Consider the following 83,791-nt stretch of genomic DNA (forward strand, 5'->3'; position numbering starts at 1 on the left):
TGAGCGTGAGCCGGACGTACCGGCCCTCGCCGGGGAGCCAGTACCGCTTGGTCTGGATGTTGGGGTCGAAGCGGCGGGAGGTGCGCCGGTGCGAGTGCGAGATCCGGTTGCCGAAGCCGGGCTTCGCGCCGGTCAGCTGGCAGTGGGCGGACATGGGTGACCTGCCTCTCCAGAGGAGTTCGTGGGAGTTCGTCGGGATTCCGTCGGGAGCCCGTCGCCATTGTTGGCAATGGGATTCATTTTCATTTACTCTACACAGCATGGCACGCAACGAACTCCGACCGATCATCAAGCTCCGGTCCACCGCGGGCACCGGGTTCACCTACGTCACCCGCAAGAACCGGCGCAACGACCCCGACCGTCTCACCCTGCGCAAGTTCGACCCCGTGGCCCGTCAGCACGTCGACTTCCGAGAGGAGCGCTGAGCCCGCCATGCAGCCCGGCATCCACCCCGCCTACGAGCCCGTCGTCTTCCGCGACAAGGCCGGCGGCTTCGCCTTCCTCACCCGCTCCACCCGCACCAGCGACAAGACGGTGGAGTGGGAGGACGGCCGCACCTATCCCGTCGTCGACGTCGAGATCTCGTCGGCGAGCCACCCCTTCTACACCGGCACCGCGCGCGTGCTCGACACCGCCGGCCGCGTCGAGCGCTTCGAGAAGCGGTACGGACGGCGCGAGGCCCCCTGATGCTCTCCGTCGCCCTCGTCGGAGGCCTGCACTCCGACGCCCGCCGTGCTGCCGTGGACCGGCTCCTCGCCGAGGTCCCCGGCAGCGTGGCGCTCCACCACGACCTCGCGACGGCCCCCCGGACGGGGGTCGTCGCCCGTACGGTCCGGGACGCCACCGGCGTCCTGTCCACCGGCGAGACCCCCCTCGTCGACGACTGCGCCTGCTGCGCCCTGCGGGCCGATCTCGTCCCCGAGCTGGAGCGGTTCCGCGACGCCGGGCTCACCCGGCTCGCCGTCGTCGAGCTCTGGGACTCCGTCGAACCCAAGGCGATGGCCGAGGTCGTCGCCGCCGCCGGCTTCCGGATCGGCGCGGTCGTCACCGCCGTCGACCCGGCGCTCCTCCTCCCGTACCTCGGCAACGGCGACGACCTCGCCGACGCCGGGCTCGCGGCGGCGGCCACCGACCGCCGGACGATCGCCGACACCTGGGCCCGCCAGCTGGAGTACGCCCCCGTCCTCGCCGTCGTCGAGAACCCGGAGGCCCCGGCCGACGCCGAGGACCGGGCGCTGCTCGACCAGCTCCACCCGACCGCCCTGCGCGTCCCCGTCGAGGACGGACCGGCTCTCGTCCGGGCCGCCTTCGCCGGCTTCGACGTCGAGGCCGCGGCCGCCGCCCAGCACCCGGCCTGCGCGCTCCTGCCGCAGGAGGCGGAGGGCCACGGCGTCGGCACGTACGTCTGGCGCCACCACCGGCCCTTCCACCCCGAGCGGCTCTACGCCGCCCTGGAGCACCTGACCTGCGCCGCCGCCCGCAGCCGCGGCCGTTTCTACCTGGCCGACCGGCCCGACACCCTCCTCGCGTGGGACGCGGCGGGCGGCGCGCTGTGCGTGGAGAGCGCGGGCCCGTGGCTCGCCTCGCTGCCGGACGCCGCCTGGGAGGAGGTCCCGCCGGTACGGCGTGCGGCGGCGGCCCTCGATTGGCATCCGGAGCACGGGGACCGCTGCCAGCACCTCGTCTTCACCTCGCCGGGTCTCGACCGCGAGGGACTCGCCGAACTCCTCGGCTCCTGCCTGCTCACCGACGCCGAGTACGCGGCGGGGCGCGAGTCCTGGAGGGGGCTGGTCTCCGACTTCGACACCTTCCTCACGGTGTGAGCCCGAAGATCCGGACCCCGGGAGCCGTAGGGTGAACGGGGTGGCCCGAGAGTGATCGCTGTAGCCGTACCGCCACGCCTCGTGCACGTGCATCTGCTCGCGCATCCGCATGTGAACACAGCTATGATCCGAGGAAGTTGACATCTGCACCAAGCAACTCGGGGAGCTACCAGTGCATCTTGCGCATCACGCGTACAACGGCATGGCGGCCACGGAGCTGCGCGGCGTCGTGTGGCAGAAGAGCAGGCACAGCAACTCCCAGGGATCATGTGTGGAGTTCGCGAAGCTTCCGGGGGGAGAGGTCGCGGTGCGGAACTCGCGCTTCCCCGACGGGCCCGCGCTCGTCTACACGCCGGCGGAGATAGAGGCGCTGCTGCTCGGTGTCAAGGACGGGGAGTTCGACCACCTGGTGTGAGCGTGGTCGTGAGAGGCATGTGAAAGTCGTGAGAGGCATGCGAGAAGGGCCCCGGCGGTGATTCCGCCGGGGCCCTTCTCTCCGTTCTTCGCGTCTACTCCGGTCCGACCCGGAACAGCGCCCACACCACCTTGCCCTGGAGGGCTCCGGCGAGCGGGTGCCAGCCCCAGCTGTCGCTGAACGACTCCACCAGGAAGAGGCCGCGCCCCGACTCGGCGGAGAAGTCCTCCTCGCCGCCCCGGGCCTCCGGGCTCTGCGCGCTCGGGTCGCGCACGGCGCACACCAGGCGCGAGGCCCAGCGCATCAGGTGCAGGCGGACCGGCGGATTCTGGCCGTCTTCACGAAGCCCTTCACGAAGTCCCTCACGAGTTCCCTCGCGAAGCCCCTCGCGGGCGTCCGCGCACCCGTCGCCGGCGGGCACCGCGTGACGCAGCGCGTTGGTGACGAGTTCGGAGACGACCAGGGCCACGTCGTCGAAGCGGTCGTTCAGGTCCCACCGGTCGAGCGTCGCGCTGGTGAACTTCCGCGCGCCGCGCACGGCTTCGAAGCGGGCGGGCAGGGCACAGGAGGCGGAAGTGGAGACGGCGCCGGGATCGATCGGCGGCAGGCCCTGCCGTAACGGCTCGAGCACGGTCGATCCATTCGTCCCCATGCGAGGCACTCCCGGGAATCGCGACTGTGGTGCGACAACACGACAACACGAACGAGTACGCGGCTGCGCGGGACCCATGGTTCCGAATGCGCCCACGGGATGCAAGGGCAGATGCACGTGCACGCGCCGGACCTGTCCATCCCTGTGGTGATTCTGTGGATATCTTCTGTGGCCGAGGTCCCCCCTTCGGCTTGCCTTGCCCGGAAGTCGCCCCCATTCCGTAATCGAATGTGTACGCGCTGAAGCGTTTGGTGGCAGAATCCTGGGCTCGACGGGGTGCTCGGCGGGTCCGAACGGGGCCGCGGCGGGACCGCGACGGGGGTTGGACGGGGGTTCGACACCGTAAAGGGGAGGCTGACAGCCGTGACCGCAGGTGAATCCGGCGGAGCGAGCGGGAGCGTGGTGCGACGCATCCTGCTGGGCTCCCAGCTGAGGCGGTTGCGCGAGTCGCGCGGGATCACCCGCGAGGCGGCCGGTTACTCGATCCGCGCGTCGGAATCCAAGATCAGCCGCATGGAGTTGGGACGGGTGAGCTTCAAGGCCAGGGACATCGAGGATCTGCTCACGCTCTACGGAGTCGGCGACGAGGCCGAGCGCGGCGCGCTCCTCGGCCTGGCCCGCGAGGCCAACGTCACCGGCTGGTGGCACAGTTACGGCGACGTCCTCCCCGGCTGGTTCCCCACCTACATCGGCCTCGAAGGCGCCGCCTCCCTCATCCGCGTCTACGAAGTCCAGTTCGTCCACGGCCTGTTGCAGACCGAGGCGTACGCCCAGGCCGTCGTCACCCGGGGCATGCCCGAGGCCTCGCCCGCCGAGATCGACCGCCGTGTCGCGCTCCGCCTGGAGCGCCAGAAGGTCCTCGTCTCCGAGCGGGCACCGCAGTTCCACGCCGTGCTCGACGAGGCCGCGCTGCGCCGCCCGTACGGCGACCGGGCCGTCATGCGGGGGCAGCTGAAGCACCTCATCGAGATCTCCGAGCACCCGGGCGTCACCCTCCAGGTCATGCCCTTCAGCTTCGGCGGTCACGCGGGCGAGAGTGGCGCGTTCACGATGCTGAGCTTCCCCGAGTCCGACCTCTCCGACCTCGTCTACCTGGAGCAGCTCACCAGCGCCCTCTACCTCGACAAGCGCGAGGAGGTCGCCCAGTACCAGCGGGTGATGGAGCGCCTCCAGAAGGACAGTCCCGATCCGGCCGAAAGCCGCGATCTTCTTCGGGGTCTCCTTCAACTCAGCTGACACATCAGTACGATGACGGAACATCAGTGCTTCCGTCCGTACGTCCGTCAGTCAGTCTGTCAGTCAAGGGGTTCCGATCCATGTCGCACTTCACCGACCTGGCAAGCCAGTACATCGACGGCGAGTGGAAGCCCGGCAGCGGCTCGTGGGACATCATCGACTTCAACCCGTACACGGGGGAGAAGCTCGCCTCGATCACCGTCGCCACCGCCGACGAGGTGGACCGGGCCTACCGCGCCGCCGAGCGCGCCCAGGCGGAGTGGGCGGAGACCAACCCGTACACCCGCCGGCTCGTCTTCGAGCGCGCGCTGCGGATCGTCGAGGACCGCGAAGAGGAGCTCGCCGAGACGATCGTCGCCGAGCTCGGCGGCACCCGCCTCAAGGCCGCCTTCGAGCTGCACCTCGCCAAGGAGTTCCTGCGCGAGGCGGTCCAGCTGGCGCTGCGCGCCGAGGGCCGCATCCTGCCGTCCCCGGTCGACGGCAAGGAGAACCGCGTCTACCGCGTGCCGGTCGGCGTCGTCGGCGTCATATCCCCCTTCAACTTCCCCTTCCTCCTCTCGATCAAGTCGGTGGCGCCCGCGCTCGCGCTGGGCAACGCGGTGGTCCTCAAGCCGCACCAGAACACCCCGATCTGCGGCGGCACGCTCGTCGCGAAGGTCCTGGAGGAGGCCGGACTCCCGTCCGGCCTGCTGAACGTCGTCGTCACCGACATCGCCGAGATCGGCGACGCGCTCCTGACCCACCCGGTCCCGAAGGTCATCTCCTTCACCGGCTCCGACAAGGTCGGCCGTCACGTGGCCACGGTCTGCGCGCAGAACTTCAAGCAGTCCGTCCTCGAACTCGGCGGCAACAGCGCCCTGATCGTCCTCGACGACGCCGACGTGGACTACGCGGTCGACGCGGCCGTCTTCAGCCGCTTCGTGCACCAGGGCCAGGTCTGCATGGCCGCCAACCGCATCCTGGTGGACCGGACGCTCGCGGAGGAGTTCACCGAGAAGTTCGTGGCGAAGGTGCGGACCCTGCGCGTCGGCGACCCGGCCGACCCCGCCACGCACATCGGACCGCTCATCAACTCCCAGCAGGCGGACGCCGTTTCGGCGCTCGTCGAGCAGACCGTGGCGGCCGGCGCGACGGCCCTCCTGCACGGCACGGTGGAGGGCAACCTCGTCTCCCCGTCCGTCCTCACCGACATCGCGGCCGACTCCCCGGTCCTGAGCCAGGAGATCTTCGGCCCGGTGGCGCTCCTCGTGCCCTTCGACGGGGAGGAGGAGGCGGTGCGGATCGCGAACGACACGCCGTACGGGCTGAGCGGCGCCGTGCACACCGGCGACGTCGAGCGGGGTGTGCGGATCGCCCGGCGCATCCACACCGGCATGATCCACATCAACGACGGCACCGTGCACGACGAGCCGATCGTGCCCTTCGGCGGCGAGAAGCACTCGGGCATCGGGCGGCTGAACGGCGACGCGATGGTGGACGCGTTCACGACCCAGAAGTGGATCTCGATCCAGCACGGCCGGAGCCGTTTCCCCTTCTAGTTCTCGGCGCGACTCGCCGTATCTAGGACGTGACCTGTCCTAGTTCTTCCGTAGCGTGGTCGGTGTCAGAAGGCAGGACAGCGCAGCACGCTACGGAAGGCGGACATCATGGTCGCTCTCGTTCCCACCGAGGCCCACGGCGACGAGCGCGGCGCGCTCCTCAACTTCATCGAGGCCCAGCGCGCCGCGATCCGCCGTTCCCTCCTCGGCCTGACCGAGGAACAGGCGGCGAGCCGCCCCAGCGCCAGCGAGCTGACCCTGTCCGGGCTGCTCAAGCACGTCGCCGAGGTCGAGCTGAACTGGCTGCGCCTGGCGCAGCAGCGGCCGAACGAGAAGCAGCGCACCGAGGAGACCTGGGGCGACGGCTTCCGCCTCGTCGGCGACGAGACGATCCCCGAGATGGTCGACTTCTGGGCGCGCGTGGCGAAGGAGACGGAGGAGTTCGTCCGCTCCGTGCCGAGCCTCGACGACACGTTCCCGCTGCCGGAGGCGCCCTGGTTCCCGAAGGACGGCCGGGTGTCGATCCGCTGGATGCTGCTCCACCTGGTCCAGGAGGCGGGACGGCACGCCGGGCACGCGGACGTCATCCGCGAGTCGCTGGACGGCAAGGTCTCCTTCGCGCTGATCGCGGAGGAGCAGGGCCGCTGACCCCGCACCCGTACCCGTACCCTGGTCGGAATTGACCAGGGAGGTACGCGGCGATGTCGGCGATCCGCCTGCTCGTCCTGGGCGCGGTCAGGCAGCACGGCCGCGCCCACGGCTACCAGGTGCGCGGCGACCTCGAACACTGGGGCGCGCACGAGTGGTCCCACGCCAAGCCCGGTTCGATCTACCACGCGCTCAAGCAGCTGGCGAAGCAGGGATTCCTGAGGGCCCACGAGAGCGCGCCGAGCACGGCCGGCGGGCCGCCGCGCGTCGAGTACGAGCTGACCGAGCGGGGCCGCGAGGAGTACCTCGCGCTGCTCCGCGAGGCGTTGACGAGGCCGGACCAGGGGCGTGACGTGCTCTCGGCGGGCATCGGCTTCATCGTGGACCTGCCGAGGACGGAGGCGGTGGAGCTGCTGCGCCGCCGGGTGGCCGCGCTGGAGGCGTGGCGGGCGGCGGTCGCCGAGGACTGGACGCCGGAGGGCGGGCTCGAACAGCTCGGCCACATCGGCGAGATCATGCACTTCTGGACGCACTCGGCGGACGCGGGCAAGGAGTGGACGCTCGGCCTGATCGCACGGATCGAGGCGGGGGCGTACGTCTTCGCGGGCGAGGGCGAGCCCTTCGTGGGCGTCCTGGAGACGTAGCCCTCTGGAACCCGGGCCCCGCGGGCGGTCTACTGAAGTCCGCGGCGCGCGCCGCGGAAGGGGGACCGTCCGATGCGCACCAGACCCGTGAGACCCGTGAGACCCGTGAGACCCGTGGGAACGCTCGCCGCCGTCGTAGCGGCGCTGACCTCCGCCGTACTGGCCGGGTGCACCGGGAGCCCCGGTCCCCCCGCGGAAGCCACCGACGGCCCACCCTTCCCGCCCCCACCCGTGCGCCTCACGTCCCCACCCGCGATCCCGTCCCAGCCGGGGCTCCCGGGGCGGGCGTACACCCCGGTGTTCGCGCGCGACGGCAGCGGGTTCGCGCTGCTCGCGGACTGCGTGGGGGACCCGGCGGCACCGGAGAACGGTTTCTGCCGCCAGTACGTGGCGGTCCTCGACACCGGCGCCAAGGAGTGGGTGGCCAGGCGCTCGCCGCTGCCCGAGACGCGCGGGACCGAGGGCGTCTCCGCCGGCCTGCTGCCGCTGGGCCCCGGGCGGGCGCTGATCGAGGACTTCTCCGACGAGCCCGGAACCCGGACCTGGTTCACCCGGGACGGCGGCCGCACCTGGCGCCGGGGGGACGGCCGTACGGTCGGCACGACCCCGGACATCCCGGCGGACGCGGTGCTCGCCACCGACTGCGCGGAGCCCGCCGGAGCCGTACCCGACGACTGCGCGCGGCAGCGGCTCGTCGTGGTCTCGCCGGTGGACGGGCGGCGGCGGGCGCTGGCCCGGGTGCCGCTCCTCGGCGCGCACCCGGCCCCGGCGCCGCTGCCGGAGCCGGACGGGTCCTGGTGGGTCTCGGGGGCCGATCCGCGCACCGGCCGGGCGGCGGTCGCCGTCTCCCGGGACGCGGGCCGCAGCTGGCGGGTGAGCGTCCTGCCGAGCCCGGCGGCCGGACCCGGCCGGTACACGGCGGTGGTGGTCGGCCCGTCCGCCGTCTACGCGGCGGAGATGGGGGAGCTGACGGAGGGCGAGGAGATCCTCAACTCGATGCGGGCCCTGCACCGTTCCGTCGACGGCGGCCGGACCTGGCGGCGGATGTGGACCACGGGCGCGGAGCGGGAGCCCCGGTCCCTCCTCGGGCTGCCGGTCCCGGGACCCGGCGACCGGGTGGAGATCGCCGCGATGTTCTCCGGGTACCGGAGCGTGGACGGCGGGAAGACCTTCACGGAGCTGGAGGACGGCACCTCGTACGTCCGCCGGACGGCCCTCGGCCTGCTGCGCGAGGAGGCCCCGTGCCAGTACGGGATCACGCGGGACGGGGTCCGGTGGGCGCCGTTCCTCCTCGCCTGCGGCGAGGAGGGCACGGCCGGCACCGCCGCTCCGGATCAGTGATGGAACGAGGTCGCCTTGTCCTTGTCGCCGGTGAACGGGTGCGGCTGGCGCCGGAGTTCGGGGAGGAGCCGGTGGAGGTCCTCGCAGAGGAGCGCGGCGAGGTCGGCGGAGAAGCCGTTGCGGCAGACGATCCGCAGGACGGAGAGGTCCTCGCGGTTGGCGGGGAAGGTGTAGGCGGGGACGAGCCAGCCGTTCTCGCGCAGGCGCCGTGACACGTCGAAGACGTCGTAGTTCGTGACGTCGGGGGCGGTGGTGAAGGCGAAGACGGGCAGTTCGTCGCCGCGGGTGAGGAGGCGGAAGTCGCCCATGGCCTCGACGCGTTCGGCCAGGCCGCGGGCGATGCTCCGGGAGGTCTGCTGGACGGCGCGGTAGCCCTCGCGGCCGAGCCTGAGGAAGGTGTAGTACTGCGCGACGACCTGGGCGCCGGGGCGGGAGAAGTTGAGGGCGAAGGTGGGCATGTCGCCGCCGAGGTAGTTCACCCGGAAGACGAGCTCCTCGGGGAGGTGGCCGGCGTCCCGCCACAGGGCCCAGCCGACGCCGGGGTAGACGAGGCCGTACTTGTGTCCCGAGGTGTTGATGGAGGAGACGCGGGGGAGGCGGAAGTCCCAGACGAGGTCCTCGTCGAGGAAGGGGGCGACCATGGCGCCGGAGGCCCCGTCGACGTGGACGGGGATGTCGAGGCCGGTGCGTTCCTGGAGGGCGTCGAGGGCCGCGCAGATGTCGGCGACGGGTTCGTAGGAGCCGTCGAAGGTGGAGCCGAGGACGGCGACGACGCCGATGGTGTTCTCGTCGCAGAGGGCGGCGGCGGACTCGGCGTCCAGGTGGAAGCGGTCGCCGTCCATGGGGACAAGCCGGGGCTCGACCTCCCAGAACTCGCAGAACTTCTCCCAGCAGACCTGGACGTTGACGCCCATGACCAGGTTGGGGCGGGCGGTGGACGGGTACCGGTCGGGGTTCTTCTTCGCCCAGCGGCGCTTGAGGGCGAGTCCGGCGAGCATGCAGGCCTCGCTGGAGCCGGTGGTGGAGCAGCCGACGGCGGTGGCCGGGTCCGGCGCGTTCCACAGGTGGGCGAGCATGGCGACGCAGCGGCGCTCCAGTTCGGCGGTGCGCGGGTACTCGTCCTTGTCGATCATGTTCTTGTCGCGGCACTCGCTCATGAGGACACCGGCCTGGGGCTCCATCCAGGTGGTGACGAAGGTGGCGAGGTTGAGCCGGGAGTTCCCGTCGAGCATCAGCTCGTCGTGGACGAGCTGGTAGGCGCTGGTCGGGGGCATCGGCCCGTCGGGGAGGCGGTGGTGCGGCGGGGCCTCGGTCATGCCGCCGACCGGGTCGGCCGCCCCGTAGAAGGGGTTGAGCGCGAGCCGGCGCTCGGGCTCGGACGGGGAGGCGGCGGGACCTTGGTGCAGCGGCATGGTGCGGTTCCTTTCCTCGTGGGACTTCCTCGGGGCGATGGCTGTGGCTGTGGGGTCAGCGGAGGGCGTTGCCCTCGTGGTCGAGTTCGAGCTGCGGGCGGCCGGTGACGATCAGCCAGGCCGGGAGGGAGGCGATGCAGAGCAGGGCGAGCATCGCCGGGGAGGCGGCCAGGACCGCGCCGGTGAAGAGGCTGATCCAGCCCTGCCGGGTGGTGGCGAGCAGGACGCCGAGGACGGCGGAGGAGACGGCGACCGCCGGGTGGACCTCGGGGACGAGCGCCTGGGCGAGGAGGCCGAAGGCGGCGCCCATGAAGACGGCGGGGAAGATCCGGCCGCCCCGGAAGCCGCAGGAGGCGGCGATGACGAGGGCGATGAGCTTCACGGCGGCGAACTTCGCGAGCTCGCCGGAGGACCAGGTGCCGACGTTCTCGGTGAGCTCCCTGGTCTCCTCCAGGCCCTTGAAGAGCGTCTCGTGCCCGCCGAGCGCGCCCAGGAGGCCGAGGACGAGACCGCCGACCGGCAGCATGAGCATCGGGTGGCGCAGTTTCCGGAAGGCCCGGTGGACGTGCGGGAAGAGGTAGCAGGAGGCGAGGCCGTAGACGGCCGCGGCGGAGGCGATGACCATGGCGGCGAGGAGGTCGCCGAAGCCCGGGTTCGTCAGCGTCGGAAGGCCCATGTCGAAGCTGGGCTCGGCGAGCAGCTGGGTCGTCATCGCGCCCGCGCCGGCGGCGACGAGCGGCGGCAGGAGCCGGTCCCAGAGCGAGCCGCGTCCCGGCTGGGAGGCGAGGGCCTCGGAGAGCACGAGGGCGGCGGCCACCGGCGTACCGAAGAGGGCGCCGATGGTGGCGGCCGAGGCGAGGGAGACCCAGACGGCGGCGGGCAGCACGGGCGCGGCCTTGCGGCCGAGCCAGTACGCGAGGGCGATGTTCGCCGCGATGATCGGGTTCTCGGGGCCGAGGCTGACGCCGCCGGCCAGGGTGAACGTGCTCGCGAGGAGGAGGCCGGGGACGACGCCGGGGGCCAGCGGCGCCCCGCCGAGGCCCTCGGACGCCGGGTCGGGCCCGGCGTGGCCGGGCACCTTCCACACGACCAGGCCCACGGCGACACCGGCCGCCGTGAGCATGACGATCATCCAGAGGGACGAGTACCCGCCGATGCCGAGGGCGTCGGGCAGGTCGTGCCAGAGCACCCCCTGGAACTCCTCGGCGAGCTTGCTGATGCCGAGGAAGAGCAGGCTCGCCGCCACACCGACCACGAGCGCGGGCAGGACCAGGGGGAGCAGGACGCGTAGGGGGGCCTCGGCGGGGGAGGACGGCGACGCGGACGGAGCATGATCAGTGGCCACCGCACCACCATAAGTGAGCAAAAGCCGCACAACATCCCGAAACGGAGTTATTTGGCCGCTGGTTGACGGGCCGGGGGCTCAGGCGCGTGGCGCGATGACCACCGCGGTGCCGTACGCGCACACCTCCGTACCGACATCGGCCGCCTCCGTCACGTCGAAGCGGAACATCAGCACCGCGTTCGCCCCGCGCGCCCGCGCCTGCTCCACCAGCCGTCCCATCGCCTGGTTCCGCGTCTCGACGAGGGTCTTCGTCAGGCCCTTCAGCTCGCCGCCGATCATCGACTTCAGACCCGCGCCGATCTGGCTGCCCAGATGGCGGGAGCGCACGGTGAGCCCGAAGACCTCACCGATGACCTGCCGGACCTCGTAGCCCGGCACGTCGTTCGTGGTCACGACCAGTACGTCGGACTGCGGCACCTGGCCGCCTCCGAATTCCTCGATGCCCATCGGCACACACCTCCTGACCTCCCAGCCTCGGGCCGGTCCGGACTTCCCGCATCCCGTGGGCGCCGACTGGAACCGCCCGCGTTCGCCTCACGTTGATAGCTTGGGGCGCGCCGTCCCCCAAGGCACCCCCGTGGGAGGTGCCCAGCCCCCACCGAACCGCAGGAGCCCGGAACCCCGTGAACACGCTTGCCCTCGGACCGAGCTGGCTCGACCCGGACAACCTGATCGGGACCTTTGGTCTGATCGGTGTCCTCGTCATCGTCTTCGCCGAGTCCGGTCTCCTCATCGGCTTCTTCCTGCCCGGCGACTCGCTGCTCTTCACCACGGGTCTCCTGGTCACCACCGGCAAGATCGACACTCCGCTGTGGCTGGTGTGCACGCTCGTCGTCGCCGCCGCGATCATCGGCGACCAGGTGGGCTACCTCTTCGGCCGCAAGGTCGGCCCCGCGCTCTTCAAGCGCCCCGACTCCAAGCTCTTCAAGCAGGAGAACGTGGAGAAGGCCCACGCCTTCTTCGAGAAGCACGGCCCGAAGTCGCTCATCCTGGCCCGCTTCGTCCCGATCGTCCGGACGTTCACGCCGATCATCGCGGGCGTCAGCCGGATGAACTACCGCTCGTTCATCATCTTCAACGTCATCGGCGGCGTGCTCTGGGGCGCGGGCGTCACCCTCCTCGGCGCCTCCCTGGGCAACGTCGAGTTCGTCCACAAGCACATCGAGGCGATCCTCGTCGGCATCGTCCTCGTCTCGGTCATCCCGGTCGCGATCGAGCTGCTCCGCGCCCGCTCGCAGGCGAAGAAGAACCCGCCCGCGCAGAACGGCGACCACGACGGCCCCGGCACCCCGAACCCGCCGGCGAGCCGCGGCCGCCACGCGAAGCGCTGACCCACCGCCGTACCGGCACCGCACCCGCACCAGGGGCTTCCGGCGGACCTTCCCGGTCCGCCAGGAGCCCCTGTTTCGGTCAGAAGCCCCTGGTGCGCTTCGCGGACCTGCGTGCCGCGCCCGCGCCCGGGGCCTGGATGAAGAACCGGGCCAGCTCGCTCCCCAGGTTCACCCCGATCGCGATGGCGAGCGCCAGCGCCGCCGCCTTCGCCAGCGACGCGAAGCCCTGGTCCGTGTTGTTCTGCGCGATGGCGAGCACTCCGAAGTACGTCGCCGAACCCGGCAGCAGCGGACCGATCGCCGCCGTCACGTACGGCAGCGAGGACGTGTGCAGATGGCGGGCGATCAGCTGCCCGAAGAGACCCACGAGCCCGGCCGCCACGGCCGTCGCCATCACGGTCGAGCCCCCCGCCGTCACCGCTATCGACGCGTAGACCACCCACGCGACCCCGCCGTTCAGCGTCGCGAAGACCACCGTCGCCCGCGACTGCTGCAACAGGATCGCGAAGGTCGCGCACAGCACCATCGACGCGATGATCTGCGTCACCGGCCGCTCCACCGGCCGCAGCGCCCCCTCCGGGTTCAGCTGCGCGTTGAACTGCACCGCGATGTAGAGAACCGACAGGACGCCCACGACGATCGCCACGAAGAAGTACGCGACCTCCAGGAGCCGCGCCGAGGCCGTGATGTAGAAACCGGTCAGGCCGTCCTGCACGGCCGCGACGAGCGCCCGCCCCGGGATCAGCGCGAACAGGCCACCGGTGATCACCGCCGAGGGCCGCAGGTCCGAGTGGAACAGCGTCAGGAGCACGCCCATCGCCGCCGGCGGCATCGCCGCCACCAGGAACTGGTAGAACTCCGGCAGTCCGCGCCCCGCGCACAGCCACGCCAGCCGGTCGCCGAGCACCGCGCCGAGCGCCGCCACCAGGAAGACCGTCGCCCCGCCGCCGAGCAGCACCGAGGCGGCGCCGGCGAGGATGCCCGCCGCCGTCGTGAGGACCCACCCCGGGTACGGGTGCCGGTTGCGCCGTATCTCCGCGAGCCGCCGGTACGCGTCCTCCGGCGACACCTCCTGGTCCGGGTCGTTGATGTCGGCGAGCAGCGTGTAGACCGCCGCCAGGCGCGTGTAGTCGGTGCCCCGTCGCCGTACCGTCCGGTTCGCCGTGATCGGGTCGTCGACCAGCGACGGCTGGTACGTGACGGACAACAGGGTGAACGTCACCGTCGGCTCGACCCGGTCGAGCCCGTACGAGCGGCAGATCGCGAACATCGCCGCCTCGACGTCCTCCGCGCCCTCCCCGCCCGCGAGCAGCAGCTCGCCGATGCGCAGGGTCAGGTCGAGGACGCGCGGCACCGAGGGCCCCGACTCGTCCTCCTTGCGCGGCGCCTCCGGCACCGGCCGGTCGTGCACCGGCAGCCGCAGCATGGTCCGCATCCGGTCCTGCCAGGGCGCGTCCTGCGACATCCGCACCATCGGCACCCCGAAGGCCGGGGTGAAGGCGGGCGGGGAGCTCTTCGCCGAGTACGTGGCGGGCGGGGCGAACGCCGAACCCTCCGGCTCGGCCGGCGCCTCCGCCGTGAACCCCTCGGGGAGCGCGAACTCGGAGGTCGGGTGCTCCTCCTCCGGCGGCGCGGGCTGCTCGACCCCGGCCGGGGGGACGAACGCGCTCCGTGCCTCGTCCGACTGCGGCTTCCGGTCCTCAGGAGCGCCGTCCTCCGGCTCCGCCACCACTCTGTCCGCCTCATCCCCAGGGAATCGTGGATTCCAGTATGAAGGTGTGACAGACGTGCGAAAGGGGTGCACCCCCGAATGCGAAAGGCGGTGCCCCCCGAAGGGGTGCACCGCCTTCCGGCAGGGGGCTCAGTGGCCGCCCTGCTCCTTCAGACGCGCGAAGGAGCGCTCGATCTCGGCCTCGGCCTCGGCGCGGCCGACCCAGTCGGCGCCCTCGACGGACTTGCCCGGCTCCAGGTCCTTGTAGACCTCGAAGAAGTGCTGGATCTCCAGGCGGTCGAACTCCGACACGTGGTGGATGTCGCGCAGGTGCTCCATGCGCGGGTCCGTCGCCGGGACGCAGAGCAGCTTGTCGTCGCCGCCGGCCTCGTCCGTCATGCGGAACATGCCGATGGCGCGGCACTTGATCAGGCAGCCCGGGAACGTGGGCTCGTCGAGGATGACCAGCGCGTCCAGCGGGTCGCCGTCCTCGCCGAGGGTGTTCTCGACGTAGCCGTAGTCGGTCGGGTAGGCCGTCGACGTGAAGAGGCGACGGTCAAGACGGATGCGACCGGTCTCGTGGTCGACCTCGTACTTGTTGCGGGATCCCTTGGGGATCTCGATGAGAACGTCGAACTCCACGGGTGGCTCCTCCTGAATCAACACAAGTGAATGCTCGCGACGGCGCGCGGTGGTTAAGTGTCCCTCACGCACGGGTGTGATCGCGAAAGGGGCTGGTCATCACATGCCAGAGCCGAGAGCGTGGCAGTTCACGGCGGGTTCCGCCGCCCTCGGACTCGTCCTGGCGACCGCGGCGGTGGCCGCGTCCGGACCATGGGACGGGGGCCAGCGTACGGCCGAGCGGGCCCACGCGGCCGCCGCTTCCCCCGGTGTGACGCGTCTCGCACCCGCCCCCGCCCCGGCCGCGGCCCCGCCCCGCCCCGCCAAGCCCGCCCCGGCCCCCAGCGCCCCCGGAGTCCTGCGGGCCCTCCCGGCCCCGGACACCGCCGCCGTCCCCCCGGCCGGACCGGCTACGCGTCCCGCCACCCCTCCGGCCACCCGTCCGGCCGATCTCGCCGCCACCCTCGTGCCGCTCCTCGCCGACCCCGGCCTCGGCTCCCTCCGTACGGCCTCCGTCGTCGACACCGCCACCGGCGCGCAGCTCTTCGGCGAGGGGGCCGGGACCCCGATGACGCCCGCGTCCACCGTCAAGATCGCCACCGTCGCCGCCGCGCTCTCCGCCCTCGGCCCCGACCACCGCATCCCGACGACGGTCACCGCGACCCCCGACGGCCGCACCGTCACCCTCGTCGGCGGCGGCGACCCCACCCTCGACCCGGCCCGCCTCAAGGCCCTCGCGGGCGACACCGCCCGCGCCCTGAGGAAACGCGGCCACACCTCCGTACGCCTCGCCTACGACACGCACCTCTACGGCGGGCCGGCCCTTCACCCCATCGGCCCCAACGAGAACCTCGCGCCCGTCACCGCCCTCATGACCGACGAGGGCCGCCTCGACGGCAGCCACAGCGGCCCCGCCCCGCGCACCGCCGACCCGGCGGGCGACACGGCCACCGCCTTCGCCGGCCTCCTCAAGGCCGCCGGCATCAAGCTCACCGGCGCCCCGGCCCCCGCCCCGAAGGCTCCGCCGAAGGCCGCCGCGCCGGCGAAGGACGCCCCCCTCGCCCGTACGTACTCCGCGCCCCTCGCCGACCTCGCCGAGCGCACCCTCACCCACAGCGACAACGACCTCGCCGAGGCCCTCGCCCGGCAGACCGCCCTCGCCCGGAAGCAGCCCGCGAGTTTCGACGGCGCGGGCAAGGCCGTACGGGACGAACTCGCCGGCCTCGGACTGCCCCTCGCCGGGGCCCGCTTCGCCGACGGCAGCGGCCTCGACCGCCGCGACCGCGTCTCCGCCGCCCTCCTCACCGGCCTGCTCACCCGCGCGGCCGACCCCGCCCGCCCCGCCCTGCGGCCCGTCCTCACCGGCCTGCCCGTCGGCGGCTTCACCGGCACCCTCGCCGGCCGCTTCGACACCGCCCCCGCGGGGGCCGGACTCGTGCGCGCCAAGACCGGCACCCTCACCGGCGTCAACACCCTCGCCGGAACCGTCGTCACCGCCGACGGCCGCCTCCTGGCCTTCGCCTTCCTCGCCGGACAGACCCTTTCCCCGTACGAGGCCCAGCCCGCCCTCGACCGCCTCTCCGCCGCCCTCACCGGCCGCGCCTGACCCCGCCCCGCGCGAGGACGAGCGGCCCGAACCGGCCCCGAACAGGCGCGGAGCCCGTACGGTTGACGCATGACGAGCATCGGTGGCGCAGGCACATCCGGGATGGTCGACTGGAACCTCGCGGTCGCGACCGCGACCCGCCTCGTGCGGCCCGGACCCGAAGTCAGCCGCGACGAGGCCCGCGAGGTCGTCGCCGAACTCCGCAAGCACGCCAAGGCCTCCGAGCGGCACGTCCGCGCCTACACCCGGATGCTCCCCGAGGGCGCCGACGTCCACGACACCCCCGTCCTCGTCGTCGACCGCGCCGGATGGATCAAGGCCAACGTCGCCGGCTTCCGCGAACTCCTCAGCCCGCTCCTCGGCAAGATGCAGGAGCGCCGCTCCACCACCCCGGGCAACGCGGTCCTCGGCGCCGTCGGCGGCAAGGTCACCGGCGTCGAACTCGGCATGCTCCTGTCCTTCCTGGCCTCCCGCATCCTCGGCCAGTACGAGACCTTCGCCCCCGTCACCCGCGACCTCCCCGGGAGCACCGAGGGCGGCGGCAGGCTCCTCCTCGTCGCGCCGAACATCGTCCACGTCGAGCGCGAACTGGAGGTCTCCCCGCACGACTTCCGGCTCTGGGTCTGCCTCCACGAGGAGACCCACCGCACCCAGTTCACCGCCGTCCCCTGGCTCCGCGACCACCTCCAGGGCGAGATCCAGTCATTCCTGGCCGCCACGGACGTCGACCCCGGCACCTTCGTCGAGCGCCTCCGTGAAGCCGTCCAGGCCTTCTCCGGCGGCCGCCCCGAGGCCGAGGAGGGTGAACCCTCCCCCTCCCTCGTCGAGATCGTCCAGACCCCCGAGCAGCGCGAGATCCTCGGCCGCCTCACCGCCGTCATGTCCCTGCTCGAAGGCCACGCCGACTACGTCATGGACGGCGTCGGCCCCGACGTCGTCCCCTCGGTCGCCGAGATCCGCGAGAAGTTCCAGCAGCGCCGGGCGCGCGGCGCCTCCCGCCTCGACCTCGCCCTGCGCAAGCTCCTCGGCCTCGACGCCAAGCTCCGCCAGTACCGCGACGGCGAGCGCTTCGTCCGCGCCGTCGTCGACCAGGTCGGCATGGACGGCTTCAACCGCGTGTGGACCTCGCCCAACACGCTCCCGACCAAGGCGGAGATCGCCGCCCCGGCCGACTGGATCGCGCGGGTGCACCGTAGGGCAGACTCGTGAGACAGGTGCGTCGGACGACGTAAGAACGCCATCGGAACACCCACCAATCACCCGTCCGAGGGACCCTGGGCGGGGGGTGGGCCGTGCAATGCTCGGGTAAGGGGCGGGTTTCTGTCACCATCGACGCACTCTGAGTGACTGACTGAGTGACCGAACCCCCTGTTCCGACCGTTAAGACACCGACCGAGGCACCCCACTCCATCACGAAGGGCACCGGACATGGGTCCCCATCCTGCGGTCGCGGCGATACGCCTGGCGGTCCGCCGCGTACTCCACGACGTCCTCACCGAACACACCGCCGCGCTCGCCGCGGGGCACTCAGCGCACCCGGCGGCCGAAGAGCCGCTCGTCCTCGTCGCGTGCTCCGGAGGCGCCGACTCGATGGCGCTCGCCTCCGCCCTCGCCTTCGAGACCCGCAAACTCCCCGTGCGCGCCGGCGGCATCACCGTCGACCACGGCCTCCAGGACGGCTCCGACACCCGGGCCGCCGAGGTCGCCGCCCGCATGACCGCCCTCGGCCTCACCCCCGTCGAGGCCGTCAGCGTCACCGTCGGCCGCGAAGGCGGGCCCGAAGCGGCCGCGCGCGACGCGCGCTACGCCGCACTCGACGCCGCCGCCGAACGACACGGCGCCACCGCGATCCTCCTCGGCCACACCCGCGACGACCAGGCGGAGACCGTCCTCCTCGGCCTCGCCCGGGGCTCCGGCATCCGCTCCCTCTCCGGCATGGCCGCCATCTCCGGGGCCTCCGGCCGCTACCGCCGCCCCTTCCTCCAGCTCGACCGCCAGACCGTCCGCAAGGCCTGCATCGCGCAGGAACTCGCCGTCTGGGACGACCCCCACAACACCGACCCCGCCTACACCCGCTCCCGCCTCCGCCACGAGGGGCTCCCCGCCCTGGAGAAGGCCCTCGGCAAGGGAGTCGTCGAAGCCCTCGCCCGAACGGCCCAACTCTCCCGGGACGACGCCGACGCCCTCGACACCTGGGCGGCCGACGCCGAGACCGCCGTACGCGACGAGGCGGGCGCCCTGGAGTGCGCCAAACTCCACGGACTGCCCCCCGCCGTACGCCGCCGCGTCCTGCGCCGCGCCGTCATCGCCGAAGGCGCCCCGGCCGGTTCCCTCTTCGCCCGGCACATCGAGGAAGTGGACCGCCTCATCACCGGCTGGCGCGGCCAAGGGGCCATCAACCTGCCCGGACGGGTGGAAGCCCGCCGCCAGGGTGGCAGACTGGTCATCCGGCAAGGCTGACGAACGCTGCAACGAAAGTGACCCGGGTGAACGAGAAGGACATGGGCACCGACCTCCAGTCGGTGCTCATCACCAAGGAAGAGATCGACGCCAAGCTGGCAGAGCTGGCCGCGAAGATCGACGCGGAATACGCGGGCAAGGACCTGCTCATCGTCGGCGTCCTCAAGGGCGCGGTGATGGTGATGGCGGATCTGGCTCGCGCCCTTTCCACCCCCGTCACCATGGACTGGATGGCCGTCTCCTCGTACGGCGCGGGCACCCAGTCCTCGGGCGTCGTCCGCATCCTCAAGGACCTCGACACCGACATCAAGGGCAAGCACGTCCTGATCGTCGAGGACATCATCGACTCCGGCCTGACGCTGTCCTGGCTCCTGTCGAACCTCGGCTCCCGCGAGCCCGCCTCCCTCGAGGTGTGCACCCTGCTGCGGAAGCCCGAGGCCGCCAAGGTCGCCATCGACGTCAAGTGGATCGGCTTCGACATCCCCAACGAGTTCGTCGTCGGCTACGGCCTCGACTACGCCGAGAAGTACCGGAACCTTCCGTTCGTCGGCACGCTCGCCCCGCACGTCTACGGCGGCTGACCCACCCCCGTCGAAACCCCCGCCATACGGGGAACCCGCACCGCCTTCCCCCCGTTGAACCACGGGAAGGCGGTCGCGGGCGACGATGCTGAGGTACCGTCCGAAGAACAGCTTTTTCACATAGCAGCTCTCACAGCAGCATTTTCCTACGGGCAGGAGGGACGGGGCGTTCTCGCTCCGTATGGATGGACGTGAAGCGATACTTCCGTGGGCCGGTCATGTGGATCGTGCTGGCCGTCCTCGCCGTGGTCGTGCTGATGCAGGTCGTCGGCTCGTCCGAGGGCTACAAGACGGTGGACACCGGCCAGGTCGTCCAGGCGATCGACAAGAACCAGGTCAAGCAGGCAAAGATCACCACCGGCGACGACGCGATCGTCAAGATCGAACTCTCCGGTGACACCAAGATCGACGGCAGCAGCAAGGTCCAGGCCAGCTACATCGGCAGCCAGGGTGTGGACATTGCCGACAAGCTGCAGCAGAAGTTCGAGGCCGGGCAGATCGAGAAGGGCTACACCGTCTCGCCGACGAAGCAGTCGCCCCTCGTCTCGATCCTTCTCTCGCTCCTCCCCTTCGTCCTCATCGTGGTCGTCTTCCTCTTCCTGATGAACCAGATGCAGGGCGGCGGCTCCCGCGTCATGCAGTTCGGCAAGTCCAAGGCCAAGCTCATCACCAAGGACACGCCGAAGACCACGTTCGCCGACGTCGCCGGCTCGGACGAGGCCGTCGAGGAACTCCACGAGATCAAGGAATTCCTCCAGGAGCCCGCGAAGTTCCAGGCCGTCGGCGCCAAGATCCCCAAGGGCGTTCTGCTCTACGGCCCGCCCGGAACCGGCAAGACGCTCCTCGCGCGCGCCGTCGCCGGCGAGGCCGGTGTGCCGTTCTACTCGATCTCCGGCTCCGACTTCGTCGAGATGTTCGTCGGTGTCGGCGCCTCGCGTGTCCGCGACCTCTTCGAGCAGGCCAAGGCCAACGCCCCGGCCATCGTCTTCGTCGACGAGATCGACGCCGTCGGACGCCACCGCGGCGCCGGCCTCGGCGGCGGTCACGACGAGCGCGAGCAGACGCTCAACCAGCTGCTCGTCGAGATGGACGGCTTCGACGTCAAGGGCGGCGTCATCCTCATCGCGGCGACCAACCGCCCCGACATCCTCGACCCGGCCCTCCTGCGCCCCGGCCGCTTCGACCGGCAGATCGCCGTCGACCGTCCGGACATGCAGGGCCGTCTGGAGATCCTCAAGGTCCACCAGAAGGGCAAGCCGGTCGCCCCGGACGTCGACCTCGGCGCCGTCGCCCGCCGCACCCCCGGCTTCACGGGCGCGGACCTCTCCAACGTCCTCAACGAGGCGGCGCTGCTCACGGCCCGCAGCGACCAGAAGCTGATCGACAACAAGGCTCTGGACGAGGCGATCGACCGTGTGGTCGCGGGCCCGCAGAAGCGGACCCGGATCATGTCGGACAAGGAGAAGAAGATCACCGCGTACCACGAGGGCGGCCACGCCCTCGTCGCGGCGGCCTCGCCGAACTCCGACCCCGTCCACAAGATCACCATCCTGTCCCGCGGCCGCGCCCTGGGCTACACGATGGTCCTGCCGGACGAGGACAAGTACTCGACCACGCGCAACGAGATGCTCGACCAGCTGGCGTACATGCTGGGCGGCCGCGCCGCGGAGGAACTGGTCTTCCACGACCCGACCACCGGCGCCGCCAACGACATCGAGAAGGCCACGGCCACGGCCCGCGCGATGGTCACGCAGTACGGCATGACCGAGCGTCTCGGCGCGATCAAGTTCGGCGGCGACAACACGGAGCCGTTCCTCGGCCGCGAGATGGCGCACAGCCGTGACTACTCGGAAGAGGTCGCGGCGCTGGTCGACGAAGAGGTCAAGAAGCTCATCGAGACCGCGCACAACGAGGCGTGGGAGATCCTGGTCGAGAACCGCGACATCCTCGACAACCTGGTTCTCGCGCTCCTGGAGAAGGAGACGCTGGGCAAGGAGGAGATCGCCGAGATCTTCGCCCCCATCGTCCGCCGCCCGGCCCGCCCGGCCTGGACCGGCTCCTCCCGCCGCACCCCGTCCACGCGTCCGCCGGTGCTCTCCCCCAAGGAGCTCGCCCTGACGAACAGCGCGAACGGCACGGCGACCGGCTCGGCCACCCCCGTGGACACGACCAAGGGCATCGACATCGCCCCGGTCGACACCCCCGAGGACTGACCGGCCGGACCCCCCGGAATGGAAGCCACGCCCTCACAGGTTCTAGCCTGTGGGGGCGTGGTCATTTCCCGCGCACAACAGTCAGACGGAACGAGGCACAGGATGACCGACCCGGTGACGCTGGACGGCGAGGGAACGATCGGCGAGTTCGACGAGAAGCGCGCCGAGGCCGCCGTCCGCGAACTCCTCATCGCGGTCGGCGAGGACCCGGACCGCGAGGGGCTGCGCGAGACGCCGGGCCGTGTCGCCCGCGCGTACAAGGAGATATTCGCGGGCCTGTGGCAGCAGCCCGAGGACGTCCTGACGACCACCTTCGACCTCGGTCACGACGAGATGGTGCTGGTCAAGGACATCGAGGTGTACTCGACCTGTGAGCACCACCTCGTCCCGTTCCGCGGGGTGGCGCACGTCGGGTACATCCCGTCCACGACGGGCAAGATCACCGGACTGTCGAAGCTCGCCCGGCTCGTGGACGTGTACGCCCGCCGTCCCCAGGTGCAGGAGCGGCTGACCACCCAGGTGGCGGACTCCCTGATGGAGATCCTGGAGCCGCGCGGAGTCATCGTGGTCTTCGAGTGCGAGCACATGTGCATGTCGATGCGCGGCATCCGCAAGCCGGGCGCCAAGACCATCACCTCGGCCGTCCGCGGCCAGCTGCGGGACTCCGCGACCCGCGCGGAGGCGATGAGCCTCATCATGGCGCGCTGACGCGCCACGGAGGCGGAGTGGTTCAGGCCCGGGCCTTGCCCGGGCCTTCGCCGTTCTCGGGGTCCTCGGGGAGCTTGCAGACCCGCTCCAGGAAGAGCGCCGCCGCGATGACGGCGATGCCCGCCGCGGTCGCCAGGCCCGCGTAGAGGGCCTGGTCGCGGCGGGCGGGGTTGTCCCCCAGGGAGGCGAGGAGGTGGACGGCCGTGCCGGCGTACATGCCGGCGACGAGGGCGGCCACCAGGGCGCTCGCCTGGCCGAAGACCACCGCGCGGGCCGCCATCAGCGGCTCCACGCCCTTGGCGCCGGGGCGGCGCTCGCGCTGGGCCTTGAGCCGGGACCGCAGGGAGAGGGCGGTCGCGGTCAGGACGACCGCGATCACGGCGAGGACGATCGGCGCGGCGACCGGCACGCTGGGCAGGGTGCCGACCGAGTCCCAGAGCCGGGTGCCGCCCCAGGAGAGGACGCCCGCCGCGAGGAAGAGTCCGGTGAGCACCTTCAGCCGCAGTTGTTTCACCGGGTGTCCTTCGTGTCGTCGCGGGGGCGGTCTGGCACGAGCGTAACGACTACTCCGGGAGGCGGAGTTCCAGGTCGGCACGGGGAGTGACGTCCGCCGTGCCGAGGGCGGCGAGGAGCGCGGCGACGGGGCCGTGGCCGGGGAGCTCCGCGGCGGGGTCGACGTCGTTCCAGGGGGCGAGGACGAAGGTGCGCTCGTGGGCGCGGGGGTGCGGCAGGGTGAGGACGGGGTCGTCGGAGACGACGTCCGCGTACGTCACGATGTCGACGTCGATGGTGCGGGCGCCCCAGCGCTCCTCGCGGACGCGGTGGAAGGCCTCCTCGACGGCCTGGGCGCGCTCCAGGAGGGAGGAGGGCGGCAGGGTCGTCTTCACGAGGGCGACCGCGTTGAGGTACGAGGGCTGGGTGCCCGGCTCGACGCCCCAGGGCTCCGTCTCGTACACGGGGGAGACGGCCTTGACCCGGAGGCCGGGGGTGTCCGCGAGGGCGTCGACGGCGCCCTGGAGGGTCTCCAGGCGGTTGCCGAGGTTGGAGCCGAGGGCCAGGACGGCCCAGCGCGGGTTGGAGAGCGTGGTGTCGGCGGCGTCGACGGTCGCGACGACGGACGCCGGTACGGGCTGGACGGTGGGATCGCTCTGCGTCGGCTTCATCGTCGGCTCCGGGTGATCGTGATGGTGACGTCGTCGAAGGGCACGGTGATGGGGGCGTCGGGCTTGTGGACGACGACCTCTACTTCCTGTACCCCGGCGTGGCTGAGGCATTGCTGGGCGATGCGCTCGGCGAGGGTTTCGATGAGGTCGACGGGCTCGCCCTGGACGACGTCGACGACCTCCTCGGCGACGATGCCGTAGTGCACGGTCTTCGCCAGGTCGTCGTCGGCGGCCGCCGGACGGGTGTCCAGGCTGAGGACCAGGTCGACGATGAAGGTCTGGCCCTCCTCGCGCTCCTTGGGGAAGACGCCATGGTGGCCCCGGGCCTTGAGGCCGCGCAGCGCGACACGATCCACGCGAATCACTCCTGCTGTCGTAGTTCGGTGGTCACGCAGCCGGGTGCGGACGGCCGGGTGTCCACTGTCGAATCTACCTGCGGGGACCGACAACGCTTGCCTTCGGGGGGCCGAGGGCGGGTCAGGCCGTGGATTCGTTGCCGTCCGGGCCGGGGTTTCCTTCGGGCGTCCCGTCGGTGTCGGCGATGACGGGGGAGGCGTGGTGGGACCAGATCCGCCATCCGTCGGGTGTGTCGCGGAACACGTTGGTGGCGACGACGAGCTGGCCGACGAGGGGGCCGAGTTCGGCGCCGTCCTCGGCGGGGCCGCCGCTGAGGATGTTCTCGGTGCAGGTGACGATCGCGGTGGAGCCGGCGAGCGAGATCCCGAGGTCGGTCAGGAAGAACTGGATGTACTCGGTGTTCGCCATGATCAGGGCGTACGAGCGGAGCACCTCGCCGCGCCCGGTGAGCACGGGCCAGCCGGGGTGGACGCAGGTGATGGGGGTGGCGCCGTCGTCGAGCCAGAGGCCGGAGACGGCCTCGAAGTCGCCGCGCTCCATGGCCTCGTAGAAGGCGGTGTTGGCGGCTTCGACGGCCGCCCGGTCGGCTTCGCGCCGGTCGGCGCCGGTCACCTGGCTCCCTCGACGGCGCGGGCGACGCGTACGGCGTCGGCGGTGGCCCGTACCTCGTGGACGCGGACCGCCCAGGCTCCCTCGTGGGCGGCGATGGCGGAGACGGCGGCGGTGGCGGCGTCGCGTTCGCGGGCGGGCGGCGGGGTGGCGCCGTCGCGGGTCAGGACGTGGCCGAGGAAACGCTTGCGGGAGGCGGCGACCAGGAGCGGGCGGCCGAGGGCGCGGAGCTCCGGGAGGTGGGCGACGAGGGCCAGGTCGTGCGGGGCGAGCTTGGCGAAGCCGAGGCCGGGGTCGACGACGATCCGCTCGGGGGCGATGCCGCCGTCGACGACGGCGTCGAGGCGGGTGCGGAGTTCCGAGAGCACTTCGCCGACGACGTCCTCGTACACCGCGAGGCTGTTCATGTCCTCGCTGAAGCCCCGCCAGTGCATGACGACGAAGGGGACCTCGGCGGCGGCGACGGCGGGGATCATGCCGGGGTCGGCGAGTCCGCCGCTGACGTCGTTGACGAGGATCGCGCCGGCCTCGACGGCGCGGGCGGCGACGGTGGCGCGCATGGTGTCGACGGAGACGGTGACGCCCTCGGCGGCGAGTTCGCGGACGACGGGGACGACGCGGCGGAGCTCTTCCTCCTCGTCGACGCGGGTGGCGCCGGGCCGGGTGGACTCGCCGCCGACGTCGACGAGGTCGGCGCCCTGGGCGACGAGGTCGAGGCCGTGTTTGACGGCGGCCGTGGTGTCGAACCAGCGGCCGCCGTCGGAGAAGGAGTCGGGGGTCACGTTGACCACGCCCATGACCGCGCAGCGGTCCCACTCCGGCAGGCCCAGGGCCGTACCCCGGTCGATCGTCGTCCTCATGCGACCAGCGTAGGGCCCAGGGGCGGCTTCAGGCCGCGTGGGCCTTCTCCCGTACGGGGACGGGGACGGGCGCCGGGGGAGTGGCGGGCGTCTGGACCGGGACGACGTGGGCGCAGGGGCGGGGGGCCCGGGCGGGGCGCCTGCGGGGGAAGGGGCGGGGGAGGGAGAGGGTGACGAAGCCTTCGGCGCGCATGGCGGCGAGGCCGATGCGGGGGAGGTCGCGGCTCTTCCGGTAGACGACGAAGCGGGGTTCCCAGCGCGGCCGGAACTTGGCGTTGAACTTGTAGAGCGACTCGATCTGGAACCAGCGGGAGAGGAAGACGAGGAGACCGCGCCAGACGCGCAGGACGGGGCCCGCGCCGATCTTCTCGCCGCGGGCGAGGGCGGAGCGGAACATCGCGAAGTTGAGGGAGACCCGGGCGACGCCGAGGCCGGGGGAGGCCTGGAGGGCGGCGACGATGAGGAGCTCGTTCATGCCGGGGTCGGCGGAGCGGTCGCGGCGCATGAGTTCGAGCGACATGCCGTCGGTGCCCCAGGGGACGAAGTGGATGATCGCCTTCAGGTCGCCGTAGGGGGAGGCGCCGGAGGGGTCCTCGGTGCCGTCGGGGTCGGCTTTGTGGGCGGTCGCTATGACCGCGTCCCCGTCGCCGGGCGCGCCGATGCGGCCGAGGGCCATGGAGAAGCCGCGTTCGGTGTCGGTGCCGCGCCAGTCGGCGGCGGCGCGGCGGACGCGTTCGAGTTCCTCCTCGTCGAGGTCGCGGACGCGCCGGACGCGGGTGGTGTACCCGTTGCGTTCGATGCGCTTGACCATCTGGCGGACGTTGCGCATGGCGCGTCCGGAGAGGGAGAAGTCGGCGACGTCGACGATGGCCTCGTCGCCGAGTTCGAGGGCGTCGAGCCCGGTCTCGCGGGTCCAGACCTGGCCGCCGGTCTCGGAGCAGCCCATGACGGCGGGGGTCCAGGAGTGGGCCTTGGCCTCGTCCATGAAGCGTTCGATGGCGCCGGGCCAGGCCTCGACGTCGCCGATGGGGTCGCCGCTGGCGAGCATCACGCCGGAGACGACGCGGTAGCAGACGGCGGCCTTGCCGCTGGGGGAGAAGACGACGCCCTTGTCCTCGCGGAGGGCGAAGTGGCCGAGGGAGTCGCGGCCGCCGTGCCGGCCGAGCAGGTCGCGCAGCCGGGTCTCGTCGTCCTCGGTGAGCCGGGCGGCGGGGTGCTCGGGGCGGAAGGCCAGGTAGATGGTGGTGAGGGCGGTGAGCATGCCGAGGGCGCCGAGGGAGTAGCCGACGGTCCAGTCGACGCCCTTGGTGTAGGCGACGGGGCCTTCGACGCCGACGAGCCCGTACAGGACGTGTTCGAGGCGGTCGGTGAGGCTGGGGTCGCCGACGGTCCGGCGCGGGTGGGCGCTGACGATGACGAGACCGAGGACGAGGGAGCCGGCGCCGACGACGACGAAGTTGGCGAGGGCCCGCCAGCGGCTGCGCGGGTCGGGCAGGGCGGCGAACTGGTCGCGGTGGCGGATCAGGAGCGCGAGGAGCGCGAGGGAGAGCAGGGCGCCGCAGACCGAGTGGCGCCAGACGAACTGGGCGGCGCCGCCGAGGGGCAGCAGGACGACGGCCGCGCGCCAGGCGCGCCGCTTGTTCCGCTTGAGGCCGTGGGCGAGGAGGAGCAGGAGGACGCCGACGCTGAGGGAGAGCGCGGCGGAGAGGGGGCCGAGGGTGCCGGGGAGGACCTCGGCGACGGCGTGCATGCGGCTGGCGCGGAAGCGGGGGAAGACGCCCGCTCCGATGTCGATGAGGCCGATGACGGTGCAGGCCGTGCCGACGAGGGCGGGGACCTTCTCGGGGCGGGGGCCGCGGAGAATCCGCCGGACCCGAACCGGAACCAATCCCGATTTGTCCTCATCTAGCGTGACAGACATGGCTTCCCGTACTCCCGTACTCCGGTGGTCTTCGATGCGCCCTCTAGGACGGCGCGGTACGGGGCAGGGTTCATTGGTCCACAGGGAAATCTCAGGAAAGAAGGCTCGGTCGTCTCATGGGGCTCACCAGCAACAAAGTCCTCGTGCTGGCGGTGGCGCTGGCCGTGGTGCTGTTCTTCGCCACGGTCTGGCTGTGGCCGCGGCTCGCGCGGCGCGGGTGGCGCGCGGTCGTGGGGCGGGTAGGACTGCTGCTCGCGACCCAGCTGGCGCTGTTCGCGGCGATCGGCCTCGCGGCGAACCGTTCCTTCCTGTTCTACGGCTCCTGGGCGGACCTCTTCGGGCAGGAGCAGGAGATGGGCGTGGTCGTCGACCACGCGGCCGGCTCGAAGGACCTGCAGGTCGTCGGCAAGCAGCGGCTCGACGTGCCGGGCGGCGCCCGCCCGGACGTCGGCGGACAGATACAGAAGGTCGTGATCAAGGGCGACCGCTCGGGGATCACCTCACCGGCGTACGTCTACCTGCCGCCGGAGTACTTCCAGGAGCGGTACGCGAAGAAGCGTTTCCCCGCCTCGGTGGTGCTCACCGGCTACCCGGGCACGGCGGAGAACCTGATCAAGGGCCTCAAGTACCCGAAGACCGCCTACCTCCAGGCCAAGGAGGGGAAGATGCAGCCGATGATCCTGGTCATGCTCCGGCCGACGGTGGCGCCGCCGCGCGACACCGAGTGCGTGGACATCCCCGGCGGCCCGCAGACCGAGACCTACTTCGCCGAGGACCTGCCGAAGGTGATCTCGGAGACGTACCGCGTCGGGACCGAGGCGCGGAACTGGGGCTTCATGGGCAACTCGACGGGCGCGTACTGCGCGCTGAAGATCGCGCTGCACCACCCGGACAGGTTCGCGGCCGGGGCGGGCTTCTCGGCGTACTACCGGGCGGCGGAGGACGTGACGACCGGCGACCTCTTCCAGGGCGACGACTCCCTGCGCAAGCGCGCGGACCTGCTGTGGAGCCTGGACCACCTGCCGCAGGGGAAGTCGTCGTTCCTGGTGACGACGTCGAAGCAGGGCGAGGGGAACCTGAAGGGGACGCTCGACTTCATCAAGAAGGTGAAGAGCCCCGCGCGGGTCTCCTCGATCACCCTGAAGAGCGGTGGCCACAACTTCACCACCTGGAACAGGGAGATCCCGCCGGGGATGGTCTGGCTGAGCGGCAAGCTCACCGGGGCGTGAGCCCTGCTCCGGGGCGTGAGCTCTGCTCCGGAGCGTGAGCACCGCTCCCGAGCGTGAGCCTCAGTCGGCGGTGGCGGCGGTGGCCCTCCGCAGGGCGCGGTGGACCCCGTCCGGGGTGAGGACGCCGACCGGCCGGCCGTCCTCGCCGGTGACGGTGAGGCGGCCCGCGTCGTGCTGGAGGAGCGCGGCCAGCGCGTCCTTGAGCGAGGTCCCCAGCGGTACACGGGCGTCGTCCCGGTGCCCCTCGGGCTCCCCGGCGGGGTCGAGGTCCGCCTCCGTGACCGGGGTGACGGCCAGCCGCTTGAGCCCCCGGTCGTTCCCGACGAACTCCGCGACGTACGGGGTGGCGGGGGAGCCGAGCACGGTGGCCGGGGTGTCGAACTGCTCGATGCGCCCCTGCCCGTACACGGCCATGCGGTCGCCCATGCGGACGGCCTCCTCGATGTCGTGGGTGACGAGGAGGACGGTCTTGCGGACCGTGGCCTGGAGGGCGAGGAACTCGTTCTGGAGCCGCTCGCGGACGACCGGGTCGACGGCGCCGAAGGGCTCGTCCATGAGGAGGACCGGCGGGTCGGCGGCGAGCGCGCGGGCCACGCCGACGCGCTGGCGCTGGCCGCCGGAGAGCTGCGCGGGGTAGCGCGATCCGTACGTGGCCGGGTCGAGGCCCACGAGGTCGAGGAGTTCGGCGGCACGCGCGCGTGCGGCGGCCTTCTTCCAGCCGAGGAGCGCGGGGACGGTCGCCGTGTTGTCGAGGACCGTGCGGTGCGGGAAGAGGCCGACCTGCTGGATGACGTAGCCGATCTTGCGGCGCAGGGCGACCGGGTCGACGCCGGAGACGTCCTCGCCGCCGACGAGGATCCGGCCCGAGGTCGGCTCGACGAGCCGGTTCACCATCATCATCGTGGTCGTCTTGCCACAGCCCGACGGCCCCACGAGGGTGACGAGTTCGCCCTCGGCGACCTCGAAGGAGAGGTCGTCGACGGCCGTGGTGCCGTCCGCGTACCGCTTGGTCACGTGCTCGAACCGGATCATGGTTCCCCATTCTGGCCCCTGCGCGACGGCGGTGTGTGAAGGGTGTGTTGCCGCATTGTGGCGGGTCCCGGCGATTGTCGGTGGCGGGGGTTAGGGTCGGCAGACAAACGTTCGGAGCACGCCGAGGACCCGGGGGGAGGGCCTGATGAGCACGCCGATGAGTACGCCGAACTGCCTGGTCACGAACGACTGGATCTGCGGGGAGTACCTGCGCACGCGCAGCGCGGAGCTGACGGACGCCACCCTCCAGCATGTGGGAATCACCGTCGCGTCCGTGCTGCTCGCGCTGCTCGTCGCCGTGCCGCTCGCCCTGCTCGTGCGGGCGAGGCCCCGCTTCAAGGGCCCGGTCCTCGGCCTGACGACCCTGCTCTACACGGTGCCGTCGCTCGCCATGTTCTCGCTGCTCCTGCCCGTCTTCGGCCTCTCGGCTGCGCTCGTCGTCACCGGCCTCGTGCTGTACGCGCTGACGATCCTCGTGCGGAACACGCTGGCGGGGCTCGAAGCGGTCCCGGCCGAGACGCGCGAGGCCGCCCGGGGCATGGGGTTCGGCCCGTGGCGGCTGCTCTGGCAGGTCGAACTCCCGCTGGCGCTCCCCGTCCTGATGGCCGGCATCCGGATGGCGACGGTCTCCACGATCGCGCTGACCACGATCGGCTCGGTCGTCGGCCGCGGCGGCCTGGGGAACCTCATCGAGGACGCGCTGCCCACCTTCTTCAAGGCGCAGGTGCTCGCCGCCTCCGTGCTGTGCGTGCTCCTCGCCGTCGTCGCCGACCTGCTCCTGCTGGGCCTCCAGCGGCTCCTGACGCCGTGGGCCCGGGTCCGTACCGCGCCGGGGGGTGCGTGAGATGGACATCCTGACGGGCGCCTGGTCCTGGCTCACCACCGGCGCGCACTGGACCGGCGACGAGGGCATCGGGCAGCGGCTCGCCGAGCACGTGTACGTGAGCGGGGCCGCGCTGCTGATCGCGGCCGCGCTCGCGCTGCCGCTCGGCCTCTGGCTCGGCCACGTCGGCCGCGGCGGCGCCCTCGCGGTGAACGTGTCGAACGTGGGGCGGGCGGTCCCCGTCTTCGCGGTGCTCGCCCTGTTCATGGTCTCGCCGCTGCGCAACGCCGGGTACGTCCCGACGGTCGTCGCCCTGGTGCTCTTCGCGATCCCGCCGCTCCTCACCAACGCGTATGTGGGCGTGCGGGAGGTCGACCAGGCCGCCGTGCGCGCCGCGCGCGGCATGGGGATGACGGGCGGTCAGACCTTCCTGAGGGTCGAACTGCCGCTCGCGAGACCGGTGGTGATGACCGGGGTGCGCTCGGCGGCGGTGCAGGTGATCGCGACCGCCACGGTCGCGGCGATGGTCGGGCAGGGCGGTCTCGGCCGGATCATCACGGCCGGCTTCGCCCTCTACGACACCGCACAGGTGGTCGCGGGCGCCGTGCTCGTGGCGCTGCTCGCGCTCCTGGTGGAGGGCGTCCTCGCGGGCGCCGACCGGCTGATGGCGGGACCGGCTCGGGCCCGCGCGCTGGCCGACTGAGACGGCACGACTGGCATGGCACGACTGGCATGGCACGGCTGACGGTTGACGGTTTTCGACGGAGATGGGTGGTCTTGTGAACAGGGTCTCGCGTATCGCGGGTGCGGTGCTGGGGACGACGGCGCTGGCCGTCGCGCTCGCCGCGTGCGGCGGTGACAGCCTGGAGGCGGGCAAGCAGAAGGACGCCTCCGGCGGGGCGTCCGCGGGCGCCGGAGCGGAGAAGGGTTCGCTCGTCATCGGCGCGGCGGCCTTCACCGAGTCGAAGGTCCTCGCCGAGCTGTACGCGCAGTCGCTGCGCGCCGCCGGATACTCCACGTCGATCACGACGGTGAAGAACCGCGAGCTGTACGAGCCGTCCTTGGAGAAGGGCGAGATCGACGTCGTACCGGAATACGCGGCGACGATCGCGGAATTCCTCAACGCGAAGGTGAACGGGCCGAAGGCGCCCGAGGAGAAGCCGGTCGCCTCCGGTGACGCGAACGCGACGGTGGAGGCGCTGCGGAAGCTCGCCGAACCGCGCGGACTGAAGGTGCTCGCCGTCGGTGAGGCGGTCGATCAGAACGCCTTCGCGGTGACGAAGGAATTCGCCGAGAAGAACAAGCTGACGACCCTTTCGGACCTCGGCGCGTCGAAGCTCAAGGTGAAGATCGCGGCCGGTGACGAATGCGCGGTGCGGCCGTTCTGCGCGCCCGGTCTGAAGAAGACGTACGGGATCGACGTGACCGGCATCGACCCCAAGGGCGTCGGGACCCCGCAGGCCAAGCAGGCCGTCAAGGACGGGGTGGACCAGCTGGTCCTGACGACCACGACGGACGCCACGATCGAGAACTTCGGCCTGGTCTTCCTGACCGACGACAAGAAGCTGCAGAACGCGGACAACGTGCTGCCGGTGGTGAACGCCAAGGACGCCGGGGCGCCCGAGATCGCGACCGCGCTCGACGCCCTCACCAAGGTGCTGACCACGTCGGATCTCGCCGAACTCAATCGCAAGGTCGACGCCGAGCGGGCCAAGGTGGAGGACGTCGCCAAGGCCTATCTGACGGAGAAGGGGCTGCTCGACAAGTAGGTCGCGGGGGAGGGCACTCGGTGCGAAACGGAACCGGAAGGGTTGATGCCCACTTCCGACGGCGAGAAGTGGCCAAGAGATTGCCGGGCCGGGGCTTCACAGGGCGCCTACGCACGGTAAATTTCAGGCCATGCCACGTGGACGCCACCGCCATTCCCCGCCTTTGCACAAACTGCTGCCGCCGTCCGCGGTCGCCGGCGCCGCGGTCGTGTGCGCCGCGGCCGCCTGGCTGCCCGGCGACCTGCTGTTCGTGAGGCTGCTCGCGGTCGCCGCCGCGGCGGCCGCCGTCACCGGTGCCGTCCTCATGCGCGGCTGGGACCGCAGCGCCGGCGCCCGCGTCGCCGAGCTCAGCCGGGCCAGGACCGCCGACCAGTGGAAGGCGGAGGAGCGGGTCGCCGAGCTGGAGTCCGACCTGGAGGAGTCCCGCGCGCTGCGGATCCGGCTCGACGCCAAGCTCCGCGCCAAGCGGGTCGAGCTCGCCGGGCTGCGCGGCGAGCACGCCGACCTCCTGCGCCGGTACGCGACGGCGGAGACCGAGCGCGCGAGCGCCCTGGAGGGCCGCCGCGTCCTCGCCATGGAGACCGCCGCCGCGACCCCCGCGGCCGGTGCCGAGGTCAAGGCGCTGCCGGCGGCCGGCTCCACGCCCACCCCGGAGGCGTACCGCAAGGCCGCCCAGGCCCTGCGCGACCTCTCGCGGAACGCCGCCGCACAGCACGCCAAGCGCACCGCCGAGGCGGCCCGCGAGCGCGACCTCGCCGAGCGGGCCCGTGAGACGGAGGAGCCGCAGGGGAAGCACGCGGCGGCCGCCGGCACCGAGCAGCACAGCCGTACGGCCGCCCCCGCCCTCGCCCCCGCCACCACCCCGGCGGCCCTGCCGGCCGCCACCGGCTCCGTACCGCTGCCGGCGCAGGCGCAGGCGCAGGACAAGGCCCAGGCGCCCGCGCCCCTCGCGCCGCTGCCGAAGCCCGCGTCGCTCCCGGCCGTGCCGGTCGCCGCGGCGATCGTCCCGTACGCGGCCCGCAGGGCCTCGCGCCCCGAGGGCAACTTCGACTTCTTCGGTACGCAGGGCACGCAGAAGGTGGCGGCGGCCATCGAGGCCGTGCAGCACACCGACCTCGCCGACGTCGTCGGCGAGGAGGTCCTCGAAGAGGCCCTCACCGTCGTGTCCGCGCCGGTGCCCGCGCCCGCGGCGCCCCGGACGGCCGGTCAGGTCATCGACCTGACCGCGCACGACGAGACCGAACAGCTCGACGTCGCCGAGCTGCGCGGAGCCGTCAACTCCTGACGCGAGGACACGGATGAGGGCCGGACCGGTGGAACGGGTCCGGCCCTCACGCGTGTGACCGTCCGTCTACTTGTCGATGTCGCCGACGACGAAGAACAGCGACCCCAGGATCGCCACCATGTCCGCGACCAGCGTCCCCGGCAGCAGCTCCACCAGCGCCTGGATGTTGTTGAAGGAAGCCGACCGCAGCTTGAGCCGGTACGGCGTCTTCTCGCCCTTCGAGACCAGGTAGTAGCCGTTCACGCCGAGCGGGTTCTCGGTCCAGGCGTACGTGTGCCCCTCCGGCGCCTTCAGCACCTTCGGCAGCCGCTGGTTGACCGGCCCCTGCGGCAGCTCCTCCATCCGGTCGAGACAGGCGTCCGCGAGGTCGAGGGAGTTGTGCGTCTGCTCAAGGAGGCACTCGAAGCGGGCGAGGCAGTCGCCCTCCTCGCGCACCGCGACCCGCAGCGTGTCCTGGAGCTCCCCGTACGCGAGGTACGGCTCGTCGCGCCGAAGGTCGAAGTCGACACCGGAGGCGCGGGCGATCGGCCCGGTCACGCCGTACGCGTGCACGGCCTCCTTGCTCAGGACGCCGACCCCGCGCGTACGGCCCCGGAAGATCTCGTTGCCGAGGACGAGCTTGTCGTACACGTCCATCCGCGACCGCACGTCCGCGACCGCCTGCCGGGCCCGTCCGAGCCAGCCGGCCGGCAGGTCCTCCTTGAGGCCGCCGACCCGGTTGAACATGTAGTGCATCCGGCCGCCGGAGACCTCCTCCATCACGGCCTGGAGCTCCTCGCGCTCCCGGAAGGCGTGGAAGACGGGGGTGATCCCGCCCAGTTCGAGGGGGTACGAGCCGAGGAACATCAGGTGGTTCAGGACCCGGTTCAGCTCGGCGAGGAGCGTACGGCTCCACACGGCCCGCTCCGGGACCTCCATGCCGAGCATCCGCTCGACGGCCATGACGACGCCGAGCTCGTTCGAGAAGGCCGACAGCCAGTCGTGACGGTTGGCCAGCATGATGATCTGACGGTAGTCCCGCGCCTCGAAGAGCTTCTCGGCGCCGCGGTGCATGTAGCCGATGACCGGCTCGGCCTCCCGGACGACCTCGCCGTCGAGCACGAGCCGGAGTCGGAGCACGCCGTGCGTCGAAGGGTGCTGCGGGCCGATGTTCAGCACCATGTCGGTGCTCTCCGCCGCGCCGCCGATTCCGACCGTCGTCTCCGTCATGCGGGACAGTATCCCCTGCCGCGCCCCCGCCTACGGAGCCCCGTCCGGAACCCGCTGGACCAGCCACAGGAAGTCGCCGAGTCCGCCGCGCGCGGTGAGCTCGGCCGCCTCGCCGGCGGAGCCGAGCGCGCGGACGTAGGCGGCCGGGTCGCTCGACGCGAGCGCGAGCGGCGGCCGCCCCCCGGACACCCCGAGCCGCCCGAGCGCCTCCCGCTGGGTGATCAGCTCGGGCACGGGCAGCGCTCCGGCTCCCGGAGGCCGTACGCCGTCCAGCGCCGACCCGTCCCCCGGCGCGAGCCACCCACCCCCATGGCCCCCGCCCCCGGGGAACCCGCACGCGTCCATCGCCACGTGCGCCGTGATGTCGCAGCTCCCGTCCGGCACCGGCGGGACCTCGCGGCCCGCCCGGAAGCCGGTCAGCGTCCCGAAGGGCGGCCGGTTCTCCCGTACGTGCGCGTAGTCGACCGCCACCGCGCGGCCCGCCGCCAGCGAGCCCGTCGCCGCCGCCCAGGCCTCGTCCCGGGGCCGTCCGATCTCCGCCCGCGCGCCCGGCTCCCGCAGTGGCCACCAGCGCGCCAGCCACTCCGCGTCGGCGCCCGTCACGGGCGCGGCGAGCCGCTCCGTACCGTCGGGGCCGACCTCCACGTACCGGGCGACGCCCGCCGCGTCGGCCTCGGCGACGTCCACCGGCACGTTGTCGAGCCACTCGTTCGCGAAGAGCAGTCCGCGGACGCCCGCCGGAATCCGGTCGGTCCACGTGATCCGGGGGTCGAGACCGTCGGGCCGCGCGGCGCGCTCCACCGCGTACGCCCGCACCACGAGGTCGCCCGCGGTCGCCGCGAGGACCCCCGTGAGGAGTTCCCCGCGCCCCGCGCCCACGTCCACGAGGTCGACCTCGTCCGTCCCCAGCTCCTCCGCGACCTCACGGAGCAGCCGCGCGACCGCCCCCGCGAAGAGCGGAGAGGCGTGCACCGAGGTACGGAAGTGGCCCGCGGGCCCCTCGGGGCTCAGGTAGAAGCCACCGGGGCCGTACAGCGCCGCTTCCGTGGCCTCGCGCCACCCCTGCCACTGACACGTCTCATCCGTCACGTGCCCCAGTCTCCACCTCGGGGAGTACGGGCCCCGCGCCAAGGATCGACCGCACGGTTGATCCGGGCACCCTCCGCCTTTCCCTACTCTGGGTGACGTGCAGCCCCTCTACGACTTCATCCGCAGGCACCCGACGGGCGTCGACACCTTCTGGGCCGTCGTCCTCCTCGGGTTCTCCCTGCTGTGGGTGGTGTCGACCTATCCGACGGCCGACAACCCCCTCGCGTACGGGGTCGTCGCGGCGCTCTTCTCCCTCGTGGTGGCCCTGCGCCGGCGCGCCCCCGAGAAGATGCTGCTGCTCACGACCGCCCTCGGCCTCGCCCAGCTGGCCTTCGGCCTCAGCCCGTTCGTCGCCGACTTCGCCATGCTGGTGATCATCTACACGGTCGCGGCGCACGACGGCCCGCGCTGGGCCTCCCGGCTCGCGCTCGTCGGCGGCCTGTGCGCCGCCACGCTCTCGCAGCTGAGATGGCCGGTGAGCGGACCGGACTCCACCGGCGCCAAGGTGTTCTTCGTGGTCATCATGACCGTGCCGTTCGCCCTCGCCTGGGTCCTCGGCGACTCGCTCCGCACCCGCCGCGCGTACTTCGCGCAGCTGGAGGAGCGGGCCTCCCGCCTGGAGCGGGAGCGCGAGGCGCAGGCCAAGGTCGCGGTCGCCGCCGAGCGGGCCCGGATCGCCCGCGAGCTGCACGACGTCGTCGCGCACAACGTGTCGGTCATGGTCGTCCAGGCCGACGGCGCCGCCTACGTCATGGACTCGTCCCCGGAGACCGCCAAGCAGGCCCTGGAGACCATCTCCACCACCGGCCGGCAGGCGCTCGCCGAGATGCGCCGCCTCCTCGGCATCCTGCGCACCGGCGAGCACCAGGAGGCGGGGGAGTACGTGCCCCAGCCGGACGTCCAGCAGATCGAGGACCTCGTCGAGCAGGTCCGCGCCGCCGGTCTCGCCGTCGACTTCGCGATCGAGGGCAGCCCCCGCCCGCTGCCGAGCGGCGTCGAGCTCACCGCGTACCGGATCGTGCAGGAGGCCCTCACGAACACGCGCAAGCACGGCGGTCCCGACGCGGGCGCGAGCGTCCGGCTCGTCTACTTCGACGACGGGCTCGGCCTGCTCGTCGAGGACGACGGCCGCGGCGCGCCGCAGGAGATGTACGAGGACGGGGGCGCCGACGGCCGCGGCCATGGTCTGATCGGGATGCGGGAGCGCGTCGGGATGGTCGGCGGCACGCTGGACGCGGGGCCGCGGCCCGGCGGCGGGTTCCGGATCAGCGCCCTGCTCCCGCTCAAGACCGCCCACTAGAAGAGGTTCCCGAGATGTCCATTCGCGTGATGCTCGTCGACGACCAGGTGCTGCTGCGTACCGGCTTCCGCATGGTGCTCGCCGCCCAGCCGGACATGGAGGTCGTGGCGGAGGCGGGCGACGGGGTGGAGGCCCTGGAGGTGCTGCGTTCGACGGCGGTGGACGTCGTCCTGATGGACGTGCGCATGCCGAAGCTGGACGGGGTGGAGACGACCCGGCGGATCTGTTCCCAGCCGGACGCGCCGAAGGTGCTGATCCTGACCACCTTCGACCTCGACGAGTACGCGTTCTCGGGGCTGAAGGCGGGTGCGAGCGGCTTCATGCTGAAGGACGTGCCGCCGGGCGAGCTGCTCGCGGCGATCCGCTCGGTGCACAGCGGCGACGCGGTGGTGGCGCCCTCGACGACCCGGCGGCTGCTCGACCGGTTCTCGCCGATGCTGCCGTCGACGGGCGGCGAGACGCGGGCCTCGGACAGCGCGATCCAGCGGCTGACGGACCGGGAGCGCGAGGTGATGCTGCTGGTCGCCCAGGGCCTGTCGAACGGCGAGATCGCCGCCCGGCTCGTCCTCTCCGAGGCGACGGTGAAGACCCACGTCGGCCGCATCCTGACCAAGCTGGGCCTGCGCGACCGGGTGCAGGTCGTGGTGCTCGCGTACGAGTCGGGCCTCGTCCGGGCGGGCGGCGGCGCGGCCTGAGGGCTGTCCGCGCGTTACCGGAGCACCGACTCCAGGAAGTCGCTGCCGAGCCGGGCGACCACGGCCACGTCGAGCTGGTGGAGCACGTAACGGCCCCGGCGCCGGGTGGTGAGCAGCCCGGCCTTCTTCATGACGGCGAGGTGGCGGGAGACCTCCGGCGCGGTGATGCCGTGCGCGTCGGCCAGCTCGCCCGTCGTGTACGCGCCCCGGGCGAGGCTGCGGCAGAGCCGCATGCGCATCGGGTGCGCGACGGCCTCCAGGCGCAGGGTGACCTCCGCGGTCGTGGCGGCGCCGCCGAGGTCACGGGTGGGCACGGGGTACTGGACGACCGGCTGCCAGCCGGGGGCGGCCCCCGCCAGGAGGTGCGGCCAGCCGAAGGCCGTCGGCAGAAACGTCACGCCCGTGCCCTCGGCGGTCGTCCGGCTGTGGACCAGCTTGTCGACGACGATCCGCGAACCCCGCTCGTCCTCCTCCAGGACCATCGCCGAGGAGGCGGCGGAGACGGCCTCGCCCAGGCCCTTGCGGCGCATCAGCTCGGTCTTGTGGCGCGCGTCGGCGGCGAGCTGCACGCCGACCCGCCGCCAGGTGTCCGCGAAGAACGCCTCGTCGCAGTCCTCCAGGAGACGCCGGACCCACGCGCGCGTGCCGGGCGGATCGGCGAGCATCCGCTCGACGAACGAGGCCTGTCGCGGGCCGCGCGCGGCGGCCAGGTCGAGGGCGCGGCGGCGCCCCCGCTCGTCGACGAGCGGGGAGGGAAGACCCGTCGTGTAGTACTGGCTCGCGCAGGAGATCTCCAGGGCCGCGCCCACGTACGTCTCGTCGTCCATGCGGTCGAGGTCGTCCAGCTCCTCGGCGAGCGTCTCGCGGGGCCGGGCGGGCAGCAGGATGTCGGCGCGGGTGGAGCGCCACATGAAGTCGGCCTCGTGGAGCCGGTCCGCGAGCTCGGGCTTGAGCGCCGCCGAGGTCGTGGTCGTCCAGGCGTGCAGCCTGGGGTGGTGCGCGGGCTCGGCGAGGGCGTGCAGGGCGGCGCCCAGCTCGGCCAGGGGCGAGGGGCAGAAGGCGATGCGCTCCTGCGGCAGTCCGGTGATGTCGATCGTCACGCTCACCACCCCATGGTGCGGGGTGGGACGGGGGCGGTGTCGCGCCGTTTGACGAGTGCCGTCAATCGGCGCGCCGGTCCGTGCCGGAGCGGCGCACGGTGAGGCCATGAACGCGCTGCATCAGTACCTCTTCGACACCTACCGGGCCGAGCAGCTCGGCGAGCCGATGCCGCCGGCGCCCGGCACCCACGACGTGGCCGTCCTGCGGCAGATCCGTGACCGCCGCGCGGACCGCCGCCGCTTCGAGCGGGTCCTCGCGGGCCGCCCGGCGCGCGGCGGCCTGCGGGCCGCACTGCTCCGGTGGACGCGCCCCCGCTCGCGGTCCTAGGGGGTGCCCCCGAGGGCCTCCACGCGCGCGAGGAAGTCCCGTACCGCCTCCTTCACGTCCTCCGCCGTCCACTCCAGACCCGGCGCCGTCACCGTCACCTCCGTCAGGGAGACCCCCGGCGGGCCGCCCGCGCCCGGGGCGAACCACCGGCGGAAGAGGGTGGTGCCGGTCGCCTCCGTCTGGGCGAGCGCCGCCGCCGTCAGGACCTCGGGGTCGTACGGCAGCCACACCTGGAACTGGTGGGTGTGCGGGACCTCCGGGTGGACCCGGGACCAGCCCGTGCCCGCCTCCGCGAACGCCTCCCGGAGCGCGTCGGCCACCACGCGCGCGTGTGCCACGTACGAGGGCAGCCGGGGCAGCTCGGTCTCCAGGCCCCGGAGCGCGGAGAGCGCCACCGGGTACTGCTGGAAGAGGAGCCCCCCGTACCGGTGACGCCAGACCCGCGCCTCCTCCATGACGTCCTCGGGCCCGGCGAGCGCGGCCCCGGACAGGCCGCCGAGGGACTTGTAGAACGAGACGTAGACGCTGTCGGCGAGCCCGGCGATCTCCGCGAGCGGCCGGCCCAGCGGCGTCGGGCACTCCCACAGGCGCGCCCCGTCGAAGTGGACCACCGCGTCCCGCTCCCGGGCCGCCTCGACGACCTCGACGAGCTCCTCCCAGGACGGCAGGACGAAGCCGGCGTCGCGCAGCGGCAGCTCCAGCATGAGCGCCCCGAAGGGCTCCGGGTGGTCGCGCACCTCGTCGGCGGTCGGCAGCCGGGGCGCGTCGGTCAGGTGGACGGTACGGAGCCCGGAGACGGCCCCGAAGGCGCCGCCCTCGTGGAGTTCGGGGTGGGCGAGCGGGTGGAGGGCGACGACCGGGTTGCCGGTGCGCCCGGCCCAGCAGCGCAGGGCGACCTGCTGGGCCATGGTGCCCGTCGGGAAGAAGACGGCCGAGGGGAGGCCGAGCTCCTCGGCGACCCGGCGCTCCAGCTCCGCGACGAGCCCGGAGCCGTACGTCTCCGGTGTCGTCCCGGCGTGCCCCGCCGCCTCCGTCCAGTCGGCCAGCTCGCGCAGCCGCGCGCCGACTGTGCCGTCCACCGAGGTCTCCCACAGCTTGCGCGGGGCGGAGCCCCAGACCCGCGCGCGGTGGATCCGGAGGGCTTCCTCATCGGCGGGGCTGTCGGCCGGGCTGGCGACCGGACTGCCGGCCGGACTGCCGGCCGGACTGTAGGCCGGACCGGCGACGGGATCTTCGGGGCTCACAGGTTTCATGGGTCGATCATCACACCGTCGCCCACACCCTGTGGACAGCCACGGAGCAGCGCGAAACGCTGGCGTAGCATGACCAGAAATCGTCCGGTACCCACCGAGGACTGGAACGGAAGGCCGTCCCACCGTGAACGCACCAGCAGCGCCAGACCCCCGAGCCGGGGCCTCCCGGGCCCCTGAGCCCCGAGCCGAGGACCGGCCCGCCCGGCTCACCGTCGGGGTCGTCGGCGCAGGCCGCGTGGGCCCCGCCCTCGCCGCCGCCCTCCGGCTCGCGGGACACCGTCCCGTCGCCGTCTCGGCCGTCTCCGACGCCTCCCGCCGCCGCGCCGCCGAGCTCCTGCCCGACGTCCCGGTCGTGGAGCCCGCCAAGGTCCTGGCCCTCGCCGACCTGGTCCTCCTGACGGTCCCGGACGACGCCCTGCCGGGCCTCGTCGAGGGCCTCGCCGACACCGGAGCCGTACGGCCGGGGCAGCTGATCGTCCACACCTCCGGGCGGTACGGCGTGGGGGTCCTCGACCCCGCCCGCAGGGCCGGCGCGCTGCCGCTCGCCCTGCACCCCGCCATGACCTTCACCGGCACCGCCGTGGACGTCCAGCGGCTGGCCGGCTGCTCCTTCGGCGTCACCGCGCCCGAGGAGCTGCGGCTCGCCGCCGAGGCCCTGGTCATCGAGATGGGCGGCGAGCCCGAGTGGATCGCCGAGGACGCCCGCCCGCTCTACCACGCGGCCCTGGCCCTCGGCGCGAACCACCTGGTCACCCTCGTGGCCCAGTCGATGGAGCTGCTCCGCAAGGCCGGGGTCGGCGCGCCCGACCGCATGCTCGGCCCGCTCCTCGGTGCCGCCCTGGACAACGCCCTGCGGTCCGGGGACGCGGCCCTGACCGGCCCCGTCGCGCGCGGTGACGCCGGTACGGTCGCCGCCCACGTCGCCGAGCTGCGCAAGCACGCGCCGGCCACCGTCGCCGGCTACCTGGCGATGGCCCGCACGACCGCCGACCGGGCGCTCGCGCACGGCCTGCTCAAGCCCGAACTCGCCGAGGACCTGCTCGGAGTGCTCGCCGCCGACGGGACCGGGACCACCGGCACCGGCACCGCCGCGGACGGGCCGCAAGGAGACGACCGATGACCCTGTCCGCCCGCAAGAGCGCCGAGAGCGCCGAGAGCGCCGAGAGCGCCGAGAGCGGCCGGTCCGCCCGCCACGAGCCCGCCGAGCTGGTCCCCACGGCCGAGGACCTCCGGGCCGCCCGCGACCACCACGGCGCCCCCGGCCGCAACGCCGTCGTCATGACCATGGGCGCCCTCCACGAGGGCCACGCCACCCTGATCCGCGCCGCACGCGCGCGCGTCGGCGCCGAGGGCTTCGTCGTCGTGACGGTCTTCGTGAACCCGCTCCAGTTCGGCGCGGGCGAGGACCTCGACCGCTACCCCCGCACCCTCGACGCCGACCTGGAGCTCGCCTTCGACGCGGGCGCGAGCGTCGTCTTCGCGCCCTCCGTCGACGAGGTCTACCCCGGGGGCGAGCCGCAGGTCCGGGTCACCGCCGGCCCCATGGGCGAGCGCCTCGAAGGCTCCTCGCGGCCCGGGCACTTCGACGGGATGCTGACCGTCGTCGCCAAGCTCCTCCACCTCACCGCGCCCGACCTGGCCTTCTTCGGCCAGAAGGACGCCCAGCAGCTGGCCCTCATCCGCCGCATGGCCCGGGACCTGAACTTCCCGGTCGAGATCGTCGGCGTGGAGACCGTCCGCGAGCCCGACGGCCTCGCCCTGTCCAGCCGCAACCGCTACCTGTCGTCCGACGAGCGCCGTACGGCCCTGGCGCTGTCCGGCGCGCTGTTCGCCGCCCGCGACCGGCTCGCCGCCCAGGAGGCGCTGCGCGCGCGTGCCGCGTCCCTGCCCGGCGACCCCGGCCGGGCCGGGAACCGCGCCGAGGCGCTCCAGCGGCTCGGCGAGGCCCGGGCCGCCGCCGACGCCCACGCGGTCGCGCAGGCCGCCGAGGGCGGCGGCGCCGACGCCGTGCGGGCCGCCGCCCTCGCCGTCCTCGACGAGGCGGCGAAGGCCGAGCCGCCGATCGTCCTGGACTACCTGGCGCTGGTCGACCCGGCCGACTTCACCGAGGTCGCCGACGACCACGAGGGCGAGGCGGTCCTCGCCCTCGCCGCCCGGGTCGGGAGCACGCGGCTCATCGACAACATCCCCCTGACCTTCGGAGCCACCAAGTGACCGGAATACGGCTGGACGCGCCCGCCCCGGGCTGGGCCATCGACGCCGACGTCGTCGTGGTCGGCTCCGGCGTCGCGGGCCTCACCGCCGCCCTGCGCTGCACCGCCGCCGGGCTCCGGGCGGTCGTCGTCACCAAGGCGAACCTCGACGACGGCTCCACGCGCTGGGCCCAGGGCGGCATCGCCGCCGCCCTCGGCGAGGGCGACACCCCCGAGCAGCACCTCGACGACACCCTCGTGGCCGGTGCCGGGCTCTGCGACGAGGAGGCCGTCCGGCTGCTCGTCACCGAGGGCCCCGAGGCGGTCCGCCGCCTCATCGCGACCGGCGCCGACTTCGACAAGACCGCCGACGGCGAGATCGCGCTGACCCGCGAGGGCGGCCACCACCGCCGCCGCATCGCGCACGCCGGCGGCGACGCGACCGGCGCCGAGATCTCCCGCGCCCTCGTCGAGGCGATACGGGACCGGGGCGTCCGCACCATCGAGCACGCGCTCGTCCTCGACCTCCTCACCGACGCCGAGGGCCGCACGGCGGGCGTGACCCTGCACGTCATGGGCGAGGGCCAGCACGACGGCGTCGGCGCCGTCCACGCCCCCGCCGTGGTCCTCGCGACCGGCGGCATGGGCCAGGTCTACTCCGCGACCACCAACCCGTCGGTCTCCACCGGCGACGGCGTCGCCCTCGCGCTGCGCGCCGGGGCCGAGGTCTCCGACCTGGAGTTCGTCCAGTTCCACCCCACGGTGCTCTTCCTCGGCGCCGGCTCCGAGGGCCAGCAGCCGCTGGTCTCCGAGGCGGTACGCGGCGAGGGCGCCCACCTGGTCGACGCGGACGGGGTCCGCTTCATGCTCGGGCAGCACGAGCTGGCCGAGCTGGCACCCCGGGACATCGTCGCCAAGGCGATCACGCGGCGCATGCAGGAGCAGGACGCCGAGCACATGTACCTCGACGCCCGTCACTTCGGTGCCGAGATGTGGGCGGAGCGCTTCCCCACGATCCTGGCCGCCTGCCGCTCCCACGGCATCGACCCGGTGACCGAGCCGATCCCGGTCGCGCCCGCCGCGCACTACGCCTCCGGCGGCATCCGCACGGACCTGCGCGGCCGGACGACCGTCCCCGGCCTGTACGCGTGCGGCGAGGTCGCCTGCACGGGCGTCCACGGCGCCAACCGCCTCGCGTCGAACTCGCTCCTGGAGGGCCTGGTCTTCGCCGAGCGGATCGCCGAGGAGATCACCGCCGCCGCGCCGCGCGTGCCCGGCGCCGCCGTGCCGCCCCCGGCCCCCGTGACCCTGCCGCTTCCGGTGGCCGGAGCCCGTACCCGTATCCAGCGGGTCATGACGGCCGGCGCGGGCGTCCTGCGCTCCGCGAGCAGCCTCCGGGACACGGCCGAGGCCCTCGACGCCCTGCACAGCGACGCGCTCGCGAGCGGGGAGTCCGCCGAGGGCGACACCAAGACGTCGGTGCCCGGCGTCGAGTCCTGGGAGACCACCAACCTGCTGTGCGTCGCCCGCGTCCTGGTCGCCGCCGCCCGCCGCCGCGAGGAGACCCGCGGCTGCCACTGGCGCGAGGACCACCCCGACCGGGACGACGCCGCCTGGCGGCGCCACCTCGTCGTCCACCTCACCCCGGAGCGGACACTGGAGGTCCGCACCACCGAGACCTCCGACTTCCCCTCCACCCTCGAAGCCCCCGGGAGCCGTAAGTGACCACGCCGAGCACGCCCGAGGAGAGCCGTCCCGTGCCTGTGGACGTCCCTCTGATCCAGATCAGCGCCCCCGCCGAGGCGGCCGAGGGCGGCTGCGGCGACGGCTGCGGCTGCGGCGGAGAGGGCGAGGAGTTCGAGTGCGGCCTCGACCCCGCGCTCGCGGAGCTCCTCGCGGACGCGGGCCTCGACCCCGTCCAGGTCGAGGACATCGCCCACCTGGCCATCGCCGAGGACCTCGACGGCGGCGTGGACGTGACGACCGTGGCGACCGTCCCCGAGGACGCCGTCGCGACCGCCGACTTCACCGCCCGCGAGGCCGGCGTCGTGGCGGGCCTGCGGGTCGCCGAGGCCGTCCTGTCGATCGTCTGCACCGACGAGTTCGAGGTCGAGCGGCACATCGAGGACGGCGAGTCCGTCGAGGCCGGGGACGTCCTCCTCAGCGTCACCGCCCGCACCCGCGACCTGCTCACCGGCGAGCGCAGCGCCCTCAACATCCTGTGCCGCCTCTCCGGCATCGCCACCGCCACGCGCGCGTGGGCGGACGTCCTGGAGGGCACGAACGCCAAGGTCCGCGACACCCGCAAGACCACCCCCGGCCTGCGCGCCCTGGAGAAGTACGCGGTCCGCTGCGGCGGCGGCGTCAACCACCGCATGTCGCTCTCCGACGCGGCCCTCGTGAAGGACAACCACGTGGTGGCCGCCGGCGGCGTCGCGGAGGCCTTCAAGGCCGTACGGGAGCTCTTCCCCGACCTCCCGATCGAGGTCGAGGTCGACACCATGCACCAGGTCCGCGAGGTCCTCGACGCGGGCGCCGACCTGATCCTGCTCGACAACTTCACCCCGGGCGAGACCGAGGAGGCCGTCGCGATCGTCGCCGGCCGCGCGATCCTGGAGTCCTCGGGCCGCCTGACCCTGGAGAACGCGGCGGCGTACGCGGCGACCGGCGTCGACTACCTCGCCGTCGGCGGCCTCACCCACTCCTCCCCGATCCTCGACATCGGACTCGACCTGCGCGAGGTGCGGGCCTGATGCTGCTCACCATCGACGTCGGCAACACGCACACGGTCCTCGGCCTCTTCGACGGCGACGAGATCGTCGAGCACTGGCGGATCTCCACGGACCCGAGCCGGACGGCCGACGAGATGGCGGTCCTGCTCCAGGGCCTCATGGGCATGCACCCCCTGCTCGGCGTCGAGCTGAGCGACGGCATCGAGGGGATCGCGATCTGCGCGACCGTCCCCTCGGTCCTGCACGAGCTGCGCGAGGTCACCCGCCGGTACTACGGGGACGTGCCGGCGGTCCTGGTGGAGCCGGGCGTCAAGACGGGCGTCCCGATCATCACCGACCACCCCAAGGAGGTCGGTGCCGACCGCGTGATCAACGCGGTCGCGGCGGTCGAGCTGTACGGCGGTCCGGCGATCGTCGTCGACTTCGGCACGGCCACCACGTACGACGCGGTGACCGCGCGCGGCGAGTACGCGGGCGGCGCCATCGCCCCGGGCATCGAGATCTCCGTCGAGGCCCTGGGCGTGAAGGGCGCCATGCTCCGCAAGATCGAGCTGGCCCGCCCCCGGAACGTGATCGGCAAGAACACGGTCGAGGCGATGCAGTCCGGCATCGTCTACGGCTACGCCGGCCAGGTCGACGGCGTCGTGTCGCGGATGAAGCGCGAGCTCGTCGGCCCCAAGGGCGACCCCTCCGAGGTCACCGTGATCGCGACGGGCGGCCTCGCCCCGATGGTCCTCGGCGAGGCTAAGGAGATCGACCACCACGAGCCGTGGCTCACGCTGATCGGCCTCCGACTGGTGTACGAAAGGAACGTGTCCCGCAGGTAGTCCCGCAGGTGGTCCCGCAGGTGGTCCCGCGGGACGGGGACGGTCGGTCGCTGGGCGATCATTCCGACGCGCCGGAATGATCGCTAAGAGAAAATTGTCCGATTAGCGCGTATCGTCGGCCCATGCCCACGCCATACGGATCTCGCGGCGGCATGGCCTTCAGCGCGGACGAGCTGCGTGTGCTCCGCCGCGCCCTTGCCATCGCCCTCCACCCCGCCCCCCTCCAGGTCGAGGACGTCCAGGACTGCCTGCGCCTCGCCGAATCCGTGGACGAGGCGGTAAGCGAGGCCGGCCGGCTCCGCGCCTTCCTCCTCGACGACCTGGCCCGCTACCGCCAGGCCCTCCCCGGATCGCTCACCGGCTACCTGGAGCTCCTCGCGGACGCCCTCGCCGGCGGGTACGACCCCGGTGTCGACGACCTCGCCGCGCTCCGCGCCCTGCGCGCCAACCCGGCCGCCGCCGAGCTGCTCGAACGCTGCCAGATCCTCGCCGAGCGCTCCGTGCGCGCCCGCCTCGCCCGGGTCTCCCAGGCGACCGCCTCCGCCGTGGCCGCCGCGCCCGCCGGAGCGGCGATCGGCTCCCGCGCGCACCTGCTCGCCCTCCCCGGCGGGCGGTCGGCGGCGGACGACCCGAAGCCCAACCCGCCGGCCGGTCCGGCCCCCGCCGAGCGCCCGGTGCCCAAGCCCTCCGAGGTGTTCCCGCCGCGCCGACTCCCCGTACCCCCGCCCCCGCCCGAGGAACGGGTGGCCGGATAGCTACTCTGGTCGGCATGGAATACGTATCCGCGCTCGTTCCCCCCGTCGCGATGGCCGCGTTCTTCATCGCCCTCGTCGTCACCATCGTCAAGACCCAGGGCGGCCCGAACAAGGCCAAGGAGGACGCGGTCGTGGACGCCGCCCTCGCCCGCGCCGAGGCCACCCGTCAGGCGGACGGCACCACCCCCTGACCCCTCGCGGCCACCTCGCGCAGAGGGCCCCGCACCACCGGGACGTGCGACCTTTCGAGGTTGTACGTCCTTTTTGTTGCGTTTCCCGAGGTAAATAGCCGCTTATTCACTCTTTGCGAACTATGGTGACAGTGTGCCCCGTCCATTGGGAGAGCTTGAGGACGCCGTCATGACGCGCGTCTGGCAATGGAACCGACCGGTGACCGTCCGGGAAGTTCTGGAAGACCTCCAGCAGGAACGGTCCATCGCCTACACCACCGTCATGACCGTCATGGACAATCTCCATCAGAAGGGCTGGGTGCGCAGGGAAGTCGACGGCCGCGCCTATCGCTATACGGCGGTCTCCACCCGCGCCGCTTACTCGGCCGCGCTGATGAACGAGGCCTGGGCGCAGAGCGACAACCCCGCGGCGGCCCTCGTCGCCTTCTTCGGCATGATGTCGCAGGACCAGCGCGAGGCGCTCAACGACGCCATCCGCATCGTCCAGCGCGACCCCGTTCCCGGCGGCGACACCGTGCCGGGAACGGGAACCCCCTAGGGAAGTCGGGCGGGGGAGCGATAGCGTCCCCCCATGCCGTCTGAAGCCGTCACCATCCGCAGGGCCCGCACCTCGGACGTCCCCGCCCTGCGCCGCCTCGTCGATCCCTTCATCAAGCGCGGGATCCTTCTCGACAAGGCGACCGTGACCCTTTACGAGGCCATCCAGGAGTTCTGGGTCGCGGAACGCGACGAGGACGCCAGGGTCGTCGCTTGCGGCGCTCTCCACGTGATGTGGGAAGACCTCGCGGAAGTCCGTACTCTCGCCGTCGATCCCGAGTTCAAGGGCGCCGGCATCGGTCATCAGGTGCTCGGCAAGTTGTTGCACACCGCACGTTGGCTCGGGGTACGGCGCGTATTCTGCCTGACCTTCGAAGTCGACTTCTTCGCGAAGCACGGCTTCGTCGAGATCGGCGAGACCCCGGTCGACGGAGATGTCTACAGCGAGCTCCTCCGTTCCTATGACGAGGGAGTCGCCGAGTTCCTCGGTCTCGAACGAGTGAAGCCGAACACCTTGGGCAACAGTCGGATGCTTCTGCACCTCTGACCGGGAACCCGAAGGGGAGCCCTATGTCCGATACGCGCACGTTTCCCGCGTTGCCAGGGTTCTGAACCTCTCCCAGGGGTTTGTGTTTTTCCGGGAAAAGCGGTTTCCTTTCCGCGTACTGCATTTTCGATGAAAGGAAATCCGGTGGCACAGAAGGTTCAGGTCCTTCTTGTCGACGACCTCGACGGCGTCGAGGCGGACGAGACCGTGACGTTCGCGCTGGACGGCAAGACCTACGAGATCGACCTCACCGCCGCCAACGCGGAAAAGCTCCGTGACCTGCTCGAGCCGTACACCAAGAGCGGGCGCCGCACGGGTGGCCGCAGCGCCACCACCCGTGGCAAGAGCCGGGTCTCCGCCGGCGGCAGCGCCGACACCGCCAAGATCCGCGCCTGGGCCAAGGAGAACGGCCACGAGGTCAACGACCGCGGCCGCGTTCCGGCCAAGGTGAAGGCGGCCTACGAGGACGCCAACCGCTGAGGCGAGAGCTGTTGAGGCGCCGGGCCGCGAGCCCGGGCGCTCAGCAGCCGCGCCCGGTGGCACTCCACCGCGGCGGCGGCCACGAGCCGCACCAGACAGGGGGCGTCCGCACGGCCCCACGGCGCGGAGCGCAGCGCCGGCAGCGAGGCCTCGACCTCGCGGCCCGGCTCGGGCGCCCGCAGCCACACAGCGGCACCCGGCGCGCCGGAACCGCCCCGCCCCGGCGGAGGGGGCGCGGTCATCCGGCCGTCGGTGCCAAGGGCCGCGAGGTCCAGCGAGATCCCGCCCCACTCGAGCCAGTCGAGCAGCCCCGGCAGCTCCTCCGCGCCCCCCGGGGCCACGAGGAGCCGCATCCGGCGCCCCATCAGGGCCACGGGCCCGGTCGCCGCGCCCACCCGGCGCAGCACGCCGCGCCCGGCGGCGGCGGGCAGCTCCAGCACGTCGAAGCGCAGCCCGGTGACCAGCTGCACCGGGGGCCCCGGCACGGCCGTCCAGCCGAGCTCGCGCTCGTACCACCGCATCAGACCGCCGTCGCCCAGGCCATCGCCCAAGCCGTCGGCGGCGCCCGTGCCGGTGCCGTCGTCGCCGAGCGGCGAGCGGGGGAGCGGGACGGTGAAGGCCATGACCGGCCAACTTCGCGAACGCCTTCCCGGTTACGCACCCCGCTGACCCAGCGCGCCCACTCGACCACGTACCGTGTCCGAGATGGGGTATTGAGACGCATTCGGCAGCGCAAGGGTGTTCGCTGGTAGCGGAGGGAACCGGGGTGTGCCGCATGGAGTGTCAGTCCCTACGGGTAAGACATTCCTAGTGGAGAGGGGCGACTCGCGGGCTTCGGCGTCTCACGTTCGCCATCGGCGTACTCAAGGCGCGGGTAACTACTTGGCCTGCGGGAACATCGTCTCGCACCATCGGGTTGGAGCATTTGTCGGTTGTTCGGCGGCAGGTCTCCCCGCGGAAGAGGGGTGATCCGGACGGATGTCGGCAGTTGGAATGAGCGGTCCCCGCTTGCGGGACTAAGCTGCGGAAGGACAGGGAGGGGATCGACCCCTAACTGACTGACCGCTCTGAGGAGCGATTAACGATGTTCGAGAGGTTCACCGACCGCGCGCGGCGGGTTGTCGTCCTGGCTCAGGAAGAAGCCCGGATGCTCAACCACAACTACATCGGCACCGAGCACATCCTTCTGGGCCTTATCCATGAGGGTGAGGGTGTCGCCGCTAAGGCCCTGGAGAGCCTCGGGATTTCGCTCGAGGCGGTCCGCCAGCAGGTGGAGGAGATCATCGGTCAGGGCCAGCAGGCCCCGTCCGGGCACATCCCCTTCACCCCTCGTGCCAAGAAGGTCCTGGAGCTCTCGCTCCGCGAGGCCCTCCAGCTCGGCCACAACTACATCGGCACCGAGCACATCCTGCTCGGCCTGATCCGCGAGGGCGAGGGCGTCGCCGCCCAGGTCCTCGTGAAGCTGGGCGCCGACCTCAACCGGGTGCGGCAGCAGGTCATCCAGCTGCTCTCCGGCTACCAGGGCAAGGAAGCCGCCACGGCCGGCGGCCCTGCCGAGGGCACCCCCTCGACGTCCCTGGTCCTCGACCAGTTCGGCCGGAACCTCACCCAGGCGGCCCGCGAATCCAAGCTCGACCCGGTCATCGGGCGCGAGAAGGAGATCGAGCGGGTCATGCAGGTGCTGTCCCGCCGCACCAAGAACAACCCGGTCCTCATCGGCGAGCCCGGCGTCGGCAAGACCGCCGTCGTCGAAGGCCTCGCGCAGGCCATCGTCAAGGGCGAGGTGCCCGAGACCCTCAAGGACAAGCACCTCTACACCCTCGACCTCGGCGCGCTGGTCGCCGGCTCCCGCTACCGCGGTGACTTCGAGGAGCGCCTGAAGAAGGTCCTCAAGGAGATCCGCACCCGCGGCGACATCATCCTGTTCATCGACGAGCTCCACACCCTCGTGGGTGCGGGCGCCGCCGAGGGCGCGATCGACGCCGCCAGCATCCTCAAGCCGATGCTGGCCCGCGGTGAGCTCCAGACCATCGGTGCCACCACGCTCGACGAGTACCGCAAGTACCTGGAGAAGGACGCGGCCCTCGAGCGCCGCTTCCAGCCGATCCAGGTGGCGGAGCCTTCCCTCCCCCACACGATCGAGATCCTCAAGGGTCTCCGCGACCGGTACGAGGCCCACCACCGGGTCTCCATCACCGACGAGGCCCTCGTCCAGGCCGCGACCCTGGCCGACCGGTACATCTCGGACCGCTTCCTCCCGGACAAGGCGATCGACCTGATCGACGAGGCCGGCTCCCGGATGCGCATCCGCCGGATGACCGCGCCGCCGGACCTCCGCGAGTTCGACGAGAAGATCGCCGGCGTCCGCCGCGACAAGGAGTCCGCGATCGACTCGCAGGACTTCGAGAAGGCCGCGTCCCTGCGCGACAAGGAGAAGCAGCTCCTCGCCGCGAAGGCCAAGCGCGAGAAGGAGTGGAAGGCCGGCGACATGGACGTCGTCGCCGAGGTCGACGGCGAGCTCATCGCCGAGGTCCTCGCGACCGCCACCGGCATCCCGGTCTTCAAGCTGACCGAGGAGGAGTCCTCGCGTCTGCTCCGCATGGAGGACGAGCTCCACAAGCGCGTCATCGGCCAGAAGGACGCCGTCATCGGCCTCTCGCGGGCGATCCGTCGCACGCGCGCCGGCCTGAAGGACCCGAAGCGCCCCGGTGGCTCGTTCATCTTCGCCGGCCCGTCCGGCGTCGGTAAGACCGAGCTTTCCAAGGCTCTCGCCGAATTCCTCTTCGGCGACGAGGACGCGATGATCTCCCTCGACATGTCGGAGTTCAGCGAGAAGCACACGGTTTCCCGTCTCTTCGGTTCGCCGCCCGGATACGTCGGCTACGAAGAGGGCGGCCAGCTCACCGAGAAGGTGCGCCGCAAGCCGTTCTCCGTCGTCCTCTTCGACGAGGTCGAGAAGGCCCACCCCGATATCTTCAATTCCCTTCTCCAGATCCTGGAGGACGGTCGCCTGACCGACTCCCAGGGCCGGGTCGTGGACTTCAAGAACACGGTCATCATCATGACGACCAACCTCGGGACCCGGGACATCTCGAAGGGCTTCAACCTCGGCTTCGCGGCCCAGGGCGACACGAAGTCCAACTACGAGCGGATGAAGGCGAAGGTCAGCGACGAGCTGAAGCAGCACTTCCGTCCGGAGTTCCTCAACCGTGTGGACGACATCATCGTCTTCCCGCAGCTGACGCAGGAGGACATCCTCCAGATCGTCGACCTGATGATCGGCCGCGTCGACGAGCGCCTCAAGGACCGGGACATGGGCATCGAGCTCTCCCAGTCCGCGAAGGAGCTCCTCGCCAAGAAGGGCTACGACCCCGTGATGGGCGCCCGGCCGCTGCGCCGGACGATCCAGCGCGAGATCGAGGACACGCTCTCCGAGAAGATCCTCTTCGGCGAGGTGCGCCCCGGCCACATCGTGGTCGTGGACACCGAGGGCGAGGGCGAGGAGCGCACGTTCACCTTCCGCGGCGAGGAGAAGTCGGCCCTGCCGGACGCCCCGCCGATCGAGGCGACGGGCGGCACGGGCCCGAACCTGTCGAAGGACGCGTAAGGCGTAGCCGCACGCAAGGGGCGGCCCCGGAACTGGCAACGGTTCCGGGGCCGCCCCTTCGTCATGTGATGGTGAGGCGGTCGCCGAGGGCGTCGGCGCCGAGGATGTTCTTGCGGTGGGTTCCCTGGACGGTGACCAGGAGCTTGGGACACGACCGCAGGGGGGTGAGGTCCAGCTTCGCGTCCTGGACGAGCCGGCGGTGGACCGAGAAGGCGCGGAGGGACGGGATCTCGGCCACCGCCTCGACGTCGGTGGGGAACGAGTCGCCGCTGACGACCAGACCGTGGAGGCGACCGCAGTCCAGTGAGCGGAGGAAGGACAGGTCGGTGAGCCGGGGATGCATCGTGACGCCCAGAGTGTCCAGCGCCCGCCCGCGCAGCGCCTGGACGATCTCGTCCGGAGCGCATTCCGCGGCGATGGTGATGCCCACCGGCGCGGCGGATTCCCGCAGAAGGCGAAGCTGTTCCGGCGTCCAGACAGTGACCATGTCCTGGGGACGCAAGTAGGGGAGGACCTCCCGCGCGAACGCCTCGGCGGGAAAGGCGTACCAGGCGGTGGCGAAGTAGCCGCCCATGCCCGCCTCGGCGAAAGCGCGGGCGTAGGGCAGCGCCGCCCTGCCGCCGACGGCACCGATGAGAGTGGCGGTCGCGTGAAGGGCCTCCTCGCCGTGCCACGGGTCCGCGCCTGGCAGCAGGGGCAGCACGTACTCGCCGAGCCGGGCCAGCCGAGCCACCTCCCCGGGGCTGCGTGGCGGGACCACCGTCTTCACCGCCTTGCGCACCCGGGAGCTCAGCGCCCCGTCCAGCCAGGCCCCGTGCTGCGCCGCCAGCGCAGCGAGGACGTACAGCGTCGTCTTCAGGTCCCGCTTCCGTGTCTCGGAGCCGGCCTTCAGGAGTCCTTCCACGAGGACCGACAGGCCGCGCCGGGTGCAGTGGCCGGCGGCCAGCAGGAGGACGTCGTGCCACTGCTGGTCGTGGGCGTGACGGAGGGCCTCCGCCAGCTGGTCGTCCTCGACGAGTTCCTTCGCGGCCAGGAAGTCCTGGAAGGTGCGGTGGGCGAAGAAGTAGACGCCGTTCGTCCGCTCCTGGAGGAGACCGCTGCGGTTCAGGAGGTGGGTGAGGATCTCGTCCGGGGTGCCCTGCTCCGCGACCCTCGGCATGCCGTTCAGCGCGCGCTGCAGCTGGTGCAGCGCCTGCTCGCGGTTGAACTCCGTCTGGCCGCCCCGGACCAGCCAGGCCGCCAGCCGCTGGAGGAGCTGCGTCTGCTCCTCGACCGACATGCGGATGCCGTCGGGCGCGTCGATGCGCCGCCGCTTGTCCCGCTCGCCGAGCAGCATCTGGAGCGCGGACCGGTAGAGCTCCCAGCGGGTGTCGGGCAGGAACCCCTCCCGTAACCGGTGGAGGGCGCAGATGACCGCGCAGAGCAGGGGCGTACGGGCGAGGTCGGCCAGCGTCGGGTTGTGGCGGAACTGCTGGGCGAGGTCCCGTTCGAGGTCTGCCAGGTTCTCGTCCCTGCCCGCGTCGAGTCGTGCCGCCTCGTGCCAGGCGGCGACGAACGCCTGGATGTCGTCGCCCCGGAGGGGCAGGAGGGTGAGCTCCTCGAACCCTTCGCCGGCCAGCCAGTCGGCGGCCACGGCGTGGGGCCGGACGGTCGCGACGCACCGGGTCCGGGGGTATCGGCCGAGCAGCCCGCTCAGCCAGGCGTGGGCGTCCTCCCGGTCGGACTCGGTGACCTCGTCGAGGCCGTCGACGAGCAGCAGCCCGCGCCCGGCCGCGAGGACCCGCCCCGCCCAGCCGTCGGGGGCTGCGTCGATCATGAGTCCGGCGACGCCGGGCAGCTCGGCGGGGGAGGGGAAGCCGTCCCCGCGCGCCCGTAGCGTCCGCAGGGGGACGACGAAGGGGACGAGCCCGTTGAGCTCGGCGAGCTCGGAGCCGAGCGTCCCGGCGGCGGCGTGGGCGGCCAGCCACCACATGAGGGTGGTCTTCCCGGCGCCCGCGTCGCCGCGGAGCAGGACGCGGGGGCGGGTGGCGAGCAGGTCGTCGATGCGGCGGGAGGCTGGGACAGTCTCCTGGTCGCGGGAGCTGGCTTCCAGGGAGAGGTACGCGGTGTCGAGATCCCACTCGGAGGCCCGCTTGCCGAGTTCGTCCAGCCCGAAGATCTTGGTGCGGCGGTAGGCGGCGCCGAGGGCTTCGGCGTAGTCCTCCTCGTGGGGCTGGTCGCGCGGGTGGGTGCGGGTCACCGGTGTCGGTGGTTCGAGGACGCCGAAAAGGAACCGCTCCGCCTCCTTGTCGGCGAAGACGGCGGTGAAGGGGACGCACTCCAGCCGTCGATGGCCACGCCCGCGAGGGACGGCGCGGACGATGCCGAGGACTCTTCCGTCGGCGAAGACGGGGGCGCCCGAGAGGCCGGCGAGCGGGGAGGACCCGTCCTCGTCGGAGGCGACCGGCGGATGGTCCAGTTCGACGGTCAGGATGCGCCGCAGCAGCCCGGCCATGGGGAGGACGGTGCCGGTGTACTGGTCGAGGTCAGGTTTCCGGTCCCCGTAACGCTGGATGAGGGGGAAGCCCAGGATCTCGCATCCGGGGATCGGTCGCTCGGTGGCGATCTGGCTTATCCCCGCTGGACGGGCGACCAGCGTTCGGGTGCTCTGGAGCAGCGCTGCGTCGAGGCGGTCGTCGGACCACACCACGTGCAAGCGTCGCGGCCCGGCCTCTCCTGGGAGTGCGACCGTCACGGTATGCGCTCCGCCCACGACGTGGGCGGAGGTCAGGACCAGCCTGGGGGTGATGACCACCCCACTGCCCTGCAGCCGCCCGAACACGGCCACCACGCTCGCCGCCGTCACCGCCCCTCAGCTCCGCCCCCGAAGTCCGACAGGTCCGCCCCGTCCGGGTTCCCCACCAGCCAGCTCCCCCCGGTCACCGCGTTCCGCGGCTTCAGCGTGAACGACACCCGGTGTGTCACCCCGCGCACCTGGCTCACGTCCGTCCCGGCCTCGACGACCCACGCCTTCACCTTGCCCCCGCCCTTGATCTCCCTCCGGAGTTCGATCGTGAACTCCATGTCGATGTCGCCCACCTCGAAGGCGACGGCCTGCCCCGTGGCGCGGGTGGCGGCGGTGATGAGCTGGTCGCGGACGGACTCGATGGCGTCGGCGAGTTCGATCTCGGTCTCGGTCTCGGTCATGCCCGGAACGTACCCACGTCGAGCCGCCCCCGGAGGGCGTTTCGGGAGGCTCGGTTGCGTGACCCAGGTCGCTTTCGGGGTCCCCGGCTGGTGACAAGGCGCACAGGGGTTTCGGGGGGTACTAGCCGGAATAGTAGGAACCTTTGGCCCTGATTCGGGACGTTCCGGTGTCAACCGGCGGGACCTAGGTCCTGAAGGGTCCCGAACCGGACACCGCAGGGGCTTCCTGGCAGCTCCAGCCGCCGTGACATGCAGCTAAACCGATCCTCTTAGGTCGTTTTGTCCGTTTTTGAGGGGCGGCGACGGGGGTACTCGCGGGCGATCTTCGTCGAAGATCGCTACGACACGATGTCGTAGATGGGGTGTTTTGGCCGAAATGGGGGTCCGGGTTACCAAGGATGAGCAAGCCCGCCGCACAGCGCCGCCGCACAGCGACGCAGAGCCGTTCGCGACGGGTTCCGTTTGTCCCCTGACCCGGAGGTCCTCCCCCGTATGTCGAAGCGCGTCATGAACCCCGCCGCCCGTGTCACCGTCGCCGCCCTCGCCGCCGCGGGTCTCGGAGCGTCGGTGGTCGCCGGAGCTGGGTCCGCCTTCGCCGCCGAGGGCAAGGCCGCCGCCAAGGCTCCCGTCCAGCTCCCCGAGACCGCCGCCGCGGCCGTCGCCGCCCAGGCCGAGGCCCAGGCGCACGCCGCCCAGGTGAAGGCCGCCGCCGCGAAGGCCCAGGCCGCCAACATCAAGGCCCAGCAGGCGAAGGCCGTCGAGGCCAAGGCCGCCAAGGCCGCCGCGGTGAAGCAGGCCGCCGCCAAGAAGGCCAACGCCTGGGTGAAGCCGGTCAGCTCGTACACGCTCACCGCCAGCTACAACCAGGGCGGCGCGATGTGGTCCCACAAGCACTCCGGCCAGGACTTCGCCGTCCCGGTCGGCACCCCGGTCAAGGCCGCGGGTTCGGGCACCGTCGTGAAGGCCGGCCCCAACGGTGGCGGCGACGGCCCGGCGTACGGCAACGCGATCGTCGTGAAGCACGCCAACGGCACGTACTCCCAGTACGCCCACCTGTCGAAGATCCAGGTCAACGTCGGCCAGAAGGTCTCCGCCGGCCAGCGGATCGCCCTCTCGGGCAACACCGGCAACTCCTCCGGCCCGCACCTGCACTTCGAGATCCGTACGACCCCGAACTACGGCTCCGCCGTCAACCCGTCCGCCTTCCTGCGGACCCACGGCGTGAACATCTAAGAGACGAAGAGCAAGGAGTCAGTGCCCCTCGTGGGCCTGCTCCAGCATGTCGAGGGCGACCTCGAGGATGGCTTCCTGCCGCTCCTCGGGGTCGCCCTCCACGTTGTTCATCATGAAGAACGTCCCCGCGTGCAGCGTGAAGATCGCGCTGAGCGCCCGCACCTGGTCCTTCACCGAGAAGTCCGGGTCCTGGAGCAGGGCCGTCAGGTCGTGCATGCGTTCCTTGAACGTCATGCCGATGCTCAGCTTGCCCACCGCCGCCTGGTTCTCCTGCATGAAGCGGAAGAGCGGGCGGGCGGCGGCCAGTGCCGCCTGGTAGCGGACGAGGGTCTCGCGCCGGGTCTCCAGCGTGCGCGGCTGTTCCTTCGCCCACGCGATCAGCTCGTCCATGGGCCGGGTCAGGTCGTCGAAGATCCCGACGAGGATGTCTTCCTTCGTCTTGAAGTGGTAGTAGAGCGCGGCCTTGGTGACGTCGAGGCGTTCGGCGATCTCACGCAGCGAGGTCTTCTCGTAGCCCTGCTCGGCGAAGAGTTCGAGGGCCACGTCCTGGATGCGCTGGCGGGTGTTGCCTCGGGCCATGGCTGCTCTCCACTCTCGACTTTCCACAAAACTTACTTGACGACCGGCTAGTGACCGCCCTACCTTCCTCAGTGTAGTTACTAGCCGGGCGGCAAGTAAGTCTGAAGAGGGAAGCAGGGGAAAGCGACATGGCGACGCAACAGAAGGCCGAGGCGGCCGAGGGGGAGACGGCGGGCGGCCCGCAGCCGCGCAGTGTCCGTGTCGTCCTCCTCGCCCTCATGATCGCGATGCTCCTCGCGATGCTGGACAACATGATCATCGGCACCGCCATGCCGACGATCGTCGGCGAGCTCGGCGGCCTGGAGCACCTCTCCTGGGTCGTCACCGCCTACACCCTGGCCACCGCCGCCTCCACCCCCATCTGGGGCAAGGTCGGCGACATGTTCGGCCGCAAGGGCGTCTTCCTCACCTCGATCGTGATCTTCCTGATCGGCTCGGCCCTCAGCGGCATGGCCCAGGACATGGGCCAGCTCATCGGCTTCCGCACCATCCAGGGCCTCGGCGCCGGTGGTCTCATGGTCGGCGTCATGGCGATCATCGGCGACCTCATCCCGCCCCGCGAGCGCGGCAAGTACCAGGGCATGATGGCCGGCGTGATGGCCCTCGCCATGATCGGCGGACCGCTGGTCGGCGGCACCATCACCGACCACTGGGGCTGGCGCTGGTCCTTCTACATCAACCTGCCGCTCGGCATCGTCGCCCTCGCCATGGTCTCCACCGTCCTGCACCTGCCGAAGAAGCAGCGGGCCACGGGCACCCGGATCGACTTCCTCGGCGCCGCGCTGCTGACCGTCGGCATCACCGCCATCGTCCTCGTCACCACCTGGGGCGGTACGGAGTACGCCTGGGGCTCGGCCACCATCGTCGGCCTGACCGCCGGCGGCCTCGCCGCGCTCGCCGCCTTCCTGTACGTGGAGACCCGCGCGAGCGACCCGATCATGCCGCTGCACATCTTCCGCAGCCGCAACTTCACGCTCATGTCGCTGATCGGCTTCCTCACCGGCTTCGTCATGTTCGGCGCGGTCCTCTACCTGCCGATCTTCCAGCAGTCCGTCCAGGGCGCCTCGGCGACCAACTCCGGCCTGCTGCTCCTGCCGATGCTGCTCTCGATGATGGTCGTCTCGCTGCTCGTCGGCCGCTTCACCACCAGCACCGGCAAGTACAAGATCTTCCCGATCGTCGGCGGCGCCCTCATGACGGCCGGCCTCTTCCTGCTCTCCACGATGGACACCGGCACCTCGCGGCTGGTCTCCGGCGTCTGGATGGCCGTCCTCGGCGCGGGCATGGGCTTCCTGATGCAGATCACGATGCTCGTCGCGCAGAACAGCGTCGAGATGAAGGACATGGGCGTCGCCTCGTCCTCCACGACCCTCTTCCGGACCCTCGGTTCCTCCTTCGGCGTCGCCATCATGGGCGCGCTCTTCACGAACCGGGTCCAGGACGAGATGGCGGCGCGCGGCGGCTCCGGCCTGACCGCGCACACCGCGCAGCTCGACGCCGCGAGCCTGGCCAAGCTGCCGGAGGCGCTGCGCGAGGCCTACCAGCACGCGGTCGCCGCCGGCACGCACTCGGCCTTCCTGGTCGCCGCCTCGGTCTCCGTCCTCGGCTTCGTCCTCGCCTTCTTCGTCAAGGAGGTGGCGCTGCGCGGCGCCGGACCGGCCGCCGCGCCGAAGGCGGAGGCCGACGAGGCGCCGAAGGTCGCCGAGACGGTCTGACCGGACACAGAAGCACAGCGGGTACGGGGAAGGGGCCGGGTCCACACAGGACCCGGCCCCTTCCCCGTACCGCCGCCTACTCGGCGGACCGCAGGACCGGGAAGCTCCCCGTGACCGTCGGCGCGTGGTCCGGCAGCCACAGCACCGCGATGGCGCCGCCCACCCCGCCGGGTCCCGCCGCCGAGGCCACGTTCCGGAAGGTCAGCCGGGCGCCGAGCACCCGCGCCTGGCCCGCCGCGATCGTCAGGCCGAGCCCGTGGCCCTGGCCCGCGCGGTCGCTCGTCCCCGTGCGGAACCGGCTCGGGCCCTCCTTGAGGAGCGCCTCGGGGAAGCCGGGGCCGTGGTCGCGGACCCGGATCACCCGGCCCTCGACGGTGACCTCCACCGGCGGCTTGCCGTGCTTCGCGGCGTTCGTGAGGAGATTGCCGAGGATCCGTTCGAGACGGCGCGGATCGGTGTTCACCCAGGAGTCGTGGACGACCCGGACGACCACCTCGGGATCGGCCCCCCGCAGCCCCCGCACCCGCCGCTCCACGAACTCGCCGAGCGCGATCTCCTGGAGCTCGGCCCGCTCCGAGGCGCTGTCGAGCCGGGCCACCTCCAGCACGTCCTCGACCAGCGTCCGCATCGCCTGCGCCCGGTCCCGTACGAGCTCGGTCGGGCGCCCCGGGGGCAGCAGCTCGGCCGCCGTGAGCAGCCCGGTCACGGGGGTGCGCAGCTCGTGCGCGATGTCGGCGGTGACCCGCCGCTCGGCCTCGATCCGCTCGTTCAGGGCGTCGGTCAGGGCGTCGACCGCGCGGGCCAGCTCGTCGGTCTCGTCCCGTACGACTCCGCCGATCGCGTCCCGCACCCGCACGTCCGTGTTGCCCTGGGCGACCCGGCCGGCCGCGGCGGCGGCTTTCCGCAGCCGCCGAGAGAGCTGGCCGCCGATGAGCACGCCGAGCGCGCAGCCGCCGAACACCACGGAGACCGAGCCGATGACGAGCGCCCGGTCCAGGTCCTTCATGATCGCCGTGCTGCGGTCGGCGAAGGGGATGTGCAGCGACAGGACGTCGCCGTTGGCCAGCGGCACGGCGGCCCACACGTCGGGCGGCCCGCCGTGCCGGTGCTCCTGCACGTACGTGCCCCGCCGCCGGTCCCGCATCAGCTGGTCGAGCTGGCGGGGCAGCGCCGGGTCGTTGATCTTCGTGCCGAAACGGGGTTCCTTCGGCTTCGAGGTCTCGTACATCCGCTGCGCGAAGAGCAGCCGCTCCATCTGGACCTCGCGCGCGTTGTCGAGCATCGAGATGCGGGCGGCGTTGTGCACGACGACGCTCAGGGTGACGGCGATGAGGGCGCCGACCGCCGCGATGGCGACGGCGATCTTCCACCGGACACCGGTGCGCAGGGCGGGGGGTCTCACGAGGCGCCTCCCCGGTCGTCGGATCGGCACGCTCAGCCCTTGAGCTTGTAGCCGAAGCCCCGGACCGTCTCGATCCGGTCCTGGCCGATCTTGGCGCGCAGCCGCTGCACGTGGACGTCCACGACCCGGGTGTCGCCGCCCCAGCCGTAGTCCCAGACCCGCTCCAGGAGCTTGTCGCGGGACAGGACGGTGCCGGGCGCGGTCGAGAACTCCAGGAGCAGCCGCATCTCGGTCGGGGTCAGCGCGACCGGCTTGCCGTCCTTGCGGACCTCCATGCCCTCGGTGTCGACCTCCAGGTCGCCGAAGGAGAGCAGCCCGCAGTCGGCCTGCCCGTCGCCGTGTTCCCCGGAGCCGGCGCCGCCCGCGTGGCCGAAACGCCGCAGGACGGCCCGGATGCGGGCCATGAGGACGGCGCCGTCGAAGGGCTTGGTGACGTAGTCGTCGGCCCCGGCCTCCAGGCCGAGGACGACGTCGATGGAGTCGGCGCGCGCCGACAGCATGATGACCGGGACGGTCGACTCGTCGCGGATGCGGCGGCAGAGGCTGACGCCGTCCATGCCGGGCAGCATCACGTCGAGGAGGGCGATGTCCGGCCGCCGCGCCCGGAAGGCGTCGAGGCCGGAGAGGCCGTCCGGCATGGCCGTGACCCGGAAGCCGTCCCGTTCCAGGGCGAGCTGGGTGGCCTCACGGATGACGTCGTCGTCCTCGACGAAGAGGACATGGGTTTCGGCCATCGTGCGTGGGTGTCCTTCAGAGTGGGGGAGGGATCAGTTCTCGGCGGGTTCGCTCGGCGAGGGGTCGACGGCGCCGTCGACGGCGCGGCTGAAGTCGTTGTGCACCCAGTCGTGCTGGGTGAACTTGTTCCCCGCCCAGCGGTACGTGATCACGTCCTCGCCCGAGGGGTACGCGACCGGGTCGCCCTTCGCGTACACCTGCTTGGTGATGATGAGGTCGCCGCGGTCGATCGTGCCGTAGACGGCCGCGTCCTCCGCCATGAAGACATTCTCGTACCGGTTGCCCTCCTTCCGGTACACATACGTGCCGATGCCGATGGCATCGCCGCAGGTCATCACGTTGACGACGACATCGGGGGCGATCCCGGCCGTGAGATTCCCGTAGGAGGCGTCCACCGGATAACTGTCGGCGACACAGGGCTTCAGATCGTCCTTGAACCGGGTGCCGATCTTCGGGTCGGCCTTCAGGAGCGCGATCGGATCCACCCGGGCGGCGGCGCGCGGGTCGCCCGAGGAGGACTGGGCGGCGGGGCTCGGCGCGGCGGCCGCGGTCTCGTCGACCCGGGCCGCGCCCTCGTCGCGGGAGCCCGTACCGCCGGTGGAGCAGGCGGTCAGGAACAGCCCGAAGGCGACGAGCCCGGCCACCGCCGTGATGCTCGCCGCCGTGGCGGTACGCCGGGGCCGCGCGGGCCCTCCGGCACGGCCGGGGGCACCGCCCGTCCCGCCGGGGCCTCTCCGGGCCTCGGCCCCACTGCCGGCGTCTAGGCTGCCGCGCACCGCCCCAGCCCCCTCTCGTCGCCTCGGCCGTCGGTCCGCTCCCCGGCCCGGTCGCCCAGGGCGCGGGCGTCGAGGTCGCGGCTCTCCAGCTCCTGACGGAGCCGGGCCAGCGCGCGGTGGAGCGTGGACTTCACCGTACCCGCCGACATGCCGAGCGCCGCCGCCGTCTCCTCCGTGCTCATCTGCTCCCAGTGGCGCAGGACGACGACGCTGCGCTGCTTCGGCGCGAGGACCTTGAGGACGTCCATGAGGAGGGCCCGGTCGGCGTGCTGCTCGGTCCGGTCGTCGACGCACGCGTCCGGGAGCTGCTCGGTGGGCACCTCCTCCAGCTTGCGGGAGCGCCACCACTCGGTGCGGGTGTTGATCATGACGCGGCGGAGGTAGGCGTCGGCGAGGGACTTGTCGGCGATGCCGTCCCAGCGGCCGTACGTCCGCGCGAGCGCGGTCTGCAGCAGGTCCTGGGCGTCGACGGGGTCGGGCACGAGCCGGCGCGCGCTGCGCAGCAGGGCGTCCTGCCGCGTGCGTACGTACTCCTCGAAGTCGAGCACCTCGCCGTGCCTCATCCGAACCGCCTCCGATCCCCGTGACCGCATGTCCCGCGTGTTGCCCCGCGTGATGTCCCGCGTGTGTCCTCGTTGTCGTCGCCGACGCTACGGAGGAGTTGTCACGGCACTGTGCGGTCCAGCCGTCGGCGGACGCACGGCTACCCGTCGGTTGTGTAACAGCGCGGGCGGTGGGGGTACGGGACGGGCCGCGCGGGCCCACGGGGATGCGCGGCGGGGCCGCCCGGGCCCGTCGGGGGTGCGGGACCGGAGGCGCGCGGGCCCACAGGGATGCGGGACCAGGGCCGCGCGGGCCACGGGGGTACGGGACCGGGGCCGCGCGGGCCGGGGGAGGCGGCCTCCCGGCCCCCCGGCCCGCGCCCGCGCCCGTCGCGGCCCCGGCCTCAGGTCAGGGGCAGGCGGTACCGGCCGCCGTCCAGCGGTTCGACCAGGCCGTCGGAGACCAGGCCGTCCAGGGCCCTGCCCCGCTGGATCGGCTCGTCCCAGACCGCGTCCAGGGCGGCCTGCGGGACCGGGTCCGTCGCCTCGCGCAGGACCGCGAGGAGCCGGCCGCGCACCTGCCGGTCGGTGCCCGCGTACGTCTGGCCGCGCCGCGGCGGACCGTCGTGGGCCGGCTTCCCGGCCAGCTGCCAGGCGCAGCGCTCGGCGATCGGGCAGCGGCCGCAGTCCTCGTTGCGGGCCGTGCAGACCAGCGCGCCGAGCTCCATCGAGGCGGCGGCCCAGCGGGAGGCGGTCGCCTCGTCCTCCGGGAGCAGCGCCCGGGCGAGCCTGCGCTCGGCGGCCGTCGTCGCGTTCGGCGGGTACTGGACGCCGGTCGCGGCCCGCGCGAAGACCCGGCGCACGTTGGTGTCCAGGACCGCGTGCCGCTGCCCGTACGCGAAGGAGGCCACCGCCGCCGCCGTGTACTCGCCGATCCCGGGCAGCGCCAGCAGCTGCCCGTGATCGCGGGGTACGTCGCCGCCGTGCCGTTCCGTTATGGCCACGGCCGCGGCGTGCAGCCGCAGGGCCCGGCGCGGGTAGCCGAGCCGCCCCCAGGCGCGCACGGCCTCGCCGGGCGCCTCGGCGGCCAGGTCGGCCGGGCGCGGCCAGCGGGCGAGCCACTGCTCGTACACCGGGAGGACCCGGACGACGGGGGTCTGCTGGAGCATGAACTCGCTGACCATCACCCCCCACGCCCCGGCCTCGGGGCGGCGCCAGGGGAGGTCGCGGGCGTGCCGGTCGAACCAGGCGAGGACGGGCCCGTGCAGCTCCTGCGGGAGGGCGGGGTCCGTGTCGGAGGCGCGGACGGGGATCGGGGAGGGAGCGTCGATGGAAGTCATGGCACCTCCGATCCTGGCACGTCCGCCGCGGGATCAGTACGCGCCGTGGCGCGCGCGCTCACGCCGTTCGGCGTGCGCGGGGGCGTGCGCGGCAGAGTGTGCGCCGACCCCGCGCCCCGCACACCACAGGACGGTCCGGTTCCGGCTCGACCTCGCCGTCTCCACCAGGGACCGCACCGGCCGCTCGCCGAGCCGCATGACGAGGAAGGCGACCACGGCGCCGACGAGGAGGCCGACGGTCACGTCGTGCGGGTAGTGCACGCCGACGAAGACCCGGGAGAAGGCCATGAGCAGCGCCATCGGCACGGTCAGCCAGACCATCCCGCGCCAGGACAGCGCGAGCGCGACGGCGGCGGCCCCCGCGATGGCCGAGTGGTTGCTGGGGAAGGACCAGTCGCCGTACGCCGGGCAGTCCACGAGCGCGGCGGGCGCGCCGACGACCGCCCGGCACGGCCGCTCCTCGTCGATCAGCGACTTCAGGGCCTCGCTCACCACGTAACCGAAGGCGGTGGCGAGCGGCGCGAGGAGCGCGAGCGCCATCATCCGGCTCGAACCCTCGCGGGAGCGCCACCAGCCGGCGAGGAACAGGACGCCGAAGAGCAGCAGCCCCAGCTCGGTCCACACCTCGGCGAGCCACTGGAACCAGTGGGGGGTGGAGTGGGCGAAGCCGGCGACGTCGAGATACAGCCGTTCGGAGAGGTCGAGGAGGGAGTCCATGGTGCACGACGCTAACCGGAATCCGGGGCCCTTCGCCCCGCGCCGACCGCTCCGGAAACGCCGTATCCACCCGATTCCCTTCCTCCACAAGCGAGTTCCAGGAAAGTTCCCGTCAGGGACGGATGTGATCATCGGTAAAACTTGGGACCTTGAGCGGCGGGTGGGGCCGGAGTTGGACCGGATCTCTCGTAAGGTTCGGTCGTGGGATCTTTGCGCAATCCGGTCGGGCCGCTTCCCTCCACCATCTACTGGCGACGGAGGGCGGTCGCGCTGTGCCTGGTCGCGGTTCTCGCCCTGCTCTCCGTCTGGGCCCTCACCTCGGGTGACGGCGGCGGCAAGAAGACGGGCGACGCCGCCAACGGCCCCGCCCCCACACCCCCCTCCATCACGCCGGGACCCGCCGGCACCGGGCCGGCGATCAGCCAACAGCCCGGCGGCCGGGACGAGTCCGGCGACGGCGGCGACTCCGGCGACGGCGACTCCACCGGATCCGGTACGGGTACGAGTGCGGGCACCGGCACGGACGCCGGTACGGACGCGGGCGCGGACGCCGGCACCGCGGGCGTCGGCAAGAACGGCGACACCGACGGCGCGGGCGGGGACGGCGGCGCGGGCACCGGCGCGGGACAGCGGGTCCCGGCGAACTCCCCGCTCCCGAACTGCCCCGTCGGATCCCTGAAGTTGACCCTGCGCAGCGTCAAGCTCACCTACGAGGCCGACGAGAAGCCGACGTTCCAGCTGGTCGTCGAGAACACGTCGAACACCGCCTGCAAGGCCGACTTCGGGCCGCGCAGCGCGGTTCTGACGATCAGTGACAAGCAGGACGACCAGGTCTGGGCCTCCGACGACTGCCCGGCATCTGCCGCCCCCGTCCTGCTGAGCCTCCCCGCGCACGCCACGGTCACCCACACCGTCGCGTGGGACCGCGACCGCAGCGCCCCGGCCTGCGCCACCCCGCCGGCGGGCCGGGCGGGCCCCGGGACGTACCTGGTGGAGGCGACGATGCCGGGCGCGAAGGTGTCCCCGGCGTCGTTCACGCTGGCGAAGGACTGAGCGAGACCAGACACAGAGCACACGAGGAACGGCCGGGCGGTTGCCACCGCCCGGCCGTTCCTCGTCTGTCTCGGGTCAGACGTACCGCTCGAGGATCGAGGACTCCGCGAGCCGCGACAGACCCTCGCGGACGCTGCGGGCACGGGCCTCGCCGACGCCGTCGACCGTCTGGAGGTCGTCCACGCTCGCGGCGAGGAGCTTCTGCAGCCCGCCGAAGTGCTCCACGAGCCGCTCGATGATCGCGCCCGGCAGCCGCGGCACCTTCGCGAGGAGCCGGTAGCCGCGCGGCGAGACCGCCGAGTCGAGGGTCTCGGGCGAACCGCTGTAACCGAGGGCGCGCGCCACGACCGGGAGCTCCAGGAGCTCGGTGTGGGTGAGCGCGTCCAGCTCGGTGAGCGCCTCGGCGACCGTCCGCGCCCGCTTGGCCGTGGGCTCGGGCACGTAGTCCCTGACGACGAGCTCGCGCTCCGGCTCGACGCCCGCGATCAGCTCGTCGAGCTGGAGGGAGAGCAGACGGCCGTCGGTGCCGAGCTCGACCACGTACTCCGCGATCTCGGTGGCGATCCGGCGGACCATCTCCAGACGCTGGGCGACCGCCGTCACGTCCCGGACCGTCACGAGGTCCTCGATCTCCAGGGCGGAGAGCGTGCCGGCCACCTCGTCGAGACGGAGCTTGTACCGCTCCAGGGTCGCGAGGGCCTGGTTGGCGCGGGAGAGGATCGCGGCGGACTCCTCCAGGACCCGGCGCTCGCCGTTCACGTACAGCGCGATCAGGCGCATGGACTGGGAGACGGAGACGACCGGGAAGTTGCACTGCTTGGAGACCCGGTCCGCGGTGCGGTGGCGGGTGCCGGTCTCCTCGGTGGGGATGGAGGCGTCCGGGACCAGCTGCACACCGGCGCGGTGGATCTTGGTGATGTCCTTGTCGAGGACGATGGCGCCGTCGAGCTTGCAGAGCTCGCGCAGGCGCGTCGCGGCGAACTCGACATCGATCACGAAGCCACCGGTGCACATCGAGTCGACCGTCTTGTCCATGCCGAGCACGATGAGACCGCCGGTGTTCCCCCGGAGGATCCGCTCCAGGCCGTCGCGCAGCGCGGTACCCGGGGCGACCGCGCTCAGGGCGGCGCGCATCAGCGCTTCGTTGCCGGAGCCCGCGCCGGACTTTCCGGGAGCTGCTGCCCCGTCCTTGGCTGCCACTGCACTCCTCCGGCTCGTACGGATGGGCGAGACCAGGGCAAAGTCTAGCGACACCACCCGGCCGGGGTCGTGGCCATATGTCCCGCGGGGCGGGATCGGGAGCTCCAGCCCTCGGTACGAAGACGCGCGAACGGCTCCAGGAGTTGCCCGGATACCCAGCCCCGCCGGCGTCTGAAGCGCGGGGCCCGGGGCAGAGCCCCTCACTTCAGCCCCGCCGGCGTTTGAGGCGCGGGGTCCGGGGCGGAGCCCCGGTTTCGGGAAGGGGCGGGGTGGGGGAACGGCCCGCCGCAGGCGCCACACCCGCAGGCGCCACACCCGCAGGTGTCACCCACCCGCACCGACCCTCAGCCCCGCACCGACCCTCAGCCCCGCACCGACCCTCAGCCCCCCGCCGCCCCCTCCGCCGGCTTGGCCCTCCGCCCCCGAGGAAGGACCCGCAGCGCGTCCCCCATGTCCGCCACCTCCGTCACCTTCATGCCGGGCGGCACCTTGCCCGGGTCCGGCGGGACCAGCGCGTGCGTGAAGCCGAGGCGGTGCGCCTCGGCCAGCCGGCGCTGGACGCCCGTCACCCGGCGGACCTCGCCCGCGAGACCGACCTCGCCGATCGCGACGAGATTCTTCGGCAGCGGGGTGTCGCTCGCCGCCGAGGCGAGCGCGAGCGCGATCGCCAGGTCGGCGGCGGGCTCGGACAGCTTCACGCCGCCCACCGTCGCGCTGTAGATGTCCCGCTTGCCGAGCGCGCTGATCCGGCCCCGCTGCTCCAGGACCGCGAGCATCATCGAGACCCGGGAGGTCTCCAGGCCGGAGACGGTCCGCCGCGGGGAGGGGATCTGGGAGTCGACCGTCAGCGACTGGACCTCGGCGACGAGCGGCCGGCGGCCTTCCAGCGTGACCGTCAGGCAGGTGCCGGGCACGGCCACGTCACGCCGGGTCAGGAAGAGTCCCGACGGGTCGGCCAGACCCGTGATGCCCTCGTCGTGCAGTTCGAAGCAGCCGACCTCGTCCGTCGCCCCGTACCGGTTCTTCACGCCGCGGACCAGCCGCAGCCGCGCGTGCCGGTCGCCTTCGAAGCTCAGGACGACGTCGACCAGGTGCTCCAGGAGCCGGGGACCGGCGATGGCCCCGTCCTTGGTGACGTGACCGACGAGGAGCGTGGACATGCCCCGCTCCTTGGAGGCCCGGATGAGCGCGCCGGCGACCTCGCGGACCTGGGCCATGCCGCCCGGGGCGCCGTCGATCTCGGGGGAGGCGACGGTCTGCACCGAGTCCATGATCAGCAGCGAGGGCTTCACGGCGTCGAGGTGCCCGAGGACGGCCGACAGGTCGGTCTCGGCCGCCAGGTAGAGGTGGTCGCTGAGCGCGCCGATCCGGTCGGCGCGCAGCCGGACCTGGCTCGCGGACTCCTCGCCCGTCACGTACAGCGTGCGGTGCTCGTCGCTGGCCGCCTTCGCCGCCACGTCGAGCAGCAGCGTGGACTTGCCGACGCCCGGCTCGCCCGCGAGCAGCACGACGGCGCCGGGCACGAGCCCTCCGCCGAGGACCCGGTCCAGTTCGTCGACGCCGGTGGAGCGGGCGGTCGCCTGCCGGCCGTCGACCTGGCCGATGGGCAGCGCGGCGGTGGAGACGCGTCCCGCCGCGGTCGTCCGGACGGCGGGCGCGCCGTACTCCTCGACCGTCCCCCATGCCTGGCATTCGGGGCAGCGGCCGAGCCACTTGGCCGTCTGCCAGCCGCACTCGGTGCAGCGGTAGGACGGACGGTCCTTGGCGGTTTTCGTACGGGCAGCCATGTCCCACACCGTAGCGGCCCCCACTGACACCGCCCCGGAGACCGCGCCCGCCCCGCCACCGACAGCGATGCCCAGGCCCCGGCCCTCCACGATCGGGTGACGGAACGGCCGCTTCCTGTCCCCTTTCGAGCGATAGCTTCACCCGTACGAATGAGAAGTGCTCAACCGGTACGAAGAACGCCCCCCGCGCTGCCTACCGTCGCCCCGTGACGAGCAGCAGGCTGGACCCCCCGACACGCACCACCGGCGCACACCGGGCCCGTCGCGGTGCCGCGGCGCAGGGACCGCGCGCGCTCGGCCGGCGCCCCCCGGCCCGTTACGAGGCCGCGCTCGACGGCCTCTACACGTACTGCCTCTCCGTGCTCTGCGACCACGACACGGCCACCGCCGTCCTCGGCGACGTCCTCGCCGTCGCCGACCGCCACCACGGCCGCTGCCCCTCCGACGAGGACGGCCGGACGGCCTGGCTGTACGCGCTCGCGCGCTGGGCCTGCCTGCGCACCCTCGCCGAGCAGCGCCGCAAGCGCCAGGGCGCCCACACCGGCCGCCCCGCCGTCACCGCGCCCGAGCCGCCCCCCGTCCCCGAGGCGACCGCCGAGCGCCGCCGCGCCGAACTCGCCCGGCTCGCCTGGCCCGAGGCCGCCGGCACCACCCCCGAGCAGCGCGAGGCCCTCGAACTGGCCTTCCGGCACGGCCTGAACCACCGCCAGGTCGCCGCCGTCCTCTCCCTCGACCCGCTCGCCGCCCGTGAACTCCTCGCCACCGCCGCCTGCGAGGTCGAGCGGACCCGCGCCGCCCTCGCCGTCGTCGAGACCGGCAGCTGCCCCACCGTCGCCCGGCTCACCGGCGACCAGCGGGTGCTGCTCTCGGCCGCCCTCCGCGCCGAACTGGTCCGGCACGTCGACGACTGCCCGCGCTGCCGCCGGGCCGCCGAGCGCGTCGGCGCCATCGGCCCCTGGCCCGGCGCCGCGCCCCTGCCCCCGGCCCGGCTCCCGATCGTCGAAGCGCCCAGGGCCGCCGCGTACATGGCGATGCTGCACGTCCCGCGCGCGCGTGCCGGTGCCCCCCGCTTCGCGCCCACCGGCTTCCCCCTCGACCCGAAGGACCACTCGGCCCGCCGCGACCGGCTGCGCGCCCGCGCGGTCACGACCACCGTCGTCGCCGCCGTCGTGGCGGCCCCGGTCCTCGCCCTGTGGACCTCGTACCGCGGCGCCCCGGCCGCCGACTCGGGGCCCAGGGACCGGACCCGGGTCAGCGCGCGCGAGGCGGACGATCCGACGGGCCCGGACGGCGGTCCGTACGACCGCTACGAGAACGCGGGCAACGCCCAGGCCAGCCCCGACCCCCGCCTCACCCAGGGCAGCCGCGCCCCCGACGTCTCGGTCGAGGTCGTCAGCCCCGGCGGCCCCACCGGCCCCACGGCTCCCGCCCGCCCCGGCGAACCGGCCCCCGGCTGGCTGACCGTCGGCGCGCGGGCGAACGGCGACCTCACCCTGCTCACCCTCACCGCCGCCGGCGGGACCCCCGTCGACTGGGTCCTCTGGACGGACGCCCCCTGGCTGTACGTGAGCCAGGCCTCCGGCACCCTCCGCCCCGGCGGGACGATCACCGTCGTCGTCCGCGTGGACCACGGCCGCGAACCCACGCGCGCGTGGAGCGCCCGGATCGGCGTGAACCCCTCGGGCGCGGTGGTCCGGATCAGCGGAAAGGGACGCACTCAGACCCGGGTCGTGCAGCCGCCCGGCCCGCCGCCGGCCACGACCGCCCCGACCACCCCGCCGACCGCGCCCCCGACGACGCCGACGGACCCGCCGACCTCGCCGCCGACGGACCCGCCCACGTCACCCCCGACGACGGACCCGACGACACCCCCGCCGACCACCGATCCGCCGACCTCGCCGCCGACGGACCCGCCCACCTCACCCCCGACGACGGACCCGACGACACCCCCGCCGACCACCGACCCGCCCCCGACGACGGACCCGGGCACGCCGGATCCCGGGCCGGCCGACCCGGGACCCACGGACCCCGGGACGACGGACCCGGGCACGACACCCCCGCCGTCCTCTTCTTAGGACGTCCTGGAGGAAGCCCCGAGGGACCTACGCGGGGTCCGCCGGATGCGGAGCCACCAGCGGCAGCGCCGACGCGAGCCGCGCCTCGCAGAGCCCGACGAGGACCTCGTACGCCTCCTTGCCCATCATCTCGGTGAGCTCGGGCCGGTACGAGACGTAGACGGGCTCCCCGGCGCCGTGCGCCGAGGTCGCCGAGGTGCACCACCAGTGCAGGTCGTGACCGCCGGGACCCCAGCCCCTGCGGTCGTACTCGCCGATCGACACCTGGAGGACCCGGGTGTCGTCGGGCCGGTCGATCCAGTCGTACGTCCTGCGGACCGGCAGCTGCCAGCAGACGTCCGGCTTCGTCTCCAGCGGCTCCTTGCCCTCCTTCAGGGCCAGGATGTGCAGCGAGCAGCCCACGCCGCCCGCGAAGCCGGGACGGTTCTGGAAGATGCAGGACCCCTCCCAGCGGCGGGTCTGCCGGTCGCCGTCCTCGTCGAGCTGCGTCCAGCCCGAGTCCGTGCCGACGTCGTGGAACTGCCACAGCTCCGGCGTCAGGCGCGCCACGTGCGACGCGACCCGCTTCTCGTCGTCCTCGTCGGAGAAGTGCGCGCCCAGCGTGCAGCAGCCGTCGTCCGCCCGGCCCGCCTGGATGCCCTGGCAGCCGCTGCCGAAGACGCAGGTCCACCGCGAGGTCAGCCACGTCAGGTCGCAGCGGAAGACCTGTTCGTCGTCGGCCGGGTCGGGGAACTCGACCCACGCGCGCGCGAAGTCGAGGCCCTTCTCGTCGGGTTCCGCGCCCTTGCCCCGCTTCTTGGCGCTCTTCACGTCGGCGCTCTTCACGTCGGCGCTCTTCACGACGGCGCTCTTCACGTCGGCGTTCTTCGCGGCCTTACCGACCTTGTCGGCCTTCTTCGTCTTTGGCACAAAGTCCAGCCTATGCGGGCGGGCGCAGTAGCGTTCCGCCCATGAGACTCGGAGTCCTCGACGTCGGTTCGAACACAGTGCACCTGCTCGTGGTGGACGCCCATCCAGGCGCCCGCCCGCTGCCCGCCCACTCCCACAAGGCGGAGCTGCGCCTCGCCGAGCTCCTCGACGAGCGCGGGGCGATCGCGCCGAGCGGCGTCGAGCGGCTGATCGCGACCGTCCGCGACGCGCTCCAGGCCGCCGAGGACAAGGGCTGCGAAGAGGTCCTGCCGTTCGCGACCTCGGCGGTGCGGGAGGCGACCAACGCCGACGAGGTCCTCGCCCGCGTCAAGGCGGAGACCGGCGTCGACCTCCAGGTCCTCACCGGCGGGGAGGAGGCCCGGCTCACCTTCCTCGCCGCCCGCCGCTGGTTCGGCTGGTCCGCCGGCAAGCTCCTCCTCCTCGACATCGGCGGCGGCTCCCTCGAAGTCGCGTACGGCATCGACGAGGACCCGGACACGGCCGTCTCGCTGCCGCTCGGCGCCGGCCGCCTCACCGCGGGCTGGCTGCCCGGCGACCCGGCCGACAGCGCCGACGTGAAGGCCCTGCGCCGCCACGTCCGCGCCCAGATCGCCCGTACGGTCGGCGAGTTCAGCCGCTTCGGCCGTCCCGACCACGTCGTGGCCACCTCCAAGACCTTCAAGCAGCTCGCCCGGATCGCCGGAGCACCCGGATCGGGCGACGGGCTGTACGTCCAGCGCGTCCTGTCCCGCAAGGCCCTGGAGGAGTGGGTCCCGCGCCTCGCCGAGATGACCGTCGCCGAGCGCTCCGCCCTGCCCGGCGTCTCGGAGGGCCGCGCCCCGCAGCTCCTCGCGGGCGCGCTCGTCGCCGAGGGCGCGATGGACCTGCTCGGCGTGGAGGAGCTGGAGATCTGCCCGTGGGCCCTGCGCGAGGGCGTGATCCTGCGCCGCCTGGACCACCTGCCGGAGGAGTGAGGCGCCGTCCCGGGGCCGGGCCAGGCGTGACCGGAACCACGCCGGACGCCCCGCCCCGCCCCGTACCCTGTCCAGATGGCAGAAGCAGTGGTGCGCATTCCGGATGCGAAGGTCGCCCTGTCGACGGCCTCGGTCTATCCGGAGTCGACGGCGACGGCCTTCGAGATCGCCGCGCGCCTGGGCTACGACGGCGTCGAGGTCATGGTGTGGACCGACCCGGTCAGCCAGGACGTCGAGGCGCTCCGCCGCCTCTCCGACTACCACCAGGTCCCGATCCTCGCCGTCCACGCCCCCTGCCTCCTCATCACCCAGCGCGTCTGGTCCACCGACCCGTGGGTCAAGCTCCAGCGCGCGCAGGCCGCCGCCGAGCGGCTCGGTGCGTCGACGGTCGTCGTCCACCCGCCCTTCCGCTGGCAGCGCCAGTACGCCAAGGACTTCGTCTCCGGCATCTGGCGGATGGCCGACGAGACCGACGTCCGGTTCGCCGTCGAGAACATGTACCCGTGGCGGTACAAGGACCGCGAGATGCTCGCGTACGCCCCCGAGTGGGACGTCACGAAGGACGACTACCGGCACTTCACCGTCGACCTCTCGCACACCGCGACCGCCCGCACGGACGCCCTCGCGATGATCGACCGCATGGGCGACCGCCTCGGCCACGTCCACCTCGCGGACGGCAGGGGCTCCGCCAAGGACGAGCACCTGGTCCCCGGCCGCGGCACCCAGCCCTGCGCCGAACTCCTGGAGCGGCTCGCGCTCACCGGCTTCGACGGGCACGTCGTCATCGAGGTCAACACCCGTCGCGCGATGTCAGCCGCCGAACGCGAGGCCGACCTCGCCGAGGCCCTCGCCTTCACCCGGCTCCACCTCGCCTCGGCGGCGGGCCGCGCCCCCGGCCCGGCGGCCGCACGGACCCTCGACCCGGCGGCCGCACGGACCGCCGACCCGGCGGCCGACCACACCACCGAGCGGACCACCGGGCGGACCACCGGGCGGACCGAAGGGGTGCCGCGCCCATGACCGACCCGGCCCCGCGCCGGCGCGGCCGTCCCTCCCGTACGGAGGAGGAGACCGGCCCCGACGCGCGGACCCGCATCCTCGACGCCGCGCGTACGCAGTTCGCCGAGCGCGGTTACGACAAGGCGTCCGTGCGCGGCATCGCCAAGGCCGCCGGGGTCGACCCGGCGCTCGTGCACCACTACTTCGGCACGAAGGACGAGGTCTTCGCCGCCGCGATCGAGGTCTCCTTCGAGCCGGCGCTCGTCGTCCCGGCGATCATCGGCGGCCCCCGCGAGGCCATCGGGGAGCGCCTCGCGCGCTTCTTCGTCGGCGTCTGGGAGAACCCGGTCAGCCGGGCCCCGCTCCTCGCCGTCGTCCGTTCGGCGCTGACCCACGAGGCGGCGGCCAAGGTGCTGCGGGGCTTCGTGCTCCGCCGCCTCCTGGAGCGGATCGCCGCCGAGCTCGACGTACCGGATCCGAAGCTGCGCGCGGAGCTCGCGGCCTCGCACATGATCGGGATCGCGATCCTGCGGTACGTGATCGAGGTCGAGCCGCTGGCCTCGGTGGACCCGGAGGAGATCGTGGCGCGGGTGGCCCCGACCCTCCAGCGGTACCTGACCGAGGCCTGAGGCGCGGCACGTGGGCTGACCGAAGCCTGAACACCCCGTCCGTATCCCGGACACCCTGTCCAGATCTTGGAGCGTCGGCGTACGCTCGAAACAAGCACACCCGTCACGAGGAGCGAGCGACGATGCCCGAGCTGAGGTCCCGCACAGTCACCCACGGCCGCAACATGGCGGGCGCCCGCGCCCTTATGCGCGCCTCCGGTGTACCCGGCGCGGACATCGGCCGGAAGCCCATCATCGCGGTCGCCAACTCCTTCACGGAGTTCGTCCCCGGTCACACCCACCTCCAGCCGGTCGGCCGGATCGTCTCCGACGCCATCACGGCGGCCGGCGGCATCGCCCGAGAGTTCAACACGATCGCCGTCGACGACGGCATCGCGATGGGCCACGGCGGCATGCTCTACTCCCTGCCCTCCCGCGACCTGATCGCGGACAGCGTGGAGTACATGGTCGAGGCGCACTGCGCCGACGCCCTGATCTGCATCTCCAACTGCGACAAGATCACCCCCGGCATGCTGATGGCCGCCCTGCGCCTCAACATCCCGACGGTCTTCGTCTCCGGCGGCCCGATGGAGGCCGGCCGCGCGGTGCTGGTCGACGGCACGGTCCGCACGCTCGACCTGGTCGACGCGATGTCCGACGCCGTGAACCCGAAGATCTCGGACGAGGACATGCTCCGGATCGAGGAGAACGCCTGTCCGACCTGCGGCTCCTGTTCCGGCATGTTCACGGCCAACTCCATGAACTGCCTGACCGAGGCCATCGGCCTCTCCCTCCCCGGCAACGGCTCGCTGCTCGCCACCCACACCGCCCGCAAGGAGCTGTACGAGGCCGCGGCGCGCACGGTCGTCGACATCACCCGCCGGTACTACGACGAGGACGACGCCTCCGTCCTGCCCCGCTCCATCGCGACCCGCGCGGCCTTCGAGAACGCCATGGCCCTCGACATCGCCATGGGCGGCTCGACCAACACGATCCTCCACCTCCTCGCCGCCGCGCAGGAGGCCGAGGTCGCCTACGGCCTGCCGGACATGGACGAGGTCTCCCGCCGCGTCCCCTGCCTCGCCAAGGTCGCGCCGAACGTCGCCAAGGACCGCACGTACTACATGGAGGACGTGCACCGGGCCGGCGGCATCCCGGCCATCCTCGGCGAGCTGTACCGCGCGGGCCTGCTCAACGAGGACGTCCACTCCGTGCACTCCCCCTCCATCAAGGAGTGGCTCGACACCTGGGACGTCCGCGGCGGCGCCGCCTCCGACGAGGCCGTCGAGATGTTCCACGCGGGCCCCGGCTGCGTCCGCTCCGCGACCGCCTTCTCCCAGTCCGAGCGCTGGGAGGCCCTCGACGTGGACGCGGCCGGCGGCTGCATCCGCGACGCGGCCCACGCGTACTCGAAGGACGGCGGCCTCGCGGTCCTGCACGGCAACCTCGCCGTCGACGGCTGCGTCGTGAAGACGGCCGGCGTCGACGAGTCGATCTGGACCTTCGAGGGCCCGGCGGTCGTCTGCGAGTCGCAGGACGAGGCCGTCCAGAAGATCCTCCTCAAGGAGGTCAAGGAGGGCGACGTCGTCGTCATCCGTTACGAGGGCCCCAAGGGCGGCCCCGGCATGCAGGAGATGCTCTACCCGACCTCGTACCTGAAGGGCCGCGGCCTGGGCAAGGCGTGCGCCCTGGTCACCGACGGCCGCTTCTCCGGCGGCACCTCGGGCCTCTCCATCGGCCACGCCTCCCCGGAGGCCGCGTCCGGCGGCACGATCGCCCTCGTCGAGGACGGTGACCGCATCCGTATCGACATCCCGAACCGCTCGATCGAGCTCCTCGTCGACGACGCCACCCTCGCGGCCCGCCGCGAGGCGCTGAACGGCGTGTACGCGCCGAAGAACCGAGAGCGCAAGGTCTCCGCGGCCCTACGGGCGTACGCGGCGATGGCGACGAGCGCCGACAAGGGCGCGGTCCGGGACGTGACGAAGCTGGGCTGAGCCCGGCGCGGCCGGCGAGATCTGCACGGCCTGGGCGAGAGGGGGGTACGGGCACCAGCCCCGTACCCCCCTCTCGCCTACCAGGCCTCGGGCTCGCGCGCGTCGACCGCGAAGACGGAGCCGTCGGGCGCGGTCCCGAAGATCCGGTCCCCGGCGACCAGCGGCTCGGGCACGTGGGGCGCGTAGGCGAGCCGGCCGTTCCGCAGCTTCGGCCGGGTCTGGCCGATCAGCGCGCCGCGCGCGGTGTCCACGGCGATGAGCCGTCCGTCCTGGACGGAGAAGTAGAGCCGGTCCCCGGGGCCGACGACCGGCGGGGAGGTGTTGCCGGCGCCGGTCTCGAACTCCCAGAGGACCCGGCCCCCGGGCGGAGTGGTGTCCAGGGCGGTGAGGTGCCCGGACGTGTCGAGGACGTACAGGACCGGGCCGCGCGCGGCGATGCCCTGGACGTCGATCCGGTACGGGAGGGGCAGCCGGCGCACGGAGTCGGCGCCGCCGCCCGGCGGGACGATCACCAGCTCGTCGAGCGGCTCCTCCCCGTAGAGCTCGCCGAGGACGAGCGCCCCGTCGCCGGTGTGCGCCAGCGGGGCGAGATCGCCCTCCGGGGAGAGCTCCCGGACGACTTCGCCGGTCGTCGGCCGGACGAAGGCGATCCGCGTGCGGGACCCGTCGGCCAGGACGTCGGAGAGGGTGATCAGCCCGGAGACCGGGTCGTAGGGCCCGAGGTGCGGCGCGGTGAAGCCGGGGATCCCGTGCCGCCAGAGCTCGTCGCCGCTGGAGCTGTCGACCGCCCGCAGGCCGCCGCGCCCGTCGTTCAGGACGACGGCGTCACCGGCCACGAGGTACGACTCCGGTGCCTCGCCGTTCTTCCTCTCCGCCACGCTCCAGGCGAGGGAGCCGCCCCGGGCCGCGTACGCCCTGAGCGGGCCCGTCGGTTCGGCGACGCCGACGAGGCCCGCGCCGAGGAGGACGGGGGCGGCCGGGATCTCCGCCTCGACGGGGACGGTCCGCGACCAGAGGAGCCGGCCGGTGACCGGGTCGAGCCGGGCGAGGCCGACGCCGCGGGCGGCGCAGTACAGCCCTCCGTCGCCGTGGGTGCAGGCCGGGGCGGTGGCGGGGCTGCTCTTCTGCAAGGGGGTCCGCCAGCCGGCGAAGGCCGTGGCGACCTTGTCCGGGCGCGCGGGTGTCTCGGGTCCGCCGTCCGCCGGGGTGCTCAGCGCCGCGTACAGCCCGGCGCCGGTGAGCGCGAGCACGGCGACGAGCGCGAGGGTCAGACGCGGCCGCACGCGCGCGCGGGGGCGCGTCGCGCGCCGTCGGCCGGGGACGGTGGGGGCGTTGGCGGCGCCGGGGGCGGTGGCCGCCGCCTCTCTGACCCGGGTGTCCACGTCCCAGGAGGGCGCGCCGCCGGGCGCGCCGCCGTCCTCCGTGCCGGGCCCGGGCACCGGCAGGGTGGGCCGCCGCCGCTGCGTCGGTATGAAGGCCTCCGCCTCGTACGAGGGAGGCAGCAGCCCCGACATGATCTCGGCGGGCGTCGGGCGGCCGGCCGGGTCCTTGGCGAGGCAGCGCGCGACGAGCGGCGCCAGCTCCTCCGGTACGCCGGTGAGGTCGGGCTCGTCGTGGACGACCTGGTAGGCCACGATGTAGGGGCTGTCGGAGTCGAACGGGCCGTGCCCGGTCGCCGCGTGCACGAGGACCGAGCCCAGCGCGAAGACGTCCGCCGCCGGGCCGACCTCCTTCGGCCGCTGGAACTGCTCGGGCGCCATGAACGGCGGCGAACCGATGAGCTTGCCGGTCTCCGTGTGCAGGTCGCTGTCGACCGGCCGGGAGATGCCGAAGTCGATGACCTTCGGCCCGGTGTCCGTCAGCAGGACGTTGCTGGGCTTGAGGTCCCGGTGGACGACCCCGGCACGGTGGATGTCCCGCAGTGCCTCCGCGAGCCCGGCGGTGAGCCGGCGCAGTTCGGCGGGGGACAGCGGCCCGTTCCGCTTCACCTGGTCGGCGAGGGTCGGCCCGGGCACGTGGAGGGTCGCCATCCAGGGGCGTACGGCATCGGGGTCGGCGTCCACGACGGACGCCGTGAAGGCGCCGCTGACCCTGCGGGCCGCCGCGACCTCCTGGCGGAAGCGCGCCCTGAACTCCGGGTCCTCCGCGTACCGGGCGTGGACGACCTTGACCGCGAGCCGCAGCCCCGAGGCCGAGGCCGCGAGATGGACGACGCCCATGCCGCCGGACCCCAGACAGGCCTGGAGCCGGTACTCGCCCGCGTACTCCGGCTCTTCCGCGTCCCGGTCGGCGCCGGTCCCGCGCAACGGCGGCATGCCCCACCCCCGTGTGATTCCCCGTCACATCGCGCGCGTGCGCGACCCGACGGAGCCTAGTCCATGGGGCCCGTGATGTCGGAGGAGCTTGCTAGCCTGCGCGTCGCAGAGAGTGAAACCAGGCGCAGGGCTTTTCGCGCCGCGGGGGAGGACACCGAAGATGACCGTGAAGCGCTACGCCACCGCCCCGGGCTACCGGGTGAACGTCCGCTCGGGCCCGAGCACGCAGTACCCGATCGTCCGCACCCTCGCCTCCGGCGCCACGGTGCCGGTCCACTGCCAGAAGCCGGGCGAATGGGTCAGCGGCCCGTACGGCACCACCAACGTCTGGGACAACATAGCCACCGCCGAGTACGTCTCCGACGCGTACGTGCACACGGGCAGCGACAGCTACGTCGCACCGCGCTGCGTCTGAGGGTTTCCGCCGCCGCTCCGGGATAATCGACCTCGTGAGCGACGAAGAGCAGACCCCCAGCCAGACCCCGGCGAAGCCCGGCGGCCCGCAGCCCGAGGAGATCCGTTTCTTCGGCACGACCTGGGTCGACCACAGCGGCAACTACGCCCTCCGCCGCGTCGGCGTGGCCGCCGGCTCGCTCGCCGCCGCCGTCGCGGCCTGCTTCGTCCTGCGCTTCGCCTACCAGGGCCTTCAGATCGCGGAGATCGGCTCCTTCGTGAACCTGCTGGTCGTCGTGATGTTCGCGGTCTGCAGCGCCATCGCCTTCGCCAAGACCTGGGAGGGCTTCGGCCGCCGCCCCGCCGACCCGGCCCGCGAGGACTCCCTCCGCAGCCTCAAGGCGATCGGCTTCATCGGCTCGCTCTTCGCCTACTTCTTCCGCTGCTTCACCGAGGCCCCCGGCGAGAAGCTCCGCCGCGCCGAGTACGAGACCGCCCTCGCCCAGTACGAGAAGCGCCGCGGCGCCCGCACCGGCAACCCGGCCGCCCGCAAGAAGCCCAAGCGCAAGTAGGCACGACCGTCCGCCCGACTGCTTGACGGCCGACACCCCCAGGTCCAGAATTCATCACATGATGAATTCCCCCACGGGGACGGCCCCGGCCGCCATCACCGCCCAGGCCCTCACCGCCGTCCGCGGCGACCGCACGGTCCTGCGCGGCCTCGACTTCACCGTCCCCGCCGGCCGCATCACCGGCCTCCTCGGCCCCTCCGGCTGCGGCAAGACCACCCTCATGCGCGCGATCGTCGGCACCCAGGCCAAGGTCGGCGGCACCCTCCAGGTCCTCGGCCGCCCCGCCGGCGACCCCGCCCTCCGCTCCCGCATCGGCTACGTCACCCAGGCCCCCTCCGTCTACGACGACCTCACCGTCCGACAGAACCTCGACTACTTCGCCGCCGTCCTCCTCCCCGGCCGCGCCCGCCGCCACGACCGCCGAGCCGCCGTCGACCGCGCCATCGCCGACGTCGACCTCACCTCGCACGCCGACTCCCTCGCCGGCCGCCTCTCCGGAGGCCAGCGCAGCCGCGTCTCCCTCGCCGTCGCCCTCCTCGGCACCCCCGACCTCCTCGTCCTCGACGAACCCACCGTCGGCCTCGACCCCGTCCTCCGCCGCGACCTCTGGGACCTCTTCCACCACATCGCCGCCGACCGCGGCACCACGCTCCTCGTCTCCTCCCACGTCATGGACGAGGCCGAGCGCTGCCACCGGCTCCTCCTCATGCGCGAGGGCGAGATCCTCGCCGAGGACACCCCGGACGCCCTCCGCCGACGCAACGACACCGCCACCGTCGAAGAGGCCTTCCTCCACCTCGTCGACGCGGCCGCCGCCCGCGCGGCCCAGGCCGCCCAGGCCCCCACGTCCGCCCCCGCGCACCAGGAGCCCCGCTCATGAACGGCGCCCGCACCCTCGCCACCGCCGCCCGCGTCCTGCGCCAGCTGCGCCACGACCCCCGCTCGATCGCGCTGATGCTCCTCGTCCCCTGCGTGATGCTCTTCCTGCTCCGCTACGTCTTCGACGGAAGCCCCGGCACCTTCGACAACATCGGCGCCTCCCTGCTCGGCATCTTCCCGCTCATCACGATGTTCCTGGTGACCTCCATCGCCACCCTCAGGGAACGCACCTCCGGCACCCTCGAACGCCTCCTCGCCATGCCCCTCGGCAAGGGCGACCTCATCGCCGGCTACGCCCTCGCCTTCGGCCTCGTCGCCGTCGTCCAGTCCGTCCTGGCCACCGGCCTCGCCGTCTGGTTCCTCGGCCTCGACGTCGTCGGCTCCCCCTGGCTGCTCCTCCTGGTCGCCCTCCTCGACGCCCTCCTCGGCACCGCCCTCGGCCTCTTCGTCTCCGCCTTCGCCGCCTCGGAGTTCCAGGCCGTCCAGTTCATGCCGGCCGTGATCTTCCCCCAGCTCCTCCTCTGCGGCCTCTTCACCCCGCGCGACAAGATGGCCCCCGCCCTCGAAGCGATCTCGAACGTCCTGCCCATGTCGTACGCCGTCGACGGCATGAACGAGGTCCTCCACAACCCCGACATCACCGCCGCCTTCGTCCGCGACGCCCTGATCGTCGCCGGATGCGCCGTCCTCGTCCTCGGCCTCGGCGCGGCCACCCTCCGCCGCCGCACCGCGTGACCGCCCCTCGGACACCCACGCACGCCCGGCACCCCCGATGCGAGGATGACCGGACATACCCCCCTCCGGCGAGGTGAAAGACCATGACCCAGACCGTCGCAGTCCTCGGCACGGGCAAGATCGGCGAAGCGCTCCTCAGCGGCATGATCCGCGCCGGCTGGCGCCCCGGAAACCTCCTCGTCACCGCGCGCCGCAGCGAGCGCGCCGAGGAGCTCCACGCCCGCTACGGCGTCGAGGCCGTCACCAACGCCGAGGCCGCCAAGCGCGCCGACACCCTCATCCTGGCCGTCAAGCCCCAGGACATGGGCCGCCTCCTCGACGAGCTCGCCCCCCACGTCGCCGCCGACCGCCTCGTCATCAGCGCCGCCGCCGGCATCACCACGTCCTTCATCGAGGAACGCCTCACCACCGGCACCCCCGTCGTCCGGGTCATGCCCAACACCCCCGTCCTCGTGGACGAAGGCATGTCCGTCATCTCCGGCGGCAGCCACGCCACCCCCGCCCACCTCGCCCACACCGAGGAGATCTTCGGCGGTGTCGGCAAGACCCTCCGCGTCCCCGAGACCCAGCAGGACGCGGCCACCGCCCTCTCCGGCTCGGGCCCGGCCTACTTCTACTTCCTCGTCGAGGCCATGACCGACGCCGGCATCCTCCTCGGCCTGCCCCGCGCCCAGGCCCACGACCTCATCGTCCAGGCCGCCATCGGCGCCGCCGTGATGCTCCGCGACAGCGGCGAGCACCCCGTCAAGCTCCGCGAGGCCGTCACCTCCCCGGCCGGCACCACCATCAGCGCCATCCGCGAACTGGAGAACCACGGCGTACGGGCCGCCCTCATCGCCGCCCTGGAAGCGGCCCGCGACCGCAGCCGCGAACTCGCCTCAGGCAACAGCTGACACCACGTCCTCCGTGGCCACGACCCGGGCGAACCCTCCGCCGTGCAGCGACACCGCCGTCGCCCGGGTCAGCTCCTCCGCCGTCTGCGACCAGCCGAACGGCCCCTGAAGATCGAACGTGTGCATCGCGTCCAGCACGAACACGACGTCGTACCCGAGGTTCCCGCCCATCCGGGCCGTCGTCTCGTTGCACATGTTCGTCTGGATCCCGACGATCACGATCTGCCGGATCCCCCCGCCCTTCAGCCAGGCGTCGAGATCCGGCTCCCCGTAGAACGCCGAGTTCACGCTCTTCGTGACCAGCAGCTCGGGCCCGGTCCCCTTCCCCCGCCGCTCCTCGACGAGGTCCTTGAAGGCGTTGCCCTCGGTCCCCGCCCCCAGCGGGGAACCCGGCTGCACCGAGTCGTGCCGTACGAACACCACCGGCCGGCCCGTCTCCTGCCAGGCGTCGATCAGCGTCGCGATGTTCCCCTCGGCCTCCGGATTGTTCCGCCGCCCCCAGAACTCCGACCTGTCGAAGCCCTTCTGCACGTCGACGACCACCAGCGCTGCGTTCTCGTAGATCTCCATGCCCACGATCCTGTCGCCGTCGTGCCGACATCCCCAGAGGATGAAAAGCCAGCGATCGATGTTTTACTGCCAAACGTGCCGCAGTCACCCTCCACACCCCACCCCCAGCGCGTCGCCCTCCTCGCCTTCCCCGGCATCCGCGCCTTCGACGTCTCCGTCGTCACCGAGGTCTGGGGCACCGACCGCACCGACCGAGGAGCCCCGCCCTTCACGCTCCACCGGGCGGCCGCGGACCCGCACACCCCCATCCCCCTCACCGGCGGCCTCAGCCTCACCCCCGACCGCCCCCTGACCTGGCTCGACGAGCTCACCCCGGCGGACCTCGTCCTCGTCCCCGGCATCGAGGACCCCGACACCGAGCTCCCCACTCCCGTCCTCGACGCACTCTGCCGCGCCCACACCGCCGGCATCCCCGTCGCCTCGCTCTGCGCCGGAGCCTTCGTCCTCGCCCGCGCCGGACTCCTCGACGGCCGCCGGGCCGTCACCCACTGGCACCTGGCCCCGGCCCTCGCGGCCCGCCACCCCGGGATCCGCGTCGAACCCGACGCCCTCTTCGTCGAGGACTCCGGCATCTGGACCTCCGCCGGCACCGCCGCCGGCATCGACCTCTGCCTCCACCTCGTCCGTACGGCCCACGGCGCCGAGGCCGCCGCCACCATCGCCCGCTCGATGGTCACCGCCCCCTTCCGCACGGGGACCCAGGCCCAGTTCATCGAGCACCCCACCCCGAGGGCCGACCGCGACGCCGACGCCCTCGCGGCGGTACGCGCCCACGCCCTGGCCCACCTGTCCGCACCGCACACGGTCGCCAGCCTGGCCGCCCTGGCCGGCATGTCCCCCCGCTCCTTCGCCCGCCACTTCCAGGCCACCACCGGAACCACACCCCTGCACTGGCTCATCGCCCAGCGCGTCGCCGCGGCTCAGAAGCTCCTCGAACGCACCGACCACCCCCTCCCCGAGGTGGCCCGCCGCGCGGGCTTCGGCAGCGAGGTCACCATGCGCCAGCACTTCGCGACCCACCTCGCCACCAGCCCACGCGACTACCGCAACGCCTTCCGTCACCCGGGAGCGCACGCGTAGTCATACGGAGAGGGGACACCCGAGGCCCGGGGTTGACACGGGATGGCCCGGTGCGTACTGTTCTCCGAGTTGTCCGACGTGAGCACCGACCCCGGTCGGCCCCGGACAGCCATTCCGCAAGACCTACTGAAGCTGATGGCGCTTTGTCGTGCCATCCGGTTTTCCGTGCGTTTTTGCGAAATGAGGAATCCGCGTTCGAAAGACTGAACGCAGCCGCCCGATTAGCGTCGGAGGCAGGAATTCGCTAAAGTCTCACTCGTCGGAACGGCCCAACAGCCGGAAAGACAAGCCCCGCTGACTGGGGGTCAGGCACTGAAAAGGTCTGATAGAGTCGGAACCGCTGAAAGGCCCG

General features: G+C 72.5%; 82 protein-coding genes (1 of these 82 running past the window's edge). 49 read left to right on the plus strand and 33 right to left on the minus strand.

Going from position 1 to position 83,791, the window contains the following annotated elements; genetic code table 11:
* Nucleotides 1-154, minus strand: partial view of a 50S ribosomal protein L28 gene (gene rpmB / locus ACFC0Z_RS29870; protein WP_360811598.1) — the 5' portion only. It extends 83 nt beyond the left edge of the window; the window shows 154 of its 237 coding nt (coding positions 1-154); the start codon lies at nt 152-154; its stop codon lies off the left edge, out of view.
* Nucleotides 155-260: 106 nt separating this feature from the next.
* Here rpmB and rpmG point away from each other — a divergent pair, with 106 nt between their 5' ends.
* The 4 genes from rpmG to ACFC0Z_RS29890 all read left to right on the plus strand — a co-directional run bounded on the left by rpmG (nt 261) and on the right by ACFC0Z_RS29890 (nt 2,238).
* A complete protein-coding gene (rpmG, locus tag ACFC0Z_RS29875) occupies nt 261-425 on the plus strand; it encodes a 50S ribosomal protein L33 (protein WP_376444421.1) in 165 nt (54 codons plus the stop codon).
* A gap of 7 nt (nt 426-432) precedes the next feature.
* Nucleotides 433-687 (plus strand): type B 50S ribosomal protein L31, encoded by a 255-nt coding sequence (locus tag ACFC0Z_RS29880; protein ID WP_376444424.1) that lies wholly within the window; start codon nt 433-435, stop codon nt 685-687.
* A complete protein-coding gene (locus tag ACFC0Z_RS29885) occupies nt 687-1,823 on the plus strand; it encodes a CobW family GTP-binding protein (protein WP_376444426.1) in 1,137 nt (378 codons plus the stop codon). Before ACFC0Z_RS29880 ends, ACFC0Z_RS29885 begins: the two co-directional genes overlap by 1 nt.
* A 202-nt stretch (nt 1,824-2,025) precedes the next feature.
* Nucleotides 2,026-2,238 carry a DUF397 domain-containing protein gene (locus tag ACFC0Z_RS29890; RefSeq protein ID WP_360811615.1) on the plus strand — a complete coding sequence of 71 codons (213 nt, stop codon included), beginning with the start codon at nt 2,026-2,028 and terminating at the stop codon, nt 2,236-2,238.
* Nucleotides 2,239-2,332: 94 nt separating this feature from the next.
* Here ACFC0Z_RS29890 and ACFC0Z_RS29895 read toward each other — a convergent pair whose 3' ends face one another.
* Entirely contained in the window at nt 2,333-2,890 is a 558-nt protein-coding gene (locus tag ACFC0Z_RS29895) for an ATP-binding protein (protein ID WP_376444429.1), read from the minus strand.
* A 363-nt stretch (nt 2,891-3,253) separates the two neighbouring features.
* Here ACFC0Z_RS29895 and ACFC0Z_RS29900 point away from each other — a divergent pair, with 363 nt between their 5' ends.
* The 5 genes from ACFC0Z_RS29900 (at nt 3,254) to ACFC0Z_RS29920 (ending at nt 8,297) form a co-directional block, all read left to right on the plus strand.
* The gene (locus ACFC0Z_RS29900; protein ID WP_376444431.1) at nt 3,254-4,126 is read left to right on the plus strand and encodes a helix-turn-helix domain-containing protein; all 873 of its coding nucleotides are present in this window, start codon (nt 3,254-3,256) and stop codon (nt 4,124-4,126) included.
* Between the two features lie 80 nt (nt 4,127-4,206).
* The gene (locus ACFC0Z_RS29905) at nt 4,207-5,664 is read left to right on the plus strand and encodes an aldehyde dehydrogenase family protein (RefSeq protein WP_376444434.1); all 1,458 of its coding nucleotides are present in this window, start codon (nt 4,207-4,209) and stop codon (nt 5,662-5,664) included.
* Nucleotides 5,665-5,772: 108 nt separating this feature from the next.
* Entirely contained in the window at nt 5,773-6,312 is a 540-nt protein-coding gene (locus tag ACFC0Z_RS29910; protein WP_376444437.1) for a DinB family protein, read from the plus strand.
* 53 nt (nt 6,313-6,365) lie between these two features.
* A complete protein-coding gene (locus ACFC0Z_RS29915; RefSeq protein WP_376444440.1) occupies nt 6,366-6,956 on the plus strand; it encodes a PadR family transcriptional regulator in 591 nt (196 codons plus the stop codon).
* 231 nt (nt 6,957-7,187) lie between these two features.
* Complete coding sequence (locus ACFC0Z_RS29920) at nt 7,188-8,297, plus strand: WD40/YVTN/BNR-like repeat-containing protein (RefSeq protein ID WP_376444443.1); 1,110 nt, start codon at nt 7,188-7,190, stop codon at nt 8,295-8,297.
* On the opposite strand, the gene ACFC0Z_RS29925 is transcribed toward ACFC0Z_RS29920, so the two are convergent.
* From ACFC0Z_RS29925 to ACFC0Z_RS29935, 3 genes are all read right to left on the minus strand, one after another.
* On the minus strand, nt 8,291-9,709 hold the full coding sequence (locus tag ACFC0Z_RS29925) for a glutamate decarboxylase (protein ID WP_376444446.1): 1,419 nt from the start codon (nt 9,707-9,709) through the stop codon (nt 8,291-8,293). The genes ACFC0Z_RS29920 and ACFC0Z_RS29925 overlap by 7 nt on opposite strands.
* A gap of 55 nt (nt 9,710-9,764) precedes the next feature.
* Nucleotides 9,765-11,054, minus strand: coding sequence for an ion channel protein (locus tag ACFC0Z_RS29930; protein ID WP_376444448.1), 1,290 nt, complete (start codon nt 11,052-11,054; stop codon nt 9,765-9,767).
* A gap of 78 nt (nt 11,055-11,132) precedes the next feature.
* Complete coding sequence (locus ACFC0Z_RS29935) at nt 11,133-11,501, minus strand: YbjQ family protein (protein WP_376444451.1); 369 nt, start codon at nt 11,499-11,501, stop codon at nt 11,133-11,135.
* A 176-nt stretch (nt 11,502-11,677) separates the two neighbouring features.
* On the opposite strand from ACFC0Z_RS29935, the gene ACFC0Z_RS29940 reads away from it, so the two are divergent.
* Nucleotides 11,678-12,385, plus strand: a complete 708-nt coding sequence (locus tag ACFC0Z_RS29940) for a DedA family protein (protein WP_376444453.1) — start codon at nt 11,678-11,680, stop codon at nt 12,383-12,385.
* Nucleotides 12,386-12,464: 79 nt separating this feature from the next.
* Here ACFC0Z_RS29940 and ACFC0Z_RS29945 read toward each other — a convergent pair whose 3' ends face one another.
* Together ACFC0Z_RS29945 and ACFC0Z_RS29950 are read right to left on the minus strand one after the other, a co-directional pair.
* Entirely contained in the window at nt 12,465-14,117 is a 1,653-nt protein-coding gene (locus ACFC0Z_RS29945) for a threonine/serine exporter family protein (RefSeq protein ID WP_376444456.1), read from the minus strand.
* A 129-nt stretch (nt 14,118-14,246) separates the two neighbouring features.
* Nucleotides 14,247-14,738, minus strand: a complete 492-nt coding sequence (locus tag ACFC0Z_RS29950; RefSeq protein ID WP_360811567.1) for an inorganic diphosphatase — start codon at nt 14,736-14,738, stop codon at nt 14,247-14,249.
* A gap of 103 nt (nt 14,739-14,841) precedes the next feature.
* Here ACFC0Z_RS29950 and dacB point away from each other — a divergent pair, with 103 nt between their 5' ends.
* The 6 genes from dacB to folE all read left to right on the plus strand — a co-directional run bounded on the left by dacB (nt 14,842) and on the right by folE (nt 22,285).
* Nucleotides 14,842-16,323, plus strand: coding sequence for a D-alanyl-D-alanine carboxypeptidase/D-alanyl-D-alanine-endopeptidase (gene dacB, locus ACFC0Z_RS29955; protein WP_376444460.1), 1,482 nt, complete (start codon nt 14,842-14,844; stop codon nt 16,321-16,323).
* 69 nt (nt 16,324-16,392) lie between these two features.
* On the plus strand, nt 16,393-17,532 hold the full coding sequence (locus ACFC0Z_RS29960; RefSeq protein WP_376444462.1) for a zinc-dependent metalloprotease: 1,140 nt from the start codon (nt 16,393-16,395) through the stop codon (nt 17,530-17,532).
* 219 nt (nt 17,533-17,751) lie between these two features.
* Nucleotides 17,752-18,783: a tRNA lysidine(34) synthetase TilS gene (tilS, locus tag ACFC0Z_RS29965; protein WP_376444465.1), complete on the plus strand. Its 1,032-nt coding sequence runs from the start codon at nt 17,752-17,754 to the stop codon at nt 18,781-18,783.
* Nucleotides 18,784-18,824: 41 nt separating this feature from the next.
* Complete coding sequence (hpt, locus tag ACFC0Z_RS29970; protein WP_030219931.1) at nt 18,825-19,364, plus strand: hypoxanthine phosphoribosyltransferase; 540 nt, start codon at nt 18,825-18,827, stop codon at nt 19,362-19,364.
* Between the two features lie 185 nt (nt 19,365-19,549).
* Complete coding sequence (gene ftsH, locus ACFC0Z_RS29975; protein WP_376444467.1) at nt 19,550-21,577, plus strand: ATP-dependent zinc metalloprotease FtsH; 2,028 nt, start codon at nt 19,550-19,552, stop codon at nt 21,575-21,577.
* Nucleotides 21,578-21,679: 102 nt separating this feature from the next.
* Nucleotides 21,680-22,285 carry a GTP cyclohydrolase I FolE gene (folE, locus tag ACFC0Z_RS29980; protein WP_376444470.1) on the plus strand — a complete coding sequence of 202 codons (606 nt, stop codon included), beginning with the start codon at nt 21,680-21,682 and terminating at the stop codon, nt 22,283-22,285.
* 22 nt (nt 22,286-22,307) lie between these two features.
* Here folE and ACFC0Z_RS29985 read toward each other — a convergent pair whose 3' ends face one another.
* The 6 genes from ACFC0Z_RS29985 to ACFC0Z_RS30010 form a co-directional block, all read right to left on the minus strand.
* Nucleotides 22,308-22,799: a DUF3180 domain-containing protein gene (locus tag ACFC0Z_RS29985; RefSeq protein WP_376444473.1), complete on the minus strand. Its 492-nt coding sequence runs from the start codon at nt 22,797-22,799 to the stop codon at nt 22,308-22,310.
* Between the two features lie 49 nt (nt 22,800-22,848).
* A complete protein-coding gene (folK, locus tag ACFC0Z_RS29990; RefSeq protein ID WP_376444476.1) occupies nt 22,849-23,448 on the minus strand; it encodes a 2-amino-4-hydroxy-6-hydroxymethyldihydropteridine diphosphokinase in 600 nt (199 codons plus the stop codon).
* Nucleotides 23,445-23,804: a dihydroneopterin aldolase gene (gene folB / locus ACFC0Z_RS29995; RefSeq protein ID WP_360811548.1), complete on the minus strand. Its 360-nt coding sequence runs from the start codon at nt 23,802-23,804 to the stop codon at nt 23,445-23,447. The genes folK and folB overlap by 4 nt, the downstream gene beginning before the upstream one ends.
* Before the next feature lie 121 nt (nt 23,805-23,925).
* On the minus strand, nt 23,926-24,417 hold the full coding sequence (locus ACFC0Z_RS30000; protein WP_376444479.1) for a nuclear transport factor 2 family protein: 492 nt from the start codon (nt 24,415-24,417) through the stop codon (nt 23,926-23,928).
* On the minus strand, nt 24,414-25,274 hold the full coding sequence (gene folP / locus ACFC0Z_RS30005; RefSeq protein WP_376444482.1) for a dihydropteroate synthase: 861 nt from the start codon (nt 25,272-25,274) through the stop codon (nt 24,414-24,416). Before folP ends, ACFC0Z_RS30000 begins: the two co-directional genes overlap by 4 nt.
* 28 nt (nt 25,275-25,302) lie before the next feature.
* Nucleotides 25,303-27,195 (minus strand): phosphatidylglycerol lysyltransferase domain-containing protein, encoded by a 1,893-nt coding sequence (locus tag ACFC0Z_RS30010; RefSeq protein WP_376444484.1) that lies wholly within the window; start codon nt 27,193-27,195, stop codon nt 25,303-25,305.
* A gap of 116 nt (nt 27,196-27,311) precedes the next feature.
* Between ACFC0Z_RS30010 and ACFC0Z_RS30015 the strand changes: the two genes are divergently transcribed.
* Nucleotides 27,312-28,424: an alpha/beta hydrolase gene (locus ACFC0Z_RS30015; RefSeq protein ID WP_376444487.1), complete on the plus strand. Its 1,113-nt coding sequence runs from the start codon at nt 27,312-27,314 to the stop codon at nt 28,422-28,424.
* Between the two features lie 60 nt (nt 28,425-28,484).
* Here the strand turns inward: ACFC0Z_RS30015 and ACFC0Z_RS30020 are convergent, their stop codons facing one another.
* Nucleotides 28,485-29,456: an ABC transporter ATP-binding protein gene (locus ACFC0Z_RS30020; RefSeq protein WP_376444489.1), complete on the minus strand. Its 972-nt coding sequence runs from the start codon at nt 29,454-29,456 to the stop codon at nt 28,485-28,487.
* Nucleotides 29,457-29,613: 157 nt separating this feature from the next.
* Here ACFC0Z_RS30020 and ACFC0Z_RS30025 point away from each other — a divergent pair, with 157 nt between their 5' ends.
* The 4 genes from ACFC0Z_RS30025 to ACFC0Z_RS30040 all read left to right on the plus strand — a co-directional run bounded on the left by ACFC0Z_RS30025 (nt 29,614) and on the right by ACFC0Z_RS30040 (nt 33,333).
* Nucleotides 29,614-30,300, plus strand: coding sequence for an ABC transporter permease (locus tag ACFC0Z_RS30025; RefSeq protein WP_376444619.1), 687 nt, complete (start codon nt 29,614-29,616; stop codon nt 30,298-30,300).
* Between the two features lies 1 nt (nt 30,301).
* Nucleotides 30,302-30,982, plus strand: coding sequence for an ABC transporter permease (locus ACFC0Z_RS30030; RefSeq protein ID WP_376444491.1), 681 nt, complete (start codon nt 30,302-30,304; stop codon nt 30,980-30,982).
* A gap of 64 nt (nt 30,983-31,046) precedes the next feature.
* Nucleotides 31,047-32,048, plus strand: coding sequence for an ABC transporter substrate-binding protein (locus ACFC0Z_RS30035; RefSeq protein WP_376444493.1), 1,002 nt, complete (start codon nt 31,047-31,049; stop codon nt 32,046-32,048).
* Between the two features lie 130 nt (nt 32,049-32,178).
* Nucleotides 32,179-33,333 carry a hypothetical protein gene (locus ACFC0Z_RS30040; protein ID WP_376444495.1) on the plus strand — a complete coding sequence of 385 codons (1,155 nt, stop codon included), beginning with the start codon at nt 32,179-32,181 and terminating at the stop codon, nt 33,331-33,333.
* 66 nt (nt 33,334-33,399) lie between these two features.
* Here ACFC0Z_RS30040 and ACFC0Z_RS30045 read toward each other — a convergent pair whose 3' ends face one another.
* Together ACFC0Z_RS30045 and ACFC0Z_RS30050 are read right to left on the minus strand one after the other, a co-directional pair.
* On the minus strand, nt 33,400-34,542 hold the full coding sequence (locus ACFC0Z_RS30045) for an NADH-quinone oxidoreductase subunit D (protein ID WP_376444498.1): 1,143 nt from the start codon (nt 34,540-34,542) through the stop codon (nt 33,400-33,402).
* 30 nt (nt 34,543-34,572) lie between these two features.
* Nucleotides 34,573-35,631: an SAM-dependent methyltransferase gene (locus ACFC0Z_RS30050; RefSeq protein ID WP_376444501.1), complete on the minus strand. Its 1,059-nt coding sequence runs from the start codon at nt 35,629-35,631 to the stop codon at nt 34,573-34,575.
* Between the two features lie 97 nt (nt 35,632-35,728).
* Here ACFC0Z_RS30050 and ACFC0Z_RS30055 point away from each other — a divergent pair, with 97 nt between their 5' ends.
* Together ACFC0Z_RS30055 and ACFC0Z_RS30060 are read left to right on the plus strand one after the other, a co-directional pair.
* Nucleotides 35,729-36,931: a sensor histidine kinase gene (locus tag ACFC0Z_RS30055; RefSeq protein ID WP_376444504.1), complete on the plus strand. Its 1,203-nt coding sequence runs from the start codon at nt 35,729-35,731 to the stop codon at nt 36,929-36,931.
* 14 nt (nt 36,932-36,945) lie between these two features.
* Nucleotides 36,946-37,626, plus strand: a complete 681-nt coding sequence (locus tag ACFC0Z_RS30060; protein ID WP_376444506.1) for a response regulator — start codon at nt 36,946-36,948, stop codon at nt 37,624-37,626.
* A 14-nt stretch (nt 37,627-37,640) separates the two neighbouring features.
* On the opposite strand, the gene ACFC0Z_RS30065 is transcribed toward ACFC0Z_RS30060, so the two are convergent.
* Complete coding sequence (locus tag ACFC0Z_RS30065; protein WP_376444621.1) at nt 37,641-38,726, minus strand: DUF5937 family protein; 1,086 nt, start codon at nt 38,724-38,726, stop codon at nt 37,641-37,643.
* 106 nt (nt 38,727-38,832) lie between these two features.
* On the opposite strand from ACFC0Z_RS30065, the gene ACFC0Z_RS30070 reads away from it, so the two are divergent.
* Nucleotides 38,833-39,054 (plus strand): hypothetical protein, encoded by a 222-nt coding sequence (locus tag ACFC0Z_RS30070; RefSeq protein WP_376444509.1) that lies wholly within the window; start codon nt 38,833-38,835, stop codon nt 39,052-39,054.
* Here the strand turns inward: ACFC0Z_RS30070 and ACFC0Z_RS30075 are convergent.
* Nucleotides 39,051-40,307: a threonine aldolase family protein gene (locus tag ACFC0Z_RS30075; RefSeq protein WP_376444511.1), complete on the minus strand. Its 1,257-nt coding sequence runs from the start codon at nt 40,305-40,307 to the stop codon at nt 39,051-39,053. The two genes, ACFC0Z_RS30070 and ACFC0Z_RS30075, sit on opposite strands and share 4 nt — an antisense overlap.
* A gap of 124 nt (nt 40,308-40,431) precedes the next feature.
* On the opposite strand from ACFC0Z_RS30075, the gene ACFC0Z_RS30080 reads away from it, so the two are divergent.
* The 10 genes from ACFC0Z_RS30080 (at nt 40,432) to ACFC0Z_RS30125 (ending at nt 48,568) form a co-directional block, all read left to right on the plus strand.
* A complete protein-coding gene (locus tag ACFC0Z_RS30080; protein WP_376444514.1) occupies nt 40,432-41,427 on the plus strand; it encodes a Rossmann-like and DUF2520 domain-containing protein in 996 nt (331 codons plus the stop codon).
* Entirely contained in the window at nt 41,424-42,521 is a 1,098-nt protein-coding gene (gene panC / locus ACFC0Z_RS30085) for a pantoate--beta-alanine ligase (protein ID WP_376444516.1), read from the plus strand. The genes ACFC0Z_RS30080 and panC overlap by 4 nt, the downstream gene beginning before the upstream one ends.
* Complete coding sequence (locus ACFC0Z_RS30090) at nt 42,518-44,224, plus strand: L-aspartate oxidase (RefSeq protein WP_376444519.1); 1,707 nt, start codon at nt 42,518-42,520, stop codon at nt 44,222-44,224. The genes panC and ACFC0Z_RS30090 overlap by 4 nt, the downstream gene beginning before the upstream one ends.
* 38 nt (nt 44,225-44,262) lie before the next feature.
* Nucleotides 44,263-45,252, plus strand: a complete 990-nt coding sequence (gene nadC / locus ACFC0Z_RS30095) for a carboxylating nicotinate-nucleotide diphosphorylase (RefSeq protein WP_376444624.1) — start codon at nt 44,263-44,265, stop codon at nt 45,250-45,252.
* On the plus strand, nt 45,252-46,058 hold the full coding sequence (locus ACFC0Z_RS30100; protein WP_376444522.1) for a type III pantothenate kinase: 807 nt from the start codon (nt 45,252-45,254) through the stop codon (nt 46,056-46,058). The genes nadC and ACFC0Z_RS30100 overlap by 1 nt, the downstream gene beginning before the upstream one ends.
* A gap of 152 nt (nt 46,059-46,210) precedes the next feature.
* Nucleotides 46,211-46,813: a hypothetical protein gene (locus ACFC0Z_RS30105; RefSeq protein WP_376444627.1), complete on the plus strand. Its 603-nt coding sequence runs from the start codon at nt 46,211-46,213 to the stop codon at nt 46,811-46,813.
* A 14-nt stretch (nt 46,814-46,827) separates the two neighbouring features.
* On the plus strand, nt 46,828-47,004 hold the full coding sequence (locus tag ACFC0Z_RS30110; RefSeq protein WP_360811505.1) for a hypothetical protein: 177 nt from the start codon (nt 46,828-46,830) through the stop codon (nt 47,002-47,004).
* Between the two features lie 133 nt (nt 47,005-47,137).
* Complete coding sequence (locus ACFC0Z_RS30115; RefSeq protein WP_376444525.1) at nt 47,138-47,542, plus strand: BlaI/MecI/CopY family transcriptional regulator; 405 nt, start codon at nt 47,138-47,140, stop codon at nt 47,540-47,542.
* A 33-nt stretch (nt 47,543-47,575) separates the two neighbouring features.
* Nucleotides 47,576-48,088 carry an amino-acid N-acetyltransferase gene (locus ACFC0Z_RS30120; RefSeq protein WP_376444528.1) on the plus strand — a complete coding sequence of 171 codons (513 nt, stop codon included), beginning with the start codon at nt 47,576-47,578 and terminating at the stop codon, nt 48,086-48,088.
* 144 nt (nt 48,089-48,232) lie between these two features.
* A complete protein-coding gene (locus ACFC0Z_RS30125; protein ID WP_376444530.1) occupies nt 48,233-48,568 on the plus strand; it encodes an Lsr2 family protein in 336 nt (111 codons plus the stop codon).
* Here ACFC0Z_RS30125 and ACFC0Z_RS30130 read toward each other — a convergent pair.
* A complete protein-coding gene (locus ACFC0Z_RS30130) occupies nt 48,547-49,191 on the minus strand; it encodes an SCO3374 family protein (RefSeq protein WP_376444533.1) in 645 nt (214 codons plus the stop codon). The genes ACFC0Z_RS30125 and ACFC0Z_RS30130 overlap by 22 nt on opposite strands.
* Nucleotides 49,192-49,652: 461 nt before the next feature.
* Here ACFC0Z_RS30130 and ACFC0Z_RS30135 point away from each other — a divergent pair, with 461 nt between their 5' ends.
* The gene (locus ACFC0Z_RS30135) at nt 49,653-52,175 is read left to right on the plus strand and encodes an ATP-dependent Clp protease ATP-binding subunit (protein WP_376444536.1); all 2,523 of its coding nucleotides are present in this window, start codon (nt 49,653-49,655) and stop codon (nt 52,173-52,175) included.
* Between the two features lie 61 nt (nt 52,176-52,236).
* Here ACFC0Z_RS30135 and ACFC0Z_RS30140 read toward each other — a convergent pair whose 3' ends face one another.
* Nucleotides 52,237-55,020, minus strand: a complete 2,784-nt coding sequence (locus ACFC0Z_RS30140) for an NACHT domain-containing protein (RefSeq protein ID WP_376444539.1) — start codon at nt 55,018-55,020, stop codon at nt 52,237-52,239.
* On the minus strand, nt 55,017-55,361 hold the full coding sequence (locus ACFC0Z_RS30145) for a trypco2 family protein (protein WP_376444541.1): 345 nt from the start codon (nt 55,359-55,361) through the stop codon (nt 55,017-55,019). Before ACFC0Z_RS30145 ends, ACFC0Z_RS30140 begins: the two co-directional genes overlap by 4 nt.
* Nucleotides 55,362-55,853: 492 nt before the next feature.
* Between ACFC0Z_RS30145 and ACFC0Z_RS30150 the strand changes: the two genes are divergently transcribed.
* The gene (locus tag ACFC0Z_RS30150) at nt 55,854-56,594 is read left to right on the plus strand and encodes a M23 family metallopeptidase (protein ID WP_376444544.1); all 741 of its coding nucleotides are present in this window, start codon (nt 55,854-55,856) and stop codon (nt 56,592-56,594) included.
* Nucleotides 56,595-56,612: 18 nt separating this feature from the next.
* On the opposite strand, the gene ACFC0Z_RS30155 is transcribed toward ACFC0Z_RS30150, so the two are convergent.
* Complete coding sequence (locus ACFC0Z_RS30155; protein ID WP_376444547.1) at nt 56,613-57,173, minus strand: TetR/AcrR family transcriptional regulator; 561 nt, start codon at nt 57,171-57,173, stop codon at nt 56,613-56,615.
* Nucleotides 57,174-57,301: 128 nt separating this feature from the next.
* On the opposite strand from ACFC0Z_RS30155, the gene ACFC0Z_RS30160 reads away from it, so the two are divergent.
* Nucleotides 57,302-58,888 carry an MDR family MFS transporter gene (locus ACFC0Z_RS30160; RefSeq protein WP_376444549.1) on the plus strand — a complete coding sequence of 529 codons (1,587 nt, stop codon included), beginning with the start codon at nt 57,302-57,304 and terminating at the stop codon, nt 58,886-58,888.
* A 76-nt stretch (nt 58,889-58,964) separates the two neighbouring features.
* On the opposite strand, the gene cseC is transcribed toward ACFC0Z_RS30160, so the two are convergent.
* The 6 genes from cseC to ACFC0Z_RS30190 form a co-directional block, all read right to left on the minus strand.
* Nucleotides 58,965-60,290 (minus strand): two-component system sensor histidine kinase CseC, encoded by a 1,326-nt coding sequence (gene cseC / locus ACFC0Z_RS30165; RefSeq protein WP_376444551.1) that lies wholly within the window; start codon nt 60,288-60,290, stop codon nt 58,965-58,967.
* A gap of 32 nt (nt 60,291-60,322) precedes the next feature.
* The gene (gene cseB / locus ACFC0Z_RS30170; RefSeq protein WP_376444553.1) at nt 60,323-61,024 is read right to left on the minus strand and encodes a two-component system response regulator CseB; all 702 of its coding nucleotides are present in this window, start codon (nt 61,022-61,024) and stop codon (nt 60,323-60,325) included.
* Nucleotides 61,025-61,057: 33 nt separating this feature from the next.
* Nucleotides 61,058-61,801 carry a hypothetical protein gene (locus ACFC0Z_RS30175; RefSeq protein WP_376444556.1) on the minus strand — a complete coding sequence of 248 codons (744 nt, stop codon included), beginning with the start codon at nt 61,799-61,801 and terminating at the stop codon, nt 61,058-61,060.
* Nucleotides 61,786-62,364 carry a SigE family RNA polymerase sigma factor gene (locus ACFC0Z_RS30180; RefSeq protein ID WP_376444559.1) on the minus strand — a complete coding sequence of 193 codons (579 nt, stop codon included), beginning with the start codon at nt 62,362-62,364 and terminating at the stop codon, nt 61,786-61,788. Before ACFC0Z_RS30180 ends, ACFC0Z_RS30175 begins: the two co-directional genes overlap by 16 nt.
* Before the next feature lie 383 nt (nt 62,365-62,747).
* Nucleotides 62,748-63,683 (minus strand): A/G-specific adenine glycosylase, encoded by a 936-nt coding sequence (locus ACFC0Z_RS30185; RefSeq protein ID WP_376444561.1) that lies wholly within the window; start codon nt 63,681-63,683, stop codon nt 62,748-62,750.
* 33 nt (nt 63,684-63,716) lie between these two features.
* Nucleotides 63,717-64,400, minus strand: a complete 684-nt coding sequence (locus tag ACFC0Z_RS30190) for a phosphatase PAP2 family protein (protein ID WP_376444564.1) — start codon at nt 64,398-64,400, stop codon at nt 63,717-63,719.
* A gap of 201 nt (nt 64,401-64,601) precedes the next feature.
* On the opposite strand from ACFC0Z_RS30190, the gene ACFC0Z_RS30195 reads away from it, so the two are divergent.
* Entirely contained in the window at nt 64,602-65,453 is an 852-nt protein-coding gene (locus ACFC0Z_RS30195; RefSeq protein WP_376444567.1) for a hypothetical protein, read from the plus strand.
* Between the two features lie 75 nt (nt 65,454-65,528).
* On the opposite strand, the gene disA is transcribed toward ACFC0Z_RS30195, so the two are convergent.
* Together disA and radA are read right to left on the minus strand one after the other, a co-directional pair.
* A complete protein-coding gene (gene disA, locus ACFC0Z_RS30200) occupies nt 65,529-66,653 on the minus strand; it encodes a DNA integrity scanning diadenylate cyclase DisA (protein ID WP_376444569.1) in 1,125 nt (374 codons plus the stop codon).
* Between the two features lie 380 nt (nt 66,654-67,033).
* Nucleotides 67,034-68,440, minus strand: coding sequence for a DNA repair protein RadA (gene radA, locus ACFC0Z_RS30205; protein WP_376444572.1), 1,407 nt, complete (start codon nt 68,438-68,440; stop codon nt 67,034-67,036).
* A gap of 206 nt (nt 68,441-68,646) precedes the next feature.
* Here radA and ACFC0Z_RS30210 point away from each other — a divergent pair, with 206 nt between their 5' ends.
* The gene (locus ACFC0Z_RS30210) at nt 68,647-70,515 is read left to right on the plus strand and encodes a hypothetical protein (RefSeq protein WP_376444575.1); all 1,869 of its coding nucleotides are present in this window, start codon (nt 68,647-68,649) and stop codon (nt 70,513-70,515) included.
* A 27-nt stretch (nt 70,516-70,542) separates the two neighbouring features.
* On the opposite strand, the gene ACFC0Z_RS30215 is transcribed toward ACFC0Z_RS30210, so the two are convergent.
* Nucleotides 70,543-71,340: a hypothetical protein gene (locus ACFC0Z_RS30215; RefSeq protein WP_376444630.1), complete on the minus strand. Its 798-nt coding sequence runs from the start codon at nt 71,338-71,340 to the stop codon at nt 70,543-70,545.
* Between the two features lie 125 nt (nt 71,341-71,465).
* On the opposite strand from ACFC0Z_RS30215, the gene ACFC0Z_RS30220 reads away from it, so the two are divergent.
* The 4 genes from ACFC0Z_RS30220 (at nt 71,466) to ilvD (ending at nt 76,002) form a co-directional block, all read left to right on the plus strand.
* Nucleotides 71,466-72,398, plus strand: coding sequence for a Ppx/GppA family phosphatase (locus ACFC0Z_RS30220; RefSeq protein WP_376444578.1), 933 nt, complete (start codon nt 71,466-71,468; stop codon nt 72,396-72,398).
* 75 nt (nt 72,399-72,473) lie between these two features.
* Nucleotides 72,474-73,418 (plus strand): sugar phosphate isomerase/epimerase family protein, encoded by a 945-nt coding sequence (locus ACFC0Z_RS30225; protein ID WP_376444581.1) that lies wholly within the window; start codon nt 72,474-72,476, stop codon nt 73,416-73,418.
* Nucleotides 73,415-74,026 carry a TetR family transcriptional regulator gene (locus ACFC0Z_RS30230; RefSeq protein WP_376444583.1) on the plus strand — a complete coding sequence of 204 codons (612 nt, stop codon included), beginning with the start codon at nt 73,415-73,417 and terminating at the stop codon, nt 74,024-74,026. Before ACFC0Z_RS30225 ends, ACFC0Z_RS30230 begins: the two co-directional genes overlap by 4 nt.
* 122 nt (nt 74,027-74,148) lie before the next feature.
* On the plus strand, nt 74,149-76,002 hold the full coding sequence (gene ilvD, locus ACFC0Z_RS30235; protein WP_376444585.1) for a dihydroxy-acid dehydratase: 1,854 nt from the start codon (nt 74,149-74,151) through the stop codon (nt 76,000-76,002).
* A gap of 77 nt (nt 76,003-76,079) precedes the next feature.
* On the opposite strand, the gene ACFC0Z_RS30240 is transcribed toward ilvD, so the two are convergent.
* Nucleotides 76,080-78,317: a PQQ-binding-like beta-propeller repeat protein gene (locus ACFC0Z_RS30240; RefSeq protein ID WP_376444587.1), complete on the minus strand. Its 2,238-nt coding sequence runs from the start codon at nt 78,315-78,317 to the stop codon at nt 76,080-76,082.
* Nucleotides 78,318-78,429: 112 nt separating this feature from the next.
* On the opposite strand from ACFC0Z_RS30240, the gene ACFC0Z_RS30245 reads away from it, so the two are divergent.
* The 5 genes from ACFC0Z_RS30245 to proC all read left to right on the plus strand — a co-directional run bounded on the left by ACFC0Z_RS30245 (nt 78,430) and on the right by proC (nt 81,789).
* Nucleotides 78,430-78,732, plus strand: coding sequence for an SH3 domain-containing protein (locus tag ACFC0Z_RS30245; RefSeq protein WP_376444590.1), 303 nt, complete (start codon nt 78,430-78,432; stop codon nt 78,730-78,732).
* 34 nt (nt 78,733-78,766) lie between these two features.
* Nucleotides 78,767-79,282, plus strand: coding sequence for a hypothetical protein (locus tag ACFC0Z_RS30250; RefSeq protein WP_376444593.1), 516 nt, complete (start codon nt 78,767-78,769; stop codon nt 79,280-79,282).
* A gap of 58 nt (nt 79,283-79,340) precedes the next feature.
* Entirely contained in the window at nt 79,341-80,162 is an 822-nt protein-coding gene (locus ACFC0Z_RS30255) for an ABC transporter ATP-binding protein (protein WP_376444596.1), read from the plus strand.
* Nucleotides 80,159-80,896 carry an ABC transporter permease gene (locus ACFC0Z_RS30260; protein WP_376444598.1) on the plus strand — a complete coding sequence of 246 codons (738 nt, stop codon included), beginning with the start codon at nt 80,159-80,161 and terminating at the stop codon, nt 80,894-80,896. Before ACFC0Z_RS30255 ends, ACFC0Z_RS30260 begins: the two co-directional genes overlap by 4 nt.
* A gap of 83 nt (nt 80,897-80,979) precedes the next feature.
* The gene (gene proC, locus ACFC0Z_RS30265) at nt 80,980-81,789 is read left to right on the plus strand and encodes a pyrroline-5-carboxylate reductase (protein ID WP_376444601.1); all 810 of its coding nucleotides are present in this window, start codon (nt 80,980-80,982) and stop codon (nt 81,787-81,789) included.
* Here the strand turns inward: proC and ACFC0Z_RS30270 are convergent.
* Nucleotides 81,775-82,359 (minus strand): cysteine hydrolase family protein, encoded by a 585-nt coding sequence (locus tag ACFC0Z_RS30270; protein WP_376444604.1) that lies wholly within the window; start codon nt 82,357-82,359, stop codon nt 81,775-81,777. The two genes, proC and ACFC0Z_RS30270, sit on opposite strands and share 15 nt — an antisense overlap.
* A gap of 75 nt (nt 82,360-82,434) precedes the next feature.
* On the opposite strand from ACFC0Z_RS30270, the gene ACFC0Z_RS30275 reads away from it, so the two are divergent.
* Nucleotides 82,435-83,439: a GlxA family transcriptional regulator gene (locus ACFC0Z_RS30275; RefSeq protein WP_376444607.1), complete on the plus strand. Its 1,005-nt coding sequence runs from the start codon at nt 82,435-82,437 to the stop codon at nt 83,437-83,439.
* The last annotated feature ends 352 nt before the right edge of the window (nt 83,440-83,791 follow it).

It is taken from the genome of Streptomyces sp. NPDC056144 (assembly GCF_042264145.1).
GTDB lineage: Bacteria > Actinomycetota > Actinomycetes > Streptomycetales > Streptomycetaceae > Streptomyces.

Coding starts and splice junctions, on each gene's coding strand:
- ACFC0Z_RS30070 (WP_376444509.1), top strand. CDS start 38,833: ATGAACGCGCTGCATCAGTACCTCTTCGACACCTACCGGGCCGAGCAG.
- hpt (WP_030219931.1), top strand. CDS start 18,825: ATGGGCACCGACCTCCAGTCGGTGCTCATCACCAAGGAAGAGATCGAC.
- cseB (WP_376444553.1), bottom strand. CDS start 61,024: ATGGCCGAAACCCATGTCCTCTTCGTCGAGGACGACGACGTCATCCGT.
- folK (WP_376444476.1), bottom strand. CDS start 23,448: ATGAAGCCGACGCAGAGCGATCCCACCGTCCAGCCCGTACCGGCGTCC.
- ACFC0Z_RS30155 (WP_376444547.1), bottom strand. CDS start 57,173: ATGGCCCGAGGCAACACCCGCCAGCGCATCCAGGACGTGGCCCTCGAA.
- radA (WP_376444572.1), bottom strand. CDS start 68,440: ATGGCTGCCCGTACGAAAACCGCCAAGGACCGTCCGTCCTACCGCTGC.
- ACFC0Z_RS30185 (WP_376444561.1), bottom strand. CDS start 63,683: ATGACTTCCATCGACGCTCCCTCCCCGATCCCCGTCCGCGCCTCCGAC.
- ACFC0Z_RS30040 (WP_376444495.1), top strand. CDS start 32,179: ATGCCACGTGGACGCCACCGCCATTCCCCGCCTTTGCACAAACTGCTG.
- panC (WP_376444516.1), top strand. CDS start 41,424: ATGACCCTGTCCGCCCGCAAGAGCGCCGAGAGCGCCGAGAGCGCCGAG.
- ACFC0Z_RS30035 (WP_376444493.1), top strand. CDS start 31,047: ATGGGTGGTCTTGTGAACAGGGTCTCGCGTATCGCGGGTGCGGTGCTG.
- ACFC0Z_RS30105 (WP_376444627.1), top strand. CDS start 46,211: ATGGCCTTCAGCGCGGACGAGCTGCGTGTGCTCCGCCGCGCCCTTGCC.
- folP (WP_376444482.1), bottom strand. CDS start 25,274: ATGAGGACGACGATCGACCGGGGTACGGCCCTGGGCCTGCCGGAGTGG.
- ACFC0Z_RS30120 (WP_376444528.1), top strand. CDS start 47,576: ATGCCGTCTGAAGCCGTCACCATCCGCAGGGCCCGCACCTCGGACGTC.
- ACFC0Z_RS29915 (WP_376444440.1), top strand. CDS start 6,366: ATGTCGGCGATCCGCCTGCTCGTCCTGGGCGCGGTCAGGCAGCACGGC.
- ACFC0Z_RS29935 (WP_376444451.1), bottom strand. CDS start 11,501: ATGGGCATCGAGGAATTCGGAGGCGGCCAGGTGCCGCAGTCCGACGTA.
- ACFC0Z_RS30075 (WP_376444511.1), bottom strand. CDS start 40,307: ATGAAACCTGTGAGCCCCGAAGATCCCGTCGCCGGTCCGGCCTACAGT.
- ACFC0Z_RS30225 (WP_376444581.1), top strand. CDS start 72,474: ATGGCAGAAGCAGTGGTGCGCATTCCGGATGCGAAGGTCGCCCTGTCG.
- ACFC0Z_RS30025 (WP_376444619.1), top strand. CDS start 29,614: ATGAGTACGCCGAACTGCCTGGTCACGAACGACTGGATCTGCGGGGAG.
- ACFC0Z_RS30190 (WP_376444564.1), bottom strand. CDS start 64,400: ATGGACTCCCTCCTCGACCTCTCCGAACGGCTGTATCTCGACGTCGCC.
- ACFC0Z_RS29885 (WP_376444426.1), top strand. CDS start 687: ATGCTCTCCGTCGCCCTCGTCGGAGGCCTGCACTCCGACGCCCGCCGT.
- ACFC0Z_RS29910 (WP_376444437.1), top strand. CDS start 5,773: ATGGTCGCTCTCGTTCCCACCGAGGCCCACGGCGACGAGCGCGGCGCG.
- ACFC0Z_RS30255 (WP_376444596.1), top strand. CDS start 79,341: ATGATGAATTCCCCCACGGGGACGGCCCCGGCCGCCATCACCGCCCAG.
- ACFC0Z_RS30020 (WP_376444489.1), bottom strand. CDS start 29,456: ATGATCCGGTTCGAGCACGTGACCAAGCGGTACGCGGACGGCACCACG.
- ACFC0Z_RS29925 (WP_376444446.1), bottom strand. CDS start 9,709: ATGCCGCTGCACCAAGGTCCCGCCGCCTCCCCGTCCGAGCCCGAGCGC.
- ACFC0Z_RS30260 (WP_376444598.1), top strand. CDS start 80,159: ATGAACGGCGCCCGCACCCTCGCCACCGCCGCCCGCGTCCTGCGCCAG.
- proC (WP_376444601.1), top strand. CDS start 80,980: ATGACCCAGACCGTCGCAGTCCTCGGCACGGGCAAGATCGGCGAAGCG.
- ACFC0Z_RS30160 (WP_376444549.1), top strand. CDS start 57,302: ATGGCGACGCAACAGAAGGCCGAGGCGGCCGAGGGGGAGACGGCGGGC.
- tilS (WP_376444465.1), top strand. CDS start 17,752: ATGGGTCCCCATCCTGCGGTCGCGGCGATACGCCTGGCGGTCCGCCGC.
- ACFC0Z_RS30220 (WP_376444578.1), top strand. CDS start 71,466: ATGAGACTCGGAGTCCTCGACGTCGGTTCGAACACAGTGCACCTGCTC.
- ACFC0Z_RS30270 (WP_376444604.1), bottom strand. CDS start 82,359: ATGGAGATCTACGAGAACGCAGCGCTGGTGGTCGTCGACGTGCAGAAG.
- ACFC0Z_RS29905 (WP_376444434.1), top strand. CDS start 4,207: ATGTCGCACTTCACCGACCTGGCAAGCCAGTACATCGACGGCGAGTGG.
- ACFC0Z_RS30180 (WP_376444559.1), bottom strand. CDS start 62,364: ATGAGGCACGGCGAGGTGCTCGACTTCGAGGAGTACGTACGCACGCGG.
- ACFC0Z_RS30230 (WP_376444583.1), top strand. CDS start 73,415: ATGACCGACCCGGCCCCGCGCCGGCGCGGCCGTCCCTCCCGTACGGAG.
- ilvD (WP_376444585.1), top strand. CDS start 74,149: ATGCCCGAGCTGAGGTCCCGCACAGTCACCCACGGCCGCAACATGGCG.
- ACFC0Z_RS30030 (WP_376444491.1), top strand. CDS start 30,302: ATGGACATCCTGACGGGCGCCTGGTCCTGGCTCACCACCGGCGCGCAC.
- ACFC0Z_RS30010 (WP_376444484.1), bottom strand. CDS start 27,195: ATGTCTGTCACGCTAGATGAGGACAAATCGGGATTGGTTCCGGTTCGG.
- folE (WP_376444470.1), top strand. CDS start 21,680: ATGACCGACCCGGTGACGCTGGACGGCGAGGGAACGATCGGCGAGTTC.
- ACFC0Z_RS30130 (WP_376444533.1), bottom strand. CDS start 49,191: ATGGCCTTCACCGTCCCGCTCCCCCGCTCGCCGCTCGGCGACGACGGC.
- ACFC0Z_RS30240 (WP_376444587.1), bottom strand. CDS start 78,317: ATGCCGCCGTTGCGCGGGACCGGCGCCGACCGGGACGCGGAAGAGCCG.
- ACFC0Z_RS29960 (WP_376444462.1), top strand. CDS start 16,393: ATGACGAGCATCGGTGGCGCAGGCACATCCGGGATGGTCGACTGGAAC.
- dacB (WP_376444460.1), top strand. CDS start 14,842: ATGCCAGAGCCGAGAGCGTGGCAGTTCACGGCGGGTTCCGCCGCCCTC.
- ACFC0Z_RS30015 (WP_376444487.1), top strand. CDS start 27,312: ATGGGGCTCACCAGCAACAAAGTCCTCGTGCTGGCGGTGGCGCTGGCC.
- ACFC0Z_RS29880 (WP_376444424.1), top strand. CDS start 433: ATGCAGCCCGGCATCCACCCCGCCTACGAGCCCGTCGTCTTCCGCGAC.
- ACFC0Z_RS30150 (WP_376444544.1), top strand. CDS start 55,854: ATGTCGAAGCGCGTCATGAACCCCGCCGCCCGTGTCACCGTCGCCGCC.
- ACFC0Z_RS30045 (WP_376444498.1), bottom strand. CDS start 34,542: ATGACGGAGACGACGGTCGGAATCGGCGGCGCGGCGGAGAGCACCGAC.
- ACFC0Z_RS30060 (WP_376444506.1), top strand. CDS start 36,946: ATGTCCATTCGCGTGATGCTCGTCGACGACCAGGTGCTGCTGCGTACC.
- ACFC0Z_RS29895 (WP_376444429.1), bottom strand. CDS start 2,890: ATGGGGACGAATGGATCGACCGTGCTCGAGCCGTTACGGCAGGGCCTG.
- ACFC0Z_RS30100 (WP_376444522.1), top strand. CDS start 45,252: ATGCTGCTCACCATCGACGTCGGCAACACGCACACGGTCCTCGGCCTC.
- ACFC0Z_RS30110 (WP_360811505.1), top strand. CDS start 46,828: ATGGAATACGTATCCGCGCTCGTTCCCCCCGTCGCGATGGCCGCGTTC.
- ACFC0Z_RS30135 (WP_376444536.1), top strand. CDS start 49,653: ATGTTCGAGAGGTTCACCGACCGCGCGCGGCGGGTTGTCGTCCTGGCT.
- rpmG (WP_376444421.1), top strand. CDS start 261: ATGGCACGCAACGAACTCCGACCGATCATCAAGCTCCGGTCCACCGCG.
- ACFC0Z_RS29890 (WP_360811615.1), top strand. CDS start 2,026: ATGGCGGCCACGGAGCTGCGCGGCGTCGTGTGGCAGAAGAGCAGGCAC.
- ftsH (WP_376444467.1), top strand. CDS start 19,550: ATGGACGTGAAGCGATACTTCCGTGGGCCGGTCATGTGGATCGTGCTG.
- ACFC0Z_RS30145 (WP_376444541.1), bottom strand. CDS start 55,361: ATGACCGAGACCGAGACCGAGATCGAACTCGCCGACGCCATCGAGTCC.